The sequence below is a fragment of the Lacinutrix salivirga genome (assembly GCF_053604675.1).
On record NZ_JBSHNP010000140.1, the window covers coordinates 57,672 to 152,936 of the forward strand.

Here is a 95,265-nt window from a genome sequence, read left to right on the forward strand (position 1 = left end):
TTACCTTTAAATGAAGCCTCTATTCACGATATTCTTTCAAAAGAAAACTTAATGGAAGATGTTACAGCCAGTATTAATGCAAGTGAAATGGCATCTCGTAAATTTAGAGATATTGCTGTAGTTGCTGGTTTGGTGGTACAAACACAACCTGGAACACGAAAAAACAGCAAAAGTTTGCAGTCTTCTTCTGGATTAATTTTTAGAGTTTTGGATGAGTATGAACCACAAAATTTATTGCTAAAACAAGCCTATACAGAAGTATTTAATCAGGAATTAGAAGAAGTGCGATTAAGAGCTGCATTTGAGCGTATTTCTAAAAGTAAAATTGTAATTAAACACGCAAAATCGTTTACACCATTAAGTTTTCCGTTAAAAGTAGATAGCTTAAGAGGAACAATGACTAACGAAGATTTAACAAAACGTATTGAGCGCATTCAAAAACAAGTTTATAAATTTGATGACTAATGAAAATAATCACTAAATCTATAGTTTGTAATTCAGAAACATTTACACTCACCAACCAACGCGTATTATTTTGGGACGCTAAAAAAGCGTTAATCCTTAGTGATTTACATATTGGAAAATCGGCACATTTTAGAAAACATGGTATTCCAATCTCCTCACAAGTACTAGATGATGATTTAGAGCGATTACAACTTTTAATTAATCATTTTAATGCCGAAACATTGATTATTGTTGGCGATTTGTTTCATGCGGAATACAATACAGAGTTAGAAACGTTTAAAAATTGGCTGAAAAAATTCCCTAATTTAAAGTTGCAGTTAATTATTGGAAATCATGATAAGCTAAATAGAGACGTTTACGAGGCTTTTAATATTAAAATTTATAAACCTTCACTTACTATTGAAACTATAAATTTTGTACATAATAAATTAGAAAATTCTGAAGAGAACTTCACTATTTCCGGACACACACATCCTGGTGTTTATATTAACGGAAAGGGGAAACAACGCATAAAATTACCTTGTTTTCAGGTTACAGAGTTTCAATTAGTTTTACCAGCTTTTAGTCTGTTTACTGGTCTTAATACTAGGAGTTGTCCAGATAATTGTACGCAATACGCTTTTACAGATTCTGGCATATTTATGATTTAACGCTCTACATTTTTTAATAGCCAATCTTCGAGTTTTTCATTTTTATCAGTACTGTGTAAAACCGCAATATCTCCAGTGGCTTCCATAACCACAGCACGTACTTGAGATAACTCTAAAACGTTAGCTTCTCTTAATTTAGAACGTAAATCATCTTCTGTTACACGAACTTTCTTGAGGTTTTTATGTAGTATTTCTTGTTGGTCCATTAAAAGTAATGGCGAATTATCTACAATTTTTTCAATAAAACCAAATCGTCTTAAATAGGCCATACCTAATTGTAAACAATAGGTAATGGCTATACCAACTATGCCATCTTGTAAACTTACAGATTTAGAGACAATGGTGGTCGCGATTATAGAACCAATTGCAACTGTCATTGCGAAATCGAAACTAGACATTTTAGAGAAGCTACGTTTACCAGCAATACGAGTGCAAATAATAGTCGCAATATAAATCCCAACTGCTGTTAAAATAATTGATAAAAAACCATCTGTACTAAACTTAAACCATTGATTCATAATTTGTTTTTTTCAAATCTAATAGTAAACTCTGGTTTTTATTAGCGTAATAACTACAAAAAATAACTCATTACCAACTTCAACTTTAATACAAACAATAAACTTTAATTATTACAGGTTCTTATTTTTTTACAGAAAATTAATACTAGTTTTACAATTCCTTTTTCCATTAATTATTAAGTATTTCTTACACGAAAATGTATTTTAACTCATAAATATGCATTTTGTAGATATTAATTAATATATTTGCATTGTAAATTATTATCCTACAATTCAATTGTACATTTGCACTCCCAAATAAAATTTAAATAATGAAACACCTACTTAAATTAATAGCTATTGCTATTATTACTCTATCATTTACAAGTTGTACTGTAGAATCTTTGGACAACGAAATAGTAGAGCAAAGCTCTTTAACAGATACAGAAGCTTTAAACTCTACTTGTGTTAACACCAATCCTCAAGCACGTTTAATAAATAATGGAACATTACCATTTCATTTTAAAGTATTAAATAATGTGACTTTAATTAGTTCAGATTTAGCCGTTATGCCTGGAACAACAACAAATTGGCGTTCGTTTTCAGATGGATATGTTTTACTTTTAGTAGAGAGTACAGATCCTAATATACCTGGTAATAAAATTGAACTTAACATGAGTTCATGTAGTGAAATAGAGATTATAGTTGATTCTAATAATGAAATAGTTGAAACGTCGCCAACAGATTTATAATACGTTAGTTGGTATAGATTACAATAGCCTTTACAAATTTTGTAGAGGCTATTTTTTTGCTTTCTTAGTGCTAATTACAATTGTAATATTGTTAATGTCTCTAGTAAAAAACAGATAAGTATCGCTACCATCTTTAAGAGATAGTTTTTTTCTAATTTGAGATACTGTTTCAGGAAAATTACGTGTAGTCACATTGGCTTTTTCTATATTAAACTCGCGTTTAAATCGTTTTTTATTATACTCAGCAACTTTTTCAATTTTAAATCTTCGGCCAGGAAATTCAATTAAGGTATCGCTAGTATATAAATGCGAATGTTTATGTAGTTTATAAATGTTTAATTTTGTTGCAATTGTATTAAATGCTCCTGTTTTTAAAATGGCTGCATTAGGCTCATATAAATAGGTGAGTGGCTTGCTAAAATCAGGTTGATTAGAACTTTCTTCATGTAATTGAAATTCAAAATGTTCTTCCGTTTCCTTTTTTATATTAACTGTTTTAATGGTAATTGATTCATTATAATCGCGTTGTAACTCAAAAAGTAATTCTTTAACGTCGTTATTTACAGCTACGCTATATATTGTTTTAACATTAGATAATTCATTTATGGCTGCGCTTATATCTAATAAAGGCGATGTTTTAATTAGTATATGCTCGGCATATTTAAAAAACAAGCCTAAATACTTAGGAACATTTGGAAGGCAATCTTTTAATAAAAATACTTTCTCTTTACTATCATCTCTTCGAGAAGGATCTATATAAAGCCAATCGAAAGGTGTATTGATTGTTTTTAACGCTTCAATGCCATCACTAGCTATACAAGTTATGTTACTAATGTTGAGTTGCTTAAAATTATGCGCTACTATTTTAGATAAAGTTGGATTAATCTCGCAATGCGTAACCTTTTCAATGTGTTTTGAAAAATAGAAACTATCAACACCAAAACCTCCTGTAAGATCTATTAAACTTTTACCACTTACTAAATTGGCTTTAAATTTTGCTGTAATTTCTGAAGAGGTTTGTTCAATATTAAGCTTGTTTGGATAGTAAATATGTTTTGCAGAAAACCAGGTTGGCAACTTCTTTTTGCTTTTGTTTTTAGCCTCAATTTGCTCTATAATTGCTTTAGTTTCAGTTGAAGTAAATGGTATTCCTTTTAATAATAATTGGGTGATATCAGAATTTAAATTATTATTTATAAATTCCTGTTTTTCAGGAGATAATATAAAATCATCTAATTTAATCATTTAAACTTTCTGTTAATTTATTAACCACACGATATTCAGACAAAAACTCTTTAGCAATAACTTTTAGTGCAGTATATAATGGTATGGCTACAATAAGACCAACAATACCAAAAAGCAATCCAATTATTATGATAACTAAGAAAATTTCCAATGGATGCGATTTTACACTTTTTGAAAAAATAAAGGGCTGACTGAAAAAATTATCGACTAACTGCGCGATTAAAAAGCCAATCATTACATAAATGGTTTTTGGTAAAATGACGTCGCTAAAGCTTTCTCCAAGATTACTAGACATACTTAATAAAACGAGTAAAAAAGCACTTATAATTGGTCCAACATAAGGAATAACATTTAAAAGCGCACAAAGTGTTGCAATAATTACGGCATTTTCGATACCAAATATGAGTAAAACTACAGAGTAAATTACAAACAAAATAACGAGTTGTAGCAGTAAACCTCCAAAGTATCTAGAGAGTAAATCTCTTATGGTTTGAAACGATTTTCTTAATCGCGCTTCATGCTTTTTAGGTAAGATAGTTAGTATGCTATTGCTAAATAATTTGCTGTCTTTTAAGAAAAAGAATAATATAAACAGAACAGAAAACAAACCAATGCTAAAGCTTCCGAAGCCACTAATTACAGTGTTTAAAAAGTTTGGTATAATCCCGAAATCTATTTTAGACATTATTTTAGAATCCTTTATAGACTCTTCTACATCGTTTTGTGCAAGACCAAAATGGCTTATGGCTTCTTTATAAAGTCTTTCTACATTTTCTTGTAATAAATTAATATCTAATAACGATAAATTTTGTCCTTGCTCTATAATTAAAGGAATAAATAAGCTAATAATACCAAAAATAATAGCTAAAAATAGAAGCATAGTTACGATTACTGCAAGGGTATCATGAAATTTGAATTTTCGTTTTAAAAACAATACTATTGGACGTCCTAAAAGCGAAAATATACCAGCAATCACCAAATAAACGATAACAGATTGGATTTTATATAAAAACCATAATAGTAAAACTACACCAACTATAATGGCTAATGCTCTTAATATTCCGTTTGAAATTGCTTTTGAGTTCATGAAGTAAATATAGAAATTTGTAGCTTTGGTTTATAAAAGTTGTTTAGTTATTTCATATAACGCTATAGTTGTGGCTTGTACAACATTCATACTGCTATTTTGTCCATACATATTAATGTGATTAATGGTGTCTGAACATTGCAAAATAGCTTCAGAAACACCAAAATTTTCATCTCCAATAACTATTGCTATTGGTTGTTGCGTTGTAAATATCTCGTTTTGAAGCGATTTACTTTCAGATGTAATTTCGAGAGCTATTATTAAATACCCTTCAGTTTTTAATTGTTTTACTATGTCTAAAGCCTTTAGTTTTATTTCGTAATCCACAACTTTTTCAGTAGCACGAGAGGTTTTAGTCATTCTTCTACCTAATGAAATGTACTCACCACAAAAATAAATTTTTTCCACTCCAAAAGCATCTGCAGTCCTAAACAAACTCCCAATATTTGGCGCATTAGATATGTTTTCGCAAACTATAGTAATTGGAAATTTTTGTTTTTTAAATGGTGTATTGTAGTGGTTAAGTTGCATTTTTAGTATTCAATATAAATGGCTCAACTTTTAGTGATTTTGAAGCATGTGGCATTGTATCGAGAAGTGTTTTAAATAAAGTTATTTCCAAGTACAAAATAGCACGATTAATTTTCAAAAGCATATTTAATGATATTTGCTCCCATTTTTAAAGCTTTCTGGCGCACTTCTTCTGGGTCGTTATGCACTTCTGCATCTTCCCAACCATCTCCTAAATCACTTTCAAAAGTAAAAAGAACTACTAAACGTTCTTTGTAAAATAAGCCAAAAGCTTGTGGTCTTTTTCCATCGTGCTCATGAATTTTTGGCAAGCCTTTTGGGAATGAAAATGCAGTGTTAAACAATTTGTGATTTGCTGGTAACTCTACTAATTCCTGATTTGGAAATACTTTTTTTAATTCTTTAGTAATATAAGGTTGCATCCCATAATTATCGTCAATATGAAGAAAACCACCAGACTCCAAATAAGTACGTAGGTTTTCTGCTTCGTTGTCGCTAAAAAATACGTTTCCATGACCTGTCATGTGCAAAAAAGGATATTGAAAAATATCTATGCTTCCAACTTCAACTTGGTCTGGTTTCTCTTTTATTTTTGTATTTATATTTGCATTACAAAACGCAATAAGGTTTGGCAATGCTGTTGGGTTTGAGTACCAATCTCCACCACCATTATATTTTAATATGGCGAGGTCTTGCGAAAACGATACCACTGTAAATAGTGAGAATAAAAGAGAGATTGATAATTTCATTTTAAGTTACAGTTCTATTAAATAGTTTCATTTACAAAAGCTACAGCATGACATGCAACAATAGCAGCTGTCTCAGTTCGTAATCTTGTGTTTCCCAAAGTTACAGGAATAAAATGATGTTGTAGTGCTGTTTCGATTTCTTTAACAGAAAAATCGCCTTCAGGACCAATTAAAATTGTAATGTCTTTATTGGGTTGTATCTCTTTTTTAAGTGATTTTCGGTTAGTATCTTCGCAATGCGCAATAAATAAATCACCAGAAATATCTTGTGCAATAAAGTCTTTAAAAGCAATAGTAGCGTTAAGTTTTGGCAAATAATTACTTAGTGATTGCTTCATCGCAGACTGTATTATTTTCTCAAAGCGTTCTGGTTTAATAGTTTTGCGCTCACTATGATCGCAAATAATAGGAGTGATGCTCTCTACACCAATTTCTGTAGCTTTTTCTAAAAACCACTCGTATCTGTCATTCATTTTTGTTGGAGCAACAGCTAAGTGTAATTTGTAAGGTTTTGGTTGCTCAAAAGTAGATTTTTCAATACAAACAGTGCATTTTTTAGCGTCTGCAATAGTAATTTTTGCAGTAAACAACCAGCCATTACCATTGGTGATTTGTAAAAGGTCATTTTCTTGTTTACGTAACACCTTAACTATATGCTTACTTTCGTCTTTATTAAAAGTAAACTGTTTAGTATCCTCAGCTATATTTGGTGTATAAAATAATTGCATCTATTTTTTATCTACAATTTTTAAAACTTTAATCTCTTTAATTTCTTGTATTCTGTGGGTTTTTACAATAATGTAAGAGGCATCATTTTCAGGGATTCTTACAGTATATATATCATCGACATTGTGTGTTAAATCAAAAGCTTCGTTTTCGATTTCTACTGGTAAACTTCCTTCTTGTAGCCAACCAGAATCACCTCCAGATTTAGCATTTTTAGCCATAGAATAGCGTCTGGCTAAATCGTTAAAAGATTTTCCTTTTTTATATTTATTAAAAATTTGATTTTTATAATTACTTATGGTTTGTGCATCTAGTCTAGTGCCATCAAAGTAAATGTAACTAATTCTATAGTGAGGTAGTTTACTGCTTTCGGTAATTTTGTAATACGTTTTTGCACGTTCTCCCTTTTTAACAATTGTGGATCCAACAGGAGCAGTGAGTAGCTCTTTTGCTAATTTAGTTTTGTGCTTTTCTTCGTTAAAGATTAATAGTTTATTGTCTTTGGAGCTATTGGTTTCTAAATATGCTTCTGCTTGTGCAGCATCTTCGATTAATGCAATCTCTTTTTTAACAGAGTTTTGAGCGTTTAAAAAAATTGTTGCAAAAAGAAATAGTAGGAATGTAGATTTTGGCATTTTTAAATAGTTTTTGTGTTAATTGACAAAAAAAAGCAAATTAAGAGTAGGTTTTAATTCAATTGAATAAGATTATCAACAGGATTTTAACAATTGTGAGTTTTATAGTTTTAAGCGTGCTGCAGCCATAACATCTTGCTTGGCAAAATCACCTTCTAAATATTTTAAATATCCTACAATAGCAATCATTGCAGCATTATCTGTAGTGAACTCAAATTTAGGCACATAAGTAGTCCAACCAAACTTTTGCTCACCATCCTTTAATGCTTTTCTAATTCCGGAATTAGCAGAAACTCCTCCACCAATAGCAATATGTTTAATCCCAGTTTGTTTAGAGGCTAGTTTTAGTTTATCGATTAAAATGCCAATAATAGTGTATTGTATTGAGGCGCAAACATCATTTATATTTTCTTCTATAAAATTAGGATTCGCTTTAACTTCGCGCTGAATAAAATAGAGAATCGCAGTTTTTAAACCGGAAAAGCTAAAGTTTAAACCTTCAACTTTAGGCTTAGTAAATTGATGTGCTTTTGGGTTTCCTAATTGAGCACGTTTATCTATTTCTGGTCCTGCAGGATAGCCTAAGCCTAAAATTTTTCCGCTTTTATCGTACGCTTCACCAACAGCATCATCTATGGTTTCTCCAATAACTTCCATATTAAAATAATGATTCACTTTTACAATTTGTGTGTGACCACCAGAAATAGTCATGGCTAAAAAAGGAAATGGTGGTTTTTTAAAACCCTCTTCATCTATAAAATGCGCTAAAATGTGCGCTTGCATGTGGTTAACATCTATTAATGGAATATTTAAACCATAAGCAAAAGACTTAGCAAACGAGGTACCAACCAGTAACGATCCCATTAAACCTGGTCCACGAGTAAAAGCTACAGCCTGTAATTGCTCTTTTCTAATTCCTGCTTTTTTTAACGCTTGATCTACAACAGGAACAATGTTTTGCTGGTGCGCACGAGACGCCAATTCTGGTACAACTCCACCATATTCTTCGTGTATTTTTTGGCTTGCAATAACATTACTTAAAATTTTACCGTTATGTATTACAGAAGCAGCAGTATCGTCGCAAGAACTCTCTATTCCAAGTATATAAATATTTTGTGAAGACATTATTAAATATTAGGCACAATAATTGTTAATTTTGAAAACAAATGGACATCTAAATGGCATCTGTAATTCGTAATTGCAAAAGTAGTATAATTAAAAACAATTTTTTACTTTAAAAACCTATCAAAAAGTTTCTCAAAATAGTATTAAAACTTATAGCAATTATTTTGCTACTCTTCATCATTTTGGTGCTATTGTTGTCTATTCCAGTAGTTCAAACCCGTTTAGGTACAGAGGCTACACACTATTTAAACCAAACCTATAAAACAGATATTAATGTTGGTAGAGTTGGACTTCAGTTTAATGGCGATGTTGAGCTTAAGGAAATTTTAATTAAAGATTTTAAAAAAGATACCCTTATAAGTGCTTCAGAATTAAACACGTCTATTATAAATTTTAAGAATTTAATAAATGGTACGCTAAATTTTGGTGATATCGATTTAGAAAAATTTGAATTTAATGTCGTAACTTATAAAGGCGAGACAGACACTAATTTAGATGTGTTTGTAGCGCGTTTTGATGATGATAATCCAAGACCAGACAAAAGTGACTTTTTATTATCTTCTAGCGATGTTACTATATACGATGGTGCTTTTAGGATGATTAATGAAAATAAAGAAACGCCTAAAATCATTGAATTTAATAACTTAAATATTAATGCTACAAATTTTTTAATCGATGGAAGCGATGTTAAAGCAAGAATAAACAAACTGGCTTTTAATGATAGTAGAGGATTAAAAATGAAAAAAATGGTCACTAATTTCTCCTATACTTTAGAAGAAATGCGGTTTGATGAATTAGATATAGAAACTGAAAATTCCTCTTTAAAAGGCGAATTGATTTTTAGTTATAATAGAGAAGATTTTAAAGAGTTTGAAGACAAAGTTAAAGTTAACGCCAAATTTAACGATGCAGACATTGCATTAGACGAATTAAACACCTTTTATAACGAATTTGGAAAAGGACAACACGCAACATTTAGTACTACAGTAAGCGGAACGTTAAATAACTTAACAACCAATAACCTTAGGCTTAATACAAGCTCAAACACCAAAATTTATGGTGATATAAACTTTAAAAATCTTTTTAACAGCGAAGACAATAACTTTGCCATGCAAGGCGAGTTTTCTAATTTATCTTCAAATTATAAAGATTTAAAACGGTTACTACCAAACGTTTTAGGTCAATCCATTCCTGCAATATTTGATAAACTAGGAAATTTTAAACTAGTTGGAAGCACAAAAATAACAACCTCTAAAGTGGTTGCAGATTTTGAAATAAACACCAATTTAGGTTATGTTGATACTGATTTGGTTATTAATAGAATTAACGACATTAATAATGCCAACTATCAAGGAAATATAATTTTAGACGAATTTGAAATCGGTAAATTTTTAGATGATAAAACTTTGGGTAAAACCTCACTAAATTTAGATGTTGATGGTCGTGGTTTTACAAAAGAAAATGTAAGCACCAATTTACTTGGAAGCATTTACAGTCTTAATTACAATAACTATACTTATAGAGAAATAAATGTTGAAGGTAAACTAAAGGAGAAAGTGTTTAACGGAAAACTAGTGTCTAACGATAAAAATTTGAAATTAAAATTTGACGGACTCGCAGATTTCTCAAAAACCATATATGTTTTTGATTTTGTTGCAGATGTTGATTATGCAGATTTAAAAGCACTTAATTTAATCACAAAAAATACACTATCTACATTTGAAGGTGAAGTAGAAATGAACATGAAAGGCACAACCGTTGATAATGTGGTTGGTGATATTTCATTTAAAAACACAAAATACGTAAACGAGAATGATACTTACGAGTTTAAAGATTTTGCGGTAACCTCGACCTTTAATAAAGAGGTTCACTTTATAAAAGTAAACTCACCAGATATTATAGAGGGTCAATTAAGTGGAGTTTTTAAGTTTGAAGACATACCAACGCTTTTTGATAATTCTGTACGTAGTATTTATACAAAATATACTAAAACACCTATAGATAGTTATCAATACATAGACTTCAATTTTAAAATATACAATAAAATTGTAGAAGTCTTTTATCCAGAATTAAAACTAGGTGCAAACACCAATATAAGAGGTAGAGTAGAAACAGACGAAAAAGAGTTTAAACTGTCCTTTAAATCGCCACAAATAGAATTATTTAATTATTTCGCAAAAGATATAGAGTTGCAAGTAGATAATAATAATCCATTATTTAATACATATATCGAGGTCGATAGCATTAACACTAAGTTTTACGATGTCTCAAAATTTAACCTCATTAATGTTACAGTAAATGATACGTTGTTTATGCGCTCTGAGTTTAAAGGCGGAAAAGGCAATACAGACGATTTTAATTTAAGTTTTTACCATACCATAGATGCCGAAAACAAATCGGTTGTAGGATTTAAAAAGTCGGATGTTACTTTTAAAGGCAATACTTGGTATTTAAATAATAAACAAGACAATTATAATAAAGTAGTTTTCGATAGCGATTTTAAAAATTTTAATATCGAGCAACTAATAATGAATCATAATAACGAAGAAATTAAACTCGCAGGTGTTTTAAGAGGAGAAAATTACAAAGACTTAAAACTAAATTTTAAAGATGTTGATTTAGCCAAAATAACACCTCGAATAGATAGTTTATCCTTAGCAGGAAACGTTAATGGGAAATTAGATGTTTTACAAGAAAATGGGAATTACTTACCAAACTCATCTATAGTTATAGACGATTTAACCATAAACAAACATCTTTTAGGCTCTTTTGATGCTAAAATTACAGGAGATGCTTCACTAACAAATTATAAGGTAAACGCTAAAATTAAAGACGATTTTAAATCTTCATTTACAGCCATTGGATCTATTAATGTGGCAGAAAACAAAAATGTAATTGATGTAGATTTAACATTTAAAGAGTTTAGTTTAATTCCGCTAAATCCATTATTAGATGGTGTTTTAAAAGATATTAGAGGCGATGTTTTTGGTACAGCAAAAGTGATTGGTAATTTAGATAAGCCAGATATAAATGGTAAATTAAATATAGAAAATGGAGGTTTAGGCGTTATAGAATTAAACACCGATTATAGTTTTGCAAATAATGCTTCAGTAACACTTAATAACCAAAGTTTTAATTTTAATAATATTGCAATAACAGATACAAAATTTGATTCTAAAGGAAAACTTAATGGTTCCATTAGCCATGTTAATTTTTCTAAATGGTCGCTAGATTTAGATATTACTTCAGACCGATTATTGGTGTTAAACACTAAGGAAACTCCAGATGCTTTATACTATGGAACAGGTTTTATTGGAGGCGAAGTATCACTTTATGGACCAACCGAAGCCTTGCGTATAAATGCTATAGCCGAAACTAAGGCAGGAACTGTATTTAAAATTCCGTTAAACGATAACGAATCGTTTGGAGACAACTCATTCATTCATTTTTTAACTCCAGAAGAAAAATTAGCAAAAGAGGAAGGCAGAGAGTTTGAAATAGCAAACGAAACAGGCTTGCAAATGGATTTTGAATTGGATGTCACTGAAGAAGCAGAAATTGAAATTGTAATCGATAAAACCTCAGGAAGTACAATTAAAGGAAGAGGAGTAGGAAGTTTACTATTCAACATCAATACCAACGGAAAGTTTGATATGTATGGTGACTTTATTGTGTACGAAGGTGAGTATAATTTCCTATATGCTGGTTTAGTCGAAAAACGCTTCGTTGTAAAACCTTATGAGAGTACATTACAATGGAATGGAGACCCTTTAAAAGCCTTAATAAATATCCAAGCCATTTACGAAACTAACGCTAATCCTTCAGCATTACTAGATAATCCTATTAATAGAACCATACCTGTAAAATTAGAAATTAAACTTACAGACCAGTTAGAAAGACCAGAAATAGACTACGAGTTTAAGTTCCCTAATGTAAGTTCTGCAATTAAATCGGAGCTTCAATACAGATTGGAATCTCGAGAAGATAGAGAAAAACAAGCGCTTTTCTTTTTAGCCAGTGGAACTTTTAATAGAGGATTAAACGATTTAAGTTTAACAGGTACCTTAACAGAGCGTTTAAATGGACTAGTCAACAGTATTTTAAGTAGTGGAGATGGTAAATTTAATATAGGCTTAAATTACGAAGCAGGACAAGACAGGCCAGATTTTCAAACAGACGATAGATTTGGTGTTACATTACAAACAAAAATTAGTGATCGTATCCTTGTAAATGGTAAAGTTGGTGTACCAATTGGAGGTGCAAGCGAAACAGCAGTTGCAGGAGATGTACAAATAGATTTCTTATTAAATGATGAAGGGACTTTGGCTGCAAAAGTATTTAATAGGGAAAATAGTATTAGAAATTTTGGAGAAGAAATAGGGTACACACAAGGTATCGGACTCTCTTATAGTGTAGAGTTTGATACTATGAATGAGCTTTTAAACAAAATATTTAAAAGTAAAGAAAAACAAGAAGAAGAAAAAAAGGCTAAAGAAGAAGCCGAAGCACGATTAAGAGAACAAGATAGTATTAGTAATTTACCACCTTCAATTGGTTTTAAAACCGAAGCTAAAGACACCGAAAAATCTTCAGATGAATCTTCTACAAAAACACCAGAGGATTCTTCAGAAAAATCTTCAAAATCTGAAAAAAAGGAGTTTTAAAACACCTTTTAATTGCTTTCAAACACAAGGATTTACATTTTTTTATTAACGAAAACGATTGCGTTTTAGCAACACTGTTAATTTATACGAAATCGTGCTATAATTGTAATAATTGTTTATTAGCTTTACTAAATCAAACCAGAAAAACATGTCAAATAAAATAAAAAAAATAGGAGTAATGACGTCTGGAGGTGATGCTCCAGGAATGAATGCAGCTATTCGATCTGTGGCAAGAACTTGTGCTTACCATAATATAGAATGTGTAGGTATTTATCGAGGATTTGAAGGCATGATAGATGCCGATTTTAAAGAATTAACTGCGCGTAATGTAAAAGGTATTATTAATAAAGGAGGAACTGTTTTAAAATCTGCCAGATCTAAAGAATTTAGAACACCAGAAGGAAGAAAAAAAGCATATAATGCACTTAAAGCCGAAGGGATTGATGCTTTAGTTACCATTGGAGGAGATGGAACATTTACAGGAGCATTAATATTTAATAAAGAATTTAACTTTCCAGTAATGGGAATCCCAGGAACCATTGATAACGATATTTTTGGAACTTCACATACTTTAGGTTACGATACTGCTTTAAACACAATAGTAGATGCAATAGATAAAATTAGAGATACTGCTAGTTCGCACAATCGTTTATTTTTTGTAGAAGTTATGGGACGCGATGTAGGTCACATTGCATTAAATGTTGGAGTTGGAGCTGGAGCTGAAGAAATCCTTATTCCCGAAGAAGATTTAGGGTTAGATAGATTATTAGACTCCTTAAGACGAAGTAAAAAATCTGGTAAATCCTCTAGTATAGTGGTTGTTGCTGAAGGTGATAAAATAGGGAAAAACGTTTTTGAACTTAAAGACTATGTAGAAGAGCACATGGAAGAGTACGAAGTAAGAGTTTCTGTTTTAGGTCACATGCAACGAGGTGGCTCGCCATCCTGTTTCGATCGTGTTTTAGCCAGTAGAATGGGAGTAAAGGCTGTAGAGAGTTTATTAGAAGGACAATCTAATTATATGGTTGGACTATTAAGTGATAAAATTGAATTAACTCCTTTAGATAGAGCAGTAAAAGGAAAGTCGGAAATTAATAAAGAATTAATACGTGTGTCAGATATAATGACCACTTAATATAACTAAGAATTAAACAATAAAAAATATGTCAACATTAAAATTAGGAATTAACGGTTTTGGTCGCATTGGAAGAATCGTATTTAGAGCAACACTTAAACGAGAAAATGTAGAGGTTGTAGCCATTAACGATTTATTAGACGTTAATCATTTAGCCTATTTATTAGAATACGATTCAGTTCATGGACGTTACGATGGGAAAATAGAAGTTAAAGACGGAAACCTTATTGTAGAAGGTAAAATCATTAGAGTAACTGCAGAAAGAGACCCAAAAAACCTTAAATGGGATCAAGCAGGAGTAGATGTAGTTGCAGAGTGTACAGGTATTTTTACCACTTTAGAAACTGCAGATTACCACATCCAAGCAGGTGCAAAAAAAGTAGTAATTTCTGCTCCAAGTAAAGATGCTCCAATGTTTGTAATGGGCGTAAACGATCAAGATTTAAAAGCATCAAATACTATCGTGTCCAACGCATCTTGTACAACAAATTGTTTAGCGCCTTTAGCTAAAGTAATAGAAGATAATTTTGGAATAGAAGAAGCATTAATGACTACCATACACGCTGCAACTTCAACACAATATACAGTAGATTCACCATCAAAAAAGAACTATCGTTTAGGACGTTCTGCAATGGTTAATATTATACCAACCTCTACAGGAGCTGCAAAGGCAGTAGGTAAAGTGATTCCGGAATTAGATGGTAAATTAACAGGAATGGCGTTTAGAGTACCAACTGTAGATGTATCTGTTGTGGATTTAACAGTTAGAACAAAAAAAGAAACCTCTTTAGAAGACATTAAATCTGCAATGAAAAAAGCTTCTAATGGCGCAATGAAAGGTGTTTTAGGCTATACAGACGAGATGGTAGTTTCTCAAGATTTTGTAAGTGATACCAGAACAAGTATTTTTGATGCTGAAGCGTCTATAGAATTAAATCCAGGATTTTTTAAATTAATATCTTGGTACGATAATGAATTTGGATATTCAAATAAATTAGTAGATTTAGCCGAAAAAGTAAATTCTTTATAAATATTAAACTAAAAATTAAAACGTAGTGTAATTCCTTAAACCGAAAACACTACGTTTTTTTATAACTCTATATTATGATTTTAATTGTTGATAGTGGCTCTACAAAATGCGATTGGATTGCTGTAGATAAAAATGGTAATCAATTACTAGAAAAAATGCGTACTAAAGGCTTAAACCCTGCCATTCTTTCTGAGAAGAAATTACGAAAAACCATAAAAAAGAATAAAACACTTAAATCAAATAGAGAAAAAGTGACCAATGTTTATTTCTATGGTGCTGGTTGTGGTACAGAAAACCCACGACTAATGCTTAAAGTAGTACTACAAGAATTCTTCCCTAACGCAGACGTAACCGTTAATGAAGACACAATGGCTGCTGTGTATTCAACAATTAATGCTAAAGACGAAGCTGCAGTAGTGTGTATATTAGGCACTGGCTCTAATTGCAGTTATTACGATGGTAAACAATTAGAACAGCGTGTAGATTCTTTAGGCTATACAATAATGGATGATGCCTCAGGTAATTACTTTGGGAAACAATTATTACGCGATTATTACTTTAATCACATGCCAGAAGACATTAAAATATCGTTTGGAGACAAGTATAATTTAGAAGCAGATTATATAAAATACAATTTGTATAAACAACCTAATCCAAATGCATATTTGGCACAGTTTGCAGAATTTATGATTTTGAATAAAGATTCAGAATACATAAGAGAATTAATAAAAGAAGGTATTAGAGTGTTTTCTAAAAACATGATTTTACAATTTAAAGAAGAAATTAAATCAGTTCCTGTACATTTTGCAGGTTCTATAGCGTTTTTCTGTAAAGAAGAAATTAAAGCTGTCGCTAAAGAAATGGGTTACACAGTTGGTAATTTCGAAAGGCGTCCAATAGAAGGTTTAGTATCATTCCATACTAATAACTTATAATATGGAAATTGCACTAATCGCTCACGATGGTAAGAAAGCTGAAATGGTTCAGTTTTTAAACGAACATTCTGCTATTTTACATCAAAAACAAATCACTTTAGTCTCCACAGGCACTACAGGAAAAAAAGTAAAAAAGGCAGGTTTTGAAGTTATGCGATTATTGTCTGGACCTTTAGGAGGAGATGCACAAATTGCTGCTAGAGTAGCCGAAGGAAAATGTAATATGGTTATTTTTTTTAGAGACCCTTTAGAAAAGCATCCACACGAACCAGATGTATTAATGCTGTTAAGACTTTGTGATGTACACGATGTGCCATTAGCTACAAATGAAGCTACTGCTCGATTGTTAATGAAATCACTTTAAGTTAGGATTTTAAAATTCAAATTTTATTGTAATGGAAAAGCATTTTCAATACCATTATAAATAAAATATTTATAGCGTTTATTTTACTGCAATCATACTAATTTCTACGTTAACAAATTTAGGTAAATTAGCGACTTCTACGGTTTCTCTTGCAGGAGCAGTTTCGTCGTTAAAATATTGAGCATAAACCTCGTTAATTAATGAAAAGTTATGCATATCACTAATAAATATAGACGTTTTAATAACGTTTTCAAAAGTCATATCAGCTGCTTTTAAAACGGCTTTCATATTTTCCATTACTTGTTTGGTTTCAGTCTTAATATCGTCTAAAACAAGTTCTCCAGTTTCAGGATGCAATGCAATTTGTCCGGATGTATATAAAGTGTTTCCGCTTAAAACAGCTTGGTTGTATGGTCCAATTGGAGCAGGAGCGTTTGGAGTTGAAATTATTTTTTTCATATGGTTTGTAAATAGATTTAATGTTTTAGTTCAATGCTTTTTCATAGAGCGTGTAAGTGGATAAAGGTAATTCTTTTGTGCCAACCTTTTTAAAACCTAAGTTTTTATAGTAACTGCAAAGTTTAGGGTTTTTTGAGTCTGCATCGAGCCTTAAAAAACTACAATTGTCTTTTTTTGCTCTGTTTTCTATGTCTTTAATTATTTTAGACCCAAAACCTTTTCCGTTATAAGTATCGGTTACCACTAAGGAGTGAATATATAATGCTTTATTTTCTTGTTTTCCCCAATATAACTCATCTTCACTCATAATTCTAACCATGCCAATAGTCTCTTCATTGGTAGATTGAATAAAATAGAATTCATTATTTTGAATCCCTTTTTCAACCCATTTAATTTTTTCTAAAGGCGGATTTAGCCAATAGTGCCAATGATTAATGTTAAGCTTTTTAATTCTTTCTGCACTGGATTTAAAAAGGTGCAAAACTTTAGGTGTGTCGCTAGATTTTATTGGCTTAAAAAATATATCCATAATTTGATAAGATAACAACTAAATATTACAACCTTTGGTCTGGTTGTCTGCGCTTTTCGTATTTAATATCTTTTAAAATATTAGATTTAATACCAATAAAGAAATTCCAAGAACTTCGCGTACTAAATGGAACCCAACTAAAGTTCATTCGCCAACTTAATAAATCACGTTCAAAACGAAGTTGTGTATAAGTAAAGCCATTGTTTTTAAAGTCGTAACCAGAAGAAGCTCCAATAGACCAACGTGGTGAAATCTCTACATCTCCAGAAAACATAAGTGAGTGCGAAGAAATCTCGTTTTGCCTAGCAGAATTACTATAATTTACAGCATAAGCAAGCCTCAAATTCCAAGGAATAGAGTAGTTGTATAATTCGCTTGGTGTTTCGTCTTCTTCTGTATCATCTTCACTAAAAAGCTGGTCTGAGAAATCCTGAGCTCGACCAAATAAATCGTCTGCACGTCCACCACTTTGGAGAGTTTCATTTTTGCTAGCTTCAGTAGTTTTATCGCCTCCACTAAACGTACTATTACTAATGCTATAACTCATATTAATATTGGCATTTGTCATTCTAAACAAACTTCCTCCATTATCTATATTAAACTGGTCTATTCTTCTGTTATTGTTATCTAAAGCATAAGGATCTAATATAGCTCCAAAATTTATACTCATTTTATTGTTAAATAACTGGGTGCCTCCACTTACTCTTACAGGACTCCATTGCAAAGAGTCTCCTGCAATATTATACGAGGTAGAAAAGTTTAAATTATTTAATAATACTATTTTTTTAGGTTCTGTAGCAGTACTGTCTCTATCTCTAACTTTAGCTTCAATATTATTAGATAATGATAGTCCAACTGAACTAGAGAATTGCTTATTTGGTGTTCCAAATATACCATCTTCAAATCGAGTAAATTCTAATTCTTCAACAGTATCTCCATCTGCATTTTTAATATCAAAAGAGTCGTAATACTTATCGAATGCAGGATTTACATTATAACTAATAGATGGTCGCATTACATGTCTTATTTTTTGTATGCGTTTGCCTTCATTTTCTTTATCGAAATCAAAAGTACCATAAATAGTGGTTCCTAAACTAGTACTAAAATTATAAGTTCTAAAAGCATCAAAACCATTTCTTGTTCTATCTATAATTTCATCATTTGCAAAATCCTGAACTTTATCTATGGTTTTAAAGGTCCATACTTCGTTATAATTAGCATTGGCACTCATACTAAAGTATTTAAACACTTTAAAGTTTGTAGTGATAGGAATAGAATGTTGGAATCCTGATTTAGCATCGTCAAACATTTCTTTTTTAAAGAATAAAGAATCTGTAGTCTGAATTCTGTTTTCTGCTCTTAAATTATATTGAAAGTTAATATTTTGAATGATTCCCTTTTTACTTCCGTTTTTAGGAGCAAAAGGGTACATCCTAGCAACGCTTCCCTGTAAAGTAGGCAAGGTCATGTTAATGGTTTCGGTATTGGTGTTTTGAGAGTGTGTAGCTGCAACACTCATATTTACTTGTGGCTCGCCTTGAAACGTTCGCGAATACGACACAGAAGACGCTAAAGTGTTATTTAAAAAACTTGGCGCATTGACTTGGTTTATTGAAGTCTGGTAATATCTACTACTTCCTAAGTTAACAGACGCCGAAAACCTAGAGTTTGGATTCGATTTTGCATCTTGAGTATGCGACCAACGTATGTTATAAATTGAAGATTTACTATAATCAGGAAATCCACGTTCGCTATTTATTAAATTCTCGTACCTAAAACCCAAATTACCACTAAACTTGTAGCGTTTTTTATATTTACTTTCAAAACGCAAACCATAACTACCATTGGTGTAATAATCTCCCAAAACAGCTAAATCAAAGTAATCGCTTATTGCAAAATAATAACCTCCATTTTGTAAAAAATAACCTCTATTGTTTTGTTCTCCAAAACTAGGTATAATAACACCAGAGGTTTGTTTTTGTGTTAACGGAAAAAAGGCAAATGGTAATCCTATTGGAGTAGGCACATCGTAAATAAATAGGTTTGTTAACCCTGTTACTATTTTACTTCCAGGAACAAACTTTGCTTTTCTTAGCAAAAAATAATACTCTGGATCATCTAAATTTTTAGAAGTTGTAAATTTTCCGCGAGATAAAAAGTAAACCGAATCATTCTCTTTTTTTGTGCGCTCAGCAATAATAGTTCCTCCACTTTGTTCTGTTCTGGAATTAAAAATTAGTGCTTTTTTAGTATCAAAATTAAACCTTATGGAATCTGGCTCTACAACATTACTTCCTTGTTTAAATATTGGGTTTTGTGAATAGTTTCCTAAGGAGTCTTTAATTCTTCCTGCATAGACTTCATTTAAAGTATAATCTATTACAATAATTCCTGCAGTAATTTCCATATCCTTATAAAGCACTTCAGCGTTATTATAAAGATATAGTTTTTGTTCTTTTCTGTTAAATGAGGTGTAATCGGTTGCTTTGTAAGCCACAATACCTTCTAAAGCACCTTTTTTTGGAGTTACAGAATCGTTTATAGTAGAGTCTTGTCCTTTCTCAGATAGTTCAGTCTTGCCAAGTAGAGAATCTACACGTATAGTTTTCGTTTCTTGTGTATTAGGTACTGTAACATCGTCCTTTTGCTCTGCAGGAATTTCTATTCCAGAAGCTGGTCTGTCTTGAGAAAAGCTTAACGTGTTAATAAACACTGTAAAACTTAGGGCAAAAAGTATATTAAGACTATGTGTACGCAACGCTTTTAAATGTATTTTTGTAAAAGTATGGCTCGGTTTTTGAACTGCCAAAATTACATATATTTTTTGTGATTAATTTAGTATTCACAAATTTTTAAAAAACATAATATTTAAACCTAAAATCGGTTATCCTTTTATATGCAAACGCAAAGACTTACATATTTCTTATCTTTTATAATAGTATTAACAGCTTCGTTGCTATTTAATACCATCAATGCTCAAAGCACAAATCAATTTGTAGTAGTTTTGGATGCAGGACATGGAGGACACGATTCCGGAAATGTTGGAAATGGCTATAAAGAAAGTGATATAGCTTTAAAAATCACTTTAGAAGTAGGCAAAGCTTTAGAAAAAAACAAAGACATTAAAGTGATTTATACGCGTAAAAAAGATGAATTTTTAAAGCTACGCGAGCGTGCTGCAATTGCCAATAAAGCAGATGCAGACTTGTTTATATCTATACATTGTAATGCACACCACTCCCAAGCTTATGGAACAGAAACATTTGTTTTAGGAGTCGCAAATACACAACGAAACTTTGATATAGCTAAAAAAGAAAATGAAGTAATTTTATTAGAGGAAGACTACGAAAAACATTATGAAGGTTTTGATCCTGATGCGCCAGAATCGCTTATTGGTTTAACGTTGCAACAAGAAGATTATGTAGATCAAAGTATAACACTTGCTGGTATTGTTGAAACTTATTTTGTTAAAAAATCTAAACGAAAAAGTAGAGGTGTTAAACAAGCTAGTTTATGGGTTTTGCATAATACATATATGCCTAGCGTACTTATAGAAGTTGGTTTTTTAACTAATAAAAAGGAAGGTGCATATTTAAATACTTCTAATGGTCGTTCTAAAATGGCAACCTCAATAATTAAAGCTATAGAAGATTATAAAAAAGCACTAGACCAAAACGTAGGCGATATTGGCTATATCGTAGAAGATGATGAGGTTATAGACGAGTCGCTTCCTAAAGACATAATTAACAATACTGTTTTTAAAGTTCAAATAGCAGCAAGCTCCAAAAAATTAGAGCCAAAATCTTATAATTTTAAAGGTCTCAAAGACATTTCTAGAGAAAAAGAAGGCGATTTATATAAGTATTTTTATGGGTACACATCAGATTACAACCTAATTAAAAAACTTCAAGAAAAAGCTAAAAAAAGAGGATATAAAACAAGTTTTATTGCTGCTTACAGAGATGGAGTACGTATTCCTTTAGACCAAGCTTTAAAATCTAGTGCTAATTAGATAGATTCTTTTTAAATTTATTTCTAATTTTGTTATAATTAAATACACCCAATTTGAAACTATCTAGAGAAGTAAAAACAGCCACACTTGTTATATTAGGAATCATATTTTTTGTTTTTGGATTTAATTATCTTAAAGGAAAAAACCTTTTAGACACTACAAAAACCTTATATGCTGAGTATGATAATGTAGAAGGTTTAACACCATCAACTCCTGTAACCATTAATGGACTTAACGTTGGTAAAATTTTAAGAATAAATTTTAAAGATGATAATTCTGGTAAATTAGTTGTTACAATGACTGTAAATACAGACTTTGAGTTCTCTAAACAAAGTAAGGCTCAAATTTACGAAAACGGTCTAATAGGAGGTAAAGCTATTGCTATAATCCCTGTTTATGATAGCAATAATATTGCAGAATCTGGCGATTTTTTAATACCAGAAAAAAAACCAGGCTTGTCAGAGTTAGTAAACCAACGCTTAACACCATTACAAGAAAAAATAGAAAAAATGATGGTAAGTGCAGACTCATTATTAGTTAATTTTAATAGTATATTCGACGAGGAAGCCAAAAATAACCTTAAAGGAAGTATTGCCAGTTTAAATACAACAATGAGTAACTTTAAATCTTCATCCATTAGTTTAAATGCTATATTAAAAGAAAACCAATCCAAACTAAGTACAACACTTACTAATTTCGAAAATGTTTCTGGTAATATGGATACGTTTACAAAGGATTTAGCAGAAGCAGACGTAAAAAAAACTATAGAAGAGTTACAAGGCACCTTAACAAAGTTTGATAATGTAATGGCAAGTATAGAAAATGGAGAAGGATCAATAGGTAAATTATTAAAAGACGAAGGATTATATAATAATTTAGAAGGCGCTTCTAAACAAATGGAAGAATTACTTCAAGACATGAAACTTAATCCAAAACGTTATGTGCATTTTTCATTATTCGGAAAAAAACCAAAACGTTACGATGCAGAAGGCAACGAAATTAAAGACAAAGACTAAAACTACACAACAGCCACACCATGAATTACTTACCAAATATACTTTTTGCAATAGCTCTAGTTATAGGCTTTGGCTATTTTGCTAAAAATGTAAAAAAACTTATTCGTAATATAAAACTAGGACAAAATGTAGATGTTAGTGATAATAAATCACAACGTTGGAAAAACATGGTAATGATTGCCTTAGGACAAACCAAAATGGTTCGACGTCCAATTTCAGGCATATTACACGTTATTGTATATGTAGGTTTTGTAATAATTAATATCGAAGTTTTAGAAATAATTATCGATGGACTATTCGGTACACATCGTATTGGTTTACAAATACTTCCAGTTTCAGTATATGGTTTTTTAATTGGCGCTTTCGAGATTCTAGCAGCACTAGTTTTTATAGCTGTGGTTATCTTTTGGTTACGTAGAAACGTAATTAAAATAAAGCGTTTTATGAAATCCGAAATGAAAGGTTGGCCAAAAACCGATGGAAATTTAATTCTATATTTCGAAATGGTTCTAATGGCATTGTTTCTAATAATGAATGCAACAGACACCTCTTTTCAAGCACTAAACTCAGGAAACATAATCAGTCAATACATCGCACCTTTATTTAATGGGTTTTCAGAAAGTACTTTGCATATTATTGAGCGTTCAGCTTGGTGGTTACACATTTTAGGAATTTTAGTATTCTTAAATTACTTGTACTTTTCTAAGCATTTACACATTTTATTAGCGTTTCCAAACACCTATTATGGTCGTGTAAATAATAAAGGAGAATTAAACAACTTAGAGTCTGTTACAAAAGAAGTTAAAATGATGATGGATCCAAACGCAGATCCATTTGCTGCAGCTCCAGAAGGTGCAGAGGACGACGTACCAGCAAAATTTGGTGCAAGTGATGTGCAAGATTTATCTTGGGTAAATCTATTAAGTGCATACACTTGTACAGAATGTGGACGCTGTACAAGCGAATGTCCAGCCAATCTAACAGGTAAAAAGTTATCTCCACGTAAAATTATGATGGACACCAGAGATCGTCTGGAGGAAGTAGGTAAAAATATAGACGCAAACAAAGGAGAGTTTAAAGACGATGGTAAGCAACTACTAGGCGATTACATTACAAACGAAGAAATTTGGGCCTGTACAAGCTGTAATGCATGCGTAGAGACTTGTCCTGTAAGTATCGATCCATTATCCATTATCATTGAGATGAGACGCTATTTAGTAATGGAAAAAAGTGATGCACCAATGGAATTAAACAATATGATGACAAATATTGAAAACAATGGAGCACCTTGGCCATACAACCAACAAGATAGATTAAACTGGAAAAACGAATAATATAATTTGGGCGTTACCACAAGGGTCGCGCTTTCGGCAGTCGCTCTCTGCGAGGAGCTTCAACAAATGCCTCAATCGCTAACGCAAACTTTTAGTAATAAAAGTGTCTCAATAACAAGAGCAAATGTTAGTATAAAAAATATAAGTTACACACGCTAAAGGTTAACAACCATTAGCAAAAGCTAAAATTATGAGCGAACAACTTAAAGTGCCAACAATGGCAGAGTTAATGGCAGAAGGTAAAGAACCAGACATCTTATTTTGGGTTGGTTCTGCTGGTAGTTATGATGATAGAGCAAAAAAAATAACAAAAGCCTTTGTAAAAATATTAAACAAAGCAGAAATTAATTTTGCAGTATTAGGAACCGAAGAAAGTGCCACAGGAGATTTGGCTAAAAGAGCAGGAAATGAATTTTTATTTCAAATGCAAGCCATGATGAATATTGAGGTTTTAAATATGTACAATGTAAAACGCATTGTAACTTGCGATCCTCACTCCTTTAACACGTTTAAAAACGAATATCCTAGTTTAGGCGGAAATTACGACGTTTTACACCATACACAATTTATAAAACAACTTATTGAATCTAAAAAAATAAGTATTACTTCAGATAGTTTTAAGGGAAAACGCATCACTTTTCACGATCCATGTTACCTTGGTAGAGCTAACTCAGAGTATGAAGCACCAAGAGATGTATTAGCAACATTAAACGCTACATTATTAGAAATGAAGCGTAATAAAAGAACAGCTTTATGTTGTGGAGCAGGAGGAGGACAAATGTTTAAAGAACCAGAAAAAGGAGATAAAGATGTTAACGAATTACGTACAGAAGACGCTTTAGAAACCAATCCAAATATCATTGCAACAGGTTGTCCGTATTGTATGACTATGATGTCTGATGGTGTAAAAGTTAAAGAAAAAGAAAACGAGATTAAAGTTATGGATATTGCAGAGCTTATAGCCAGTGCGCAAGGGCTGTAAATATTTCAATTGCTTCAAAATAATTATAAAATCGTAAATCAAAAATCGTAAATCGAAAATGCTAGTAAACTTTAATACATTACCAGAAGAATCTCGTGTTTGGATTTACCAAGCCAATCGTTCATTTACAGAACAAGAAATCGAAGAGATTTCAACTAAACTCAATACATTTTTAGAAAACTGGGCTGCTCACGGAAGTGATTTAAAAGCAGGCTTCGAAATTAAATACAAACGTTTTATTATAATCGCTTTAGACCAAGCAAAACAAGCAGCAACTGGTTGTTCTATAGATGCTTCAGTGAGTTTTATCCAACAATTAGAAAAAGATTATAATGTTGATTTAATGGACAAAATGAATGTGTCCTACAAACAAGGAGAGTACATAGCCTATAAAACGCTAACCGACTTCAGAAAAATGGCTAAAGACAAAGCAGTCTCTAAAAACACCATTGTATTTAATAATTTAGTGAACACTATCGCTGAGTATAATGAGAATTGGGAAGTGCCTGCAAGCGATAGCTGGCATAATAGATTTTTATAAACTTGTTTCTTTTCGAGTGGTTTTAAAGCACGAAAAAATGTATCAGGACTATTGTATATAACAAAACTTCAAAGGTGAAAGCGCATAATGGCTAACGACATATTTTTACTCAACATCTCTGGGCCAGACAAACCAGGTTTAACCTCTAGTTTAACTAATGTGTTATCGTCTTATGGTGCAAAAATACTAGATGTTGGTCAAGCAAACATACACGATACTTTATCGTTAGGTTTTCTGTTTGAAATCGAATCTGGCAATAATTCTGCAGCAGTACTTAAGGATTTACTATTTAAAGCTTACGAGCTTGGTGTAAAAGCAAAATTCACTCCAATATCCTTAGAAGATTATGAGAAATGGGTAACGCTTCAAGGTAAAGATCGCTATATAGTTACTGTTTTAGGCGAAAAGCTTTCCGCAGAACAAATCTCAAAAGTCACTGAAGTTATTTCAGAAAAAAACTTAAATATTGATGCTATAAAGCGTCTTACAGGGCGTACGTCTTTAGTTAAAAAAGAAGAATATCCTAGAGCATCCATACAATTATCCATTAGAGGAAAAATAGAAAATAAAGCAGAATTAACAGAGAAATTCATGCAAATTTCTAGAGATCTAGATGTTGATATTGCCTTCCAAGAAGATAATATTTACAGACGTAATAGGCGATTAGTCTGTTTCGATATGGATTCTACACTTATTCAAGCAGAAGTCATCGATAAACTCGCAGAAATTGCTGGTGTTGGAGACGAGGTAAAAGCCATTACAGAGTCTGCTATGCAAGGTGAAATCGACTTTAACGAGAGTTTTAAAAAACGTATGCTACTTCTAAAAGGGTTAAGTCAAGAGGTGTTGCACGATGTTGCAGTTAATTTACCAATTACAAAAGGAGCAAAACGTTTAATAGATACTTTAAAAACCTATGGGTTTAAAACTGCAATTCTTTCTGGTGGTTTTACTTATTTTGGTCATTATTTACAAAAAGAATTAGGCATAGATTATGTTTATGCTAACCAATTAGAAATTAAGGATGGTTTGTTAACTGGTGGTTATCTTGGCGATATAGTGGATGGTAATAAAAAAGCAGAATACTTAAAGGATATCGCCAAACAAGAAGGTATTAACATTAGCCAAACCATTGCTGTTGGTGATGGTGCAAACGATTTGCCAATGCTTAATTTAGCTGGCTTAGGGATTGCTTTTCATGCCAAACCTAAAGTAAAAAATAATGCGCAAAGCTCAATTTCTAGTATTGGCTTAGATGGTGTTTTATATCTATTAGGCTATCACGATAGGCATATTGATTTAATAGATTAAAATTGTTTACAAACTTCTTTATAAATCTATCTTAAAGTATTTAAATAATACTTCTAAATACACTAATTTGGCATAGTTTTTAGTTATTATAAACTATACTAAAACTCTCATAATTATAAATTTCTATGCGTTATATATTTTCCCTCATTTCTTTCTTATTATTTACTGTAACATCTGTTGCTCAAAACACTTCTAATCCATTGTTATCTAGCGATGTAGAACAGCAGCAGCAATGGGTAGATAGTCTGTATTCTAATTTAACAATAAAAGAGAAAATTGGACAATTGTTTATGGTTCAGGTATTTTCTAGCCAGACTCAAAAAGAAAAAAACGCTGTGGTTAAACTAATAAAAGAACAACACATAGGAGGTATTATATACTCTAAAGGTGGACCAGTAAGGCAGGCAAAACTAAATAACGAACTACAAGCAGCTTCTAAAACACCATTATTGGTTGGTATGGATGCAGAATGGGGTTTAAGTATGCGTTTAGACTCTACGTATGCATTCCCTTGGAATATGACGCTTGGTGCCATAAAAAATAATCAGTTAATTGAAGAAACAGGAAAGCAGTTAGGAGAACATTGTAAACGTTTAGGTGTACATTTTAATTTTGCTCCAGTGGTAGATATTAATACAAACCCAAAAAATCCAATTATAGGTAATCGCTCTTTTGGAGAAGATAGAGATAACGTAACAGAGAAGTCTTTAGCATTTATGAAAGGAATGCAAAGTGCTGGTGTACTAGCTAATGCAAAGCATTTTCCTGGTCATGGAGATACTGAGGCAGACTCACATAAAACGTTGCCAACTGTTTCATTTAGTGAAAAACGAATAGATTCTATAGAGTTATATCCTTATAGAAAATTAATAAAAGAAGGCTTATCGAGTGTTATGGTAGCGCATTTAAATGTACCAAGTTTAGAAGCTCGAAATGGATTTCCTTCGTCACTATCAAAGCAAATTGTTACCAATATTCTAAAAGAAAAATTAGAGTTTAAAGGGCTTATTTTTACAGACGCCTTAACGATGAAAGGCGCAGCAGATTTTGTAGAGCCAACCATTGATGGCACCAAAAAAAATAAGATGATTACTGGTGGCGAAATAGATTTAATGGCATTTTTAGCAGGTAACGATGTGATGCTTATGTCCGAAAACGTACCAAAAGCAGTAGCAAAATTTGAAGACGCTTATAAAAATGGTGTGATTACTGAAGAGCGTTTAGCACATTCGGTTAAAAAAATATTACAAGCCAAATACAAAGTAGGCTTAAATAACTATAAGCCTATTGGAACTCAGTTTTTAATTGAAGACTTAAACAGACTAAAAGACGATATTTTATACGAGAAACTATTAGAACAAGCCATTACTGTTGTTAAAAATAAAAATGAAATTTTACCACTTCGTGAGTTAGAACGTAAATCTATAGCGTATGTTAAATTTGGTGACGATAGCGGAAGTAACTATTTAAACGAATTAAAAAAATACACAAGAGTAACAGAAGTTAAAGCCAATGATTTAGAAGGTTTGCTTAAAAAACTAGAACACTACAACACAGTAATTATAGGTTTTCATCGCTCCAATGCTAGTCCTTGGAAAGGCTATGAGTTTTCAGATAAAGAACTCGTTTGGTTATATGAGTTAGCGCGTAAAAAGGAGGTTGTACTAGATATTTTTGTTAAGCCTTATGCACTAAACGCTATTAAAACTTTCGAAAATTTTGAGGCTGTTGTTGTTAGTTATCAAAACAGCAAAATAGCGCAAGAAAAATCTGCTCAACTCATTTTTGGAGCATTGCCAGCAAAAGGAAGTTTACCAGTTTCAATAACCGATCAATTTAAAGTTGGCGATGGTATTATTTACAACAATATTCAACGATTAGGTTATACAGTGCCTGAACGTGTTGGAATGTCTTCAGAAAAACTAAAGAAAATAGACTCTATTGCTAATCATGCTGTAAATGCAAATATGACTCCTGGAATACAGTTATTAATTGCTCGTAAAGGGAAAGTGATTTATAACAAAAACTTTGGGAAACATACTTATAAAGGTTCCGAACGCGTAAAATCTGAAGATATTTACGACATCGCTTCGTTAACAAAAATTGTAGCTACATTGCCATTATTAATGGAGTTAGAAGAAAAAGGAGTGGTCAATTTAGAGACTAAACTTTCTGAAATTCTTCCGGAGTACAAAACATCAAATAAAAAGAATGTAACCCTTAAAAAAATGTTATCGCATTATGCACAATTAAAACCTTGGGTACCTTTTTATTATGCCACTTTAGATTCTGTTACAAAAAAACCTCACTCAAAGTATTATAAAACGTCACCTTCAGGGAAATTTACTGTAAAAGTAGCCAACCAATTATATATGCGAAGCGACTACAAAGACTCTATTCAAGGTATAATAAAGGATAGTGAATTACTGTCTAGACTACGCTATCGTTACAGCGATTTACCTTATTATATATTAAAACAATACATTGAAAGTTACTATAAAAAAGGGCTAGATGAGTTAGTACAAGAGCATTTTTATAGATCGTTAGGTGCAAATAACACCACTTATAATCCAAAACAAGTTGTAAGTAACAGGAATATTATTCCGACTGAAATAGACGACTATTATCGTTATCAAGAAATAAAAGGCTACGTGCATGATATGGGAGCAGCAATGCAAGATGGTGTTGGAGGACATGCAGGTGTGTTTAGTAATGCAAACGACATGGCAAAAATTATGCAACTATACCTTCAAAAAGGCTACTATGGAGGAAAACGCTATTTTAAAACAGAAACTATAGATAAATTTAACACCTGTTATTTCTGCGATAAAAATAATAGACGAGGAATAGGTTTTGATAAACCTCAATTAGGAGATTCAGGACCAACATGTGGCTGTGTTTCTATGACCAGTTTTGGACATTCTGGCTTTACAGGCACTTACGCTTGGGCAGATCCTGAGGAGGAAATTGTGTATATTTTTTTAGCAAATAGAACATATCCTAAAGCAGGGAAAAACGTGTTATTAAGAGAAAATATTAGAACTAATATCCAAGAAGCTATCTACGAAGCGATTGTAGATTAAGCTTATTTTGAGATTTAAAACATAAAAAATGAAAATAGGTATTGTATGTTATCCAACATTTGGAGGAAGTGGAGTAGTAGCAACAGAACTAGGTTTAGAGCTTTCAAAACGTGGTCACGAAATCCATTTTATAACCTACAATCAACCCGTTCGTTTAGAGCTCTTAGGTAGTAATTTACACTTTCATGAGGTAAACGTACCAGAATACCCACTATTTCATTACCAACCATACGAACTAGCATTATCTAGTAAATTAGTAGATATGGTAAAGCTTCATAAAATTGAAGTATTGCATGTTCACTACGCAATTCCACATGCTTATGCAGCCTATATGGCTCAAAAAATGTTGCGAGAAGATAATATTTATATTCCAATTGTTACCACACTTCATGGAACAGATATTACATTAGTTGGAAGTCACCCTTTTTATAAACCAGCTGTTACGTTTAGTATCAATAAATCGGATGCTGTAACTGCGGTTTCTCAAAGCTTAAAAGAAGATACGTTACGCTTATTCGATATTAAAAATGATATTAATGTAGTCACTAATTTTATAGACCTTAATAAATTTAATCATGGTTTTACAGACTGTCAAAGAGCAATGATGGCAACTGAAGATGAAAAAATCTTAACACACATTAGTAACTTTAGACCTGTAAAACGAATAGAAGATGTTATTAAAATTTTCTATAATGTCCAAAAAGAAATGCCTGCCAAACTAATGATGGTTGGAGAAGGACCTGAAAAAGAACCAGCAGAACGCCTTTGCGAAAAATTAGGCATAGCAGATAAGGTTGTGTTTTTTGGAAACAGTAATGAGATAGATCGCATTCTCTGTTTTTCAGATTTGTTTTTATTACCAAGTGAAACAGAAAGTTTTGGATTATCTGCTTTAGAAGCAATGGCTTCAGGAGTACCTGTAATTTCAAGTAATACTGGAGGAATTCCAGAAGTTAATAAAGAAGGGTTTTCAGGATTTTTAAGTGAAGTTGGCGATGTTAAAAGTATGAGTGAAAATGCCATTCATATTTTAAGCGATGCGTCTCGATTAAACAAATTTAAAAGCAATGCAAAATTAGAAGCTGCTCGTTTTGATATCCACAGCATTGTACCACAATATGAAAAAATATACGAGGATACACTAAAAAAATGTCTCATATTATAATTTCTGAAATTTAAAGAGCAATTACACTAAATCAAATCTTAAATGAGTTAAAGTAGCTTCTTTTAAAAGTTGATATTTGTAAAAAATACAACTTATGGCTATTCTAGGAACTATTATCAAAGGGTTTATTCAATTAAAAGATACACTATCTCCGGAAGTTAATCATATAGAAGCACAAGAAAAAGTGCTTAAAGAACTTTTAGAAAAAGCAAAAGATACGGAGTTTGGTAAACACTTTAACTTTAAAGAAATTCTTAATTCTGATACTACTTTAGAAGCATTTGCTCAAAACATTCCTTATTTCGATTATAATAAAATTAATGAAGAATGGTGGCACCAACTTCACGAGGGAAAAGAAAATGTAACTTGGCCAGGAAATCCCTCTTATTTTGCAGTAAGCTCAGGCACTACTGGAAAAACAAGTAAGCGTATTCCTGTTACAGATGCTATGATTGAAGCCATTAGGCAAGCAGGTATAAAACAAGTGTTTGCACTTAAAAACTTCGATTTACCTGCAGATTTTTTTGAAAAAGAAATCATGATGCTTGGTAGTTCTACAGATTTAGATAAAAAAGAAGACCATTTAGAAGGAGAAATTAGTGGTATTACAGCAAGTAATATTCCTCCTTGGTTTAGAGGCTATTACAAACCAGGAGAAGCTATTGCTAAGATTGACGATTGGGACGATAGAGTGCAACGCATAGCAGAAAGAGCTAACGATTGGGATATTGGAGCATTAAGTGGTATCCCATCTTGGATCGAATTGATGCTTCAAAAAGTAATCGATTATCACAATTTAGAAACCATCCACGACATTTGGCCAAATCTACAGGTCTATACCTCTGGTGGTGTAGCTTTTGGACCTTACGAGAAAAGTTTTAATGCGCTAATGGGTAAACCCGTTACTGTAATTGATACCTATTTAGCGTCCGAAGGCTATATAGCCACACAGGTTAGACCAGAAACCGATGCCATGCAACTCAATACAGATAATGGTATTTATTTTGAGTTTGTCCCTTTTAAACCAGAATACATAAATAAAGAAGGCGCTTTAGTAGAAAATGCTCCATCTGTAACTTTAAAAGACGTTGAATTAAACCAAGATTACGTTTTAATAATTAGTACTGTTAGTGGAGCTTGGCGTTATTTAATTGGAGATACTATTGAATTTACCAATGTTGAACGTGCCGAAATAAAAATTACAGGTCGTACCAAATTCTTTCTAAATACTGTGGGTTCTCAACTTTCAGTTAATAAAATGGATGCTGCAATGCGAGATTTAGAAGAAGCGTTTTCGACTAAAATTCCAGAATACACCATTTGCGCAAAAAGGGCAGAGGATGGTGAATTTTACCACTGTTGGTACTTAGGATCGGAACTTAAAAATTTTGATGAAAATAAAATTGCTGAAGCTTTAGATGCTTCGCTAAAAAACGCTAACAAAAATTATAAAGTCGCTAGAAGTAAGGCGCTTAAAGGTGTTAAAGTTAAAATTGTTTCACCTGAAATTTTTTATGATTGGAATGCTAAAAACAAGAAAAAAGGCGGACAAGTAAAAATGGAACGCGTAATGAATGAAGATAAATTTAAAGAATGGGAAGCATTTGTTGCACAACATTAATTAAAAACCGCTTTGGCATCACGTTGTTTAACGAGCTCCATAATTTCTTCTGGAGATAAATAATATTTTTTTATTCTATCCTTATACGTTGGTGTTATTTCTGCATGATTTAAAATAAAATCTTTAGTTTTTAATATATAATCTTCCATACCACTCGCCACTGCAAAGGAGTCTGCAGCACGTTCAGCTTTCACTATATGATTTTCAGAAAACAGATATTTTAGTCCAAACCAAATTAAATTAAAATTACCACGATTTTGATAATCCATAATATGGCCTAATTCATGTCCAATCCAGCCAATAAGTATATCTGTTGGAATGTGCTTAGTTAAAAATTCTTTATCCGAAATCTTAAAGGTTTCACTAATTAATATAATATATCTTCGGTTTTTTTTGCTTCTAAAAAAGCTACCAAATGTAGGTCTGGCTTGCATTGTAGATTTTTTAATATTCTTTTTAAACTTAATTTTTATTCTAGTGTTTTCTAATTCAGGATAAAAGGATAATGCTGTTTTAGCTTCATTAATTATAGAATTAGGTATGGTGTGTTGTGCGTTCATGCAAATAGTAAAAATTATGAATATTAGTAGTAGTGATTTCAGTCTCATACAATGATAAAACATAGTATAATCAATATCTCAAACATATTATAGTAATTAAGTAAAAGTTTAACATTTAATGTCTTTTCTAAGCTTTTAATTTAGTGAAAATTATAGTAAATTTACAGTTCACTATTTATATCAAGGAGGAATTTTTTATTGTCGTTTCAAAGAACTCAAGAGAAACTAAAAATACTAGCAGATGCTGCAAAGTATGATGTTTCTTGCTCTTCAAGTGGGAGCAAAAGAGCTAATACCAACAAAGGTCTTGGCGATGCAACAGGAATGGGTATTTGCCATTCCTACACCGAAGATGGTCGTTGTGTTTCACTACTAAAAATATTACTAACAAATTATTGCATTTTTGATTGCGCGTATTGTGTGACCAGAAAAAGTAACGACATTAAACGCGCTGCTTTTAAAGTCCAAGAAGTTGTAGATTTAACCATAAATTTTTACAGAAGAAATTATATCGAAGGCTTATTTCTAAGTTCTGGTATATTTAAGTCTGCCGATTATACCATGGAGCGTTTAGTTGCAGTGGCAAAAAAACTACGTCTCGAAGAAAATTTTAATGGTTACATCCATTTAAAATCCATACCTGGAGCTTCAGATGAGTTGATGCGAGAAGCAGGATTGTATGCAGACAGATTAAGCGTTAATATTGAAATTCCTACAGAATCTGGTTTAAAACTTTTGGCTCCAGAAAAAAATAGAGCCGATTTTATAAAACCTATGGTTAAGGTTAAAAATGAAATCATTCAATATAAAGCAGAGAAAAAAGTAATTAAAAGCACACCAAAATTTGCGCCTGCAGGACAAAGCACACAAATGATAATTGGGGCAAGTGGTGAGAGTGACTTTGAAATAATGAAAACATCTAATCATTTTTATAAAGCGTACAATCTAAAACGTGTGTACTATTCTGGCTATGTGCCAATTAGCTATGACGACCGATTGCCTAAAATAGGAAGCGATGTGCCTATGCTTAGAGAAAATAGACTTTATCAAACCGATTGGCTTATGCGTTTTTATGGGTTTACTTTCGATGAAATATTAAATCCTGTACAACAACATTTAGATTTAGATATTGACCCAAAACTAGGATGGGCTTTAAGACATCTCAATGAATTTCCTGTAGATATTAATACAGCAGATAAGCGAATGTTAGCCAGAATACCTGGTTTAGGAATGAAATCGGTTTACAAAATTTTAAATGCAAGACGCTTTAGGCGTTTAAATTGGGAACATCTTAAAAAAATAGGTGTTTCACTCAATAGAGCGCAATATTTTATAATATGCGATTCTAATCAGTTTGAACGTCGCGATTTAACAGCCACAAAAATTAAATCCTTAATTCTTCAAAATTCGACTAGTAAATATAGAAAATCGTTGAGCAACCAACTAAATCTTTTTAGCTAATGGAAGCTAAAAACCTTATCTACGATGGTACTTTCGATGGGTTTTTAACTTGTGTTTTTAACGCTTACGATTATAAGTTAAATGTGCTCTCAATCCAAAAAGCCACTAAAGCGCAACACCAACTATTTGCAGTGGTAGAAACTATTATAACCAATAAACAGAAAGCAGATCGTGTTTGGCATGGCATTAAATCAAAAGTATCTCCAGCAGCAATACATACCATTTATTATGCATTTTTAAGCGAAAAACCAACTATCGAAAATACACTTTACGATTATATTAAATATGTACTAAAAAACGAAAAACTAGCCAATAAAGACTATTCGCATCCATCGGTTTTAAAAATTTCTCAAATCGCTAAAATGGTTGGTAGAGAAAAGCATCGTATGGAAGCCTTTGTTAGATTTAAATTAACAAAAGACGATATTTATTTTGCAAACATAGAACCCGATTTTGATGTTTTACCTTTAATTGCAAAGCATTTTAAAAGAAGATATGCAGACCAAAAATGGATAATTTACGATTTAAAGCGACAGTATGGTTTGTTCTATGATTTAAAAACTTTACAAATTGTAGCATTGGAATTACCAAAAGGTTTTGATGCGACTAAAACAGATCATACTATTTTTTCTGAAGAAGAATATGATTTCCAACAACTATGGCAAGATTATTTTAAAAGTACAAATATCGAGTCTCGTAAAAACATGAAACTTCACATTCGGCATGTTCCAAAGCGCTATTGGAAATATTTAAGCGAAAAGCAACCTGATTAATTAAACGTTGTTTTGCTTCTTTTAAATTATAGCATAAAAAAACCATTTCAGATTTAATCTAAAATGGTTTCACTAAAATATATTATAAGGTATTTAAAATCTATATCTAACACCTAAAGCAATGTCAAAATCTAAATCATCATTACCATAAACACCATCTCCAAAACCAATTTCTGGTCTAAAATCTAAAGAGAGTTGTAAAGGAATGTCAAAATTATACTCTACACCAATGTCTCCTGCTGCAAACACAAAGGTTTCGCTATCATCAATACCATTAGGCACATTATCAAAACTATAAGAGGCAACTCCACCACCAGCACCAACGTACCAGTTAAAATCGCCATCTAAAACCCAAACCCACTGGTATAAACCTGCTAGCTTAAAACCATCATAATTGTTACCAGTTCTAATTCCTAAATCTAGTTCCAAACGGTTATTGTCTCCTAAGCCTCTTTGGTAAGACACTTCTGCTCCAAAGCCATCATTATCTCCAAATCGTAAACCAATTGCGTTCTCAGAAATTGATTGTGCACTCATCATTGCTGTAGCTCCTAAAAATGCTACAAATACTAAGATTACTTTTTTCATAAATTTAAGTTTTAAATTAATAGTCAAAATTAAAGATTAAAGTTTTTTTAAGAGTAATTTTATGTTAAAATTAACTCTTTTTATACTAATTTTAAGCTCAGATGAAAACCACAGATTTTTCTTTAACTAACGAGCTTAAACTCTTAAGTAAAACGCTTTTAGGCGAATTATATTATGATAGCTTAATGCGTTCAATCTACGCTACAGATGCTTCAGTATATAGAAAACTGCCTTTAGCTGTGGCTTTGCCAAAAACTAAAGCAGACTTAAAACAGCTAATCCATTTTGCAAATAAACATAGTATTGGCCTTATTCCAAGAGCAGCAGGAACATCCTTAGCAGGACAATGTATTGGAAATGGTATTATAGTAGATAGTTCTAAATATTTCACAAAAATTATAAGTGTAGATACAATTAATAAAACAGTTACGCTTCAACCAGGAGTTGTTAGAGACGAATTAAATAATTATTTAGAACCATTTGGTTTGTTTTTTGGACCAAACACATCAACATCAAATAGATGTATGATAGGAGGCATGGTTGGCAACAACTCCTCTGGCACAACATCAATACAATATGGTGTTACAAGAGATAAAGTGTTAGAACTTCATACTATTTTAAGCGATGGCAGCGAAGCTGTTTTTAATGAAATTAGTAAAGAAGAATTCTTCAGAAAAACAAAACAAAAGGATTTAGAAGGTGAAATTTATACAACTATTTATAATTGTTTACAATCTGAAGGAGTCCAAAATGAAATTATTTCAGAATTTCCAAAACAAGAAATCCATAGAAGAAACACAGGTTATGCTATTGATGCTTTAATACAAACACAACCTTTTGTAGCATCTAACAACGGGTTTAATATGTGTAATTTACTAAGCGGAAGCGAAGGCACTCTAGCGTTTACAACTCAAATCACATTAAAATTAGATGTGTTACCACCAAAAGAAAGCATAATGGTTGTAGCTCATTTTAGCACAATTAGTTCTTGTTTAGATGCTGTTACCATAGCAATGAAAAATGATTTGCATACTTGCGAAATGCTAGATAAAACCATATTAGATTTAACAAAACACAATAAAACTCAAAACGAAAACAGACAATTTATAAAAGCGGATCCTGAGGCAATTTTAATGTGTGAGATTAAAGCAAATACAATAACTGAAGCAAAACAGAACACTGAAAATTTGGTTAATATGCTATCGCGTTCACAATTAAGTTATGCAAATGTTATTCTGCAAGGCGAACACATAACTAAAGCTATGGAGCTTCGTAAAGCTGGCTTAGGTTTATTAGGCAATTTAATTGGTGATAAAAAATCGGTTGCTTGTATTGAAGATACTGCTGTAGACTTAAACGACTTGTCAAGTTATATTGCAGAGTTTAGTACATTAATGGCAACTTACAATCAAAAAGCTGTCTATTACGCACATGCTGGAGCAGGAGAATTGCATTTACGACCAGTATTAAATTTAAAGAAAAAAGAAGATGTTGTTTTATTCAGGAAAATAACTACTGATGTTGCAAAACTAGTTAAAAAATACAAAGGGTCATTTAGTGGAGAACATGGAGATGGTATAGTGAGAGCAGAGTTTATACCATTAATGATTGGCGAAAATAATTACACTATTTTAAAACAAATAAAGTCGGTTTTTGATCCTAAAAACACGTTTAATCCTGGTAAAATTGTTAATGCCTTACCAATGGATAGTAATTTGCGCTATCAGCCAGATCGTGTAGAACCTGAAATTAAAACACTTTTAGATTTTTCTGCGTCTAAAGGCATATTACGAGAAGCCGAAAAATGTAATGGCTCTGGAGATTGTAGAAAACTACCAGAGTTTGGTGGTACAATGTGTCCTAGTTATAGAGCCACACGTAATGAGAAAGATACAACCAGAGCAAGAGCAAATGCATTGCGCGAGTTTTTAACACATTCTAATAAAGACAATAAATTTAATCATAGCGAATTAAAAGAGGTGTTTAGCCTTTGTTTAAGCTGTAAAGCTTGTGCTAGCGAATGTCCAAGTAGTGTAGATGTGGCAACATTAAAAGCCGAATTTGAGTATCAATACCAAAAGGCTAATGGTTTTAAATTAAAAGATCGTTTTTTTGCTAACTCTACTACCTATAACAAATTAGCATCTAAAGTACCTAAATTCTCAAACTTTTTATTTCAAAATAAGTGGATTTCTAGAGTCATAAAAAACAGCATAAGTGTACATGCTAAACGTAGTTTACCAATAATTACTAAACCATTCAATTTAAAAACTAGTAAATTAAGTACAGAAACTTCAAAAGAACCTTATGTTAAAACGGTCTCACTTTTTATAGATGAATTTACAAATCATCTAGAGTCTGACATTGCTTATGATGCTAAATATTTACTTGAAATTTTAGGGTATAAAGTTCATGTAATCAATAATTTAGAAAGCGGAAGAAGTTATTTGTCTAAAGGGTTTTTAGAAGAAGCAAAAGCGATTGCAAATAAAAATATTTCGGTTTTAAAAGATAGGATTTCAGAAGATAACGTGCTTGTTGGTATTGAGCCATCAGCACTATTAACCTTTAAAGACGAATATTTAAAATTAGCAAACGATAGCACTTCAGCAAAACATATTGCTACGCATACCTATTTAATTGAAGAATTTATAAGTAATGAAATTGCCATTGGAAATATTACAGCTAATCAATTTACACAAGAAGCACAAACCATTAAATTTCATGGACATTGCCACCAAAAGGCTTTAAGTAATCAAATCCATAGTTTTAACGTGCTTAATTTACCAACAAACTATAAAGTAACCATAATACCTAGTGGCTGTTGTGGTATGGCAGGAAGTTTTGGGTACGAAAAAGGCAACTATGAAATCAGTATGCAAATTGGTAATCAGACCTTGTTTCCTGCGGTGAAAAAAGCACCAATACAAACTATAATTGCCGCAAACGGAACAAGTTGTAGGCACCAAATAAAAGATGGCACACAACGCATAGCGAAGCATCCAATTAGTATTTTAAAAAATGCTTTAAAATAAAAAACGGCATACATGATTAAATGTATGCCGTTTTTTATAAAAGCAATTGTTGTTATTCCACCACGTAACTATCTAATTCCTGTATATTGGTAACAGAGGCTGAAGTTGGAAAAGGAATAGTTGCTCCAACACCTTCCATAAACGCCAAGAAAGCAGGCGATAGTTGAAATCCTTGTACTGCATCTGCTTTAATTAATCCAATATCTCTAGCAAAATAGTAGTCTGTAGCCAATACATTTTGAGTATCTAATAAACTAATAGTTTGCGAAATACCTAATACAGAAACAGTAATCGAAATGTCCATTTCTAAAGTTAGTTTAGATTTTATAACATCGTCGTAAACTGTTCCATCAACAGTTAAAGCGTTTAAATTGCCTAACTTAGTTGTTTTAAAGGTGTAATTTATTATTAATGGTACTGAAGTTCCATTAAGGTCTAAAGTTTCAGAAAAGGTATCAGACAAACTGCTTAAATCTGAGTTCACTCCAGCATTTAAATCGTAAAGTAAAATAGTATTTAAAGTAATATCTTGGTCAATAAAATCTACTAATTCTTCAGGTAATTCTAAAGCGCCATTATAAAGTAATGTAGTATCTGTACTTGTTAAAACACCATTTACTAAAATTGCATTCATACTGCCATTTGCTGGCGAAGTGCCATTGTTAGCCTGCAACTCAAAACTATTATCCGTTTCAGAACTTACAGTAATTACATCTGTTTCAGAAAAATTATTATCAGTATTATTTTCATCTGTACTTTCCACATTATATATCCATAAATCGTTTAAAGCAGAAGGAAAATATATTCCTGTAGCCGATTCTTGTGGTGGTTGTGGAGTTGTACCATCATCATCACTTCCGCAAGCAAAACAAGTTAATGCCAAAAATGAAAGACAAATATTTGTAAAAATTTTCATATTTTATATTTTTTTTCAAATCTAATAAAATTATAAAGAATAACTAAAGATGAATTTTCATTTCTCTATTATAAAATATACATTAGCGTACAATTATATTTTTTAAAACAATTAGCATTAGTTTATGGCAGGAAATTCCTTCGGAAAATTATTTAATTTAACCACTTTTGGTGAGTCTCATGGTGTTGCTATTGGAGGCATAATAGAGGGTTGTCCTCCAGGTTTAGTTGTTGATTTTGAAGCCATTCAAAATGAAATGGACAGACGAAAACCAGGACAATCTAAAATAGTAACGCAGCGTAAAGAGCCAGATACTGTACAATTTTTTTCTGGTATTTTTGAAGGCAAAACCACAGGAACTCCTATTGGATTTACTATTGCCAACGCTAATCAAAAATCTAAGGACTATTCTCACATTAAAGACAGTTACAGACCAAGCCATGCCGATTATACTTACGATCAAAAATATGGTCACAGAGATTATAGAGGAGGAGGCAGAAGCTCTGCAAGGGAAACAGCTTGTAGAGTAGTAGCAGGAGCATTGGCTAAACAGGTATTAAAAGAGGTTAAGATTAATGCATTTACATCTTCGGTTGGAGATATATTTATTGACAAGCCATATCAAGACCTCGATTTTTCAAAAACAGAAAGTAATATTGTGCGTTGTCCAGATACTGCTTCCGCAGAAAAAATGATTACTAAAATACAAGACATAAAAAAACAAGGCGATACTATAGGAGGCACCATAACATGCGTGCTGCAAAATGTACCAATTGGCTTAGGCGAGCCTGTTTTCGATAAACTACATGCCGAACTTGGTAAAGCCATGCTAAGTATTAATGCTGTAAAAGGCTTTGAGTATGGAAGCGGGTTTTGCGGTGCAAAAATGAAAGGTAGTGAGCATAACGATTTGTTTAACGCAGACGGAACTACTAAAACCAACCTTTCTGGTGGCATACAAGGTGGAATAAGTAACGGAATGGATATTTATTTTCGTGTTGCTTTTAAACCTGTTGCAACCATTATGCAAAAACAGCAAACGATAACTAATGAAGGCGAAATAGTAGAAATGCAAGGTAAAGGACGTCACGATCCTTGTGTGGTTCCTAGAGCTGTACCTATTGTAGAAGCAATGGCTGCTTTAGTTTTAGCCGATTTTTATTTATTAAATAAAATATATTAACAAATTTCCTTTAACCAGAAAACATAAATAAAGACTCTCGCTTTCTCGAGAAATAGATATGAAAAAACTAGCATTACATTGGAAGATTATTATAGGAATGGTACTTGGTATTATTTGGGCTTTATTGTCCAGCTCAATGGGTTGGAGCGAGTTTACCATTAATTGGATTGATCCTTTTGGTAAAATCTTCATCAACTTATTAAAACTTATAGCAGTACCACTAGTTTTGTTTTCTATTATTTCTGGTGTGGCAAATATTGGAGACCCTTCTAGCTTAGGACGAATGGGTGGAAAAACATTGGGTATATATTTACTAACCACAATTCTGGCGATTTCATTTGGTTTATTATTGGTAAACACAATAAAACCTGGAAAATTAATTGATGAAGAAAGCCGAATTGATAATAGAATAAGCTACGAAATTTGGGCAGATTCACAAGGCTATGAGATAAAGGATGGTCAGAATTTTTTAAAAGACCCAAAGTATTTAGAACGTGCTCAAAAAATTTCAGAATTAAACAAAAGCGAATTAAAAGCGATTTCTGTTTCAGATAAGTTAGAAAATGCTAAAAAGCGTAAAGAAACAACACCACTACAACCGTTAATAGATATTGTACCAGATAATTTTTTCTATTCATTATCTAATAATGGCTTAATGCTTCAAATTATCTTTTTTGCAGTATTTTTTGGAGTTTGTTTACTCTTTATAGCTTCAGATAAAGCACAACCCGTTTTAAAACTTGTAGATGGTATTAACGAGGTGTTTCTTAAAATGGTAGATATTGTAATGCAAGCTGCTCCATTTTTTGTTTTTGCTTTACTAGCTGGAGTTGTAAGTAAAATGGCAGGAGATGATATAGGTAAAGTTGTTGAGATTTTTAAAGGCTTAAGTTGGTACTCGTTAACAGTACTTATTGGATTATTAGCTATGATTTTTGTTATTTATCCTTTAATACTAAAAGCGTTTGTTAAAAAAATACCGTATTCAGGGTTTTTTAAATCTATTGGTCCTGCACAAACTTTAGCATTTTCGACCTCTAGTAGTGCTGCAACATTACCTGTAACTATGGAGTGTGTGGAACAAAACTTAGGCGTAAATAAAAAAATTACCAGTTTTGTGTTGCCTATTGGAGCCACTGTAAATATGGATGGAACCAGTTTATACCAAGCTGTTGCTGTTATATTTTTAGCACAAATGCACATGATAGATTTAACCATTGCACAACAATTAACTGTTGTTTTAACAGCTACATTAGCCTCAATTGGTAGTGCTGCAGTACCAAGCGCAGGATTAGTAATGTTAATTATTGTATTGGATTCGGTTGGACTAAATCCTGCTTGGATAGCCATAATTTTTCCTGTAGATAGAATTTTAGATATGTTTAGAACAGTAGTTAATGTTACAGGAGACGCAACAGTTTGCTCAATTATTGCAGATGGTGAAAATATGCTTGATTACAAAAACCAAAACAATCCAACAGAAACCTTTGATTTAGATTCCTAAAAAATTTTACTAACTGCAATTAAATCTTTAACTTTAATTCATTAACCAAAATAAATTATTATGAATGTTTGCTTTATAATGTATCCTTGGAAAGATATAGATGCTGAAAATGATACCAGTTTAGCCTTAATGAAAGAATGTGCTAAAAGAGGCCATGGTGTTGCCATGTGTACTCCTGCAAATCTTACCATTAGAGATAGTGTTACCAATGCGTTTTGTACAGTTATTGGTAAAATGGAAAAGGTTCCTGCATCGTTAAAAGCGTTTTATAATAAAGCAGAAATAAGAGAAGAGATGTTGCCACTAGCTGGTTTTGATGCTATATTTTTTAGAGCAAACCCTCCTTTAGATCCTATAATGCTTAATTTTTTAGATTCGGTTAAAGACGATGTGTTTATTATTAATTCGCTTCAAGGCATGCGAGAAGCCAACAATAAGCTTTATACAGCAGCATTTGGTGATGCACATAGTAATATTATACCAAATACGCATGTGTCTAAAAATAAAGACTATTTAGTGCAACAAATTAAAGAGTCTAAGTCCGATAAAATGATTATTAAACCACTAAATGGTTTTGGTGGCTCTGGAGTAATTCTTATAGAAAAATCTGCGATGAATAATATTAATTCGTTGTTAGATTTTTACATAAATAGTGGAGATGGTGTTTCTAACTATGTTATTCTTCAAGATTATATAGAAGGTGCAGATCAAGGCGATGTTCGAATTTTATTGCTTAATGGCGAACCTGTTGGTGCTATGAAGCGTATTCCAGGTTCAGAAGATCATAGATCAAACGTCTCTGCTGGTGGAAGTATTGCAAAACACACACTTACAAAAGCAGAAAAAGCGTTATGCAAACAAATTGGTCCTAAACTAGTAAAAGATGGACTGTATTTTGTTGGAATAGACGTTATTGGAGGTAAATTGGTTGAAGTAAACGTAATGTCTCCTGGCGGAATTACATACATGAATAAAGTATATAAAAATAAAACTAAAATTCAGGAAAAAGTAATTGACTTTTTAGAAAGTAAAGTTATAGATAAACTACAGGCTTTCGATAGACGCTCGCGTTTACGTAAAACGGTAGAAGAGGCTTAGTTATATTTAAATGAAAGATTTTAACGCTATAGTTTCAGCAAAATGGCTCTATAATAATTTGGGAAATGAGCAACTCATTATACTAGATGCTAGTATGCCAAAGGTTACCGAAACCGCTTCCGTTAAAACTAATGTACAGATTCCCAAGGCTCAATTTTTCGATATAAAACATACGTTTAGCGATACCAATGCTAGATTTCCAAACACTATTCCTTCTGCTGAACAATTTACTCTTGAAGCACAACAACTAGGTATAAACTCTAATAGTTATATTATTATTTACGACGATAAAGGAATGTACTCAAGTCCACGAGCATATTGGTTATTAAAAACGTTTGGTCATACACAAGTTTCGGTTTTAAATGGAGGTTTGCCAGAATGGATAGCACAAGGTTTTATAACTGAAACAAAGACAATTAGCACTAAACCTAAAATTAAAAAGGGAAATTTTAAGGCGAAACTAAATAATAATAAAATTACTTATTTTGAAGCTTTAGAAACACACTCACAACATAAGGATTACGTAATTATTGATGCTAGATCCAAAGCACGTTTTAATAGCGAAGTGCCAGAACCAAGAGTAGGTTTGCGAAACGGAACCATACCAAATTCTAAAAATTTACCTTTTGAAAGTGTTTTAAATAACGGAAAACTTAAATCTAAAGCTGAATTACAAGACATATTTAGTAAATTTGCTACAACAGGTAAACAGTTGATTTTTACCTGTGGATCAGGAATAACTGCTAGTATTTTAGACTTGGCAGCAACACTTGCAGATTATAAAAATACTGCTGTTTATGATGGTTCATGGACAGAATACGGAAGCTTAACAACACAAACAATGGAAACACCAAAAAATTGGACTAAACAAGAATTAGTTGCTTATATACTTTTATATATTGCTAATGCAGATTTGCATGAAACTAGTGAGGAAAAAGAGTTTATTTTATCTAAAGTAGATAGAGAAACTTATGCCGAAATTCACGAGGTTTTTGAAAAAGATAACGATTACCAATGCATCCAAAAGATAATTGAAGGAGTAAATACTCACGACTATTTTAGGGATGATTATGCCGAACTTTTTGCAGATATAAAATTATTACTTTATGCAGATGGTGAAGCAGATACAATGGAAGAAGCTACATTAATGTTTTTGCGTAAAATTTTAAAAGAACAATAATGCAAAAACTATCTATCCAACAAATAATTTCTAAGATAGATGCAGAAGAAACTTTTTATGCTGTATCTAGCGATTATTCTTTTACATTGAAAATTGATAGCTATGTGCATTATGTTTGTGGCGCAGTACACGATGGACATCAATTTAGAAAAGAGCTATGGGACAACTGCTTGCATACAGAATACGAACGTTGGTATGAGGAAGATCCAGAAACAAAACAAATGGTGCATTCGCATCCTATAGTTATTGCTGGTATGGACTCTCGTTTTGAGTACGACTTAAATCGTGATCCTGAAACTGCTATTTATACAGATGCTTGGGGAAAACAACTTTGGAAAACCCCTTTACCAACTGCACAAAAAGAAAAATCACTAGCTAAACACAACGCTTTTTACAAAGTGGTTAATGCTTTAATTGCTAAAATTGAAGAAAAATTTGGTGTGTGTATAGTTTACGACATGCATAGTTATAATTGGAAACGTTGGGATAGAGAAGTGCCTACTTGGAACTTAGGCACCAGTAACGTGGATCAAAAACGGTTTAAATCACATATTGAAAGTTGGAGCAAAAGCTTAGGAGAACTACAATTACCTAACGGAATACAATCAACTTCTAAAATAAACGACACTTTTAAAGGTAATGGGTATTTTTTAAAATTTATTACTAATAATTTTAAAAACACTTTAGTATTAGCAACCGAAATCGCCAAAGTCTATTGCGATGAATATGAGTACATTATGTATCCTGAAGTTGTAGCTGCTGTAGAGCAACAATTAAAACAACGTTTGATAAACCATGCAAACGATTTTTACAATACACATAAAAAGAAAGATGACAGATAGAATTACTGATAGAATTACTGAGCAGTTTCCAAATTTAATAGACATAGATTCCAATCTTAACCGTTTGGTAAAAAAAATAGAACTTTTAAATTACATAAATCCTTTAAATATAGAGAGCGAGAAGAAGCTATTTTTTTCTTCTAAATACAATTACGAGCCGCAATTTAAGTATCCTAAAATAAGATTTAATGGGTTTAAATTGCATAGATTATTTTTTTCACAACGTCTGGAACGTATTAAAGATGATGTGGTTAGAGAATTATACAAAGAGGTTATTTATGAATATTCTGGTTTAATTGAGTGTATTGAGACTATAAATACTGGACGTAAATTTTATTATAATAGTTTACGTAGTTTTGGAACACCTACAGAACGAGATATAGAAAACGCAAAGTTTATTTTACGTTTTGACGATCGTAATTTTGAAGAGGATATGCTTCCGTTATATACAGCAGATGAAGCTATTAGTTATTTCGAAGAGTTTTCTAAACGTTATGATTTTAAGTATAACATTAAAAAATCAACTAACATTTCGGCAGCTGCAATGGTATTGAATAATACACAAACGCTTCTGCTAAAAAAGAATCATAAGTTTAGTAAAAACCAATTACAAGTGCTTGCCAATCATGAAATTGGAGTACACATGGTGACTACATTTAATGGATTGGATCAACCTTTAAAATTATTTTCAAATGGTTTTCCAAATAACGTAGAAACACAAGAAGGTTTGGCTGTATATTCTGAGTATATGTCTGGTTGTTTAACTATTACGCGTTTAAAAGAATTGGCTTATCGTGTAATTGCATCAGATAGTTTGGCTAAAGGTTACGATTTTTCGGCTACTTTCGATTTGTTGTTTAATCAATACAAACTCAATAGAGATACTGCATACTCTATAACATTACGCGTGCATAGAGGAGGAGGTTTCACAAAAGACCACTTGTATTTAACAGGCTTAAAAAAGGTTTACGATTTTGCCAAAGCTGGCAATAATTTAAATCCGTTGCTTACAGGAAAAGTAACTTTAGAGTATTTAGATAAGATAGAGCACATGCAAAGTATTGGTATTGCTAAACAACCAAAGTATATTACAGATGCTTACATTAATAATGATAATACCAATAAGGATTTTGATTTTATATTAAGTAGCCTTAAATAAAAGACTCTCAAAACAAGAAGTCATCTATTTAAAGTTTTTAAATATTTAAAGCAGGTTAGACATTGTTGCTTTAAAATTTTATGTCGTTCCTAGCTTACTGAAGTTAGGCATAAAATAATGTCTTGTTTAAAGAGTCTATAAATTAATCAACCATCTATTTCTCTAAACTACCTTATTTATACGTTTAAATTAACTTGTTTTGAGTGAAACGTGCATTTCATCGAGTGAACTAGTCGTACGACTTAGTAAGTGCGTTTTGTCGATGTTTGTAGGCTTTACGTATGTTTAAAGAGTATTTTTTGTGCTTTAACGAAAAAATTATGTGCTACAGACGTGTTGTTATAGATTAGCTGTAACATTAATTATAACACATGCGCTTTTTAGCTTTTTTATTCATTTTTAGTTTCACTTTTGCATCTGCACAGCAACAAACTGCTGCTGATGTTGTTTTAGCTAAAGAAACAATTGAAGTGGAAGCCGTTAAAACACCTACTGTTACAACTGAGGTTATTGTTGTTCCTGTATTATCTAAAAAAACTGTAACGTTTAGATTTAACTCTTTACAAGAATTTAGTACAGAGTATTTAGCAAAAAAACGTCAGGCAAAAGTATATTACATAAAAAAGAAAGCAGCTAGCAAACTTTGCTAATCTACACGTTTAGTAATTATACGCATTAATTATCCTAAAAATTTTGATTTTAATTCTGGAGTAGGTATCATGCATTGCTCTTTTTTACCATACCATTTATAACGGTTTTTGGCAACGTAATCATAAACCCAATTTCTAATAAATGGAGGCACAATTAAAAACAACCACAATACATTTGTAGGAAACCCTAAATGCTTGGCTATTTTTAATGCAGCTGAAGATTTTTTAGATAAACCACCTTCTTCAGAATACAATAAAATAGAATCGGTATCGGAAGTATCTATATTAAAATGATTAATAATAGCTTGTCCAACCTCACTTTGAAGAGGTGCAAAACGAAAAACATCCTTTTTATCTCGCTTAATAACATATAAAACAGAACTATTACAAAGGTTGCACACACCATCGAATAGTATTAATTTTTTATGTTTTGGGAGTTGTTTTATCACTTTACAAAAATACAATATAGAATGCTAAACAGAAACTAAATTATTATATACGTTATGATGAGTTTTAGAGCTTTTCGATACGATTCCTCAATCTTCGGAAGCAATCGATGTGACGTGTGACTGAATACTGTGAATTAAAATTTGTTTTTTCAGCTCGTAAATTTGAGTGCGTTTATTTATTGATAACTGTTAATTGATAATTGCACATTAACAATGGCTTCTCGATACAATTTTTTCATGCTTCAAAAATCACTCGAAGTGACGTGTGAGTGCAACTGTAATTCGTCCTCGCAATGACATGTGTTTAAAATTTTTTTAGGGTTTTTAAATTTTATAAAGAGATAAGTATATTAGCTTCTCGATACAATTTTTTTAAGCTTCGCTTAGGTATCTTCAAGTAAAATACATTTTACTTTCGATAATTTCAAAAATCACTCGAAGTGACGTGTGACTAAATACTGTGAATTAAAATTTAAAAGATTGCCACGTCCTTCGTCCTCGCAATGACATGTGCTAAAAATTTTTTTAGGGTTTTTAAATTTTATAGATGACGAGCAACTGAAAACTGCGACTGAGACTGCGACTGAGACTGCGACTGAATACTAATCACTTCCTCTTAACAGCCTCAACCAACTCCAATAAATCCACATTCACATTAGTAGTAAACATACCATAGTTTACATTTGCTTTGCCTTTTTCTATACTATCTATACTTCCAACAGCTCTACCATCGTGCATTCGCACACGATCTCCAGGTTTTAAAATAGGTTTTGGTTTTTCTACAGGTTTTGCTTTTTCTTTAGCGATTTTCTTCTTTTTTCTAATGACTTCAACCTTCTTTTCGGCTTCTTTTTTAACCTGTTGCTCTTTCGCTTTAACTGCCTTTTTTTGCTTAGCAGACACCTTTTTACGTTTAGAATTTTCAATTTGTACTAATTTGAATAATTCTGCCATTAACTCACGCTTTCTATTATTCTCGAAATATTTTTCGGCAACATCATTGACTTTTTGACCTAAATAAATTAAACGCTGATTACTATCATATAGTTCTTGATAGCTTTCTAGTTTCTTCTGAATTTTTCCATTTATTTCCTCTAGTTTATCGGCTTCCGATTGCTTTTTCTGTTCATTTTGTTTTAAGGATTGTCCTGTTTTTTCAAGCTTTGCACGTTCTTTTTGAAGTTTAGCAATAGTGGCATCAAAACGCACTTTAGAGCGCTCTATTTTCTTTTTAGCTCTGTTAATTAAACTGTATGGAATGCCGTTTTTCTGAGCGACTTCAAACGTAAAGGAGCTTCCTGCTTGTCCCATTGCTAACTTATACATTGGTTCTAGCGTGCGCTCATCGAACATCATATTTGCATTCAGCATATCGTCCTTTTCGCTTGCTAACATTTTAAGATTAGCGTAATGTGTTGTTATTATTCCGAAGGCTTTACGTGCATAAAATTCTTCTAAAAACGTTTCGGCTAAAGCGCCTCCAAGTTCAGGATCAGAACCTGTACCAAATTCATCGATTAAAAACAATGTGTTTTTGTTTATTTTTTTTAAAAAATAATTCATTTGTTTTAATCGATAACTATAGGTACTTAAATGGTTTTCTATAGATTGGTTGTCTCCAATATCGCTCACGATACGATCAAACAAAAACACTTTACTACGTTCGTGAACAGGAATTAAAAAACCACTTTGTAGCATGACTTGCAGTAAACCAACGGTTTTAAGTGTAATACTTTTTCCGCCAGCATTTGGTCCAGAAATTACAATAATCCTGCTGTCTTCTTTAAGTTCTATGGTTTGTGGAAACGTTTTTTCCTTCTTTTCTAAATTAGTTAAGTAGAGTAAAGGATGGTAAGCATCGCGTAAAATTAACTCGCGTTGGTCAGTAATTTCTGGTAAAATAGCGTTCATAGAACGTCCATATTTTGCTTTAGCAGAAATCACATCTATATGGATTAAAAAGTCTTGATATTGTTCTAAAAGTGATAAAAATGGACGTATAAAATTGGTGACTTCTTTTAAAATACGAACGACCTCTTCGCCTTCTTCATATTCTAAATTATTAAGCTCACGTGTGTGTTGCAAAGTGGTTTCAGGCTCAATATAAACAATACTTCCTGTTTTACTTCCTCCCATTATTGCACCTTTTACTTTACGTCTGTACATGGCTTTTACAGCGAGTACGCGTTTGTTTTCTACAACAGATTCTCTAATATCGTCTAAATAATCTAAGTCGTGATAACGAGTTAAAGCACTTGCAAAACTGGAGTTTATTTTGCCTTTTAACTTGTTAATGGTTTGTCTTATTTCATAGAGTAGAGCAGAGGCATCGTCTTTGACATCGTTAAACCGATCGATGATGCTATCTATTTTTTCAATGATTATTGTGGTGTGTTCAATAGGCGAAGCGTATTGATGTAAGCTAGGATAATAGGTTTCAAATTTTTTAAAAAACTTAAGTAGCTCATTAACCGTAAGAGAAATGGATACTATTTTTTTTAAACTGTGGGTTTCTAAAAAGGTATTCTCAATTCTTAGTAATTGTAATTCTTTGGCAATAGTATCGAAACCATGATTGGGAATGCGGTTATCATTCTCAAACGAAGACACATATTCGTTAGTTAATTGCAATGCTTTGTTTAAGGTTTCTTTGTCTTTATAAGGCTCTATAGTTAACGCTTTTGCATGTCCTAAATTGGTAACACACAACTCGCTAACTTGCTCTAAAACGGTTGCAAACTCTAAATCTTGTAATGTTTTTTTGTGAATGTTAATCATGCTTATTTTCCTGAAAACGGAAATTTCTTAAAAATTGTTCTTTTTCTTAGACGAACAAAGTTACGGATTAGGAACGAAGAATTAATACAATTTAGTTAAGAACCAGCATTTGTACAAACAACGTTGAGAATTACAGCAGTTTTATTATCCACTATATAAAGTAATTTATAATCTCTAACTGTAATTTTATTAAATTACGGAAGAATTTCATCTTTTTGATATTGATTAGCAAAAACAATTTGCTTTGAAGTATTTAAAATATCTTGTTTTATAATACGTCTTGCTGTAGGAATATTTTAATAACGGTAATCTAAGATATCAATAAGAGCTAGTTTTGCCAAACGCGTCCAAACTACTTTATTAATGGTGTTTTTAATTAAAAACCTTCCTTTTCTAAATCCTCAACACTGGTATAGTCTTCATTTACATATTGCTTTTTAGAGGTTTCTAAAGAAGATGTGTATTCTTTTCTAGACATTGGTGAGCCATCTGCATTATAAGCTACAGTATCCTCATTATAATAATTTTCAAGAACACTATAGACAATTTTAAGAACACGTTCGTCTGCTTTGTCTAGATAATCTTGAATTTTATCTTTTAATTCTTTTGCTCCTATAATCTAAAGATAGTGAATGCTGATTTAATTTAATGATTTTTCTTGAATTTGCTCGTTTTAGAGGATTGTTATTATTAGGATATATTAAGTGTGTTTAGTTAGATAAACAAGATAATGGAATAGAGATAAAATTTCATCAATCTACAAGATTAGCCATTAATTCTAATATAAAGTGCTTTTCACTGTACTTACAATTCTGTAGTAAACTTAAAAATACGCCAAAACACTCAAAGCAATCATAGTAAACATCATAAGAATAATAAACAAAGGCATAATAAACTTTAGCCATTTGTTAAACCCAACTTTTACAACAGCTAAAGACGCTAAAATTAAACCCGTTGGATTAATAAGATAAAATAAACCCATTCCAAATAAATAGGTATTTACAACTAATTCTCTACCAACATTTACAGTGTCTGCCAAAGGCGAAAGTATTGGCATGGTGAGTACAGCCATACCAGAACTACTTGGTATAAAAAAAGACAATCCACCATAAATAAAAAACAAAGCGTTAGCGAAAACGCCTTTGTTCATACCTTCGGTTAAATTACTGGCATAATATAACATGGTGTCGCTTATTAAACCTTCGGTCATTATTACCGAAACACCTCTTGCAATACCTATAATTAGTGCAACGCCTAATAAATCGCCAGCACCTTTAGTGAAGGTATCGACAAAATTCATTTCCTTCATTTTAACAATAACACCAATAAGGATAGCTCCAACAAAAAAGGTCGCAGTCATTTCTTCAAACCACCAACCAAAACCAGACACACCAACAATCATAACTACAAAACACAATGCAAAGACTAAAAGCGCCAAGCGTAAACGTGTTGTAAATACTACAGTTTTGGTAGTCTGGTTTGTAAATAAGGCTTCAATTTGTAGTTGCTGATTGTAAATTATAGAGGATGAAGGATCATTTTTTACACGTTTTGCATAGCGTAAAATATATAGGATGCTTATTGTAATTGCTAAAAGAAGCAGTATTAAGCGTGTCCATAATCCTGTAGTCCAATCAATTCCTGCAGCATCTGAGGCTATAATTGTAGAAAACGGATTGATTGTAGAAAACATACAACCAATGGACGAACCAATAAAAATACAAGCTACACCAACCATAGCATCGTATTTTGCAGCTAAAAACACTGGAATTAGAATAGGGAAGAAGGCAATGGTTTCTTCGGCCAGACCAAAGGTTGTGCCTCCAGCAGCAACTAAACCTGTAACTAAAATAATAAGTATAAATTCTTTACCCTTTAAGGCATCAGCCAACCACGCAATTCCTGCATCAAAAGCACCTGTACTATTAATAATACCAATAAGTCCACCAATAAAAAGCACTAGAAAAATAATATCTGACGCTTCAATAATCCCTTTAATTGGTGATTTTATAAAATCGAAAAAACTTTGTGGTTTAGCGTCTAATTGCTTGTAAGTATTTGGGATGTTAATGGGTTTGTAAATGGCTTCGGATGTGAATTTTTCAATAGGAATTTTAATACTCAGTTTTTGTAGAGTTTCCTGTGTTGCTGGCAGGTTTATAGTTCCTGTTGTTGTGGTTTGTAAAAAAGCATTTTCAGCTCTATTATATATTAAAGTATCATATTTACCTGCTGGAATTAACCATGTTAATAGTGTGACTAAAGCTGCAATTATTAATAATATGGTTTGTGCAGATGGAAATTTGATGTTTTTCATAAAAATTGATTGTCAATAAGCTCAATAACACACAAAAATACCTATTAATTTATTGACCATTGAAACATTTAATGAATTACTAACTTTAATATTATTTTATGATGCAATTCAATAAATTTGAATGAACTATTTTTATTTTTGAAGAAAACATAACAGCATGAAAAACATCATAATAGCCGCTTTTTTAATTCTAGGAATCGTTAGTTGTAAAAACGATAAAAATAATGCACCAACAAAACCACCTGTTGAAAGTAAAGATATTGTAAATGAAGAAGAATTAGCACGCGAACGTGGTGAGAATTTAGAGTATTATGATACCTCTAACGTCACACTTAAAGAAGACTATGAAGTGGCTAATTTTTATAATTTTTCAAGTTTAGAGTCTAAAGATGAGTTTATGTTTATCTTACCCAAAGGAAATATTAACGATACAGAAACTGTATTTACAATAAAAAATAGCGAAGGTAAAGTCATACATACCCAACGTTTTAAAACTATTGCTCTTGTATCAGGCTACGCTACGACAGATATGTTTACTGATAATGAAGTTATTGAACATATAAAATCTAATTTATTTTTACAGCTAAGTCCAGAGGTGTTTTTTAATACTGAAACTACAGATTTTACTGCTGTTTTGCCGTATTCGGAAAACGATTTGAAATCCAATAAGCCGTTTTTAGAAGTTAAAAATCAGAAGCTTCCGCTTTATAAATTAAAATTAGGAAACGAGAATAGTACCTATTATGGCTATTCTAAAAGTGATAATAAAGTGGTTTCTGTTTTTGAATGTTGTTAAATCTAATAGTCGTAAAAAGAAGCTATTTTGATCTCATAATTAATCTATGCAAGTAAACATTAACCAAAGCTGGAATGCACATTTAACTAAAGAATTTAAACTTTCTTACTTTATAGAGTTAAGTAACTTTATAAAAGAAGAATATCAAAAATACACTTGTTTTCCACCAGGAAAAGAGATTTTTAGTGCTTTTGAACATTGTGATTTAGAAGCTGTAAAGGTTGTAATTATTGGTCAGGACCCTTACCATAATTACAACCAAGCCAACGGATTATGCTTTAGTGTAAACGATGGTATTAAACATCCACCATCGTTAATTAATATTTTTAAAGAGATTGAAACCGATTTAGGAACTCCATATCCAAAAAGTGGTAATTTGGAGCGTTGGGCAACACAAGGTGTGTTTTTACTAAATGTAACGCTTACTGTTAGAGCACACGAGCCTGGAAGTCACCAAAAAAAAGGCTGGGAAACCTTTACAGATGCTGTAATTAAACTAATTAGTGAGCAGCAAAATAATGTTGTTTTTTTACTTTGGGGCGGATTTGCAAAAAAGAAAGCAAAACTAATTGATAGTACAAAACATCATATTTTAACTTCTGGTCATCCTTCGCCATTAAGCGCTAATAGAGGCTATTGGTTTGGGAACAAACACTTTAGTAAAACAAATATTATTCTAGAACAAAACGGTTTATTACCAATTAATTGGTGAATTTTTAATTGACTATAAATTGGTAATTTCCATCGTCGTTAGAACCAATAATTTTAGATTTAATTTCTATATAACTAATATTGTAATCTCCTCCATTTAAATAACAATAACCAGTGTTACTATAATTATAAGAGGCTCCAATAAAATAGCTGCCAGTTTCTAAAAGTTTAAATCCTATTTTACTTCTATACTCTGTGCCATTAAACTGGCTTAAAATTGTAATATCTTGAGTGCCATTGTCATTATTTAGTATAACATCACCTTCTATGACTTCAATATTTTCAATTAGCAATGGGATTTTTACTGTGGTTCCAAAATCAGTTACTTTATATAGTGAAAGTGATGTGCTATAATGGGATTGGTTAATTTCACCATAATCGTAATCTAATAGTATAATTGGAGCGTTGTTGACTGTAGTTTGTTCGATATCAATAGACGTTTCAATAACTACCGTTTCATTTAAACTGAATGTTGTTAAATTATCTTCAATTGAAATAATGGTATTATTCTCTATACGAAGTGTTTCTGGATAGTCATCATTAGGCTCTCTACAGCACAAACCAGCACATAATGAAACACCTAAAACGACTACTGAAGATAAAATTTTCATAAACTTAATTTATTACTAGATGCTAAATAATAGGAAGGGTTGCGTTAGTAAATTATAGGTTTTCAACTAAATCGGAATACTTTACTTTTTTAGGAATAATATCTAAAGCTAAGAGTTGATTTTGGACTTTATCTATCGTTTTTTCGTCTATATTCTCCTGCGACCATTCTGTAAGACTTAGCCATTCTTGTACATCTTCTAGCTCTTGCTCATAACGGTTAGCAATCATTTTATCTATACTTGGGATGTCTTTAAACTCGCTGGTTGTAGTGTTTACAATATCTAAAATTGTTTTAACATCGTCTCTGTTACTTTCTAAAAACTCTTCGCGAACTGCAATTACAAAACAAGGCCAAGGACTTGGGCAATTCCCAATACGTCTAAAAGTACCATTATCTACTAGTGGTTTGGTGGTAAATTTTTCCCACATAAAATAATCGCCACGACCTTCGGTTAGACCTTTTATTGCGCCTTCTAAATTTTTAATGACTTCAAAATCCAGTTCGTTTTCTAAATCCCAACCGTTATTTTTAGCGTTTACATAAGCCATTAAATGCGATCCAGAGCCATAACGACTAATTGCTGCTTTTGTGCCTTTTAAATCGTCAACAGTATCATATAGAGATCCTTGAGCCACGTGAATTCCCCAAATTAAAGGGGTTTTTACAAAAATTTGTACAATTTTACTTTTGTTACCAGCAATAATATCTTTAATAATGCCTTCGGTTAAAATTACTGCCATGTCTATATCACCAGAACGTAGCGCTTTACTCATTTCGCCAGAGCCACCAAAATAGTCTTTCCAACGTAAATTAATGCCTTTGTCTTTGTATTCGCCATCTTTAAGGCCTAAATACCAAGCGAGATTAAAATGTTCTGGAACACCTCCAATATTAATTTGTTTCAAATTTATTGTATTAGTTTGTTTAATGTGTATTCTATAAGTTCGTTTACTATTTGCTTAGGATTTGCACTAAATTCTCCTGTTGCACGATTAGCAATTATAGCATTCATTGATAAGGCTTTATGTCCTAAAAGCTTTGAAATGCCATATATACCAGCTGTTTCCATTTCTAAATTGGTAATAGCTCTTCCTTTATAATTAAAGTTAGCAAGTTTATCGTTGAGTTGGCTATCTTGGATTGGTAATCGCAGTACACGACCTTGTGGTCCATAAAAACCAACGTTTGTAGCTGTAAACCCTTTTACTGTTTTTGCAGAACTTAATTTTTCAAGCAAATCTGAGTCGCAAGACACTACATAAGGATCGGATTTTGCTTTATACCAATTGGTTTGTTCTATTAATGCTTTAGAGATGTCTTTATGCTGAATGTGCTCACTATTATAAAAGTGCAATAAACTATCAAAACCTGCAGCAAATTCACTTATTAAAATCGAATCTATAGGAATCTCTTTTTGTATCGATCCAGATGTTCCAATTCTAACAATAGTAAGGCTTGTTAACTCTTTCTTTATTTCTCGCGTGTTTAAATTAATGTTTACAAGCGCATCCAATTCATTAAAAACAATATCTATATTATCGGTTCCAATTCCTGTAGATATTACAGTTATACGTTTTCCTTTGTAAACACCTGTTTGTGTATGGAATTCGCGTTTGTGAGTTTTAAACTCTATGGTGTCAAAATGTTTGGTAACACTTGCTACACGATCTGGATCACCTACAGTTATAATAGTATCTGCAAGGTGTTCTGGTTTTAAATTTAAGTGGTAAACGCTACCATCTGGATTTAAAATTAATTCCGATTCTTGTATTGGCATTTATAAATTTTTAATGAGTTTATTCTGTTCTTTATCGAATTTAAAATTTAAGGAACTAACACCTCCATAAACTATGGTGTTATTCATTTCTTTTTGGTAATTGTGTTGATGTTCTAAAGCCAAATGACCTTTTCGGTTTAATATAAGTTGGTCTTCTGTTTCATCATAAAAAAGAGACATAACATCTATAACACGTTCTAGCTGTAAATCACCATAACCATAATAACCTTGATAATGCAAGGCATAGCCTGTTAAATGGCGTCTAGAGGTAATGGTGTTATCTTTTATTAATTTTAATATGTTATACTCTAAGGTGCTAATCCCACTTCTTGCATCTGGAAACCTTTTAATATGTGCTTTTAGACAGTTACTCATATATTTAAATGATGAAGATCTGACTATTAAAGGCATTAATAAATTATGATCGTCACCACAGTAAATACGCCAAATTTTATTGGCAAATGAAATGTCATCGAGTGACAATCGGACTTTACTTTTGTAGTGATTATCTAATTGTTTTGGGTTTAATTCGCCTAAGGCTTTTAAACCTTTTTCTCCTTCTACACGTCCACTACACACTAAGTAGAGTGGAAGGTGTATGCCTTTTTGAGCAAGCAGACTTATTACAGCGACCATATTTATATGGCAAAAAAGATCGTATTCGAACCACAAGACAATTTCGGTAAAATCGTCAATTTTATCAAGCATTTTTAAGTCGCTTGTAATTTCCTTGGTACTTAATGAAATATTATAAAACGATTTAAAAAACGCTTTACGCAATTTAATAAATTCTTTGGATGCAATTTCTTCTGTAGTTGGTCCAACGCACAAGGTTTCTTGCCAAGTTAAAATAGAATCTATTGTAGTAATATCTAACTTAATAAGATATTCTGTTAAACTTGTTCCATTTGTTATATGTAGTGGTTTAGCTATCATTACCCTCCAACGCGCTTTACTTTAAAACCCTTATCTTTTAAAAAACTCATTATACGATCTCTATAATCACCTTGAATTATAATTTTATCGTCTTTAAAACTTCCACCAACACTAAGCATTTGCTTAATTTCTTTCGCCAACATTTTAAAGTCTTTTGTAGCTCCTGTATAGCCTTCTAAAATGGTAATTGGTTTGCCTTTACGTTTTTCGTACTTACAAATAATAGGATCGTCTTGCAGCCAAAGTCCTTTGTCTTCTTCAGTTATTTCAATTTCTTTTTCCTCATGTTCTGGGAATAAGTTTTTTAGCTGGTCTTTTAAATCCATTGTTTAATTTTCAATATACTTTTTATTTAATGCGTCAATAATTAGTCCATGATCTTCTTCATCTTGCAATCCAGAAACAGTTATTATTGCTATCATTCCTGCATTGTTTACAAATAGTGGTATTGCACCTCCTTTAGCTAAATACTTCTTTTTGTTAAGTGCAAACGTTTTTTCTAAAGACATATTTCCTTTAGATAAATCGTTTTTTACACTTAAGGAACTTTCTTCAAAATGTTTAGCAACATTAGCTTTTCTGTTTAACCAAATGTGTTTATCGGCTGGTAAATCATCATCTACAAAAAGAAAAATGGTGTGATTTAATCGTTCTATTTTAACAGCTATTTTTTGGTCTCTTCGTTTGGCTAGATTTACAATTTCTAAACCCATATCAAGTCCAATACTGTTATTAAAACGCTCTAAATCTATTCTTTTTAATATGTTATGGTTCATAAAACAGCTAAATTCGGTCTATTTAAGTGATTTTTATTTCTTTAAACCAAGCTCAATTAAACGCTCATTTAAAAATTCTCCAGCAGTAATATCATCAAATTGTTTAGGGTTTTCTTTGTCTATACAGCCTTCTAAAACATCTAATTTCATATCACTAACAGGATGCATAAAAAATGGTATAGAGTAACGCGAGGTTCCCCAAAGCTCTCTTGGTGGATTGATAACTCTGTGTATAGTAGATTTAAGCTTATTATTAGTGTGTCTAGAGAGCATATCTCCAACATTAATCATTAACTCGTCTGGCTCTGCAATTGCATCAATCCATTCGCCTTTATGGTTTTGTACTTGTAAACCGCGTCCTTGAGCTCCCATTAACAGTGTGATTAAGTTAATATCACCATGTGCTGCTGCTCGTACTGCATTATCTGGTTCTTGTGTAATTGGAGGATAATGTATTGGTCTTAAAATAGAATTTCCGTTATGGATGTAATTATCAAAATACGTTTCTTCAATACCTAAATGTATGGCTAATGCACGCAAAACGTGCTTTGCAGTTTCTTCTAATTTGCGATAAGCTTGTTTTCCTACTTCGTTAAATGCTGGCAACTCTTCAACAGTTACGTTATCAGGATATTCGTCTTTGTATTTAGAGTCTGCATCTACATATTGACCAAAATGCCAAAACTCTTTTAAATCGCCTTCTTTTTTACCTTTTGCACTTTCTTTTCCAAAAGAAATATAACCACGTTGTCCTCCAATTCCTGGAATTTCATACTTACGTTTTGTTTCAACAGGTAAACTAAAAAAGTTCTTTATTTCTGCATAGAGTTTATCTACTAATTCATCGTTTAAAAAATGACCTTTTAAGGCTACAAAACCTATATCTTCATAAGCTTTACCAATTTCGTCAACAAATTTTTGTTTTCTCTCCGCATTTCCAGAAAGAAAATCTTCTAAATTTACACTAGGTATTCTATTCATTTTAATAATTTTAATAGTCGTACCTACAAATGTAAAGAAAACCTAACAAAAAGTATAATTAATATTTTTGATTAACATTTAAGGTATTTGGTCAATTATACTATATTTGACAAAGCTTTTTTTATGACAACCACTACAGTAAAAAATATGTTCACTTATAAGACTTCAAAACTTAGTACTACAGAGCTCAAAGCTCTGTATTATAATATGCTTAAACCTCGATTAATAGAGGAGAAAATGCTTATTCTTTTACGCCAAGGTAAAATATCTAAATGGTTTTCTGGTATTGGACAAGAAGCCATTTCAGTTGGTGTAACTATGGCTATGCAAAAGGAAGAATATATATTACCAATGCATAGAAATTTAGGTGTATTTACCACTAGAGAAATCCCATTATTTAGGCTGTTTTGCCAATGGCAGGGAAAAGCGAGTGGTTTTACTAAAGGTCGCGATCGTAGTTTCCATTTTGGAACGCAAGAGTATAATATTGTAGGTATGATTTCGCATTTAGGTCCACAATTTGGTGTGGCAGATGGGATTGCTTTAGCAAGTAAATTAAAAAATAAAAACCATGTAACAGCTGTGTTTACTGGAGAAGGAGGAACTAGCGAAGGCGATATTCACGAAGCGCTAAACGTAGCATCGGTATGGCAACTTCCTGTTTTATTTTGCATAGAAAATAATGGCTATGGTTTATCTACACCAACATCAGAACAATATAATTGCGAGCATTTGGCAGATAGAGCTAAAGGTTATGGCATGGAATCTCATATTATTGATGGCAATAATATTATTGAAGTCTATACAAAAATCTCAAAAATCACTAAAAGCATTAGAGAAAATCCACGTCCTGTTTTAATTGAATTTAAAACGTTTAGAATGCGTGGTCATGAAGAAGCTAGCGGAACTAAATACGTGCCTCAAGACCTTATGGATGCTTGGGAACTCAAAGACCCTATTTCTAATTATTATAATTATTTAATTGAAGAAGGGATGCTTACCGAAGAAGAAAACGAAAAGTTTATAACAGAAATTAAAGCTGAAATTGATACTGCTTTAGATGAAGCTGGAGCAGAACCACCAATTACTTCAAGTATAAGTAATGAGTTAAATGATGTATATCAACAATTTGATTACGAGCATTTTGAAGAAAACAACTCTACTGAAGAGTTACGACTTATCGACGCTATTTCACAAGGTTTAAAACAATCTATGGAACGCCACAACGACCTTGTAATTATGGGACAAGATGTTGCAGAATATGGAGGTGTTTTTAAAATCACAGATGGATTTGTAGAACAATTTGGAAAAGAGAGAGTACGTAACACACCAATATGTGAGTCTGCTATTATAGAAACAGGAATGGGATTATCCATTGCAGGAATAAAAAGTGTTGTTGAATTACAATTTAGTGATTTTGTAACTTCTGGTTTTAATCCAGTGGTTAATTATCTAGCAAAAGCACATTACAGATGGAATCAAAATGCAGATGTAGTATTGCGTATGCCTTGTGGAGCAGGAGTTGCTGCAGGACCTTTCCATAGCCAAACTAACGAGGCTTGGTTTACAAAAACACCAGGTTTAAAAGTAGTGTATCCTGCATTTCCTAAAGATGCAAAAGGCTTATTAGCCACTGCAATTAACGATCCAAATCCAGTATTGTTTTTTGAGCATAAAGCCTTATACAGAAGCATTAGACAAGACGTTCCAACCGATTATTATACTATTCCTTTTGGTAAAGCTGCACTGCTTAAAGAAGGCAATGAGGTTACAATTATCGCTTATGGAGCAGCTGTGCATTGGGCTTTAAATACTTTAGACAAACATCCAAATATTAAAGCAGATGTTATTGATTTACGATCGCTTCAGCCATTAGATACAGAGACTATTTATGCTTCGGTTAAAAAAACAGGCAAGGCTATCATTTTACAAGAAGACTCTCTTTTTGGAGGAATAGCCAGTGATATTTCGGCATTAATTATGGAAGAATGTTTTGAAGAATTAGACGCTCCTGTAAAGCGTGTAGCGAGTTTAGACACACCAATTCCTTTTATTAATCAACTAGAAGACCAGTATTTATCGCGTGATAAGTTTGAAGGCGAATTACTAGAGTTGATGGCGTATTAGAAAACGACGTCAAACTAAATGCGTTTAATTCTATTTGACGTCGTTTTAAAAGCGAAAGTATTTTATTTTAATTCAGCTTCCGAAAGCAATAATGGATATTTTTCTTTTAATAGATTAATCTCATCTTTAGTAAGCGAATTTGGTGCTTTTTTAAGCACATTTTTAGCATACTCTGCGCGTAACTCATAATAAGCAGCTGTAATTTCATCCTGAATTTGAATATAGAAACTATAAGAAGTCGATTTATCATTAATTAAAGAAATCACAGCTTTTTTAGGGTTTTCTGAAGCGTTCTCTAATTTCATTCCATTGCAATAGTCGCAAGTTGCATCTCCGTTATTGTCTAAAAACAATTTTACAGTGTTTTTTAACTCTTCAATTTTAATAACTTCATTGTTAATTAATAATTGATTGTTAGCATTAGCATAAATACTTAATACGTTACGCTGATTTGTTTTATCTGTACAATCCACATTTGGAGGACATGGAGCTGGTAATTTTCGTTGTATTCCTGCATCCATTGATATTGTGGTACTCACTAAAAAGAAAATAAGCAATAAAAAGGCAATGTCTGCCATTGAACCAGAATTTATTTCTGGTACTGAGCGTCTTGAATGTTTCATAATAAAAAGTTTTAAGATTTATTTAACAGTCTCAAAAACAATACCATAATAAAAGTATATTGTGAATTATGTGTTAGTAAATCAAAATTTATTCGACTAAAAACGTCTAAATATTAAACTTTTCACAAAAAGTATAGTCTTAGGTATGATTATTGATTATTTTGTGATATAATTTATACTAATGAAAACAAACCTTTTACTCATTCTTTTATGTTTAAGCTCGCTTCAAGCTGTTGCACAGTTAGATAGTGAAAATAAATCGTTTGTGATTCCTGCGGAAGAAACAGATGATATAAAAGAAGATCCAGAGGTTATAGCTACAGAAACACCAATTGCTGTCGCAGATAATAAACCGCAAACTGTAAAACCTAATTTACCAGAGCAACCAAAGAGAGAATTCTCTATGATTGAAGACAATAATTTTAGGAATCCAGCAGAATTATACAAAGAGCAATTAAAACGTAATTTACAAACTAGCGAAAAAACAGAAGAGCGTAATAACGGAAGCTCTACGAATTTGCATTTTGGAGAAGTGACTACAAAAGTAAGTAGCGTAAATATAGTGTATAGAGATCACGAATATCCTGATGGAGATCGCATACGCGTGTTTGTAAACGACGACATAATTGTTCCAAATGTGTTGCTACAACAATCCTATAACGGCTTAAGACTTAAGTTGCAACCTGGATTTAATAAAATAGATTTCCAAGCATTAAATCAAGGTCTTGCAGGACCAAATACTGCAGAATTTAAGGTTTTGGATGAGGAAGGAAATGTAATTTCAACTAACGTTTGGAATCTCGCAACAGGTGTAAAAGCTACTATTATAATAAACAAGGAATAATAATTGTAGAGTAGTTTTCAAAATTATTTACTACCTTAGGCAAATAATATTGTGTTTTATCGTAAAACATATTATATTAATAATTCAATAAACATTTAAAAGTAAAGAATGGCTAAGTCTCAACAGACATTTAACAAAAGTGAAAAAGAAAAAAAGCGTTTAAAAAAACGTGAAGACAAACGTAAAAAAATGGAAGCGCGTAAAGCTGAAAAAGAGGAGAATGGAACTTCTGGAATTCAGTTTGCATACGTAGATTTCAATGGTAACTTAGTAGATACTCCACCAGATCCAGAGGACAAAGTGAAGGTAAAAGCAGATAATATTGTTTTAGGCGTGCCTAAAAAAGAAGATATGCCAGAACCAGACCCAATAAGACAAGGTAAAGTATCTTTTTACGATTCCTCTAAAGGTTTCGGATTTATTATTGATGCAGAAGACCAGGAAAAATACTTTTGTCACGTTAGTGGTTTAATCGATGAAATCACCGAAAACGACAAAGTACAATTTGAACTAGAAAAAGGCATGAAAGGCTTAAACGCTGTTCGTGTAAAGAAAATATAATATAACTTAAGTTATTTATACTAAAAAACGCTCAATTTATTAATTGAGCGTTTTTTGTATGTCTAAACTTTAATTCTGTTATTTTAAAATGCCTTTAAAGCTGCCTGAGTTAGGTAACTCAAATATTTCTAAATCAAAATAGGGTATTGCAGCTAAAAAATGATCGAATAAATCGGACATTACATACTCATAATTTTCCCAACGTTTGTCTTTACTAAAGGCATAAATTTCTAATGGAATCCCTTCAGTAGTTGGCTGTAACTGTCTCGCCATTAAAAGCATGTCCTTATTTATTGCAGAGTGATTTTCTAAATAGGTTTGGATGTATTTTCTAAACACTCCAATATTGGTTAAGTTTCTACCATTAAGTAATACCGATTTATCAATATTATTGTCTGTATTATAGCGCGTAATTTTATCGTCCATAGTGATGAGATAAGCACTTAGTAATTGTACTTTTTTAAGCTTGGCAATATCCTCTGGAGTAAGGTATTTAATGGAATCTTGCTTTATCATTAAGTGCCTCTTTATTCTTCTACCATCAGAATTCGTCATTCCTCTCCAGTTTTTAAATGAATCGGAAATCAATGCATACGTTGGAATAGTTGTAATTGTATTATCGAAATTTTGCACTTTAACCGTTGCTAAATTAATTTCGGTAACGTCTCCATCTGCTCCATATTTATCGAACGTAATCCAATCTCCAATCCTAACCATATCGTTTATAGAGACTTGGATACTTGCCACAAAACCAAGTATAGTATCTTTAAAAATGAGTAGAACGATTGCAGATGCTGCTCCAAAACCTGTGATAAATTTCCAGATAGAAACCGAACTAAACACTGCTATTGCAAGGAAAATTCCTGTTATCCACGCAAAAATCATAAAGACTTGTATGTAGCTATCTATAGGCTTATCGCGTAAACGAGGTAGCGTTTTAAAATAATCTTCTAACGTATGCAAAACACTCCTTACAATCCATAAGGCTAATACGATAAAACAAACTTGCAATATTTTAATTAATGGTGTTTCTATGTATGAGAAATCAATAAAAATTAATGGTACAGCTTTTAAAGCTATTATTAAAGGAATAATATGTGCCACATTGCGAGGCACTTTGTTGGTAATTAATAAATCATCGAAAGCCGATTTTGTAGTGGTTGCAATTCGAGCAGAAAAGGCACGCAATATTTTTCGTGTAATGGTATCGATAATAAAAAGTAAGATTGCTGTAATAATAAGCAATATCAACATGTTTAGGTATTTTGCTACAACTTCTGAAGCACCTAAATCGATTAAATAATCGCTAAAAAAGCAAGCAATTTTTTCTTTCATAATTTTAAAAATTATTTGGCAAAGCTATAGCGTTTAATTTAATTAAAATTGAAATACTATTAAAAGTATTGTTAAAAATTAAATGTTTCAAAACACGTAGTATTAAGCTTTAACACAGCACCAGTTTGCATATTATCTAAATAAATTGAACCTATTCTCACACGAACCAGACGTAGAGTAGGACAACCAACAGCACTTGTCATTTTTCTTACTTGTCTAAATTTACCTTCGGTTAAAGTAATCGACACCCAAGACGTTGGACCATGACGTGCGTCTCTTATTTTTTTAGAACGCACTGGCAAATTAGGTACTGCACTTAATTTATAGGCTTTACAAGGTTTTGTTTGGTATTTTTTGCCATCAAATCCAATCTCAACACCTTGCTGTAATTGGGTTAATTGCGCTTCAGAAATATTACCATCGACTAAGGCATAATATTCCTTTTCTATTGCACCACTATTTATGGCATTACTCAATTTTCCGCTTGTGGTTAGTAATAATAAGCCTTCGCTTTTTTCGTCTAATCTTCCAATTGGCATTATATTTTTTGGAAACGCTCCTAATTCGCCTAAAAAACGTTTGTTCTTTTGTTGAGAGGAATTAGTAGCGAATTGACTAAGCATCCCATAAGGCTTAAAAATTTTGTAATGCTGATGTGTTTTTGTTTCCAAAAAAATAGAGTTCGTTTTATGCTGTTTTTAGTTTTCTAATTATACTAGAAACATAAATTATTCAGTTTTTGCTTCTCGATACAATTCCTCATGCTTCGGAATCACTCGAAGTGACGTTATAACATTATGTCGAAATGAGAAGCTAATCGTCAGTTTGAGTGTGTTGCGAGATTATTGAAATCAAAATACTTTTTGATTGAAGATACATAAATGTAGCTTAAGCAAAATGTATCGAGAACCACTTTATTATCTCTTACTTTCCTCGTAAAATATCGAACACCAATTGCTTTGTTAGTTGTTGTCCTTTTGCTTTTTCTCTAATCAAATCGTAACTAAATCTAAAATCGCAGCCTGCTTTATAGTCACTACAACCATAAGCTGTTTTTCCTTTAATTATAGTGCCTTTTTTGCATTTTGGACAAGTGTTTTGCTCAGATGTATTTTTCGGTTTAGTAGCTCCATTTTGTTTTGGCTCTAGTTTCAGTTTAAAATTATCGTCAAAACGAAGTAAGCCTTCAAGCTGTTTTCCTTCAATTTTAAAGCCTTTTAAATTAACTGTTGAGCCTTTATCTAACAAACGCAAATATTGGTTTTTAGAAATCTTCTTTTCAGCAAAACTAAACGGCAACAGCACATCACAAGTTTTTCCGTAATTAGAACACCCAAAGGCTGTTTTGCCTTTTAAAAACTGTCCGTTTTTACATTTTGGACAGGTATATCCAACAATAGCTTTGCTTGTCGTCGCTTTTTTTGAGGCTTTGTTATTTTTAGAATTGGTTTTATTATTAGTGTAGGAGATTTTAGCAACCGTTTTTTCTGAGCGGACTTCATACACCAACTTATCGACCAATAGCTTCATGTTTTTTATGAATGCTCCAGCACTATATTCGCCTTTTTCAATATCTTTTAATTGTTTTTCCCAACGTCCTGTGAGTTCGGCAGACTTTAACAACTCATTTTGTATGGTGTCTATTAACTGAATACCTGTAACAGTTGGCAACACCTGTTTTTTATTACGTTTTATGTACTTACGCCTAAACAGCGTTTCAATAATATTTGCTCGTGTAGATGGTCTGCCAATGCCATTTTCTTTCATTAAATCACGCAATTCATCATCGTCCACTTGCTTGCCAGCAGTTTCCATAGCACGTAGGAGTGAGGCTTCGGTAAATTGGTTTGGTGGTTTGGTTTGTTTCTCTAAAAAACTAGGTTCGTGAGGACCTTTTTCGCCTTTTACAAAACTTGGTAACAAACCTGGCTCTTTAGTTTTATCGTTTGGTGTTTCAAAAACTATTTTCCAGCCTTTACTTATAATTTCTTTTCCTGTAGTTTTAAACTTTACATCTGCTGCCTTGCCAATAACTGTAGTGTTAGATACTTTACAATCGTCGTAAAAAACAGCAATAAAACGACGTGTTATACTGTCGTACACTTGTTGCTGATTGTATTGCAAATTTATTTGAACTCCTGTTGGTATTATCGCGTGGTGATCGGTTACTTTAGCATCGTCAAATACTTTTTTAGACTTTTTAATTTTTTTACCTAAAAGTGGTTGTGTTAAGGTCGTATAATTAGTTAGATTTTTAAGTATTCCAGCCACTTTAGGGTAAATATCGTTTGGTAAAAACGTAGTATCTACTCTTGGATAAGTAACCACTTTTTGCTCGTATAATTTCTGAACAATTTTAAGCGTTTCGTCTGCCGAAAACCCAAATCTTGTATTGCAATAGACTTGCAAACCTGTTAAATCAAAGAGTTTTGGCGCGTATTCGTTTCCGTTTTTTTTGGTAGTCGATACAATTTCAAAATCGTGTTCTTTAACTTTATTGGCTAATACTTCGCCTTCTTCAACCTTAGTAAATCGTCCTTCTTCGTAACTAAAAAGCGTATCGCGATACAAGGTTTGTAATTCCCAATAGGGTTGTGGTTTAAAGTTTTCGATATCCTTCCAACGGTTTACAACCATTGCTAATGTTGGTGTTTGTACACGTCCAACAGAAAGTACCTGTTTGTAACCACCATGTTTTACTGTGTATAATCGTGTGGCATTCATACCTAATAACCAATCTCCAATGGCACGCGAAAATCCTGCATAATAGAGGTTATCGTATTTTTTTGAGGATTGTAATTTCTGAAAGCCTTCCTTTATAGCTTCGGTTGTTAACGATGAAATCCATAAACGTTGTACTTCGCCTTTATAATTGGCTTGGTCTAAAACCCAACGTTGTATAAGCTCTCCTTCTGTTCCTGCATCACCACAATTTATAACCAGATCTGCTTTATCGAATAAGCTTTTTACAATGTTGAATTGTTTTTGAATCCCAGAATCTTTAGTGACTTTAGTTTCAAATTTCTCAGGAAGCATTGGTAAATTATTTAAATCCCAACTTTTCCAATGTGGTTTATAATCGTTTGGTTCTTTAAGCGTGCAAAGGTGTCCAAAAGTATAAGTTACTGCATATCCATTGCCTTCGTAGTAACCATCACGCTTGGTGTTGGCTCCTAAAACAGAAGCAATTTCTCTAGCTACACTCGGTTTTTCGGCAATACAGACCTTCACTTAAATAGTATTATTTAGTTCTGCAAAATAAGTGTTTTTGTAGTCTAATGGAAAGGGTTTTGTTAGGAGTTATTAACGAAGTTAATGGTGTTGTTATTTTTTATCAAATACAATTACACCAATAGTTTCTGGTTGGTCCAAAAGCGTTGCTTTGTAAACATAACCATTACCTGTTAGTGCAATAATTTTCACTTTAATAGATTCTCCTATTAAATATTCTTTGTTTTTATTACTAACTTTTATATACTTTAATTCGTATTCGCATGGAGAAGGCCAACTAATTTCATACTTTTCTTTAAACGGATTTTTCTTGTCTCGCTTTGTGTTTTTTTCGTTTTGAAATCGTTTTCCTCGTTTTATTTTAGTGTCTTTAAATCTAATATCCTGATATCTAAAGTTACCTGTTTTAAAAGCTTTGCATTTGTTTACATCTTTTTCATAAGCGTCTGCCAATGTATATTTTTTGTTTATAAATTCGAATGTAATATTGTGGCATTTATTTTTTAATGTACTTTCAGCATGAAACTCTATGCTTTCGAGGTAACTTATGATTTCTTGTGTGTTAGCCTTATTTTGGTAGGTAGTTTTATTGTCAACAATTTTAACATCTGTAACTTGAGCAGAATCAGAAACACAAAAGTTTAATGTAACGATCTCTTTATGCTTTACATCATCCACAAAATAGGTAGTTTTAATTTGTGCAAAACTAAAAGTGGATATTAGAATGAATAATAATATAACAGTTTTTAAAATGAATTTTTTCAAAAATTGAATTGTGTTTGAAGTCATTAAACTAAGATAAATAATTTTAAATAGATTAAGAGTTGTTTCTTACAAAACAAAACTACCAAGCCACCACAAAACACTTAGTCATTTCGCCATTTGGGAATTTTAACCATAATAAAGGCGAATACTTTTCAGCTTCAAAAACAGTAAGTTGTGGTTTAATCTCTTTGTAGGTTAGCCAATTGACATTGGTGTCTAAATCTAATAACCAATCTACTTTTTTAGGCTTGTAAAACTTACAGTCTTTAAATTTAGGCAAGTCGTTATAGTTAAAGTAAAACCCATAAATACAATCAGGATTAAGGGTTTTTAAACTAATAGTTTTACCAAAAGGCAGGAAAATTTGCGCTTTAAAATAAATACGCTGCTCAAAATCTTCCGCATTAAATTGTAAAGCTTCAAGTAGTGGTTGTGTTTGTTTAGCGTAGAGTAGTGGAAACTGTTTTGTTTTAAGTTTATTTAGCTTTTCATTTAACGTATCGCGTCGCATTGGTCCAATACAATGGTCAATTTCTGTTTCGCCTAAGTTTTCATCATATAAATAATACTTAAACTGAATTTCTAAATGGATAGGTTTGTTGTCTTTAAGCAATAAACAATCGAGTTCGCCAAGAGTTCTTTTATATTCTTGAATCTGGATGTTCTCTTTTAAAATCCTAATGTGATTGCAATGCGCTAATTCTTCAGCTACAAAACGCTCTACACGTTGTCCTAAGCGCAAATTTTTTACAAATCCAGAATTATATTGTGGTGTAATTTTACAAGTGTCTAAAAACGGAATTAACCCAAAAATAGGCGCATTAAACAAGTGAGGCGTGTTGAAAAACCCACTAAATTGTGCTTGGAAATCGTCTGTTTTAGTATGCATAAGAGCTCCCAAAAATACACATTTAAAAAAAATTTAGTGTTTATTCTTTTAAACCTTACAATTCGTTGTATTTTTGCACATCGCTAAATTGAAAAAAAACCTTAAAAATTCAATACAATTAATGTCTGTAACTACTTTAGAATTAGAAGAACGTAAAGAAGGAAAAAATCTGTATAGCTACCAAAAAGTTGCAATTAATAAGATTTTTAAATGTTTTGAAGATGCTCCAGAAGATTATCACTTACTTTACCAGCTTCCAACAGGAGGAGGGAAAACAGTAATTTTCTCAGAAATTGTACGTCAATACCTAAAACACCACAACAAACGTGTGCTCGTAATGACGCATCGTATTGAGCTTTGCAAACAAACTTCTGGAATGCTTACTGAATTTGGTGTGACTAACAAAGTGATTAGCAGTAAGGCTAATTTGGACGACCAAGACCAATACAAGTGTTTTGTGGCCATGGTAGAAACGCTTAATAACCGTTTAAATGACGACAAGCTAGATATCTCAGATATTGGTTTAGTTATTATTGATGAAGCGCATTACAACTCATTTACCAAATTATTTAAGTTTTTTGAAAAATCCTTTATTTTAGGCGTTACTGCAACACCATTAAGTTCTAATTTAAAGTTACCAATGAAGGATAACTACAACGAGCTTATTGTTGGCGAAACTATTGAATCGCTTATAGAAAATGAATTTTTAGCAAAAGCAGAAGTCTATTCTTACAACGTAGGTTTAACCTCTTTAGTTGTTGGTGCTAATGGTGATTATACTGTAAAATCTTCCGAAGATTTATATACCAATAGCGACATGCTTTCTAAGCTTACACAGGCTTACGAGGAGCGTTGTAAAGGTAAAAAGACCTTAATTTTTAACAATGGTATTAATACCTCTTTACATGTTTACGATACGTTTAGGAGAGCCGGTTATCCTGTAGCTCACTTAGATAATAATAATACTAAAAAGGAACGTAAAGCCATATTAAAATGGTTTAAAGAAACACCAGACGCTATATTAACTTCGGTAAGTATTTTAACAACTGGTTTTGATGAGCCTACTGTTGAAGCTATAATTTTAAATAGAGCAACAAAATCCTTAACGTTATACTACCAAATGATTGGTCGTGGATCGCGTATTCTAAACAATAAATCGACTTTTACTGTTATTGATTTAGGAAACAATTTACACAGATTTGGACCTTGGGGAAGCGATTTAGATTGGCACAAAATTTTTAGATCACCAAACTTTTACTTGGATGGTTTAATGAATGACGAAGACATTGAAAATAATTTTAGATATGAAATGCCTGACGATGTTCGTGCAGAATTTGCCAAATCTGAAGATGTCTATTTCGATATTAAGAAAACCTACATCGATTCTATTAGAAATGGAGAATCCTCTAAAGTGGTGTTAGAACGCTCCATTGAGCAACACGCAAGAATTTGTACTGAAAACAGTGAGGATCTTTGGGATGCCTTAGCATTGGCAAAGCTTTTAGGAGATGATATTGATTACAGATTAGACCGTTATTCTAAATGTATTAGTAAAAGCACTTATAATTTTATGCAATGGCTAAAGGACGATTATCGTAAGAAGCTAAATGCCTATTTACGTGCTAATTTCGATGCTATTTTTGAAGATATCAACGGGTTTCCACCAGAAGACTAATGCCAAATAATTAAATCCTATTTCAACGTCTCACTTAACGCAGTGTAGCGAGACATATTTAAAAATTACAAATTAGGTCTCGACTGCGCTCGACCAGACAAAACTAATTACAATGAGCAATTTTTCAGAACTAGGAATACACAAAAACTATGTTAAAGCTTTAAAAGAATTAAACATTGTTAAACCTACTGAAATTCAGCAGCAAAGCATTCCAATTCTTTTATCTTCTGGCACAGATTTTATTGGGTTAGCGCAAACAGGAACAGGTAAAACTGCTGCTTATGGTTTACCTTTATTGCACAAAATAGATCCTAAAAAAAACGAAGTACAAGCGTTAATCTTATCGCCAACACGCGAACTGGTTCAGCAAATAAAAAAACAACTCTTTAAGTTCACTAAATATAACGAGGCAAAGATTTTTGTAGAAGCCGTTTATGGAGGCGAAAAAATTGACATTCAATTGAGTAATTTAGCGCGTACAACACATGTTATTGTTGCAACACCAGGACGTTTAGTCGATTTAATGAACCGAAATGTCATCGATTTATCCTCTATTAATACCTTAGTTATGGATGAAGCTGACGAGATGCTAAGTATGGGTTTTAAAACCGACTTAACCACCATACTAAAAGATACTAAAAAAACAACCAAAACCTGGCTGTTTAGTGCTACCATGTCTCAAGATTTAAATACTATTGTAAAGCGTTATATTTCTGATAGTGCTGTGCGTTTAGAAATGAACAAAAACAGTATTTTAAATACTAATATCGCTCACTTTTTTGTAGAAACTACGCTTCATAACAAAGTGAATGATTTGGTAAATATTTTAGACGAAAAAGGGAAACAACGTGGTATTGTGTTTTGCAGAACAAAAGCAGGCGCACAAGCATTAACACATCAATTACAGCAAGAAGGCTATAATGTAGCAGCTTTAGAAGGCGACATGCAACAAAAAGAGCGCGAAAAAGTAATGCGAGCGTTTAAAAATGAAAAATTACAACTTTTAGTCTCTACAGATGTTTCTGCTCGTGGAATAGATGTTAACGATTTAGCATTTGTAATCCATTACCAATTACCAGAACATTTAGAATATTACACACATAGAAGTGGACGTACTGCTAGAGCTGGAAAAAAAGGAGAATCTATTGCTTTAATTTTAGGCAATGAATATGCAGATAAAGAGAAAATTGAAACCGCTTTACATATTAAAATGAAGCAAATTACTTTATAGTAAAAACACTATAGTTTATAAAAGCATTTTCTGGGTAAAACATAAAAAAGCAACTTTAAATTAAAGTTGCTTTTTGTATTCAAAATGTATTTTATATGCTTTTAGTGTGTTCGCATTTTAGCTTTACGCTTAGAGAGTTGTCGTTCTAACTGTATAACAGCTTCCGATACACTTTTATGGAATGTTTCCTTGCTATCTTCAGCAAATAAACGAGGTCCAGGAGCACTAAGTCGTATTCCTGTTATCATTCCTGTTTTATCGTCTCCTGTATTTTCTACTTTAAAAAACACATCTGCACGTACAATAAATTCGTATTTATTAAATAATTTTTGCAGTTTTTCGGCTGTGTACGTTTCTAGTTTTTCACTAGATTTTACGTCGTGATATTCAAAGTTTATATCCATAAGTTTAGTATTTAAGTTTCATTTAAAGATACGTAACAATTCGGTTTTTAAAAAATGCTTTAATATAAAATTATGAGAAAAATAATTATAAGTATCTTTAGGCAACAATTCAATAAAATTCAATTATGAAAAGATTACAATTTGTCATTTTATTAAGTACTTTATTTCTAGTTGCTTGTGGAGATTCTAATGCCAATAAATCCTCAGAAACAGAAAAAGAATTTAAAATCGATTACGAAAAATTTACTTTAGATAATGGTTTAGAGGTTATCCTTCATCAAGACCATAGTGACCCAATAGTTGCAGTTGCCACAATGATGCATGTTGGTTCTAATAGAGAAGAGCCAGGAAAAACTGGCTTTGCGCACTTTTTTGAGCACATGAGTTTTAACGATTCTGAAAACGTGCCTGTTGGAGCTAACAGAAAAATGATCCCAGAATGGGGAGGAAGTCGTAATGGAGGAACTTGGAGTGATGGAACAGTCTATTACGAAGTAGTTCCTAAAGATGCTTTTGAAAAGATTTTGTGGATTGATTCCGATCGTTTTGGATACATGTTAAATACGGTAACCGAAGCTGCTTTAGAACGTGAAAAGCAAGTGGTAAAAAACGAAAAACGTCAACGTGTTGATAATGCTGCTTATGGTTACACAGATGAGATTATTAGAAAAAACCTATATCCAGAAGGACATCCTTACAGTTGGACTGTTATTGGTGCTTTACCAGATTTACAAGCGGCTACTATAGATGATGTAAAAGCCTTTTATAAAAAATATTATGGAGCGAGTAATGCGTCCTTAGTTATTGCAGGAGATATTGATATTGCAGAAACTAAACGATTAGTGGAGCAGTGGTTTGGCGAAATACCAAGTGGACCAGAAGTTGAAAAAATGAATCCGAAGCCAGTAACGCTTACCGAAACAAAAGCGTTATATTTTGAAGATGATTTTGCGAAACTACCAGAATTACGCATGGTTATTCCAACTGTTGAAGAATATCATAAAGATGGTTACGCACTAGAAATTTTAGGACAATTATTAAGCGGAAGTAAAAAATCGCCATTATACCAAGTTATTGTAGAAGAGCAAAAACTTGCACCAAACGTTAGTACGTATCAATCTGGCAGTGAATTAGCTGGCGAATTTGTGTTTAGAGTGCGAGCCAATGCTGCAACAGACTTAGATAAAGTTAAAGCTAGTATTGATGAAGGCTTACAACGTTTTGAAACCAATGGCGTAAATACCGACGATTTAAAGCGTATAAAAGCAGAACTAGAAACCAATTTATACCAAGGTGTAAGTACAGTCTTAAATAAAGCGTTTCAATTGGTACAGGACAATGAGTTTAAAGGTGATGCTGGTTATATTACCCAAACAGCAAAACTTACCAATGCTGTAACTGCAGAAGATGTGATGCGTGTTTACAACACATATATTAAAGACAAAAATTATGTGATGACAAGCGTTGTCCCTAAAGGCCAATTAGAGTTAGCTGTTGCAGACTCTAATGAAGCGAGCGTTTGGAAAGAAGAGGTAAAGCAAAATGTGGCTAATGAAGAAGTAAGCCAAGGCGATGAGGCTGTTTACGAAAAAACACCTAGTAAATTTGAAAGAAGCGAACCTGATTTTGGAGAATTACCTTTGTTTAAATCACCAGAAATTTGGACTGGAGAACTCAGCAATGGCTTGGCATTATATGGTATAGAAAATAATGAAGTGCCTCTTGTACAATTCGATATTACCATTCCTGGTGGTCAATTATTAGATCCAAAAGGAAAAGAAGGATTATCTCGTTTATTTTCGGATATAATGATGCAAGGAACAGCTACTAAAACACCAGCAGATTTAGAGGAAGCTATTGGTTTACTTGGTGCTTCTATTAATATGTATAGTGCTAGCGAAGATTTTCATATCACAGGCTCTTGTTTGGCTAAAAATTTTGAGGATACCATTGCCTTAGTTAAAGAAATTATTTTAGAACCACGTTGGGATGAGAAGGAATTTAACCGACTAAAACAGGCATTAGAAACCAGTTTAAAAGGTCGTGAGGCCAACCCGAATTCTATTGCATCAATGGCATTTAACAAGTTAGTTTATGGAGATACTCATAGATTTGGACTACCAGGAGCTGGAACTTTAGAAACTACAAAAAACATCACTTTAGACGATTTAAAAGCCTATTACAAAAATTTGAGTCCAAAGGACGCTAAATTTCATATTGCAGGAGCATTAACCAAAAGCGAAACTAAAAATGCGTTAAGCACTTTAAACGATTGGAATACTAATAGTGTAGCTCTACCAGAACTCACTGTAGATGCCACTAATAACAAAGCAGGAACCCTTTATTTTATAGATGTTCCAAACGCTAAACAATCTGTGTTATATATTGGTAAACTAGCATTATCTGCCAACGATAAGCAAGCAAATAAGTTGGAGTTTGCTAACGAGATTTTAGGAGGTGGATCTAGCGGACGCTTATTCCAAACCTTAAGAATTGGAAAAGGCTATACTTATGGTGCTTATTCTGGGATTTCATCTACACAACAAGTCGCACCTTTTACTGTAAGAACGAGTGTTAGAGCTAATGCTACGCTAAAATCGTTAGATATTATTAAAGACATGCTTAATAATTATAGTTCTAGTTTTGGCAAAGAAGAAGTGGAACTCACTAAAAATAAAATACTTAAAGGAAATACAAGAGCCTACGAGAGTTTAGGCGCAAAGCTTGGTATTCTTAGAGAAATGAGTAAATACGATAAACCTGAAACGTTTTTAGTCGATAATCAAAACGAACTCATAAATATGAGTTTAGATGATTATAAGGCTACCATTTCTACTTATTTAAATGAAGAAGACATGATTTACGTAGTTGTTGGTGATAAAGCCACACAATTTGCTGAAGTTAAAAAACTAGGTAAACCAGTTATTGAATTAGATATTTACGGAAATAAGATGTAGAGTTTTTCTACTTTTTAATTGAAGAAAGAGCTACAAATTAATTGTGGCTCTTTTTTTAGAAACAACTATTTTAGAATAAATAAAAGTGACTAAATTTGCTTATGAGGTCTATTTATAATTAAGCTCGATAGTAAAATTTGTTTTATCAATAGTTAACGTACCATTACCAAATGTTGTTTAAGTATATTTATGCATTATAAAATGAAACACTATGGAATTAATAAATGAAGCACTAGCGTTTGAGCAAGAAAAAATGAGTAATATGTCTACAAGCGACAGAGTAGTAGCCTCTAGAAAGGCGAAGCGACTTATTTTGGCTTTAAACGAAGTGTATAAAAAAACTAAAGATGCAGACCTTATGGATATCATGAAGCGTTTAACTGCAAAGAAAAAAAAGATTGAAGTGAGATTAAAAGGAAGACCATAAATCTTTTAAACGTTTTGAAATATACAATTTTATTCAAAGCCTGTTAGGTATTTATACTTGACAGGTTTTTTTGTTGAAAATACAAATGGTTTTTATTAGAATCATAAGGTTTCGACTGCGCTCAACCTGACATTAGACTAGCTTCTCAACTAATAGGAGATTTTAGTTTTGTAAGGTTTTAATAATCTTACAAGACTTTTTTTGTTATAAATACTGAAGGATTTTCAATTAATAAAAAGGTTTCGACTGCGCTCAACCTGACAAAACAAGATCTAAATTTATAATTAATTAGAGTTTTGATACTCTAAAAAACTGATCGTCGTAAAGCTTTTCTAAAGGAATAGCAACATGCTTACCTTTATACGATTTTAACTCTTGGATGCTATTAAAACCTGCAGCTGTATAAATTTTTTGAGCGTGTTGGTAATATTGATTTACAGGAAATGCTTCAGTATAAACTAATACCTTTTCTGCTTCAATAGTAATGTCAACTTGTGTAAACACAACAATACTAAGGTTTAAATCTGAACTGTTTTCGTTAATCGCTTGTTTACAAATCTTTAAAACATCTGCAATTCCGCCAGAATGCACAACCATTACATAAGGTGTTTTTAAAAATGGAATAGGAGTAAAGTCTTCTGTTTTAAGAGTTAACTCCAAACAGGCTTTAGAGTTTGCGATAATCCATTGTAAATGAGTATCGTATAAGTTTTCTAAAAGAATAGACTTTGTAAAAGCAATTGGCAATTGTACTGAAGCTACTTGTAAATAGGTTTCCCATTTTAAAATTCTAGACACATAAACGTAGTTTAGATTAGGGAAAGTGCTATAAATAGCTTCTAATTCTCCTTTTAGTCCAAAAGGAAAGGTATCGATATAAAAGGTAGTTATTGGAGTTGTTGCAATAACTTGACTAATCTGTTTGGTCCATTCACTTGGAGTAACTTTCCAAGATAATGTTACAAATTGATAGGTTTTAAAATACGACGTAAATACTGAAGGTGTAATGATTTTTACACTGTCCTTTTGGATATTTAGTGTTTTTATAAGTTTATCAATACGTGTTAAATGGCCTAATCCTCCACCTTGAACATAAAAAACGTGCATTAATATCCTTTCGCTTTAAGCTCTTTAATAAGTATTTGTTTTTGGTCTTCTGCAATTTCAGGAATTCTATTTACCAATAGACTAGGCGAGTAGGAGGTAGAATAAAAATCAGGTTGTGCATCGCCTGGAGACGCAATAGTTTGTTGTTTTGTTTCTAAATCGTAAGCTGTACGTGCTAAATCTTCTTCGTTTTTAACCAATTTAGCAACGTAAGTACCTCCTAATTTAATTTCGTAAGGGTTTAAGTTTTCTTCATTATCGCTAATCTTTACTTTATTATCATACAGTTTAATTTTCCATAAAAGTTGAGACGAGGCTGTTCTTAGTTTAAAACCATCTGGCTTGTACTTTATTTCGTAAACCACATTATCGTTACTATCGTAATATTTTTTCTTGTCAGATTTCGTCATTTTAGACGAGTACGATTCCGCATTACCAGTGTTTTTAACACTTGTAGTCGTTGTTTCTGTTTGTGTTGTATTTTTTGTAGTAGAATTACAAGAGAGTAAAACACTCATAAAAAAGAGGGAAAGGAGTAGCGACGTGGTGATTTTAATTTTCATAATTTTTGGTTATTGCGTTAAATATATCTAAGTAATGTTGTGTTTCTTGTTTGCTCGAAAATGAGGTGTCAATTCTTGCTTTTAAAAGCGCTGTTTTAGAACTTAATGCTTCAACTTTTGCACTATCAAATTCAGCTAAAGCTTCAAGTAAAGAATTTTCGGATAAAACATCAAATAAAAAAGCAGTATTATTTGTTAACACATCTGGAATTCCACCAGCTTTGGAAGCTATTATAGGAACTTGCAAAGCAGCAGCTTCAAAAATAACATTAGGCATGCCATCGTAAATAGAAGGGATTGCAACAGCATCGCAAACCAAATAATTAGCAATAAGTTCGGTCTTAGATGTTGGTAATACTTTGGAGTAGGAGAGTTTAAACTTAATTAATTCCTGTTCTATATGTGGTTCTATTTCGCCAACAATATGCAGATGTACCGTTTTTGATATTTGCGATTTCCGAAGTGTGCGAATAAAATAATCAATCCCTTTTTTAGGTTTTAAAAAACCAACTAAACCTATAATTTTAGTCCCTTCATTGAGCTCTAATCTTGCTTTTAAGGTTTTGGCTAATTGATTATCAGAATCTAAAATCGTCCACTGTGTAAAATCAATACTATTTGGTGTAAAATAAACATTCTCATTAAGTTTCATGTGTTGTATGCGTTTCACTTTTTCAGTAGAAACGCAAGCAATTGCAGAGGCATTTTTAATGGTATATATTACCTCTTGTTTTTTTTGCGAAAATATTGCTGTATCGAAATCATTTCCTCTAAAACAAATTACAACAGGTTTTTGTAGCCAATTGGCCATAAGTGTGATGCCTTTAAGACATAAATGACTCCCAAAACCTATAAAAACAGTACTCTCCTCAATATTTTTTTGGTTAGTAATAAAAGACCACAATAGGTTAAGTGTGTGCGAAGCATCTTCGAAAATAGGCACCGAAGTGTAGGAGCCATTCTCATGAGCTTCCGTTAGAAATGGTGCAATTTTATTGGTAAAATGAAATACATCTACAGTATGATGCGCTCGTAAATTAGACACAATACGATCGCAACTTCTAGACATGCCTCCTTTGTTTGGAGGATAATTTTCAGTAAACCAAGTGATTCTCATGTCTAGAATTTAGCTATAAAAAAAAGTATCGTCAGTATCAGACAAAAATCCACCTTGGTTATCGGTTTCATTCAAACTTTGCATATCGCCTTCAGTCCAGCCAGCACTTGCGCCTCCACCACCAAATTCTCCACCTCCAAAACCGTCTTTAAAGCCGCCTTGCTCAGTAGTGTTAGATGCTGATTTTGACGGAAAAGCGGTTGTTGAAATTAAAACATCGTCTTTAGAATTATTTAAATGCGTTATCTGTTTCTGTGTTGTGGATATTAAAAAATGTTCCCAATAGCAATCCTCACAAAATAGTGTGGTTTCCCAATGGAGACTGTGCGTGTCGCAAACTTCTTTTTCACAATTTGAACAAGTTTGTTGTTTTGTATTCTGGCATTCTATGTTTAAAAATACGCCAGATTTTTGTTGACAATTCATAGGCCTATTTTATGGTGTTAGTGTTTTGGTTGTGGTTGGCGTCATTATCTTATGCTCTAAAAGGTATTCAATCATTTCGGTATATAACGACGGTTTATGTGTTGTATTTGGTCTAAGCTCAGAAGGAATATTACTCACTTTTTCTTTCGCTTTTACTTTAACAAAATGAAATCCATTTTCGGTATGCAAAACAATTTCAAAACGCTCGTTACTCATTAGTGATGGTTCAGCATTAAAGAGATTATAATCTGAATCTTTTAGTTTAAGCGTTAACAGATGAAAAAACTTATGTTTACGCTTCATTTTCGTTTTTGTTTTTCCGCTACTACGACGTTTTGTAGTCGTTACGCGTAAAGAGACTTGCTTGAGTGCCAAACTACAAACACTACCATCTTTAAGGATAAAATGTGCTTTAAAACGCTCTAACTCGTAAGGTTTATACACAGTACGATGTCGCTTTACTAAACCAATTGCGTTGGGATCTAATAAATTACTATCCTCTTCGATACCACTAGAGTTTAGTCGCATATCAAATCGGTTTTTATAAATATCTCCTTTTATAGAAATAATAAATTTTGCCAGTTCGTGGTAAGCATTAACAGGAACTAGTTCTTGTTTAGCTTTCATACTCATAATTCCACCAATTATTATGCAACCAATTACTGTAGCAAAGGAAATTATAAATACTAATTCTATATCAATACCACTAAAAAAGAGCAAAAAGAAAACAATTACAGGAATAGCAAATACAACATACCAAGCATGGAATTTTGGTTTAGAATACGATAATACATAGCGTTTAAAAAAGGCTAGCCAGTATTCTGTTGGTCGTTTTGCGCTAATAATCTTTCCTTCGGAAAACGCTTTCCCATCAATAAGCAGTTCTTTTTCAAACATAGGAGAGTAAGTTTTGGTATATGGTTTTCATTTTTAGTTCTTGATCTTCCCAAAGGTAATTATTTTTAACCTTTTGTTTTACTTGCTTCCCCATTGCTATTAAAATATCAGGTTGTTCTAAGAGAGTTCTTAAGGTTCTGCCTAAGTGTTCTGGTCGATCAGGAGCCACTAAAACACCAGTTTTATGGTTATCAATTAGTTCTCTAACCACAGGAATATCGCTGGCAACAACAGGAGTACCATAAGCCATAGATTCTAATATTTTTAAGGGATTGCAACCTTGTATGATATTACGATTGCAAGAGGCGAGAGGTGCAACCGTTAAAACTGCAGCATTAATATGGCTAGCGAGCGTTGGTTTATCCAGCTCATAAAACCAATCTACACGATCTGCAACACCAATACTGTGTGCTAAGTCTTTAAAATGAAGCGTTCTTTTTTCGGGAACAGAAGTACAGAGTCGTAATCTCACATTTATATCGCTAAGCTCTTTAAAAGCTTTAAATAGCGTTTTTATACCTTGCCATTTCTGTAAAGCTCCAAAATATAAAATAAAAGGTGAGTGGTTAGTGTGGTGTTTTGGTAAGGGTTTAAAATCATAAATTGTTACACCATTAGGTATTACATGAATTATATTATTTTTAATAGTAAATTCTTGATTTATAAAGTGTTGTGTTACTTTAGAAGGTGTTATGATTTCATGGGAATTAGAGAGACAAAACTGCTCCATCGCTTTAATTTTATGTAAAACAGAAGCACTAATTTGAGGATAACGATTGGGTAATTCTATATGCTGAAAAGCATTAACTTCAAAAAGTGTTTTATAGTGTTTTTGTTGTTGAAGCACAGGAAATCCGCCCCAAATATCTCTAAAATGTATTAATTGAACGTTTTCGCAAAGCGGAAGCTGTAAGAGTTTAGTAACTGTATCCTGAAATTTTTGAGTACGCTCCAGAAAATTGACTATTTTTTCTTTCCAGCGATACACGTATAATTGCCTGTTTGAATCGTATTGAAACGAAGGCATCTCGTCGTTACCCAAACAAATAAGCAATCCAGTATCGAATGTATTTTGTAATGCTTTGAGACAATGGTTAATATGAGTTGCAGCACCTTTTTGAGAAGGAAACACATCAAAGGCAATATAAATGTATTCTGGTTTTGGATTCATTTTTATTAGTAAGTTTTAAATATAAAATGAATTTATGTGTTTGAGAAATTTAATCTTGACTTATATGTGGGAAATGTAATTGTGGTTGTATTGGTTTAAATTTTTTTATTTTATGCTATTTAATAAATTTATTAAGTATCAATTTTTTTAATACAATTTAGAGGTGGAAGTTTGTTTGACGTTTTCTATTTTACATACTATTAAAAGGATTGATTAAGTATCAATTCTTTTAATACAATTTGAGAGTTGAAGGTTGTTTGATGTTTTCTATTTTACATAATATAAATTATAGTACAAATGTATTGCTTAGTTAATAAGAGTGGTTTATCCATTTGATAGCTATAATGTAGTATTATGTAAAATATCCCAGAGGCATTCGTTTTCATAAGAATAATTGGAACTTGGGTCATTAAACTAGAAACGGTTTGCTTCGCAGAGTTTTTTAAAACATTATGTAACTATAATTAGCCGTTATGTAAAATAGCCGCATGCCAATGCGCTCGATTGCTTTTTAAAAATTTAAATGCCTTATATGCATTTATTTTTAAACACAATTTCCAACCGCTTTGCCAGCGCCAAAAAAAAGCTAGCTTTTAGTTTGTTATCAAAATTCTCGTAATTGAGTATTTATAGATAATATTTTTTTTTAAGCGATTCTCGTGGCATGCCATAAGAGCTTAAATTTTAAGAAAAATAAAATTCCAAGCACTTATTATATTCTCGTTGCTATTTAAACTTTTTTAATTATAAACTATTAATATTATGTAAAATAGAATTTAATGTTTTGAACTTCTGATGGTTTCATTAATTCTTTTTTTCTTGATAAAAAAAGAAACAAAAAAATCAAGACTGCATAAACTTTTGGAAACAATTACGGTTCGTTACGCTATATTTTAGGAAACATTGTAGCAAATTAAGATAGCTTTGACGTAATTGTGTGTTATTAAACTCTTAAGAAACTTTATTTCTAAACCCCTAAAATATCTACGCTCGACTCTCCTATTGTTTTACCAAAATTTTATGAGGTCAATATTAAGATTCTAGTTTAAATAAAAACTTTGTTGGTATTGAATAAGCTAAATCTTTCAAATGTTCACCATTTTCAATAGGTCTAAATATAGCAACATGCATCCCTTCTTCATCAACTAATTCATCTTCTAAAAGAATGCCTTCGGGATAATTACCATTGGTTATTGATGGCAATTCTAGACGAACTAAATCACCTTTCTTCCAAGTAGGATTATTAACAATAGTTCCTGTTTTTTCTTTTGATACTTGGGTTGATTGCAATTCTTGTAAATGAACCAGTCTGTCTCCTTTCACGACTTCTCCTTTTTTATTAAACTGTGGGTCTATTACTGGCACCATTTTATCTCTAAAAAAGAATCTCATAAGATTATCAAAATCAAAATCACTTTCAATAATTTCTAGTTCAAAATCCTCAATATTAAACTCTAGTTCTAAATTCTTCCAAGTATCACATATGTTCTCTAAAGTTAAAGGGTCGGAAATAAGAGGTACTAATTCCCCAAAGTTCAGTAAAGCTTTTTCTTTTTTATCTTTTAAAATACAGATTGGAGAATAATAGTTTATAGAATTATCTAAATTCTCTAATAACTTACTATACTTACAAATCTCAATTGATACTACTTCCAATATTTTTTCGTCAGTATCTTTTATTTCTATTAGTTGATTATAATTTCCAAACATTAAATTTTTGGAGGTATAACCTATTGGATTTTCTTCTTTTATTCCTTTTTCAATGCTCTCATCAAATTGTTGTTTTGTTTCTAGTGCATTGGCTTTACTAAATCTATGAATCTTACCTCTATCTCTCATATAGATTGTAGGGATATTTTCATCTTTCATTATATATTTAAGACAATAATCAAATTCCCTATTATTTTTATCTTCACTACTCCAAGCAATTGGTTGTAGTTTGTCTTTTAAATTTGAAGAACGAAGTTGATTTATAAGACCTTGTCCTTTCATCATTAATTTTGCCCAATTCTTGAAATCAAATTCGTTTAACATGGAAATTGTATTTTGTTTATTTGGGTATTTAGTCAAACCTAGTACTCTATCAATTACTCTTACGCATCTTGGATGAACTACGCCTAATGCTGGTTTTGAATCTAAATCATCAATTTCAACCAATACACTTGTTTTACGATTTACAATTTTATCACAATGTAAACACTTCATAATATCCTTATTAGTATCTTGAAGATTTTGCAAATATTTTCTATGAAGATTTGCAACTGGAGTGTTTTCTACTTCATCTATATCATTTGCTGGTATTATAGCTATTTTGTTATTCTCATATAACTTCTTATTGTCTAAAAGATATCTTTCCATTCCATCAAATGTTGCTGACCGATGTAAAACAGTAATTTCCTCTTTAGTTCCATTGAGTTTCATTTTATTACCTTGGAAAGTGTGCTTAATTTTTCCTTCATCATCAAATCGAAAAAGTTCAATTATCAAATAATCATTTTTTTGAGCATCTTTAATTCCAAAATCTTTTGATTCAATTAGTAACACTTCTTTTGCAACAGAAAAACGTCCTTCTTCAATAATTTTTGTTTTGAACATTTCATCGAAATCATCATCTTTATTAAGACTTTTATTTTCTTTTTTTATATATCGGTTCAACAAATTTTTTAGTGCTGTAGTACTTACCGATTGTCTGTTTCTAGCATATTCTAATGAGTTAGTTATTAAAGTACTCCAAACTAAATTTGGGTCAATGAGATTCATGCTTTTAAGCAATATTAATGCAACCTGCTCATTTGGTCTTCCTTTTTCTATATCTATTATGCTTACATAAATCTTTTTTGAAAAATCAATAAAGTCATTTTCAGATGGCTTATTTTTTGCCTTTTCCTCATAAATAAGAAAAAATAAATCTTTAAATTTTTCGTAAGTATCTTGTTCAGATTTATTTAAAGGGTTATTCTTAAATGATATATCATTCAATCGAATAGACTCTATAATTTTATTAAAATCTTGAGTAATCGTTCTAGAAGTTTGAGGAGAAGTAATTAATAGATATGCTTCTTCTCTAGATTTAGAAATGTATTGATTAATAAATTGCTTTATAGTTTTATAAAAATCACTATTTTCATCTGTTTGAAATGACAAAGACCTTTTAATTTGTAAGAATAATTTTTGGTCTTCACAGATTATTTTTAAATCATCGATTGGTTCATCAGTTTCAAAATGGACAGTATTAATTTTTAATGATTTATTTATTCCAAAAGCTAATGATAAATCAAATTCAGAATATTGAGAAGCTAGTACTAAAGCTGCTATTCTTTGTTGATAATTAATTCCTGAATTTGTTGCTGCACCTCCCATAAGTAATGTGGTTTTCTAAATTTTCATTTTTTATTTAGTGTCAAATGGTACTATTTCCAATCATATTTTGTTTTACCACATCCACCACATCTTATCTTTTTCTCTACAGTATCTAAATTTCTCCATGAAACTTTTGGTTTTGTACAATCTATTTCTTGACAATAGAAAATCTTTTCCATTTCTTGAATATCTGCCCAAAAAGCTTTTAAATCTCCAATTTTTGGATTAAATGGATTGTCATGTGAAAGTAAATTTCCTAAAATAGAGGAATTAGCAATTCTATCTATAGTTGGATAATGTGTTTGTAAATCTTTACTTTTTGACTTTATTCTTGATTTTAATTCACTAATAAGTTCATCTGGCATTCTTTTTTCATTTACTTCATTGGGTCTAAAACTAACTTTTACATCCAAATTAATACAAATGTCTTTAAGGGAATGTTCTAAATATTGTCTTAATGGATTTCCTAATCCATCTACTTCTGATTCTGAAATTTTTCTTTCAATTTTTGCTTTGATATCTCCTTGAGATTCTTCAAAATGCGTGCCTTTTGATTCAGTCCATTTTATTTCATTTACAAGCCAACCATTTTTTTTTGCCAATGGTTTTACAAAATTTCTAAACCATTCTTCTTCGTGAGTTAACAGAATTAATTGATATTCCGAAAATTTTTCAAAAAGCAACTCTGCAAATCTCTTTCTATGATTTGAATCGAAACTTGAAATTACATCATCTAGTACAATAAACTCGTTTATATCATTGAATGCATCAACTGAGGCTAAAAAGAATGAAATCCCAAAACAATTAAGATGTGATTCACTAAAGTACTTCTGTGGTGGAGAAACCCAATCTCCATTATATTTGTATTCTATTGTAATACCATTTAACTCATCCTCCTCTCCCATCGTCACAATCTTTATTTCCTGAAAAGGCTCATCCGGATTCATATATTGATAGTACTCATTTATTTTAGTCGAAAATGAATTGATAAAATTCTCAAGACCTTCCTTTTGTACTTTTACAAATTCATTATAAATAATAGAAAGTGAATTTCTTTGTTTTTCAAGCTTTTTTCGCTCTTTTTCTAATGTTTTGATTTTTAGGAAAGCGTCTTTAGATGCAGATATATTTGCATAAATCTCGGTTATATTGTCCTTTTTGATTGCTTCTTTTAGCTTTTTAATTCTATCATCTAATTTTTTCAAAAATAAAAAGTCAGAAATATTAAAAGAAATCCCGTTCACATCTGGAATTTTATCTCCAGAAGCTACCTTTGTTAAACTAGCAGTTTCTATTAATTGAATTTTCTTTTTTATAAATTCTAAATCTTTTTTTAGTTGTTCATTTTCAGGCATTTTAAATGTATCATCTAATAATAGTGCATCGATTCTTTTAATTCTTTCAACGCTAATGCTTTTGACTAACTCCTGAGCCTTTTTAAAAGTCTCCAATTTTTTTGATGATTTACCTATTTCTTTAAGTCTTTCAGCAATTTCAGAACGCAGTTCGTCTATATTTTTAGGCTGTAAACAAAGAGGACAACTTTCTTCTTTATGATACTTTTGAACAACGTTATCTCCAAATTTCAAAAGTTCTCCAATATAAATTTTCATTATACCTTCAACATCTGCTGCGATTTTTTGAAATTCATCGTAAAACGATTGATAACTTGAATTAATACTTACTATTTCTGATTGAAGTCCATAAGCTGCAATTTGAATTTTTTCAAGAAAGGAATTTTCTTTAACAAGCTTTTCATTTGTGGCAGATTTAAGATGTTTCAATAAAGCATCTAAATCTTCTAAACTCTCAATTTTAATCTTAGTCTTTAAAGGTGTTATTTTCTTGTTTATAATGTCAAAAAAATCTTTGTTCTGGCTAACTGCTGCACCAATTTTACTAATTAGTTTTGTCTTTTCGTTAGTTATTTGACCTTCATAATTTTGATTCTTTATTTCTGTATTTATAGACGTATATGCTTTCCTTAATACTTCTTTTTTCTTGGTAACTTCAGAAAAACCTATAATATCTGATAAATATTTTAGTTTGTCTCCTTTAGTGTTATCGACAAAATCGTTCAGACTCTTATATCTAAGTAGTAAGTTTTCTTCCTTTGAATCAATTATATATTGTTTTATTAAATCGGTTTTTATTGTAAAATCCTGTTCTAATTTTCCTCTTTTAGTGAAAAGAGTTTTCGCTGTATCATAATCACTTTTTTTATGAAATTTTAAGCCAGCTTCTGAAACAAAATCTTCATCTAAAGAAGCATTTCGAAGCGCATCTTTAAGGTCAATTTCTATACCTCCTAAATGTGCTACTTTATTTGTATAAAACCATTCAATAGCATCAGAAATACTACTTTTTCCCATACCATTATCTCCATATAGTACAATTGATTTACCATTTAATTCTAATGATAATTCTTCTTTTACTCCTCGTAATCCTTTTATGTCGATTTGTTTAAGCTTCATTTTCATCCTTTTCATTTATTCGTAATTGTTCAAGACCATTTTTTATAGACCTATCTGTTAACGAGTCCTCGTTATAAAGTTTAGTTATTAATTGAGAAATTTTAGGGTCAACACCTTTAATTGACTCTAAAGTCTCAAAGAAGTCATCTAATATCTCTTGACCTGATTTTACATCGTTGCTCATTTTTTTTTATTTAAAATATTCCCAATTAATACTAAATTGGGTTGTTAATGTATTATTTAAAATCTCAAAACCAGTTTTATTATTGCAAATGGGGTATACTCCATATTTATCAACAAAATCTAACAAAAAATAGCTTTCTAAATCTTCTATTCTAAACTCCCAATTACTGCGTAGCATTTCAAAATTTATATAAGTAAATAATAATGGTTCAGTTTTTCTATAATTTAGTAATCCAACATTTTTAGACTTACCATCATAATGACCAATAAGTCTACTACCAATACTATTGGTTTTCTTTTCACTCATTCCAATGTATAATAGTTTAGATTTGTCAAACGGATAATTGATATCTATTGACTTGCTAAAAATGAAATACAATCCAGCAATACCGTTTAATGGACGTATATTTTTTGGAAGAAAATCTTTAGGACTATCAAAATATATTGTTATTTCTTCTGCCATTAATATTATTAATTTTTAAATTTATTTTTTAGGTGGTTACTCTATAGTAATATAAAACATAATTGTGTTTCATATATATATCCATAAAACAATTTTGCTTATATAATTAATTAAATAGGGAGAGTTTAAATATAGTAATTTTGTAGGAATATATTTGTAGGAAAACCGTAATTGTAAGAATGATAATTTATTTATAATCATTCCACACACATTCCACTTCTCTCCTATCGTCGCTTCGTAAAAAGAGTGTTCCATTAATATCATAGAGGAAACTTTTAAAAATCACTTTCTTAAAAAAACTATAATAACAACTTTAGCTTTTAACGTTTACAAATCATCCTTCCCGACGCAACACCTCCAAAGGCGAGCTTCTTAAAACGGTTTGAATATTACTAAGGCCTATGGCTAATACCAATAGTGTTATTCCTGGTAAAAACACCACAAAAGGAAGGAGCGATGGCACAAACGGTTCTTTAAAAACAAAGAGTGCCAAACAAAAACTACTAACTAAGGCTAATAGAATACCAACTAAACTACCTAAAAGACCTAAAAACACATACTCTAAGGCTGCTATTTTTAGTATTTGTTTGTTTTTTCCGCCAAGTGTTCTTAACAAAACGCTTTCTTTTATACGTTGGTATTTACTGGTTCGTACAGAGCCAATTAATACTATAATACCTGTAAAAATGCTAAAAAAGGCCATGAAATTAATAACCCACGACACTTTATCTAATATGTTTTCTACGAGCGTAAATACTTGCCTTAAATCTATAATAGAGACGTTTGGAAATTGATTGACTAAATCGCGCTGTAAGTCAGCAGAACTGGCTTCGTCTGGTACCGAAGTGGTTAAGACATTAAACTGTGGTGCTTCTTCTAAAACACCTTTTGGAAAAAGTATTAAAAAATTGAGTTGTATTTGCGACCAATCGACTTGCCTTATGCTACCAACTGTTGTTTCCATTAACACACCTTGAATATTAAACACTACAGGATCTCCAACTGTTAAATTAGCATCTAATGCCAGACTTTCTGAAATGGAAATATACACAGGTTCGCCTTTATTAATTTCTGGAATCCATTTGCCTTGCGTTATGGTTTCTGAAGCTGCTAAAGAATCGCGATAGGTCGTTCTAAATTCGCGATTTAAAACCCAATTACGTATTTGGCGCGTGCTGTCTTGCCTAATAGCACTAACTAAACGGCCTTTAATGCTATGCATACGTATGGTCACTAACGGAATATTATCAAGTACTGGTAAATTTTTAGTACTAATACGTTGTGCAACGTCCTTACGCTGATTAGGTTGCACATCTAAAATGATCACATTTGCATTTTGTGCGCTTTTATCGACTTCGGTTTTAGATAATAAAATGTCTTTTGTAAAATATAAAGTGCTTATTAAAAACGTCCCTAAGCCAATAGCAACCACCAATACAACGGTTTGATTGTTTGGTCTGAATAAATTTAACAGACTTTGGCGTGCTGTAAAACTCCAGTGTTTTGGGAAAAAGCGTTTTATTGTTTTAATAAACAGAAATGCAACACCAGCAAGTAACATAAATGTGATGACTGTAGCAATTACAAATAGTACTGCATAAACCAGGCTTTTAATGAGGCAAAATGAAAATAAAAACAAAAAGAGCAAAATGGCTACAAACACCAAAAGACGTGTTTTTAACGGTTCTTGCGCTGCATTTTCATCCACTCGCAAAACGTCTAAAGGCGACACATACCACGTACGAAGTAAAGGCAATAAGGCAAATAAAACCGACATGAATATCCCTAAAAAGACACCAATTAATAGTGGTTGAAAAGATATTGTAATGTCTAAAGTGAAAGGCAAAAAGTCCTTTAAAAGATACGGAAACAAGCTTTGTAATCCAATGCCAATTAACGACCCAATGACACCTCCAATACTACCAATTGCTGCAATTTGAATAAGAAAAATAAGAAAACTTTGAAGCCTAGACGCTCCCATACATTTTAATACAGCAATGGCTTTTAATTTCTCTTTAATGTAAATATGTACCGAACTTGCAATACCAATACAGCCTAACAATAAGGCAATAAAAGCGGCTAAATTTAAAAACTTACCTACATTATCGTAACGTCTTCCTAAGCGTTCTGTAACATTGGTATGCGACTTAATATCGGCATTTTCTAGTTCTAAAAGTGGCTCTAATGTGTTGGTGAGTCGGTTTAAATTTAAGGTGTCTGCGGCTTTATAAAAATACTGGTACTCCTTACGACTCCCAAATTGTAATAATTTTGTAGCGTCAACAAAACGGTTAGGAAGGATTACCAATGGAGCCACAGCACTTGATATTGCTGAATTTCCAGGTATGGATTGCAAGGCTCCAGCAATTGGCAAAGTGAGCTCTCCAATTTTTATAGAATCGCCTGGTTTTATGTTAAACTGAAGCATTAAAGTAGCATCGACCAAAACTCCTCCTGATTGTTGATAGTTACTAGCAGCAGATTCTGGTTGGGTTTGTAATTTACCATAAAACGGAAAGTCGCCATGTAAACCACGAACCTTTACTAATTTTGTACCTCCATTTTTAGGAAAAGCAACCATAGATACAAAACTCACCTCGAAAGCATCAGGATTTAAGGAATCTATTATCGCTTGTGCACGTTCGGTTGGTAGCTGCCTGGAATCGATTATATAATCGGCTCCCATCATGGTTTTAGACTGACTCTGGATATTGCTTTTTAAATTGGTACTAAATAATTGAATAGAAACCACAGCTGCAATACCCAAAATTATAGAAGCCATAAACAACATTAAACGCACTTTACTCGCTTTGGCATCTCGCCAAGCCATTTTAAACAGCCACGCGACTTGTAAATTTGGTTTTAATTTGGAGTTTTTCACAGCACGTTGGTCGTTTGATTAGTCTCTATTTTTCCGCCTTTTAGCTTTAATATTTGCTGTGTTCTGTTGGCCAACTCTAAATCGTGAGTGATGATCACTAAAGTGGTTCCGTTTTCTTTATTTAAGTCTAATAGTAATTTTATTACTTTTTCGCCTGTTTCTTCATCTAAATTCCCAGTTGGCTCATCGGCAAATAAAATAGAAGGTGCATTGGCAAAGGCTCGTGCTAATGCTACTCGTTGTTGTTCGCCTCCAGAGAGTTGCGATGGATAATGGTGTACTCTATTGGCTAAACCTACTTTTTCTAATAATGTTTTACTTTTTAAAGTTGCTTCTTTAGAGCCTTGTAATTCTAAAGGAACACTCACATTTTCTAATGCTGTAAGTGTTGGTAATAATTGAAAATTCTGAAATATAAAACCCACTTCTTCATTACGTAATTGTGCACGTTGGTCTTCATTTAAACCATTTAAATTAACGCCACATAATTCTACAGTTCCTTTATTTGGTTGGTCTAAACCAGCACAAAGTCCAAGCAAAGTTGTCTTTCCGCTTCCTGATGGTCCAACAATAGAAAAGGTTTGGCCTTTTTCGACATTAAAACTAATGTCTTGTAAAACCGTTAATTGTTTGTTACCACTAGTATAAGTTTTCTCTAAACCAGTAATCTTTAATATCTTTGACATGTAAATTTTTATTTAAAAAGCACGACTTATGTCTCAACTTCAAAATTATAGATTGTATTTAACTGTAGCAAGCCTAAAAGCGCGTAAACTCTTAAAGTTTTGTTATTTTATTACTGTGTTGCTCTTAGTGTCTTGTGGAGATTCTAAAACTGAAACTACCACTAAAACACAACAGCCTGTAACACAATCTCAAGATACAGTTTCAGGAAAAAAAATCTCTGAAAGTGTTACTAAAGAAGCCACTAAAACTATTTTATGTTTTGGAGATAGTATTACTGCTGGTTATGGCTTAGACAATACTAACGAGGCTTATACTGGCGTTTTACAACAAAAAATAGACTCCTTAGGCTTGGAGTATACTGTAATTAATTCTGGTGTTAGTGGAGAAACTACTGCTGGAGGAAAAAGTAGAATAGATTGGGTAATCAAACAACAACCCAATATTTTTATTTTAGAACTTGGTGCAAACGATGGGTTACGTGGTGTTGCTTTAACCGAAACACGTTCTAATTTGCAAGCTATAATTACTACTGTAAAAGAAAAAAGTCCCGAAACCACTATTATTCTTGCAGGTATGCAATTGCCACCAAATATGGGAAGCGAATATACTACTGAATTTAAAGCACTTTTTAAAGACATTGCGACAAAAAACAACATAGAATTTATTCCGTTTATTTTAGAAAATGTTGGTGGAATAGCGTCTTTAAATCAGCGAGATGGTATTCATCCTAATGTTGAAGGTCATAAAATTGTAGCCAAAAATGTTTGGGAGGTTTTAAAGCCACTATTGTTATAGGTTTAAAAAAATAATCAATCTACTTTTGCTTTCTAGCGCGTTTCATTTCAGCAAATAACTCTTTAAATAAACCACGAGCGATAAGTACTTTCATAATTTCGTTGGTGCCAGCATAAATCCTGGCTACTCTGTTATCTGCATACATTTGAGCAATTGGGTAATCCCAAATATAACCATAACCACCAAAGAGTTGTAAACACTCATCTACTACTCTACTATGCATTTCGGTTGCCGAGTATTTTGCTATCGAAGCGCTTTCTGGAGTTAATTTATGTTTAGCTAATAATTGTGTACAACGGTCTAAAAACGCTTGATGCACTTGTAATTGCGATGCACATTCTGCTAATTTAAATTGTGTGTTTTGGAAATTAGCAATAGGTTGCTTAAAAGCGGTTCTGGTAGAGGTATATTCTATGGTGTTTTCAATGGCTCCTTCTGCTCCACCAATAGCGTTAAGTGCAACTGTTAGTCGCTCTCTTGCTAATTCTGTCATCATAATTTTAAATCCGTTGCCTTCTTCTCCTAATAAATGGTCTTTTGGCACTTTTACATTATCGAAAAAAAGCTCACAAGTATCTTGTGCTTTCATACCAATTTTCTTAAAAGGTACGCCTTTTTCAAAACCTTCAAAATTACTTTCCATAAGTAATAGAGACACACCCTCTTTGTTTGTGCCTTTATTGGTTTTTACAGCAACTATACTCATGTCGCTCATAAATCCATTGGTAATAAAAGTTTTTTGTCCGTTTACCAAATAATAATCGCCTTTGTCTGTAGCTGTAGTTTTAAGCGCTTTAAGATCGCTACCACAGTTTGGTTCTGTCATACCAATAGAGGTAATTATTTCGCCAGTTGCCATTTTAGGTAAATACTTTTGTTTTTGAGCTTCGGTTCCATACTTTAACAGGTAAGGTGCTACAATATCGGAATGCAACGAAAAACCTGGTCCACTCACTGCTTTTTTACCTAATTCTTCGATAAATAAGGCACTAAAGCTAAAGTCTAAACCACTGCCTCCATACGCTTCTGGTATATCTATACACAATAAACCTAATGCTCCAGCGCGTTCCCAAATTGATCTACTTACCATTCCGTTTTTTTCCCAAGTTTCAGTTTGAGGAATAATTTCATTAGTAATGAAATCCTGAATCATGTCGCGCATCATTTTATGTTCTTCTGAAGCATAAATATTACGATCTAATAAAACATTTTTTAGCATATCACTTTATTATGACGTATTGAGAGTCAATACTATTCTGGTTAATTACTAAAGGTAACGATAAATACCATTACAATATATATTTGGGATTAAGGGATATATTGATTTTAAAACTAAACTATTAATAAACCTATTCTGTAAAGCACTATATTGTTAAATTAATTATTAATAACTTATAAAATTTAACACATAAATTTTGGATTTACTTACAACATTAACGTGGTTTTCGGGTTTAGCGTTTATATATTTTGGAATAAACTGCTTTGTATCTGAGTTTATTGTTTTAGAGTTTAAGCGTTATCATCTAGAAAAGTATAGAAGGTTAACAGGACTTCTGCAACTATTAGGTGCAATAGGCTTAGTTATTGGTCTCTATTTTAGTCCAGTATTATTGTTTGTATCGTCAATAGGTTTGGCGTTACTTATGTTAGCAGGATTTATAGTGAGGCTTAAAATTAAAGATAATTTTATAAAATCTTCGCCAGCTTTTACATTCGCTGTCTTAAATTTATGTATTGCTATTAAAACTTATAGTACTTATTTTTAATATGAAATATAGGCAATTACAAGATTCATTACTACAAACAAAAAAGCTGGGAATGACTTGTATAGCTCGTCCTTTATTTTAAAATGCATTAGTATTGAGCCTAATAATAGTAATGTAAGTCCTAAACTACCTATTAAAGCTAATGATTTAAAATGTATTGAAGCTAATAAAATTAAGGCTAAACTTACTTTTAGAAAACCGATTATATAACAAAAGGTTTTTGATAAACCATAAGCCTCAAATTCTTCAACAATAGTTGTTGCATTTCCACCTCTCCATTTTGTATTCTTATTAGGTTGTATTAACCATACATTTAAAATGCTTAAACCAACAATTGCTTTTAAGGCAATAAGGATATACTCTAAAATCTCCATTAATTTGTGTTTTGATTAGTTTCAACTAAGTTATAAAAAATACATCAATAATTATGTATTAACTATATGAGTCGTCCTAAAATAGGTTGACAGTTTTTAAAAAATAAATTAAACCAGAGAAGTTAACTTCTCTGGTTTTTTGTTATGTATAAAATTAGGTGTTTTCATGTTAAGATTCAAATGTGGTCTTTTGTTGTTATAAGTTT

83 protein-coding genes (1 of these 83 cut by a window edge) are annotated in these 95,265 nt (G+C 31.9%); 38 read left to right on the top strand and 45 right to left on the bottom strand.

All coding sequences use genetic code 11. From position 1 onward, the window contains the following. Both ACVC5O_RS13370 and pdeM read left to right on the top strand, forming a co-directional pair. Positions 1 to 465, top strand: partial view of a ligase-associated DNA damage response DEXH box helicase gene (locus ACVC5O_RS13370; protein WP_452221987.1) — the 3' end only. 1,992 nt of this gene lie to the left of the window's left edge; only the last 465 of its 2,457 coding nucleotides appear in the window; its start codon lies off the left edge, out of view; it ends in the stop codon at positions 463 to 465. Beyond that, positions 465 to 1,115 (top strand): ligase-associated DNA damage response endonuclease PdeM, encoded by a 651-nt coding sequence (gene pdeM, locus ACVC5O_RS13375; protein ID WP_452221988.1) that lies wholly within the window; start codon positions 465 to 467, stop codon positions 1,113 to 1,115. The genes ACVC5O_RS13370 and pdeM overlap by 1 nt, the downstream gene beginning before the upstream one ends. On the opposite strand, the gene ACVC5O_RS13380 is transcribed toward pdeM, so the two are convergent. Next, positions 1,112 to 1,633, bottom strand: coding sequence for a DUF421 domain-containing protein (locus tag ACVC5O_RS13380; RefSeq protein ID WP_452221989.1), 522 nt, complete (start codon positions 1,631 to 1,633; stop codon positions 1,112 to 1,114). The two genes, pdeM and ACVC5O_RS13380, sit on opposite strands and share 4 nt — an antisense overlap. Positions 1,634 to 1,944: 311 nt before the next feature. On the opposite strand from ACVC5O_RS13380, the gene ACVC5O_RS13385 reads away from it, so the two are divergent. Further along, positions 1,945 to 2,364: a hypothetical protein gene (locus tag ACVC5O_RS13385; RefSeq protein WP_452221990.1), complete on the top strand. Its 420-nt coding sequence runs from the start codon at positions 1,945 to 1,947 to the stop codon at positions 2,362 to 2,364. A 48-nt stretch (positions 2,365 to 2,412) separates the two neighbouring features. Here the strand turns inward: ACVC5O_RS13385 and ACVC5O_RS13390 are convergent, their stop codons facing one another. From ACVC5O_RS13390 to tsaD, 7 genes are all read right to left on the bottom strand, one after another. Next, on the bottom strand, positions 2,413 to 3,609 hold the full coding sequence (locus ACVC5O_RS13390) for a THUMP-like domain-containing protein (protein ID WP_452221991.1): 1,197 nt from the start codon (positions 3,607 to 3,609) through the stop codon (positions 2,413 to 2,415). After that, positions 3,602 to 4,696 (bottom strand): AI-2E family transporter, encoded by a 1,095-nt coding sequence (locus ACVC5O_RS13395; protein ID WP_452221992.1) that lies wholly within the window; start codon positions 4,694 to 4,696, stop codon positions 3,602 to 3,604. The genes ACVC5O_RS13390 and ACVC5O_RS13395 overlap by 8 nt, the downstream gene beginning before the upstream one ends. A gap of 30 nt (positions 4,697 to 4,726) precedes the next feature. After that, positions 4,727 to 5,227 carry a TrmH family RNA methyltransferase gene (locus ACVC5O_RS13400; RefSeq protein ID WP_452221993.1) on the bottom strand — a complete coding sequence of 167 codons (501 nt, stop codon included), beginning with the start codon at positions 5,225 to 5,227 and terminating at the stop codon, positions 4,727 to 4,729. Positions 5,228 to 5,334: 107 nt separating this feature from the next. After that, positions 5,335 to 5,976, bottom strand: coding sequence for a DUF4159 domain-containing protein (locus ACVC5O_RS13405; protein WP_452221994.1), 642 nt, complete (start codon positions 5,974 to 5,976; stop codon positions 5,335 to 5,337). Between the two features lie 17 nt (positions 5,977 to 5,993). Then, positions 5,994 to 6,704, bottom strand: a complete 711-nt coding sequence (locus tag ACVC5O_RS13410; protein ID WP_452221995.1) for a 16S rRNA (uracil(1498)-N(3))-methyltransferase — start codon at positions 6,702 to 6,704, stop codon at positions 5,994 to 5,996. Next, positions 6,705 to 7,337 carry a peptidylprolyl isomerase gene (locus ACVC5O_RS13415; protein ID WP_452221996.1) on the bottom strand — a complete coding sequence of 211 codons (633 nt, stop codon included), beginning with the start codon at positions 7,335 to 7,337 and terminating at the stop codon, positions 6,705 to 6,707. Between the two features lie 102 nt (positions 7,338 to 7,439). Further along, positions 7,440 to 8,462 carry a tRNA (adenosine(37)-N6)-threonylcarbamoyltransferase complex transferase subunit TsaD gene (tsaD, locus tag ACVC5O_RS13420; RefSeq protein WP_452221997.1) on the bottom strand — a complete coding sequence of 341 codons (1,023 nt, stop codon included), beginning with the start codon at positions 8,460 to 8,462 and terminating at the stop codon, positions 7,440 to 7,442. Positions 8,463 to 8,626: 164 nt separating this feature from the next. Here tsaD and ACVC5O_RS13425 point away from each other — a divergent pair, with 164 nt between their 5' ends. From ACVC5O_RS13425 to ACVC5O_RS13445, 5 genes are all read left to right on the top strand, one after another. Then, entirely contained in the window at positions 8,627 to 13,126 is a 4,500-nt protein-coding gene (locus tag ACVC5O_RS13425; RefSeq protein ID WP_452221998.1) for a translocation/assembly module TamB domain-containing protein, read from the top strand. Between the two features lie 148 nt (positions 13,127 to 13,274). Next, the gene (gene pfkA, locus ACVC5O_RS13430) at positions 13,275 to 14,261 is read left to right on the top strand and encodes a 6-phosphofructokinase (RefSeq protein WP_452221999.1); all 987 of its coding nucleotides are present in this window, start codon (positions 13,275 to 13,277) and stop codon (positions 14,259 to 14,261) included. 28 nt (positions 14,262 to 14,289) lie between these two features. Then, the gene (gap, locus tag ACVC5O_RS13435) at positions 14,290 to 15,291 is read left to right on the top strand and encodes a type I glyceraldehyde-3-phosphate dehydrogenase (protein WP_452222000.1); all 1,002 of its coding nucleotides are present in this window, start codon (positions 14,290 to 14,292) and stop codon (positions 15,289 to 15,291) included. 74 nt (positions 15,292 to 15,365) lie between these two features. Then, complete coding sequence (locus tag ACVC5O_RS13440) at positions 15,366 to 16,226, top strand: N-acetylglucosamine kinase (RefSeq protein ID WP_452222001.1); 861 nt, start codon at positions 15,366 to 15,368, stop codon at positions 16,224 to 16,226. A gap of 1 nt (position 16,227) precedes the next feature. Next, a complete protein-coding gene (locus tag ACVC5O_RS13445; RefSeq protein ID WP_452222002.1) occupies positions 16,228 to 16,590 on the top strand; it encodes a methylglyoxal synthase in 363 nt (120 codons plus the stop codon). Between the two features lie 78 nt (positions 16,591 to 16,668). On the opposite strand, the gene ACVC5O_RS13450 is transcribed toward ACVC5O_RS13445, so the two are convergent. Genes ACVC5O_RS13450 through ACVC5O_RS13460 form a run of 3 tightly spaced genes read right to left on the bottom strand, consistent with a single transcriptional unit; the run spans position 16,669 to position 20,387 of the window. Then, positions 16,669 to 17,049: a RidA family protein gene (locus ACVC5O_RS13450; RefSeq protein WP_452222003.1), complete on the bottom strand. Its 381-nt coding sequence runs from the start codon at positions 17,047 to 17,049 to the stop codon at positions 16,669 to 16,671. Positions 17,050 to 17,074: 25 nt separating this feature from the next. Further along, complete coding sequence (locus ACVC5O_RS13455; protein WP_452222004.1) at positions 17,075 to 17,578, bottom strand: GNAT family N-acetyltransferase; 504 nt, start codon at positions 17,576 to 17,578, stop codon at positions 17,075 to 17,077. A gap of 25 nt (positions 17,579 to 17,603) precedes the next feature. Further along, positions 17,604 to 20,387 (bottom strand): putative LPS assembly protein LptD, encoded by a 2,784-nt coding sequence (locus ACVC5O_RS13460; RefSeq protein ID WP_452222005.1) that lies wholly within the window; start codon positions 20,385 to 20,387, stop codon positions 17,604 to 17,606. Positions 20,388 to 20,474: 87 nt separating this feature from the next. On the opposite strand from ACVC5O_RS13460, the gene ACVC5O_RS13465 reads away from it, so the two are divergent. The 9 genes from ACVC5O_RS13465 (at position 20,475) to ACVC5O_RS13505 (ending at position 32,643) form a co-directional block, all read left to right on the top strand. Further along, a complete protein-coding gene (locus tag ACVC5O_RS13465) occupies positions 20,475 to 21,590 on the top strand; it encodes an N-acetylmuramoyl-L-alanine amidase family protein (RefSeq protein WP_452222006.1) in 1,116 nt (371 codons plus the stop codon). A gap of 53 nt (positions 21,591 to 21,643) precedes the next feature. Beyond that, positions 21,644 to 22,606 (top strand): MlaD family protein, encoded by a 963-nt coding sequence (locus ACVC5O_RS13470; protein WP_452222007.1) that lies wholly within the window; start codon positions 21,644 to 21,646, stop codon positions 22,604 to 22,606. 20 nt (positions 22,607 to 22,626) lie between these two features. Continuing rightward, positions 22,627 to 23,940 (top strand): 4Fe-4S dicluster domain-containing protein, encoded by a 1,314-nt coding sequence (locus ACVC5O_RS13475; protein WP_452222008.1) that lies wholly within the window; start codon positions 22,627 to 22,629, stop codon positions 23,938 to 23,940. Between the two features lie 190 nt (positions 23,941 to 24,130). Further along, a complete protein-coding gene (locus ACVC5O_RS13480) occupies positions 24,131 to 24,922 on the top strand; it encodes a (Fe-S)-binding protein (protein ID WP_452222009.1) in 792 nt (263 codons plus the stop codon). A 58-nt stretch (positions 24,923 to 24,980) separates the two neighbouring features. After that, entirely contained in the window at positions 24,981 to 25,463 is a 483-nt protein-coding gene (locus ACVC5O_RS13485) for an ABC transporter ATPase (RefSeq protein ID WP_452222010.1), read from the top strand. A gap of 87 nt (positions 25,464 to 25,550) precedes the next feature. Next, complete coding sequence (gene serB, locus ACVC5O_RS13490) at positions 25,551 to 26,774, top strand: phosphoserine phosphatase SerB (RefSeq protein WP_452222011.1); 1,224 nt, start codon at positions 25,551 to 25,553, stop codon at positions 26,772 to 26,774. 125 nt (positions 26,775 to 26,899) lie between these two features. Next, on the top strand, positions 26,900 to 29,857 hold the full coding sequence (locus ACVC5O_RS13495; RefSeq protein WP_452222012.1) for a glycoside hydrolase family 3 N-terminal domain-containing protein: 2,958 nt from the start codon (positions 26,900 to 26,902) through the stop codon (positions 29,855 to 29,857). 28 nt (positions 29,858 to 29,885) lie between these two features. Further along, positions 29,886 to 31,022, top strand: a complete 1,137-nt coding sequence (gene bshA, locus ACVC5O_RS13500; RefSeq protein WP_452222013.1) for an N-acetyl-alpha-D-glucosaminyl L-malate synthase BshA — start codon at positions 29,886 to 29,888, stop codon at positions 31,020 to 31,022. 94 nt (positions 31,023 to 31,116) lie between these two features. Further along, positions 31,117 to 32,643: a GH3 family acyl-acid amido synthetase gene (locus ACVC5O_RS13505; protein WP_452222014.1), complete on the top strand. Its 1,527-nt coding sequence runs from the start codon at positions 31,117 to 31,119 to the stop codon at positions 32,641 to 32,643. On the opposite strand, the gene ACVC5O_RS13510 is transcribed toward ACVC5O_RS13505, so the two are convergent. Next, positions 32,640 to 33,203 carry a hypothetical protein gene (locus ACVC5O_RS13510; RefSeq protein WP_452222015.1) on the bottom strand — a complete coding sequence of 188 codons (564 nt, stop codon included), beginning with the start codon at positions 33,201 to 33,203 and terminating at the stop codon, positions 32,640 to 32,642. The genes ACVC5O_RS13505 and ACVC5O_RS13510 overlap by 4 nt on opposite strands. Positions 33,204 to 33,401: 198 nt before the next feature. On the opposite strand from ACVC5O_RS13510, the gene ACVC5O_RS13515 reads away from it, so the two are divergent. Next, positions 33,402 to 34,664 carry a putative DNA modification/repair radical SAM protein gene (locus ACVC5O_RS13515; protein ID WP_452222016.1) on the top strand — a complete coding sequence of 421 codons (1,263 nt, stop codon included), beginning with the start codon at positions 33,402 to 33,404 and terminating at the stop codon, positions 34,662 to 34,664. Next, positions 34,664 to 35,437, top strand: coding sequence for a TIGR03915 family putative DNA repair protein (locus tag ACVC5O_RS13520; protein WP_452222017.1), 774 nt, complete (start codon positions 34,664 to 34,666; stop codon positions 35,435 to 35,437). Before ACVC5O_RS13515 ends, ACVC5O_RS13520 begins: the two co-directional genes overlap by 1 nt. Before the next feature lie 93 nt (positions 35,438 to 35,530). On the opposite strand, the gene ACVC5O_RS13525 is transcribed toward ACVC5O_RS13520, so the two are convergent. Beyond that, a complete protein-coding gene (locus ACVC5O_RS13525) occupies positions 35,531 to 36,025 on the bottom strand; it encodes a hypothetical protein (RefSeq protein ID WP_452222018.1) in 495 nt (164 codons plus the stop codon). Positions 36,026 to 36,126: 101 nt separating this feature from the next. Between ACVC5O_RS13525 and ACVC5O_RS13530 the strand changes: the two genes are divergently transcribed. After that, positions 36,127 to 39,060 carry an FAD-binding and (Fe-S)-binding domain-containing protein gene (locus tag ACVC5O_RS13530; protein WP_452222019.1) on the top strand — a complete coding sequence of 978 codons (2,934 nt, stop codon included), beginning with the start codon at positions 36,127 to 36,129 and terminating at the stop codon, positions 39,058 to 39,060. A gap of 52 nt (positions 39,061 to 39,112) precedes the next feature. Here the strand turns inward: ACVC5O_RS13530 and ACVC5O_RS13535 are convergent, their stop codons facing one another. Further along, the gene (locus ACVC5O_RS13535; RefSeq protein WP_452222020.1) at positions 39,113 to 39,976 is read right to left on the bottom strand and encodes a hypothetical protein; all 864 of its coding nucleotides are present in this window, start codon (positions 39,974 to 39,976) and stop codon (positions 39,113 to 39,115) included. A gap of 124 nt (positions 39,977 to 40,100) precedes the next feature. On the opposite strand from ACVC5O_RS13535, the gene aroC reads away from it, so the two are divergent. From aroC to ACVC5O_RS13570, 7 genes are all read left to right on the top strand, one after another. Continuing rightward, positions 40,101 to 41,159: a chorismate synthase gene (gene aroC / locus ACVC5O_RS13540; RefSeq protein ID WP_452222021.1), complete on the top strand. Its 1,059-nt coding sequence runs from the start codon at positions 40,101 to 40,103 to the stop codon at positions 41,157 to 41,159. Between the two features lie 58 nt (positions 41,160 to 41,217). Then, positions 41,218 to 42,663: a dicarboxylate/amino acid:cation symporter gene (locus tag ACVC5O_RS13545; RefSeq protein WP_452222022.1), complete on the top strand. Its 1,446-nt coding sequence runs from the start codon at positions 41,218 to 41,220 to the stop codon at positions 42,661 to 42,663. A 60-nt stretch (positions 42,664 to 42,723) separates the two neighbouring features. Continuing rightward, on the top strand, positions 42,724 to 43,761 hold the full coding sequence (gshB, locus tag ACVC5O_RS13550) for a glutathione synthase (RefSeq protein ID WP_452222023.1): 1,038 nt from the start codon (positions 42,724 to 42,726) through the stop codon (positions 43,759 to 43,761). A 10-nt stretch (positions 43,762 to 43,771) separates the two neighbouring features. Further along, on the top strand, positions 43,772 to 44,941 hold the full coding sequence (locus ACVC5O_RS13555; RefSeq protein WP_452222024.1) for a sulfurtransferase: 1,170 nt from the start codon (positions 43,772 to 43,774) through the stop codon (positions 44,939 to 44,941). Next, positions 44,941 to 45,783 (top strand): N-formylglutamate amidohydrolase, encoded by an 843-nt coding sequence (locus tag ACVC5O_RS13560; RefSeq protein ID WP_452222025.1) that lies wholly within the window; start codon positions 44,941 to 44,943, stop codon positions 45,781 to 45,783. The genes ACVC5O_RS13555 and ACVC5O_RS13560 overlap by 1 nt, the downstream gene beginning before the upstream one ends. After that, positions 45,773 to 46,942, top strand: coding sequence for a flavohemoglobin expression-modulating QEGLA motif protein (locus tag ACVC5O_RS13565; RefSeq protein ID WP_452222026.1), 1,170 nt, complete (start codon positions 45,773 to 45,775; stop codon positions 46,940 to 46,942). Before ACVC5O_RS13560 ends, ACVC5O_RS13565 begins: the two co-directional genes overlap by 11 nt. Before the next feature lie 371 nt (positions 46,943 to 47,313). Next, complete coding sequence (locus tag ACVC5O_RS13570) at positions 47,314 to 47,592, top strand: hypothetical protein (RefSeq protein ID WP_452222027.1); 279 nt, start codon at positions 47,314 to 47,316, stop codon at positions 47,590 to 47,592. Positions 47,593 to 47,621: 29 nt separating this feature from the next. Here ACVC5O_RS13570 and ACVC5O_RS13575 read toward each other — a convergent pair whose 3' ends face one another. The 3 genes from ACVC5O_RS13575 to ACVC5O_RS13585 form a co-directional block, all read right to left on the bottom strand. Further along, positions 47,622 to 48,041: a thiol-disulfide oxidoreductase DCC family protein gene (locus tag ACVC5O_RS13575; protein ID WP_452222028.1), complete on the bottom strand. Its 420-nt coding sequence runs from the start codon at positions 48,039 to 48,041 to the stop codon at positions 47,622 to 47,624. 606 nt (positions 48,042 to 48,647) lie between these two features. Next, a complete protein-coding gene (locus ACVC5O_RS13580) occupies positions 48,648 to 50,819 on the bottom strand; it encodes an endonuclease MutS2 (RefSeq protein WP_452222029.1) in 2,172 nt (723 codons plus the stop codon). Positions 50,820 to 51,642: 823 nt separating this feature from the next. Next, a complete protein-coding gene (locus tag ACVC5O_RS13585) occupies positions 51,643 to 53,136 on the bottom strand; it encodes a YfcC family protein (RefSeq protein WP_452222030.1) in 1,494 nt (497 codons plus the stop codon). Positions 53,137 to 53,293: 157 nt separating this feature from the next. Here ACVC5O_RS13585 and ACVC5O_RS13590 point away from each other — a divergent pair, with 157 nt between their 5' ends. Then, complete coding sequence (locus ACVC5O_RS13590; RefSeq protein WP_452222031.1) at positions 53,294 to 53,932, top strand: hypothetical protein; 639 nt, start codon at positions 53,294 to 53,296, stop codon at positions 53,930 to 53,932. Positions 53,933 to 53,978: 46 nt separating this feature from the next. Then, positions 53,979 to 54,644, top strand: a complete 666-nt coding sequence (locus tag ACVC5O_RS13595) for a uracil-DNA glycosylase (protein ID WP_452222032.1) — start codon at positions 53,979 to 53,981, stop codon at positions 54,642 to 54,644. Between the two features lie 4 nt (positions 54,645 to 54,648). On the opposite strand, the gene ACVC5O_RS13600 is transcribed toward ACVC5O_RS13595, so the two are convergent. Genes ACVC5O_RS13600 through ACVC5O_RS13630 form a run of 7 tightly spaced genes read right to left on the bottom strand, consistent with a single transcriptional unit; the run spans position 54,649 to position 59,726 of the window. Then, on the bottom strand, positions 54,649 to 55,254 hold the full coding sequence (locus tag ACVC5O_RS13600) for a hypothetical protein (protein WP_452222033.1): 606 nt from the start codon (positions 55,252 to 55,254) through the stop codon (positions 54,649 to 54,651). Between the two features lie 52 nt (positions 55,255 to 55,306). Beyond that, positions 55,307 to 56,161, bottom strand: coding sequence for a substrate-binding domain-containing protein (locus ACVC5O_RS13605; protein WP_452222034.1), 855 nt, complete (start codon positions 56,159 to 56,161; stop codon positions 55,307 to 55,309). A gap of 2 nt (positions 56,162 to 56,163) precedes the next feature. Continuing rightward, positions 56,164 to 57,033 (bottom strand): nucleoside phosphorylase, encoded by an 870-nt coding sequence (locus tag ACVC5O_RS13610; RefSeq protein ID WP_452222035.1) that lies wholly within the window; start codon positions 57,031 to 57,033, stop codon positions 56,164 to 56,166. Beyond that, the gene (locus ACVC5O_RS13615) at positions 57,034 to 57,969 is read right to left on the bottom strand and encodes a DUF1835 domain-containing protein (protein WP_452222036.1); all 936 of its coding nucleotides are present in this window, start codon (positions 57,967 to 57,969) and stop codon (positions 57,034 to 57,036) included. After that, positions 57,969 to 58,295: a translation initiation factor gene (locus ACVC5O_RS13620; protein ID WP_452222037.1), complete on the bottom strand. Its 327-nt coding sequence runs from the start codon at positions 58,293 to 58,295 to the stop codon at positions 57,969 to 57,971. The genes ACVC5O_RS13615 and ACVC5O_RS13620 overlap by 1 nt, the downstream gene beginning before the upstream one ends. Before the next feature lie 3 nt (positions 58,296 to 58,298). Continuing rightward, positions 58,299 to 58,745, bottom strand: coding sequence for a heme-binding protein (locus ACVC5O_RS13625; protein WP_452222038.1), 447 nt, complete (start codon positions 58,743 to 58,745; stop codon positions 58,299 to 58,301). 33 nt (positions 58,746 to 58,778) lie between these two features. Further along, positions 58,779 to 59,726, bottom strand: coding sequence for an isopenicillin N synthase family dioxygenase (locus ACVC5O_RS13630; RefSeq protein ID WP_452222039.1), 948 nt, complete (start codon positions 59,724 to 59,726; stop codon positions 58,779 to 58,781). Positions 59,727 to 59,849: 123 nt separating this feature from the next. Between ACVC5O_RS13630 and ACVC5O_RS13635 the strand changes: the two genes are divergently transcribed. Continuing rightward, positions 59,850 to 61,853, top strand: a complete 2,004-nt coding sequence (locus ACVC5O_RS13635; protein WP_452222040.1) for an alpha-ketoacid dehydrogenase subunit alpha/beta — start codon at positions 59,850 to 59,852, stop codon at positions 61,851 to 61,853. Positions 61,854 to 61,915: 62 nt separating this feature from the next. On the opposite strand, the gene ACVC5O_RS13640 is transcribed toward ACVC5O_RS13635, so the two are convergent. Continuing rightward, on the bottom strand, positions 61,916 to 62,476 hold the full coding sequence (locus ACVC5O_RS13640; protein ID WP_452222041.1) for an ExbD/TolR family protein: 561 nt from the start codon (positions 62,474 to 62,476) through the stop codon (positions 61,916 to 61,918). Positions 62,477 to 62,657: 181 nt separating this feature from the next. On the opposite strand from ACVC5O_RS13640, the gene ACVC5O_RS13645 reads away from it, so the two are divergent. Together ACVC5O_RS13645 and ACVC5O_RS13650 are read left to right on the top strand one after the other, a co-directional pair. After that, positions 62,658 to 63,320 (top strand): hypothetical protein, encoded by a 663-nt coding sequence (locus tag ACVC5O_RS13645; protein ID WP_452222042.1) that lies wholly within the window; start codon positions 62,658 to 62,660, stop codon positions 63,318 to 63,320. 108 nt (positions 63,321 to 63,428) lie between these two features. After that, a complete protein-coding gene (locus ACVC5O_RS13650; RefSeq protein WP_452222043.1) occupies positions 63,429 to 63,881 on the top strand; it encodes a cold-shock protein in 453 nt (150 codons plus the stop codon). 78 nt (positions 63,882 to 63,959) lie between these two features. Here ACVC5O_RS13650 and ACVC5O_RS13655 read toward each other — a convergent pair whose 3' ends face one another. From ACVC5O_RS13655 to ACVC5O_RS13675, 5 genes are all read right to left on the bottom strand, one after another. Next, positions 63,960 to 65,216 (bottom strand): mechanosensitive ion channel family protein, encoded by a 1,257-nt coding sequence (locus ACVC5O_RS13655; protein ID WP_452222044.1) that lies wholly within the window; start codon positions 65,214 to 65,216, stop codon positions 63,960 to 63,962. Between the two features lie 71 nt (positions 65,217 to 65,287). Beyond that, positions 65,288 to 65,893: a pseudouridine synthase gene (locus ACVC5O_RS13660; protein WP_452222069.1), complete on the bottom strand. Its 606-nt coding sequence runs from the start codon at positions 65,891 to 65,893 to the stop codon at positions 65,288 to 65,290. Between the two features lie 247 nt (positions 65,894 to 66,140). Further along, positions 66,141 to 68,447, bottom strand: coding sequence for a DNA topoisomerase 3 (locus ACVC5O_RS13665; RefSeq protein ID WP_452222045.1), 2,307 nt, complete (start codon positions 68,445 to 68,447; stop codon positions 66,141 to 66,143). A gap of 93 nt (positions 68,448 to 68,540) precedes the next feature. After that, entirely contained in the window at positions 68,541 to 69,212 is a 672-nt protein-coding gene (locus ACVC5O_RS13670) for a hypothetical protein (RefSeq protein ID WP_452222046.1), read from the bottom strand. Between the two features lie 79 nt (positions 69,213 to 69,291). Beyond that, positions 69,292 to 70,113, bottom strand: a complete 822-nt coding sequence (locus ACVC5O_RS13675; protein WP_452222047.1) for a DUF1853 family protein — start codon at positions 70,111 to 70,113, stop codon at positions 69,292 to 69,294. 109 nt (positions 70,114 to 70,222) lie between these two features. On the opposite strand from ACVC5O_RS13675, the gene ACVC5O_RS13680 reads away from it, so the two are divergent. Together ACVC5O_RS13680 and ACVC5O_RS13685 are read left to right on the top strand one after the other, a co-directional pair. Further along, on the top strand, positions 70,223 to 71,776 hold the full coding sequence (locus ACVC5O_RS13680) for a DEAD/DEAH box helicase (protein ID WP_452222048.1): 1,554 nt from the start codon (positions 70,223 to 70,225) through the stop codon (positions 71,774 to 71,776). Positions 71,777 to 71,888: 112 nt separating this feature from the next. Beyond that, positions 71,889 to 73,007, top strand: a complete 1,119-nt coding sequence (locus ACVC5O_RS13685; protein WP_452222049.1) for a DEAD/DEAH box helicase — start codon at positions 71,889 to 71,891, stop codon at positions 73,005 to 73,007. A gap of 101 nt (positions 73,008 to 73,108) precedes the next feature. Here ACVC5O_RS13685 and hpf read toward each other — a convergent pair whose 3' ends face one another. Beyond that, complete coding sequence (hpf, locus tag ACVC5O_RS13690; protein ID WP_452222050.1) at positions 73,109 to 73,411, bottom strand: ribosome hibernation-promoting factor, HPF/YfiA family; 303 nt, start codon at positions 73,409 to 73,411, stop codon at positions 73,109 to 73,111. A gap of 125 nt (positions 73,412 to 73,536) precedes the next feature. Here hpf and ACVC5O_RS13695 point away from each other — a divergent pair, with 125 nt between their 5' ends. Further along, positions 73,537 to 76,368, top strand: coding sequence for a M16 family metallopeptidase (locus ACVC5O_RS13695; RefSeq protein ID WP_452222051.1), 2,832 nt, complete (start codon positions 73,537 to 73,539; stop codon positions 76,366 to 76,368). 211 nt (positions 76,369 to 76,579) lie between these two features. Next, complete coding sequence (locus tag ACVC5O_RS13700) at positions 76,580 to 76,795, top strand: hypothetical protein (RefSeq protein ID WP_452222052.1); 216 nt, start codon at positions 76,580 to 76,582, stop codon at positions 76,793 to 76,795. A gap of 288 nt (positions 76,796 to 77,083) precedes the next feature. Here the strand turns inward: ACVC5O_RS13700 and ACVC5O_RS13705 are convergent, their stop codons facing one another. The 12 genes from ACVC5O_RS13705 to ACVC5O_RS13760 all read right to left on the bottom strand — a co-directional run bounded on the left by ACVC5O_RS13705 (position 77,084) and on the right by ACVC5O_RS13760 (position 92,123). After that, on the bottom strand, positions 77,084 to 77,902 hold the full coding sequence (locus tag ACVC5O_RS13705) for a hypothetical protein (protein WP_452222053.1): 819 nt from the start codon (positions 77,900 to 77,902) through the stop codon (positions 77,084 to 77,086). Further along, a complete protein-coding gene (locus tag ACVC5O_RS13710; RefSeq protein WP_452222054.1) occupies positions 77,902 to 78,465 on the bottom strand; it encodes a hypothetical protein in 564 nt (187 codons plus the stop codon). The genes ACVC5O_RS13705 and ACVC5O_RS13710 overlap by 1 nt, the downstream gene beginning before the upstream one ends. Continuing rightward, positions 78,455 to 79,582: a glycosyltransferase family 4 protein gene (locus ACVC5O_RS13715; RefSeq protein WP_452222055.1), complete on the bottom strand. Its 1,128-nt coding sequence runs from the start codon at positions 79,580 to 79,582 to the stop codon at positions 78,455 to 78,457. Before ACVC5O_RS13715 ends, ACVC5O_RS13710 begins: the two co-directional genes overlap by 11 nt. A 9-nt stretch (positions 79,583 to 79,591) precedes the next feature. Further along, positions 79,592 to 80,008: a hypothetical protein gene (locus ACVC5O_RS13720; RefSeq protein WP_452222056.1), complete on the bottom strand. Its 417-nt coding sequence runs from the start codon at positions 80,006 to 80,008 to the stop codon at positions 79,592 to 79,594. 9 nt (positions 80,009 to 80,017) lie between these two features. Next, positions 80,018 to 80,905, bottom strand: a complete 888-nt coding sequence (locus ACVC5O_RS13725) for a hypothetical protein (RefSeq protein ID WP_452222057.1) — start codon at positions 80,903 to 80,905, stop codon at positions 80,018 to 80,020. Further along, positions 80,898 to 82,076 (bottom strand): glycosyltransferase family 4 protein, encoded by a 1,179-nt coding sequence (locus tag ACVC5O_RS13730; protein WP_452222058.1) that lies wholly within the window; start codon positions 82,074 to 82,076, stop codon positions 80,898 to 80,900. The genes ACVC5O_RS13725 and ACVC5O_RS13730 overlap by 8 nt, the downstream gene beginning before the upstream one ends. Before the next feature lie 1,032 nt (positions 82,077 to 83,108). After that, a complete protein-coding gene (locus ACVC5O_RS13735) occupies positions 83,109 to 85,436 on the bottom strand; it encodes a hypothetical protein (RefSeq protein ID WP_452222059.1) in 2,328 nt (775 codons plus the stop codon). Positions 85,437 to 85,486: 50 nt separating this feature from the next. Beyond that, complete coding sequence (locus ACVC5O_RS13740) at positions 85,487 to 87,910, bottom strand: AAA family ATPase (protein WP_452222060.1); 2,424 nt, start codon at positions 87,908 to 87,910, stop codon at positions 85,487 to 85,489. Next, entirely contained in the window at positions 87,900 to 88,094 is a 195-nt protein-coding gene (locus tag ACVC5O_RS13745) for a hypothetical protein (RefSeq protein WP_452222061.1), read from the bottom strand. Before ACVC5O_RS13745 ends, ACVC5O_RS13740 begins: the two co-directional genes overlap by 11 nt. 6 nt (positions 88,095 to 88,100) lie before the next feature. Then, entirely contained in the window at positions 88,101 to 88,556 is a 456-nt protein-coding gene (locus ACVC5O_RS13750) for a hypothetical protein (RefSeq protein WP_452222062.1), read from the bottom strand. A 334-nt stretch (positions 88,557 to 88,890) separates the two neighbouring features. Then, positions 88,891 to 91,386 (bottom strand): ABC transporter permease, encoded by a 2,496-nt coding sequence (locus ACVC5O_RS13755; protein WP_452222070.1) that lies wholly within the window; start codon positions 91,384 to 91,386, stop codon positions 88,891 to 88,893. A gap of 47 nt (positions 91,387 to 91,433) precedes the next feature. Then, positions 91,434 to 92,123 (bottom strand): ABC transporter ATP-binding protein, encoded by a 690-nt coding sequence (locus tag ACVC5O_RS13760; protein WP_452222063.1) that lies wholly within the window; start codon positions 92,121 to 92,123, stop codon positions 91,434 to 91,436. Positions 92,124 to 92,151: 28 nt separating this feature from the next. Here ACVC5O_RS13760 and ACVC5O_RS13765 point away from each other — a divergent pair, with 28 nt between their 5' ends. Beyond that, positions 92,152 to 92,919: an arylesterase gene (locus tag ACVC5O_RS13765; protein WP_452222064.1), complete on the top strand. Its 768-nt coding sequence runs from the start codon at positions 92,152 to 92,154 to the stop codon at positions 92,917 to 92,919. A gap of 19 nt (positions 92,920 to 92,938) precedes the next feature. Here ACVC5O_RS13765 and ACVC5O_RS13770 read toward each other — a convergent pair whose 3' ends face one another. Beyond that, positions 92,939 to 94,138 carry an acyl-CoA dehydrogenase family protein gene (locus tag ACVC5O_RS13770; protein ID WP_452222065.1) on the bottom strand — a complete coding sequence of 400 codons (1,200 nt, stop codon included), beginning with the start codon at positions 94,136 to 94,138 and terminating at the stop codon, positions 92,939 to 92,941. Positions 94,139 to 94,334: 196 nt separating this feature from the next. Between ACVC5O_RS13770 and ACVC5O_RS13775 the strand changes: the two genes are divergently transcribed. Further along, positions 94,335 to 94,685: a DoxX family protein gene (locus tag ACVC5O_RS13775; protein ID WP_452222066.1), complete on the top strand. Its 351-nt coding sequence runs from the start codon at positions 94,335 to 94,337 to the stop codon at positions 94,683 to 94,685. On the opposite strand, the gene ACVC5O_RS13780 is transcribed toward ACVC5O_RS13775, so the two are convergent. After that, positions 94,682 to 95,059, bottom strand: coding sequence for a DoxX family protein (locus ACVC5O_RS13780; protein WP_452222067.1), 378 nt, complete (start codon positions 95,057 to 95,059; stop codon positions 94,682 to 94,684). The genes ACVC5O_RS13775 and ACVC5O_RS13780 overlap by 4 nt on opposite strands. Positions 95,060 to 95,265: the final 206 nt, after the last annotated feature.

Excerpts from the sequence above, each read along its gene's own strand:
- pdeM (WP_452221988.1), top strand. The coding sequence starts at position 465 with ATGAAAATAATCACTAAATCTATAGTTTGTAATTCAGAAACATTTACA.
- ACVC5O_RS13380 (WP_452221989.1), bottom strand. The coding sequence starts at position 1,633 with ATGAATCAATGGTTTAAGTTTAGTACAGATGGTTTTTTATCAATTATT.
- ACVC5O_RS13385 (WP_452221990.1), top strand. The coding sequence starts at position 1,945 with ATGAAACACCTACTTAAATTAATAGCTATTGCTATTATTACTCTATCA.
- ACVC5O_RS13390 (WP_452221991.1), bottom strand. The coding sequence starts at position 3,609 with ATGATTAAATTAGATGATTTTATATTATCTCCTGAAAAACAGGAATTT.
- ACVC5O_RS13395 (WP_452221992.1), bottom strand. The coding sequence starts at position 4,696 with ATGAACTCAAAAGCAATTTCAAACGGAATATTAAGAGCATTAGCCATT.
- ACVC5O_RS13400 (WP_452221993.1), bottom strand. The coding sequence starts at position 5,227 with ATGCAACTTAACCACTACAATACACCATTTAAAAAACAAAAATTTCCA.
- ACVC5O_RS13405 (WP_452221994.1), bottom strand. The coding sequence starts at position 5,976 with ATGAAATTATCAATCTCTCTTTTATTCTCACTATTTACAGTGGTATCG.
- ACVC5O_RS13410 (WP_452221995.1), bottom strand. The coding sequence starts at position 6,704 with ATGCAATTATTTTATACACCAAATATAGCTGAGGATACTAAACAGTTT.
- ACVC5O_RS13415 (WP_452221996.1), bottom strand. The coding sequence starts at position 7,337 with ATGCCAAAATCTACATTCCTACTATTTCTTTTTGCAACAATTTTTTTA.
- tsaD (WP_452221997.1), bottom strand. The coding sequence starts at position 8,462 with ATGTCTTCACAAAATATTTATATACTTGGAATAGAGAGTTCTTGCGAC.
- pfkA (WP_452221999.1), top strand. The coding sequence starts at position 13,275 with ATGTCAAATAAAATAAAAAAAATAGGAGTAATGACGTCTGGAGGTGAT.
- gap (WP_452222000.1), top strand. The coding sequence starts at position 14,290 with ATGTCAACATTAAAATTAGGAATTAACGGTTTTGGTCGCATTGGAAGA.
- ACVC5O_RS13440 (WP_452222001.1), top strand. The coding sequence starts at position 15,366 with ATGATTTTAATTGTTGATAGTGGCTCTACAAAATGCGATTGGATTGCT.
- ACVC5O_RS13445 (WP_452222002.1), top strand. The coding sequence starts at position 16,228 with ATGGAAATTGCACTAATCGCTCACGATGGTAAGAAAGCTGAAATGGTT.
- ACVC5O_RS13450 (WP_452222003.1), bottom strand. The coding sequence starts at position 17,049 with ATGAAAAAAATAATTTCAACTCCAAACGCTCCTGCTCCAATTGGACCA.
- ACVC5O_RS13455 (WP_452222004.1), bottom strand. The coding sequence starts at position 17,578 with ATGGATATATTTTTTAAGCCAATAAAATCTAGCGACACACCTAAAGTT.
- ACVC5O_RS13465 (WP_452222006.1), top strand. The coding sequence starts at position 20,475 with ATGCAAACGCAAAGACTTACATATTTCTTATCTTTTATAATAGTATTA.
- ACVC5O_RS13475 (WP_452222008.1), top strand. The coding sequence starts at position 22,627 with ATGAATTACTTACCAAATATACTTTTTGCAATAGCTCTAGTTATAGGC.
- ACVC5O_RS13480 (WP_452222009.1), top strand. The coding sequence starts at position 24,131 with ATGAGCGAACAACTTAAAGTGCCAACAATGGCAGAGTTAATGGCAGAA.
- ACVC5O_RS13485 (WP_452222010.1), top strand. The coding sequence starts at position 24,981 with ATGCTAGTAAACTTTAATACATTACCAGAAGAATCTCGTGTTTGGATT.
- serB (WP_452222011.1), top strand. The coding sequence starts at position 25,551 with ATGGCTAACGACATATTTTTACTCAACATCTCTGGGCCAGACAAACCA.
- ACVC5O_RS13495 (WP_452222012.1), top strand. The coding sequence starts at position 26,900 with ATGCGTTATATATTTTCCCTCATTTCTTTCTTATTATTTACTGTAACA.
- bshA (WP_452222013.1), top strand. The coding sequence starts at position 29,886 with ATGAAAATAGGTATTGTATGTTATCCAACATTTGGAGGAAGTGGAGTA.
- ACVC5O_RS13505 (WP_452222014.1), top strand. The coding sequence starts at position 31,117 with ATGGCTATTCTAGGAACTATTATCAAAGGGTTTATTCAATTAAAAGAT.
- ACVC5O_RS13510 (WP_452222015.1), bottom strand. The coding sequence starts at position 33,203 with ATGAACGCACAACACACCATACCTAATTCTATAATTAATGAAGCTAAA.
- ACVC5O_RS13520 (WP_452222017.1), top strand. The coding sequence starts at position 34,664 with ATGGAAGCTAAAAACCTTATCTACGATGGTACTTTCGATGGGTTTTTA.
- ACVC5O_RS13525 (WP_452222018.1), bottom strand. The coding sequence starts at position 36,025 with ATGAAAAAAGTAATCTTAGTATTTGTAGCATTTTTAGGAGCTACAGCA.
- ACVC5O_RS13530 (WP_452222019.1), top strand. The coding sequence starts at position 36,127 with ATGAAAACCACAGATTTTTCTTTAACTAACGAGCTTAAACTCTTAAGT.
- ACVC5O_RS13535 (WP_452222020.1), bottom strand. The coding sequence starts at position 39,976 with ATGAAAATTTTTACAAATATTTGTCTTTCATTTTTGGCATTAACTTGT.
- aroC (WP_452222021.1), top strand. The coding sequence starts at position 40,101 with ATGGCAGGAAATTCCTTCGGAAAATTATTTAATTTAACCACTTTTGGT.
- ACVC5O_RS13545 (WP_452222022.1), top strand. The coding sequence starts at position 41,218 with ATGAAAAAACTAGCATTACATTGGAAGATTATTATAGGAATGGTACTT.
- gshB (WP_452222023.1), top strand. The coding sequence starts at position 42,724 with ATGAATGTTTGCTTTATAATGTATCCTTGGAAAGATATAGATGCTGAA.
- ACVC5O_RS13555 (WP_452222024.1), top strand. The coding sequence starts at position 43,772 with ATGAAAGATTTTAACGCTATAGTTTCAGCAAAATGGCTCTATAATAAT.
- ACVC5O_RS13560 (WP_452222025.1), top strand. The coding sequence starts at position 44,941 with ATGCAAAAACTATCTATCCAACAAATAATTTCTAAGATAGATGCAGAA.
- ACVC5O_RS13565 (WP_452222026.1), top strand. The coding sequence starts at position 45,773 with ATGACAGATAGAATTACTGATAGAATTACTGAGCAGTTTCCAAATTTA.
- ACVC5O_RS13570 (WP_452222027.1), top strand. The coding sequence starts at position 47,314 with ATGCGCTTTTTAGCTTTTTTATTCATTTTTAGTTTCACTTTTGCATCT.
- ACVC5O_RS13580 (WP_452222029.1), bottom strand. The coding sequence starts at position 50,819 with ATGATTAACATTCACAAAAAAACATTACAAGATTTAGAGTTTGCAACC.
- ACVC5O_RS13585 (WP_452222030.1), bottom strand. The coding sequence starts at position 53,136 with ATGAAAAACATCAAATTTCCATCTGCACAAACCATATTATTAATAATT.
- ACVC5O_RS13590 (WP_452222031.1), top strand. The coding sequence starts at position 53,294 with ATGAAAAACATCATAATAGCCGCTTTTTTAATTCTAGGAATCGTTAGT.
- ACVC5O_RS13595 (WP_452222032.1), top strand. The coding sequence starts at position 53,979 with ATGCAAGTAAACATTAACCAAAGCTGGAATGCACATTTAACTAAAGAA.
- ACVC5O_RS13600 (WP_452222033.1), bottom strand. The coding sequence starts at position 55,254 with ATGAAAATTTTATCTTCAGTAGTCGTTTTAGGTGTTTCATTATGTGCT.
- ACVC5O_RS13610 (WP_452222035.1), bottom strand. The coding sequence starts at position 57,033 with ATGCCAATACAAGAATCGGAATTAATTTTAAATCCAGATGGTAGCGTT.
- ACVC5O_RS13615 (WP_452222036.1), bottom strand. The coding sequence starts at position 57,969 with ATGATAGCTAAACCACTACATATAACAAATGGAACAAGTTTAACAGAA.
- ACVC5O_RS13620 (WP_452222037.1), bottom strand. The coding sequence starts at position 58,295 with ATGGATTTAAAAGACCAGCTAAAAAACTTATTCCCAGAACATGAGGAA.
- ACVC5O_RS13625 (WP_452222038.1), bottom strand. The coding sequence starts at position 58,745 with ATGAACCATAACATATTAAAAAGAATAGATTTAGAGCGTTTTAATAAC.
- ACVC5O_RS13630 (WP_452222039.1), bottom strand. The coding sequence starts at position 59,726 with ATGAATAGAATACCTAGTGTAAATTTAGAAGATTTTCTTTCTGGAAAT.
- ACVC5O_RS13635 (WP_452222040.1), top strand. The coding sequence starts at position 59,850 with ATGACAACCACTACAGTAAAAAATATGTTCACTTATAAGACTTCAAAA.
- ACVC5O_RS13640 (WP_452222041.1), bottom strand. The coding sequence starts at position 62,476 with ATGAAACATTCAAGACGCTCAGTACCAGAAATAAATTCTGGTTCAATG.
- ACVC5O_RS13645 (WP_452222042.1), top strand. The coding sequence starts at position 62,658 with ATGAAAACAAACCTTTTACTCATTCTTTTATGTTTAAGCTCGCTTCAA.
- ACVC5O_RS13650 (WP_452222043.1), top strand. The coding sequence starts at position 63,429 with ATGGCTAAGTCTCAACAGACATTTAACAAAAGTGAAAAAGAAAAAAAG.
- ACVC5O_RS13655 (WP_452222044.1), bottom strand. The coding sequence starts at position 65,216 with ATGAAAGAAAAAATTGCTTGCTTTTTTAGCGATTATTTAATCGATTTA.
- ACVC5O_RS13680 (WP_452222048.1), top strand. The coding sequence starts at position 70,223 with ATGTCTGTAACTACTTTAGAATTAGAAGAACGTAAAGAAGGAAAAAAT.
- ACVC5O_RS13685 (WP_452222049.1), top strand. The coding sequence starts at position 71,889 with ATGAGCAATTTTTCAGAACTAGGAATACACAAAAACTATGTTAAAGCT.
- hpf (WP_452222050.1), bottom strand. The coding sequence starts at position 73,411 with ATGGATATAAACTTTGAATATCACGACGTAAAATCTAGTGAAAAACTA.
- ACVC5O_RS13695 (WP_452222051.1), top strand. The coding sequence starts at position 73,537 with ATGAAAAGATTACAATTTGTCATTTTATTAAGTACTTTATTTCTAGTT.
- ACVC5O_RS13700 (WP_452222052.1), top strand. The coding sequence starts at position 76,580 with ATGGAATTAATAAATGAAGCACTAGCGTTTGAGCAAGAAAAAATGAGT.
- ACVC5O_RS13705 (WP_452222053.1), bottom strand. The coding sequence starts at position 77,902 with ATGCACGTTTTTTATGTTCAAGGTGGAGGATTAGGCCATTTAACACGT.
- ACVC5O_RS13710 (WP_452222054.1), bottom strand. The coding sequence starts at position 78,465 with ATGAAAATTAAAATCACCACGTCGCTACTCCTTTCCCTCTTTTTTATG.
- ACVC5O_RS13715 (WP_452222055.1), bottom strand. The coding sequence starts at position 79,582 with ATGAGAATCACTTGGTTTACTGAAAATTATCCTCCAAACAAAGGAGGC.
- ACVC5O_RS13720 (WP_452222056.1), bottom strand. The coding sequence starts at position 80,008 with ATGAATTGTCAACAAAAATCTGGCGTATTTTTAAACATAGAATGCCAG.
- ACVC5O_RS13725 (WP_452222057.1), bottom strand. The coding sequence starts at position 80,905 with ATGTTTGAAAAAGAACTGCTTATTGATGGGAAAGCGTTTTCCGAAGGA.
- ACVC5O_RS13730 (WP_452222058.1), bottom strand. The coding sequence starts at position 82,076 with ATGAATCCAAAACCAGAATACATTTATATTGCCTTTGATGTGTTTCCT.
- ACVC5O_RS13735 (WP_452222059.1), bottom strand. The coding sequence starts at position 85,436 with ATGGGAGGTGCAGCAACAAATTCAGGAATTAATTATCAACAAAGAATA.
- ACVC5O_RS13740 (WP_452222060.1), bottom strand. The coding sequence starts at position 87,910 with ATGAAGCTTAAACAAATCGACATAAAAGGATTACGAGGAGTAAAAGAA.
- ACVC5O_RS13745 (WP_452222061.1), bottom strand. The coding sequence starts at position 88,094 with ATGAGCAACGATGTAAAATCAGGTCAAGAGATATTAGATGACTTCTTT.
- ACVC5O_RS13750 (WP_452222062.1), bottom strand. The coding sequence starts at position 88,556 with ATGGCAGAAGAAATAACAATATATTTTGATAGTCCTAAAGATTTTCTT.
- ACVC5O_RS13755 (WP_452222070.1), bottom strand. The coding sequence starts at position 91,386 with ATGGCTTGGCGAGATGCCAAAGCGAGTAAAGTGCGTTTAATGTTGTTT.
- ACVC5O_RS13760 (WP_452222063.1), bottom strand. The coding sequence starts at position 92,123 with ATGTCAAAGATATTAAAGATTACTGGTTTAGAGAAAACTTATACTAGT.
- ACVC5O_RS13765 (WP_452222064.1), top strand. The coding sequence starts at position 92,152 with ATGTCTCAACTTCAAAATTATAGATTGTATTTAACTGTAGCAAGCCTA.
- ACVC5O_RS13770 (WP_452222065.1), bottom strand. The coding sequence starts at position 94,138 with ATGCTAAAAAATGTTTTATTAGATCGTAATATTTATGCTTCAGAAGAA.
- ACVC5O_RS13780 (WP_452222067.1), bottom strand. The coding sequence starts at position 95,059 with ATGGAGATTTTAGAGTATATCCTTATTGCCTTAAAAGCAATTGTTGGT.